This is a genomic window from Alloactinosynnema sp. L-07, assembly GCF_900070365.1.
GTDB lineage: Bacteria > Actinomycetota > Actinomycetes > Mycobacteriales > Pseudonocardiaceae > Actinokineospora.
Genome location: NZ_LN850107.1, coordinates 112,350 through 226,784, shown reverse-complemented (window position 1 = coordinate 226,784; position 114,435 = coordinate 112,350). Strand labels below are relative to the sequence as shown.

The window sequence follows — 114,435 nt, the reverse complement described above, 5'->3', positions numbered from 1 at the left end:
ACCCGCACTGCGCCGTCTCGGCGAACGTCTGGACGACCCGGTCGGCGACCTGGTCATCGCCGCCCTGCTGCTGGCCGCCGAACAGCAGACCCGCCAGCTCGCCGAACTGCTCGGGTCGTTGGCCGACGCCGCCCGCGGGCAAGCCTCGATGCGGATGCGCGTGGAAGCCGGACGTGCCCGCACCCGCACCTCGGTGCGCGTCATCGTCGGCACCACCATCGGGTTCGCCGTCACGGTGGTGCTGCTCAACCGCGACTACATGGGCGCCTACGACAGCGCTGCCGGGCAGCTCGTGCTGCTGGGCATCGGAGCGCTGTTCGCCGCCGGGTTCGCGTGGCTGAGCCGCATCGCCCGCGTCGCCCAGCCCGCCCGCTTCCTCTCCACCGCCGACCAAGACTCGGCGACCAGCCCGGCACCGGTTCTCGTCACCGCGAGGCAGGAGTGAACGCCATGATCACCTACATCGCCCTGGGCATCGGATCCGGGATCGGCCTGTGGGCCTTGGCGGTCTACCTGTTCCCGCCACGACCTGCCCTCGGCGCGGTGCTGGCACACGCCACTGCCCCACCCGCTCCTGCACCCATCCTCGCCACCGACGACACCGGCTGGGCCGCACGGCTCGGCCGACCCGCCATCGCCCCCTTGCGCGCGTTGGGGCTCCCCGGCCCACGTCTGGCCAAGGACCTGGCGGTCATCGGCCGCTCGACCTCGACCCACCTGGCGGAGAAAGCCACCCTCACCGTCGCCGGGCTGCTGTTGCCCGTCCTGCTGACCGTGGTCCTCACCGCGGCAGGGCTCGGACCCGGCTTCGAGTTCCCGATCATCGCCGGACTCGTCCTGGCGGCCGTCGGGTTCGTCCTGCCGGACCTGCAGGCCCGCGCCGAAGCCGCGAAGTTGCGTACCGGGTTCCGCCACGCCCTCTCGGCCTACCTGGACCTGGTGTGGATCACCCTGGCCGGGGGAGCCGGGGTCGACAGCGCGCTGGGCGACTCGGTCAACATCGGCCGCGGGTGGGCGTTCGAGCAGATCCGCCGCGCCCTGGACACCGCCCGCCTCACCCGCACGACCCCGTGGGCGACCCTGCGCCAACTCGGCGAGGAACTCGACGTCACCGAACTCGCCGAACTCGCCGCGTCGGTCAGCCTGGCCGGCACCGAGGGCGCCAAGGTCCGCACCTCTCTGGCCGCCAAGGCCGGAGCGCTGCGCACTCACCAGATCACCGAGGCCGAGGGCGACGCCCAAGCGGCCACCGAGCGCATGAGCTTGCCGGTGATGGCGCTGTTCCTCGGGTTCCTGGCTTTCATCGCCTATCCCGCGCTTACGCAGGTCCTCAATGGACTGTGACATGGGCTGTGGCATCTCGCGCGGGCAACGACCGAACGTGAACGACAAGGGAGGACAACACGATGCGCACTCAAGTGGAGGCATTGTGGACAGTGGTGCAGGCGCGCTGGGAGGAGCTGCGGCGCCAGCCGGAGGCCGGGTACTCGACCGAGACCGTCCTGGTGACCGCGCTGCTCGTGGTGGCAGCGCTGGCGGTGATCGCGATCGTCATCGCGAAGGTCACCGAGAAGGCCAACGGCATCACCATGTGATCCCCGTGAGCCACAAGCACAGCAAGCGGTCGCCAACGACTCGCGCCGGATGGCGTCGGGTCCGTCGAGCGCTGCGCGGTGATCGTGGCTCGGTCAGCGCGGAACTGGTCATCGCGACCCCGCTGTTGTTGCTGATGCTGCTGGCGATCGTGCAGTTCGCGCTCTGGTCACACGCCACCCACATAGCCCAAGCCGCCGCCTCGCAGGGGCTCGCGGTGGCACGGTCCCAGAACGGGACCGCCGCGGCCGGTACGTCCAGCGCGCGGCAACTGCTCGACCAGCTCGCCAGCGGTCCACTCACCGGCTCCACCATCGCCTCGGATCGCAGCGCGGCCTCGGCCTCGGTGCGGGTCAGCGGGACCGCGACCTCGGTCGTGCCGTTCCTGAGCCTGCCCGTGCACGCCGAGGCCGTCGGGCCCGTCGAACGCTTCGTCCCCGACCTGGCGAGCGGGTGACCCGCGATGACACCGCAGACGATGCCATCGCGGACGACGCCGCCCCGCGCGCCCGTCACGCCCCCAGGACGGTGTCACGGCCGCGTGCGCCCCGGTCGGCGGGGGTGGGCGGACTGGTGGCGCGCAGATGACGGGTCGGTGGCCGCCGAAATCACCATCGCCGCACCGTTCCTGATCATGTTGCTGGTGTTCGTCGGGGTGGTCATCCACCGAGGGGTGGACGCGCGGATCCGCATCGACGACGCCGCCCACCAAGCGGCCCGCGCCGCAAGCATCGAACGCACCCCGACAGCCGCGACCGCCGCGGCCCAATCCACCGCCGCGAGCGCGCTGTCCTCAGCGGGGGTGACGTGCGCGTCGTTGTCGGTGAGCACCTCGACCGGCGGCCTGCGCCCCGGCGGCACGGTCAGCGTGACCGTGTCCTGCGCCGTCGACTTCGGCGACGCGCTCATCCTCGGCGTGCCCGGCGGCAAGACCCTGTCGGCCACCTCGGTCGAACCCGTGGACCTCTGGCGTTCGACCCCGGACACCGGGAGCGGAACATGACCCGGCGAGGCCGCCACGCTCGGCGCAGCCGTTGGTCGACCTCGTGGTCGACGTGGTGGCGCACGCACCTGCGGTGGTGGCGCGCCGACGAAGGCCGCGTGACCGCGTTCGTCCTGGCGCTGACGGTCGGCATCCTGGCCCTGGCCGGCCTGACCCTCGACGGTGGCCTCGCGCTGGCCGCCAAAGTACGGGCCAACGGCCAGGCCGAGGCCGCCGCCCGCGCCGGCGCCCAGGCAATCGACCTCACCGCCTACCGCGGCAACGGCACCGTGCAGCTCGTGCCCGCCCAGGCGGTCGCGAACGCCCAGGCGCACCTGGCCGCCGAGGGCGCCTCCGGCACGGTGACCGTCTCCGGCGACACCGTCACGGTCACCGTGACCGCCTCGCAGACCACCCAGCTGCTCGGGCTGGTCGGCATCGGATCGCTCCAAGTGCACGGGCAGGGCAGCGCACACCCGCAGCGCGGGGTGACCGCGATCGACCCATGACCACACCGTCGCCCGTCGTGAACACGGCATCGCAGAGAAGGGGAAGCAGCATGGCAACGCCCGAGGAGATCCGCCAGCGCGTCGAGGAGGCCGACACCGTCCGCAGCGCACGCAGAGCCGCCGCCGCGCAGCAGGTCGGCGAACTCGCCCAACGCCGAGCTGCGATCGTCGAACAGCTCGCCGAGGTGGAACGTGAGCTCGGCGAGGTGGTAGCCGACGCCCAGGACGTCATCGACGTCGACGAACTGGCGGCGTTCACCGACCTCAAACCGTCCGACCTCACCGGATGGCTCGCGGGGAGCAAGCCCGGCCGCGGCAAGCGAAGGAAGGCCGCGGCCGTGCCTGGCACGCAGAGTGACACGCGCCGTGCTTCGGAACCGAGGACGTCGACACGGGGGCAGGCGCCCGACTCACGCGAGGGCTCGACCACTACAGGGTCGGACACCTCCGAGCGGCTCGTGGCCCAAGCGAGTTGACCCGTGCTCACGACCGCGTCGCACCCGAGGTTCGCCGACGGCGCCGGCCCATCGCCGTCGCGTGACGGCGCGGCGAGCGAACACGTCCAGGTCTGCTGAGGAAACGAGCACGTCATGGCCGCATCACCGCATCGCCCCCGCCGCACGCCGCGAACGCGAGGCCGGACGTGGCACGGTGCCGGGCGCGTGCTCGGCGTGCTCGGACGGCTAATGCGCGGACTCCTGGCGGCTGCCGTCCTGGCCGCGCTACTGGCCGGATTGCCGTGGGCGTTGACGCACTTCGTCGGCTGGCCTCTGCCGGACCACCTACCCTCCTGGGCGGAAGTCCAGGGTGTCCTGCTCGGCCCGATGACCACCACGTTCCTACTGGACTTCCTCGCCTGCCTTACCTGGCTCGTGTGGGCCTTCTTCACCCTCGACGTCGCCCGCTGCGCAGTCGAGATCGCCCACGACGCGACGATGCCCGACCTGTCAGCGGCCGGACCGGTGCACCGGATCGCGGCCGTGCTCGTCGGCGCGGTCCTGATCTCCATCCTCGGCCAACGCGCCGGCCTGCCAGTCGCGGGCCCGTCCGCTGCGGGCGGTGCCGCGGCTGAGGTGGTGGCGACGGCTCCCGCCTGGACCACACCCGCCGAACCAGCAGAGTTCGCTGGGATGCGGCCGGTCGCCCACAGCGCGCCGTATCACCACGAGGCGGCCGGGATGGTCGAGCAGCCCGGCCGCGCGAAGTCCGCGGTGGTGCTTGCGTACAACCCCGACACCGGCGTGTACGACTCGCTGTGGCGGATGTCCGAACGCACCCTCGGCGACGGCAACCGCTGGCCGGAGATCTACGCACTCAACAAGGGCAAACCACAACCGAACGGCGGCACCTTCACCCGCCCCGGCCTGATCTTCCCTGGCGAGGAGATGGCCCTGCCCGAGAACGCCACCGTCAGCTCCCCACCACCCACCGTCCCGGTGCCACCGCCACTAACCCCGCCCCCTGCACCGGAGCCCCCACACAGCAGCAACACGACGACACCGGCCCCCTCCACAACACAACCACCCGCCACCACCGAAGCCCCTCGCACCACCCAGGCTCCACCGGCGACCCAGGCGTCCCCGAGCACCGACGCGGTGGGCGAGCCGGGGTTCAGCTGGGGCGAGGAACTGTTCGTCGGCCTTGGCCTGGCCGCAGCGGTCAGCGCCGCCTTGGTCGCGGCCCGGCGGCGGAACCGACGCCGGTATCAGCCGGGCAGCGGTGACCGCAGCGACCTGCCCGTCGCCCCGGTCGTCTACCAGCTGCGGCTGGCGCACCTGCGCGCCGACCACGACGACACCACCGAAGATGAGGTGGACCTCGACTGGCCGGGCGAGCGCGCACCACGCGCACCGGCACTGCCGCTCGTACTCGGCACCCATGCCAGCGCCGCCGACGTCCCCGACGACGAAGCACCGGTTCTGCCGGTGGGTGTGCGGGACGGCCGGGAGATCGCCGTGGACCTGGCCTCCGCGCACGGCCTGGGCCTGCTCGGCGCGGGCGCCCCCGCCGCGGTCCGTGCGCTGCTCGTGGCCATCCTCAGCACAGCGTTCACCACCACGAACCGGCCGGCAACGGTCATCGTGCCGGCCGACGACCTCGCGGCCCTGTTCGGCAGGCGCGCGGCGCAGGCACCGCTTCCAACGGGTGTGCGGGTGGCAGCCGACCTGGACGCCGCGCTGGACATGCTGGAATCCGAGACGTTGGTGCGCGTCGGTCAACTCCCGCGCACAGCCCAACCCTGGGGGCCCGTTGTGCTGGCGGCCCGCGCACCCGGCCGCCAGGCCCGCAGGCTTCAGGCGGTGGTGGACAACGGTTCGACCGTCGGCGTGACCGGGCTGCTGCTGGGCCAGTGGAGCGCCGGGGTGACCGCCTACGTCCGCGACGACGGCACCATCTCCACCACCAGCCCCGGCCTCGGCGAGCCACTACGCGGCGCGCGTGTGTTCCGGCTGGGTGACGATCACCTCGCCGACCTGATGGACCTTCTGCGTCACGCCGACCCCGGCGCCGAGCCCGAGTTCACCGACACCGCCGGCACCGAGCCGCATCCGGCTGTCGTGCCGCGTCCTCACGTCATCGTGGACGATTCCGTCGCCGTCTCCGCCAAGCCCCTGGACACCGAGGTGGACCGCGGCGCGAGGACCGACGATCGCGGACACACGGTCAGCGAGAACACGCTCGCCGAGAGCACCATCCAGGCGCCGGTCGCCGACACAGACCTGGAGCTGTTGGCAGCCGCAAGCGATGACGACCGGCGAAGCGACGGTGAGCTGGAGATCCTTCGGCCGGAGCCCGCGCCAGCGACGTCACCCGGTCTTCGGTTGCGCCCCGTCCAGCCCGTTCGCCCCGACGCCGACCAAGCAGCCCAGGATGCCGGTGAAGGCCATCGGCACGGCTGGCCAGCGGAGAGGGGACCACAGGGCCCCGGCGAGCCGCGCGTCGCGTCGTCCGCGTCGTCCGCGTCGTCCGCGCCGTTGCGCGTCAGCGTGCTCGGGCCGCCGCGGGTGTGGTGGCGCCCCGCGCCGGCCACACCCGAGGGCGAGGCCGCCGAACGTGAGATCACCTCGGCGTTCCAGCCACGCCTGCGCGAACTGCTGGTCTTCCTGGCGCTGCACCCCGACGGCGCCAGCCGCGAGGCACTCATCGCCGCCCTGTGGGCCACGAGCCCACCGGAGCGGACCACCAACGCGATGAACACCTCGATCTCACGTCTGCGCCGCGCCCTGGCCGCCGCAACCGGCAACGTGCTGTCCGACCTCGTGGTGGTCGGCGAGGGCCGATACCGGCTGGACCCCGAACTGGTGCAGGTCGACTACCACCACTTCGCCGCCGCCGTGGCCGCCCGCCGCGCCGCCATCACCGACGACGATCGGGTCGAGGCGTACCGGCGGATCGTCGACAGCTACACCGGCCCGCTGGCCGACGGGCTGAGTACCGACTGGATCGAGACCGCCCGCGAGGCCATCCGCCGCGACGCCATCGACGCCGTCGCCGCCCTGGCCCGCGCCCTGGTCGAGGACGACCCACAGCAAACATTGGACCTACTCGAGATCGCGCGCGCGTTCGACCCGCACAACGAACTGATCTACCGCGACATCATGCGCCTGCAGGAACGCCTCGGACAGCTCGACGCCATCCCGCGCACCCTCACCCTGCTGACCACCCGGCTCGCCGAGGTCGACGACCGGCCCACGCACCAGGCCGTCGACCTGGCCGACCGGCTACGTCGCCGCCACGACAACCCCAGCGCCCCCGGCGAGCTGGGGCAAGCCGACCGCGGGCGCAGCCGCGCCGGATGAACCCCGCGGGCACCCTCGCGCGCGGCATCGGGTCACCCGACGGCGCCACCGGCGCGAGGGCGTCGTTCAGAGGAGTGGAACCGACCGTCACCGGCCGAGGAGCCGAGATCCACGACATCATCGAGAATGGCCGCCTCCGCACCACTGTGACGGCTGTGCGCTTGCGCCTGAGAGAGCAATTCCGGATGGGCAAGTGTCCACTCGATCAGAGGCTCTGCCAGCGTCAACACCTCGGTGACCGCTGGGTTCAACGAGTACGCGACTTCCGGCGGAAAAGACTTGTCGCAACTCTCACGAACGATGATCCCCTGTTCGCGCATCTTTTTCAATGTGCGCGCCAGAATGCTATCGTGCAGGACAGCGTGTTTGTCCGTCCAATTCTCGTCGATGGAATACGAGTTGACCGTGGAAAGAATCTCTACCCGACGCAGCGGGCCGTCCCGAAGTGCCACCAGGATGGCGGGTACCCACTTGTCCCCGAAAAGGTTCTTCAGGTCATACAGTCCACGAAGGACCCTGTCGTCTCGCTCCGTCACCGCGCCTCCCCGTGTTCGCTGACCGGGCCCCCATTGCGCGCCCGCTCGTCGCGTCCTGCGGCAGGCTCTTCCCCGAGTCTGCCGTCGAGGCGATCGTGCCTGCTCAGCGCGACCGCTCCGTCACCCTTCGCCTCCCCTGGCGACGGGTGTCGAGCCTCCCACGCTACGCCAAACGGCCGAAGTCGCCCACCGTATTCCTACTCAGCCCAACTCCGCTGATATGTCACTCCGTGTAGTCGGCATGGAGATCGACAGCGCGTACGGTCACTTTCCTGGTGAGCTCATGTTTTCAACTGTCATGGATTCTTGCGTTGTTGGAGCTGGTTCGGGGCTTTCGGGAGCTGAGGTAGCGGCTCCATGTGATGCCTTGTTCGGCTGCTATGCGCGCGGTGGTGTCGGGGTGGATTCCGAGCATGGAGGCGACCACGGGGCTCGGTGTGGTGTGCAGGAGTTCCCGCAAGGCGGTGGTTCGGCCGAGTTGGATCGGCATTCCGAGTGTGGAGAAGCGGTTGTTGAGTGTTCTTGGGTGGATGGGCTGCTCGGGGCGTTTGCCTGGGAAGAGCCAGTCGGTGTTGGCGTTCGGGCCCCGGTAGGTGTTGCGGTGTTCGAGGAGTTGGCGGGTCATGTCGTCCAGTGGTGGTGGCAGCGGGGCGGGTGGGTCGCCGAGCCGGATGAAGACGTCGGGGCCGATGATCGTGATGTCGGTGCGCCGCAGGCGGGTGATCCGGCTGAGAGGTTGGGCGTAGAGCAATGCCAGCAGCGCGATGAGGCGTTCGCGCAGTGGCCAGTCGTGGGCCGTGACCAGTGTGTTGATCAGTTCGTGCTGCTGTCGGCGTGGCTGGATGGTGGCCGCGGGCAGTGGTGCTCTGGTGAGGCGTCGTCGGGGCATGAGCGCTGTCTGACCCGCCCAGCGCAGGAACGCCGTAGCGGGCTTTCGGGTCTGGGGGTTGGCCGCGAGCCAGCTGTCCAGGTCGGCTTGCGGGCAGGTGGTGAGGGTGTGGCCGCTGGTGTCGAGCCAGGTCAGCAGCGCGGCGGCTTGGCGGACGCGTTCGCGGGAGACGCGGACGGTGGCCGGGGTCAACGGTGCCTGCTCGGCCTTGTTGCGCAGGCGCCGCAGCTCGTTCCAGGTGGCGAAGCGCTGCACGAGGCCGCGTTGCTCGGCGTCGGCGATGCCGGCGAGATGGGTGGTGAGCCAGCGTTGGAAGAGCATGAGCTGTTTGTCGATCGGCGGGAGGATGCCGCAGGTGATCAGCAGCTCACGCAGGTAGGTGGCTTTGCGCCAGGTCGGGTGGGCGGCCAGGGCGTCGTGGCTGATCGCGATGGTGCCGGTGGCCAGTGCGGTGAGCAGTTCGGTGGTGCCGGGTTTGGCCAGCCAGGTCAGGCCGTTGTGCGGGTTGTCGTTGAGCCGCAGCTTCTCCAGCAGCGGCAGCAGTTCCGCGCGAGGCCGGCCGGTGCCGTCGTCGAGCACGGTGGTGAGGCGGTCGGTGAGGGTGCAGCGTTCGCAGAGCTTGTCGCCGACCAGCAGACCTTCGTGACCGCAGCGGCGACAGAAGAACGAGCGGGTGATGCCCGCGCAGTCGCGGCAGATGACAACGCCGGTGCCGTCGCGTCCGGGCAGCAACCGGTGGTCGCCGCACTTCGGGCAGCAGCCCCGGTCACGGGTCGCGCGTTTGATGCACGGGCGGCAAACCGGTCCCTCCCAACGGACAGCGGGCCGGGAGAAGCGGTCGCAGCGCACGCACTTGCTGTCGGCGAGCCGTGCTCGGCCCCACTGCGTTCGGGTTCGGGAGGTCATTGTGGACGGATGCGAGCCCGGGTAGGTCGCAGCGCTCCGGCTCCAGCGGCCGGCGGTGTGGCCGTTCCCGCCGATCCGGTGGCGGTGCGACGGGTGACGTTGGCGGCGTCGGTGCGGATCAGCTCGGCGGGGCTGCACTCGAAGATGTCGCACAACGCGGCCAGCACCGTGAGCGAGAGCCGCTCCGGGGTGCCGGTGACCAGCCGGTGGACCTGCGAGACCGACAACTCGACGCCGCGATCGCGTAGCAGGGGGACGAGTTCGGTGGTGGAGAACATGCCGTGATCGGCCATCAGGTCCCGCAGCCGCCAGTCGTAGCCGACTCGCCTCTTCATCGCGTTCATCGCGTGCTCCCGCCGTCGGTGGTCGGTTTCAGTGCCGAGGCAAGGGTGTCATCGAGGCTGCGACGCAGGGTGCGGGTGCGGAAGTCCGAGGAGACGCAGGTGTAGATGGAGGTGGTGGACGCGTGTTCGTGACCGACCTGCTGTTGGACGAAGAACGGGTCCCAGCCGGCCTCGATCAGGTGCGTGACGTAGGAGCGGCGCAGCGAGTGGAAGTCCAGGCCGGGCTCCAGGCCGAGTGCGTCGCGGTAGCTGGCGAAGCGGGCGTTGAGCGCAGCGCCGCTGATGCGCGCCGACTGCTCCGAGGGCCACAACGCGGGACCGGTCGAGTGCGCCATGCGTGGCCGGATCTCGGTGATCCACTCGTCCAGCACCTCGGCCGACCAGTCCCACACGGTCAGCACGCTGCGCCGCTTGGGCGGACTGCCGGGCTTGGCCTTGCCGAACCGCACGTGCAGCACCCCGTACTCGCCGAACTCCCGGGCGTGCGGGTTGGGCGCGAGATCGGCGGTGTCCAACATCCGCGTCTCGGTGCGACGCAACCCGAAGGCGTAGGCGACCTTGAACAGGGTGGCGTCGCGGAACGCCGCCAGCCAGCCCTTGCGGCCGGAGTCCCGCACCCGCGGCACCGTGTCGTCGGCGTAGTCGAAGAACGCCTGGATCTCGTCCAGGGTGAACGCCCGCTTGGCCGGCTCGGACTCGTTGTCCTGCACGTGCACCGCGGTGTTCCACTCATGGCACACCTGCACCGGATGCGTGCCGAACCGCCGCTCGCATTCACCTGCCCACCCGTAGGCGGGATCGGTCAGGTAGTGGCAGAACAATCGCAGAGCCTGCTGATAGGTCCGCAAGCTCGAGCGGCTCACGCCTTTGAGCCCGCGCAGGTCGGCGCACCATTCGTCGACCATCGCCGCGCTCCACTGCCACGGGAAGGCGTTGATGTGCTCGACGAAACCACGCACCCGCTTGACCCGGTTCGCGATCGTCGACGCGGCCAGGTTCCGTGCGGACTGCTGACGCTCCCACCCGGTCAGCATCGCCTCGAAAACCTGCTCCTCGGGCCGCAGGAACACCAGCCCGTCGACCAGCTGCAGCGCCGTTGCGCCCGCCGTCGGTCGCTCTCCCTCGCCCACCAGCCACCTTCCGCCGCTCGCACCAGATGCGACATCTTCGCATCAGATGCGATAATCGGCGCAAACACGCAGCTAGGTGGCGGTCGCGACGACCATCGGCGTGCGTGTCGACCAGGAGCCGTCAGTCCTGACGGAGGCTCGCAACACACCTCTTACTGCCCAGGTAGGGCACCTTCTGCGGCGACGATCGCCACGACCGTTCCCACACCGACTTGGGATCGCATCAGATGCGATCCTGTGCACATCCGTTGGGGGTTCACACGGGGGATCACATTGGGGATCAGGTTGGGGATCCTGTTAGAGCGCCACCCCCTCCGGGCAGCAAAGACGCCGGTCAGAGGGCCTGTAGGGGGATCCGCTGGTATCCCAGACTCGCTTGGCCACAAGCCGGTGAACACATCGGGGCGGACCGGTGGCCGGCTACCTGCCTTGTCGGCTCTGCGGTCGCTTCCGTCTTCTCGCTGCGTTCTTTCTGTCTTAACTCCTCCCTCCTTATTGTTCCCCGAAATCCTTTCTTTTATTTCCGGCGCGTCGCCGGCTTTCGGCTATCCGCTCGACTACTGCGGGTCGCCCCTCCCTGACCTGCGGAAACGCGCTGCCATTTCGGTCGCGAATGCGCGGACATACGCCGGTTGGGGATTCCGGAATGGTGGCGACGGGGGCGATCGAAAAGAGTCTTGAAAATGGGCTGCCAAACCTATTGCACGACGCGCGGCGCAGAGTCATAATTGAATTGTCACCGGGGAAACCGGAAACCACATCGAATACCGCGCCCGGCGCGAGCCATGTCGAAAACGGGGAGCCAATTATGTGTTACGCCGACACCGTGACGAATGACGACGGAACCGCCACCGCGTTGTGCTACTGCGGATGGTCGGCGGACCACGCCACCCCGGAAGCGGCGGACACCGACGCCGAACGGCACCAGACCGCCGCCGAGTCCCTGTTCGCCGCCTGATCCGCCGCCCGTACACCCGAAAGGAACGCCCGCGATGACCACGCCCACCCCGCCCGCCGCACCGCCCGCCACGGCACCGACCACCACGCCGCCCGCCCCGGCGGGCGCGCCGAAACGGCTCGGCAACGGTGAACTCCGCGCGATGGTCGCCAAAGTTCTCGCCGACAACGCGGGCACCGAACTCACGCCGCGCAACATCGCGCACACCCTGAACCGGTCATCCGGGGCGGTCGGTAACGCGTGCAAGGTGCTCGCGGACCGGGGGGAGGCCGAGGTCGCTTCCACGTCCCCGCTGGCCTACCGGGCGACCGCGACCACGGCGTCCGCCGCCGCGCCCACGATCACCCCCGCCCCACCGCGCACGCCCCGCCCGACGACCCCGAAACCGACCACCAGCGCACCGCTCGCCGCACCCGTGCCCGCCGGGTCCGGTGCGAGCGGGTCCGCCGCCGGGTCGGCGGGCGTGGTCACCGGTCCGGTGAAACGCCCCAACGGGATGGACTACCACCCCCGGTTGCTGTCCGGGATGCCGGACGTGACCGCGTTGCGGCGGTTGCGTGACGCCGGGGTCGCCGCGCTGTTGTACGGACCGCCCGGCACGGGCAAGACGTCGGTGGTGGAGGCGGCGTTCCCGGACTGCATCACGGTGCAGGGCGACGGGGACACCGTGGTCGCCGACTTCGTGGGCGACTACACCAAAACCCCGGACGGCGAGTTCGTGTTCGTGCACGGTCCGCTGGTCCGCGCGATGCGTGACGGGGTGCCGCTGTTCATCGACGACGCCACCCTGATCCCGCCGACCGTGCTCGCCGTGGTCTACCCCGCGATGGACGGACGCCGCCAGATCGTGATCAAGGCCAACGGCGGCGAGGTCGTGGACGCCGCGCCGGGGTTCTACGTGGTCGCCGGACACAACCCCGGCGTGCACGGGGCGGTGCTCACCGACGCCCTCTCGTCCCGGTTCTCCGTGCAGGTTCAGGTGTCCAGCGACTACGAACTCGCCGACCAGTTGGGCGTGGACAAGAAGGCGGTGCGGGTGGCGCGCAACCTCGCGACCCGGCAGGAGAAGGGCGAGGTCGGGTGGGCACCGCAACTGCGCGAGTTGTTGGCGTTCAAGAAGATCGCCGCCGTGTTGGGCATCGACGCCGCCGCCGGGAACCTCGTGGGCATCGCGCCGGAAGAGGACCGCGCCACCGTCGCCGCCGTGGTGCGCGATGCGTTCGGGCGCACCGTCACCCCGCTCGCCCTCGGTGCTCGCATCACCCCGAAACCCTGACCACCCAACTCACCCCGCGAACCGCGACCATCGCGAAAGGACCGCAACCGTGAGCACCCACTTCACCGCCGACCCCGCCGCCACCGGTGCCGCCGTGTTCCCCGCCCGCCCGGAATGGCTGACCCTGTCCGCCGCCTTCGCCGACGAGGTCCCGATCATCGCCGACCGCGACGACCTCCTGGTCACCGTCGCCCCCGGCGCGGGCGGAGGTGCCCCGGCGTGTTTCTACCCCGCCCGCGCCCTGATCGAGGTCGACGGCGACCACCTCGGCGTGGACCCCGCCACCGTGGACCCCGCGAACCTGTCCGACCGCCCCCGCTACGCCCCGGCGTGGGGTGCGCTGACCCACGAGTGCGGGCACGCCAAACACACCGCCTGGGAACCCCCGGACGACGCCCCGCCCGGCGTGGTCGCCGCCGCCATGCTGCTGGAAGAGCCGCGCATGGAAGCCGCACAGGTTCGCCGCCGCCCCGATGACCGGCACTGGTTGCGGGCGTGCGTGAAGGGCATCGTCGCCGCCGACCTGCACCTGTTCGCCGACCCCGCCACCGCCCCGCAGATGACCCCCGCGCACGCCGCGCACACCGCCGCGCTGCTACTGGGACGCGCCGACGGCGGGGTGCTCACCCGCACCGAGGTCGCCCCCGTCGCCCGTGTCATCGAAGACGTGCTCGGGGCCGACACGTTCGGCAAGTTGCGGGCAGTGTGGCGCACGGCGTTGCGCACCGCCGACGACGACGGCGAGACCATGCTCGACCTCGGACGGCAATGGTGCGAGATCCTCGGCACCGACCCGGACACCGACCCCAACACCCCCGCCGACCCGGACCCCGGCGCGGCACCCGACCCCACCGGCACCCCCGACCCCTCCGGCGGCACCCCCGGCACCGCTAGCGGCAACGCCCCCGCCGACCCGTCGCCGTTGGCGGACGCGATCGCCGCCGTGCTGAACGGGGTGGCGGCGAAGGTGGCGCGGGAGAAGGCACCCGAGGACCCCGCCGCCGTCGCCGCCGCCGAGAAGGCGAAGGCCGACGCCGCAGAGAAGGTGGCGCAGAAGGCGGCGCGGCGGGTGTTCGCCGCTGGTGGTCCCCGCACCGGGACCACCCGGCTGGCGGGTACCCGTCCACCCACCCCGGAGGAGCGCACCGCCGCGCGGGTGTTGGCGCGGGCGTTGGATACCGCCGGGGTGCGGGAACGGGTCGCGGTGAAGTCCACCTCGGAGGTCCCGCCGGGGCGGTTGCGGATGCGCGGGGTGCGTGCCGCCGAGGCCCAACGTGCCGCCGGGGCGGTGGTGACCGCGCAACCGTTCACCCGCACCACCCGGACCCCGGTCACCGTCCCGCCGTTGCGGGTCGGGGTGGCGTGCGACGTGTCCGGGTCGATGCGGTGGGCGTGCGCGCACGTGGCCTCGGCGGCGTGGATTCTGGCCAACGCCGCCCGCCACACCAGGGTGCCCACCGAGACCGCGAGCGTGATCTTCGGCCACCACGTGCGCCCCCTGACCCACCCCGGCCGCCTGCCCGCCGAGGTCACCGAGTTCGAGTCCAACGACAACTGGGAGGACATCCCGGTCGCGCTGGACGCCCTCGACGGTGCCCTCGGGCTGTCCCGCCCCGGCGCGGCGCGGCTGCTGGTCATCGTGTCCGACGGTGACTACCGCTACCAGCCCCGCATCGACGGGCAGCGCAAACTCGACCGGTTGCGCGCGTCCGGGTGCGCCGTGCTGTGGCTGACCACCGGCACCCACGACACCCCGCTCGACGGGTCCACCGTCCACGTGCTGACCGACCCCACCACCACCGCCCGCGCTATCGGACACGCCGCCACCGCCGCCCTCCGCGCGACCACCCGCTAGCCCCACCGGTCCGGGGCAGGACACCCCTGCCCCGGATCACCCACCCCGCGCCAACCCACGACCACGAGGTGACTCGCCATGACCTACAAACACCCCCGGACCGTGGGCGACCTGATCGCCGCCCTGTCCGGCTACGACCCCGCCACCCCGCTGCGGGTCGCCGCCCAACCCGGCTACCCGATGGAGCACCTTCTCGCGCGGGTGGTGTGCACCCCCGAGGACGCCGAGTCGTGGGGTGTCCGGCCCACCGACCCGCCCGTGGTGTGGCTCGGCACCGGTGAGCAGGTCGGCTACCTGCCCGCGATCGCCGCCGATGCCCTCGGGTGGTCGGCATGACTACCACCTTCACGGTGCTCGCGGAGCTGCCCTCGGCCAGCGAGGCCGCGGCGCGAGGCGCCAGCCAAAGGGCGGTGAGCTGAGGCCCATGTCGACCAAGACCGACTTCTACCTCGGGCGCGGCTATGACGCCGAGTGGCTCGGCTCCCTGCAATGGGAGTGCGAACCCGAGAACCTCCTGCGTGTCCCGCCCGGTCGCCTCGCGCTGACCGCGACCGACGAGCCCACCTACCGCGCGGCCGTCGCCGACCTGTTCATCACCTGGGAGACCGAAGGCATCGGCGCGGCCTACCCCCGCCGAACCGGGTGGCCGTGGCCGTGGGCGACCAGCCACGTGAGCAGTTGGATCGTCGCCTTCGACCGCGCCGCTCCCGGCGTGTTCCTCACGGTCGGCGGCGGGGTGCGCTGGGAACCACTCGACCCGCGCAACCCCCGCGAACCCGCCGAGGACATCGGACCCCCGGACATCGAGGCGTGGCTGCGCACACCCTCCGACCCGCCGTCGGTTCCGCTCCCGCTCATGCGCGACCCCGGCACCGGGCTGCCCACCGCCGCCGGACGGTGCCTCACCAATCCGCACGACACCCAACACAGCACCCAAGGAGAAGGCCGATGACTACCCACCACCCGCACGAGGCCGAGTTCGTCGCGCGCAGCTTCACCGAGAACGGCTGCACGGTGACCTCGATCATCTACGACCCCGCCGACGCGCAACAGATCTTGTACGGCACCGTCACCCGCGACGGCGTACTCGTCGGCAGCTACTACTGCGCCGACCGCATCCGTCAGCGGGACTGGCGGATCGTCACCGCCGACGGTCACGACCTCGCCGTCGACGGCAATCCCGTCCGGCCGCTGGACGAAGGCTCCGCCGTCATCGTGCTGACCACCATCCTCACCGCACCCAAGCACGAGATCGACCAGCGCCTTCGGGACGCGACTCGCCCACCCCAGTGACGTCGAACCACCAGGCCATATCTCGGGGACACCACTCACCCGCTGGAGGACAGCTGTGACCACGCACCACGGCGCGACGACGCCAACAATTCCCGGCACTCTGCCGCCCGAGGCCGTGTTGATCGCCCCTGCCGTTCCGCCCGCCGTGCCGATGCGCCCGCCCGCCGGGGCGTGGGGTCTCGTCGTGGTCGCCGTGCGGACCACCGACGCCGCCGGAGCCCCGGTTGTTTTCAGCAGTCGTTCTTGGACCCACTCGGACAGACAGTTCCGGCCCCACCAAGATCGACTCGGGGTCGTTCCCGGTGGGGCCGGAACTGGTTGGAACAGTGAGTTTTGGCCCCATCCCTGAATGAGTGAATCTTGCCGGTGCGGCGGGGAGACCGGACGGGCGAGGCGTTAGGTTCATCGGGCCGGGTGCTCACGGGCCCCGCCCCTGACAGGCGGTGCCGTCCGTGAGCAGCCGGCCCTTTGGTGTTCAGCTCCGCAGGCGTTGCTGGGTGGACCGTAGTCGGTAGGAATCCGAGCCGGTCTCGATGATGTGGCCGTTGAAGGTGAGTCGGTCGACGATGGCGGAGCAGAGCCGTTCGTCGGTGAAGGTCTTGCGCCATTCCGAGAACGGGGCGTTGGAGGCGATCGCGATCGCCCGGCGCTCCTCGCGGTCGGTGAAGATCTGGAACAGCAGCTTCGCCCCGGTCTTGTCCAGTTCGAGGTAGCCGAACTCGTCCAGGCAGAGCAGGTCGACCTTGCCGTAGCGGTTGAGGACCTTGGTGAGCTGCCGTTCGTCGGCGGCCTCGGCCAGCTCGTTGACCAGGTTCGCGGTGGTCGTGTAGCGGACCTTGAACCCGGCCTCGGCGACCGCGGTGCCGATCCCGATCAGCAGGTGCGACTTGCCGGTGCCGGAGTCGCCGATCAGGCAGAGCGGCTGCCCGGCCGAGACCCAGCCCGGTTCGGTGAGGGTGTGGACGACCTCGGGGGTGACCAGCTCGTTGGCGGTGAAGTCGAAGTCCTCGATCCTTTTGGGGCGGGGGAAGTGCGCCTCCCGGACCAGCCGGACCCGGCGGCGCTGGTCGCGGTGTTCGCACTCGACTTCGAGCAGTTGCAGCAGGAACGATTTGTAGGAGGACTGCTCGCGCAGCGCGGTCGCGGCGATCGCGTCGAACCGGTCGCGGATGGTGGGCAGTTGCAGTGCCCGGCAGGCCTGGTCGATCAGGGCGTCCTGGCTGTCGATGCCGGGAAGGATCTGCCGGGACGGGGCGGGAAGGGTGCTGGTCATGCGGGGTTGCCTTTCCGGCGGTGGGTGAGAAGTCGGTCGTAGACGTCCACCGACGGCAGTGGCCGCCCGGCGGCGGGCAGGTCGCGTCGGGAGTGCAGCGTGATCAGCGAAGCCCCGGTGTCTGGGGCACTGCTGCGAGGGTCGGGGTTCTGATCGGTGACGACCGGCAGGACGGTGGCGTCGGCAAGGGCCAGCTCGGTCAGGTCGTGCTCGTCGAGCAGCGGAGTGGTCTCGCGGTGGGCGCCCGCGGCCTTGCGGGCCTCGATCGCGACCAGTTCCGGGCCGGCCACCCCGACGTCGAGGGCGGCGGTGATTCCGGCGGTGACGAACTCGGCCCGGTGGTGCCGGTGCAGCAGCAGGACCTCGATCAACGCCCTGGTGCCGGCCGCGTCGCCGTGCGCGACGCGGGCCGCGGCCCAGAAAGCCTCGTGCGCCGGGGTGAACCGGCCCTCGGCTCGGGCGGCGGCCAGCGCGGTGGATCCGGCCAGCGCACCGGGCTTGCTCAGCAGGATCTCCAGGTAGTGGTCCAGGTCGTCGTGGTAGTCGCCCTTGCGGGTCAGCCGAGTGTGCCGGGCCACCACCCGGCCGTGGTCGAACACCAGCATCTCGTTGGCGCGCAACGACACCCGAACCCGGCTGCCGATGAACCGGGCGGGCACCGAGTAGTGCGACTGTCGGACGGTGATCCGCGAGTCCCGACCGACCTTCGGTGTCAGGGTGAGCCCGCAGTCGAACTCGTCGACCGGCAGCGGAGTGAGCAGGTCGGCCTCGGCGCGGAAGTCGAACCCGATGCTGACGTTGCGGCCATGCAGCACCCGGTCGTCCTCAGCCGCGTCGATACCGGCGATCCGCTCGTTGAGTTCGGCCAGGTCGGCGACGTCGGGAACCGGGACCAGATGGGTGCGGCGGAACCGGCCGCCCTCCTGCTCGACCCCGCCCTTCTCGTGGGCGCCTTCCTGACCGGGGATGCAGTAGAAGGCGTCGAAGCCATGATGGGAGCGGAACGCCACCCAGCGTTGGGACTCGACCCGGTCGCGGCCGAAGCACACCCGCTGGACCGCCGGACGCAGGTTGTCGTAGCGGATGTGGCGGGTCGGGATCCCGCCCAGCACCCGGAATGCCTCCACGTGGCCTTCCATGAACGCCTCCTGGGCCTCGGAGACGAACACCCGGTGCACCGCCTTGCCCGAGTAGGACAACCGCAGCGTGAACAGGTGACACTTGACCGTCTCACCGGCCAGGCGCACCCACACGTCGGCGAAGTCGACCTCGGCCTCCTCTCCCGGCCGATGCAGTTGGGGCACCATGCCCTGCACGTGGGTGCGACCCTCGCGAGCGTCGGCGAGGATCTCCTGGCGGCGCCTGCCGACGTAGTCGCGCACCGTGCTGATCGAGGCCAGCCGGAAGTCGTACTCGGTGATCAGCCGCTGGTAGATGCGGGTGATCGTGTGCTTCTGCTTGCGTGGCGCGGTCAGATCCGCCCGCAGCATCTCGTCGATCCACCCGTGCGCCGGTGCGAGCACCGACGTGCGTGGCGGCGGTTTCTTCCGCTCGCTGGGCACCGCGCCCGCCAGCGCGCCGCGCACCGTGCGGCGGTGCACGCCGTGGCGCTCGGCCAGCGTGCGCACCGACACCTGAGGATCGATCCGCCTGTCCCGGCGGATGCGTTCGAACAACTCGACGCGCGACAGCGTCACCCGGCCTCCTGACACGATCCGGATTCAAGGCGCACATCGTGAAGGTCCCCAACGAGTGATCACGGGACGCTCACACCATCGTGGGCGTGTCCACATCAGCCAGAGTGGGGCCAAAACCCGCTGTCCGAACGAGGACGGGGCCCGAACTCACTGCTCAAACGGGGCCAAAACATCCTGCTCTAAACACCCGGTCCGCTTCGCCGGGGACGTCCCCGCACCCGACCCCGCGCACACCGACACCGCCGACCTGCTCGCCGGGGTGTGGCTACCCGAGCCGCCGCCCGCCACCCTGCACGCCGGGGACGTCGTGGTGCGCCCGCACACCTCGACCACCGACCCCGCCCTGACCGATGTCGAGGTCCTCGCCGCGATGCAGGGCGAGTGGCGCACCGTGGGCACACGGGAGGCGGTGGACGCGCGCTGGCCGCACGAGGTCGCCATGACGGTGCTCACGCACATGCGCTACCTCGCCGACGCCGCCCTTCAAGACGCGCAGTGGGCGACGCTGACCGGGCCGATCGCCGCCGCCATGCCCGACTGGCTCTCGCGCGGCCTCGGGCTCGCCGGCGAGCCCGCGGCCTCGGCGCCTCGCCGCGCACCCGACGGCCTCGCCGAGCTGATCGAGGCCGGACTGCTCGCCGAGGGCGAGCAGGTCGTACTCGACAGGCACACCGCCACCGTGCGAGCAGGCGGGGTTCTCCACCACGGACCGGACGAGTTCGCCGTGTCCACCGTCAACGCCCTCGCCACCCACCTCTGCGGCTACACCGCCAACGGCTGGCACCTGTGGCGACGCACACGCGACAACCGCCTGCTGGCCGACCTGCGCACCGAACTCGCCCGTCGCTGAACCGAACCACCCGGAAGGACTCCGAGATGACCAGCACGATGACCGAACGAGACGAGACCACCGGCACCAGTCCGCACCGCTACCACCACACCCGCACCGTCGAGATCGCCGGACGCACCGTCCGAGCCCACGTCGAACGCGACTTCTACATCAACCAGAGCCGCGCCGTCGCCGAGGTCCTCAACGACCAGATGACCTGGACCACCCTCGCCGCCGACGCGCCCAGCGACTGGTGGCACAACACCCCGACACCAGGACCCGACATCGACGACCCCGCCCGGTTCCTCAGCCCCGTCACCGAACGCCTCCTCCAGCGGGCCGCCACCATCCTCGCCGCCCCGCCGACCACACACACCATCTCGCCGCACCTGCACGGCGCGATCAGCGCGCTCCTGGCGACCAGCTACGGCTACGACGCCGAGCACCGCATCGACCCCGACGACATCACCTGGGCCTACACCCACGGCGGTGCGCTGCACATCATCGAACACCCCGACGGCAGCGTCACCTTCACCAAGCACCACCGCGAGGACTGCCCCTTCATCGCCAGCCGAGGGGCGCAGGACTGCGATGAGGACTGCTACTTCCCACACCCTGCCGACGTCGAACGCGAACCCGGCCGATGATCCCCACGACCGCCGACTTCTACGACGAAACCGGACGCCGTGCCCGCTGGCTCGGAGCCCTCCACGGCAACGCCGACCCCGAAACCCTGCGCGCCCTCGACTCCGGCCGACTCATGCTGGAAGCCACCGACCCGACGACATTCGCCGACGCCGTACTCGCCCTGCTCGACGTGTTCGCCGAACAGGGCCTCGGACAAAGCCACCATGCCCGCGACGGCTGGCCGTGGCCTTGGCCGGACAGCCGCAGCACCGACTGGATTCACCTCTTCGACCGAGGTCGCGCGTGGGTGATCACCGGCCGCATCCGGAGCTATGCGATGCCGCGAGTCGACCACCCGCCACGACGACCCGCCGCGACCGGGCACACCCAGCCCGGAACCACCCAGGACAGACCGAAAGGTACGACAGCACATGCCCGACCTCCTGGACCTCACCGCACCCCGGCCGCACTGCCCCGATTGCGAAGTCGCCATCGGCCAGCCACACGTCGAGGGCTGCGACGTGGCCATGTGCCTGCACACCGGGCTTCAACGCCTGAGCTGCGACCGCAACCACGACTGCGGCAAGGACACCTGGTCCGGCCGCTGTCCCGGCGAGACCGACTGCGAACGCCTCGGCTGGATGATCGGCCCCGGCCTACCCGACCTCTACCGGCTTCTCACCGAGGCGACGTGGAACCCCACCACCCAACAATGGGACATCGCCTCCTGAACGATCCGCACCACCCACCCAACCCCAACGGGGCGGCCACGCACGCCCCAACCACCAGCGACCCCCAACGGGTCGCTGGTCGGCCTTCACAGCCAACACAGACCAACGCCGCCGCACTACATCGGACCCACCACAATCACGGGACGCAGCCAGTCCGGGGCCGCCCTTGTCGAAGGGCCCTTGCCCCAAGGAGCCACCCCGGAAAGAAAAAGGGCGTGGGTTCGCCGGCCGAGGTTCCGAGCTTCCCTTGAGAGGCTATGGAAACGCGTGCTTGGATGAACAGCCGCGTGGTGCCCCCCAGGGGCTCCAAACTCGCTGCGGCGCGAACCGGTGCGTAACTCTCGGCGGAACCAGGGCGCACCTGTTTGCCTGATAGTTGCCGAACAGTCGGCCTACCCAACAGGGCATCGGCCGTCTCGGCGTCATCAACTACCAAGCAGGCCAACGATGTTCATCATCACAGCTGCCACGACAGGACCCCGATAGGATCGCCCCCGGCCGGAGTCCCTGCCCACCGTGCATGGTCGACATACAACCACGGAAACCCATACGCAGGAACGCAAACCCCCAGACGCCGTCGTGCCCCCAACGATGATCCGGACGCTGTTGGTAAATTGATCTTGGCTGTCGTGCCCTGCATGATCAACTCGTCATGTGGGGCACGACTGTGTGGAGGTACGGGGTGTTGCGTCCGGTCGGTGCGGGTGAGGTTCCGACGGAGACGGCGAAGCTGGCCGGGGTGGTGTTCCCGAAGGGCTGCCTGGCGATGCGGGTGCGAGATGTGCTCGGCCCGCTGTTCGATGATGCCGAGTTCGCCGGGTTGTTCTCCACGCGTGGACGGCCTGCGGTGTCACCTGGCCGGTTGGCGTTGGTGTCGGTGTTGCAGTTCGTCGAAGGACTGACCGATCGGCAGGCCGCCCACGCGGTGCGGGCGCGGATCGACTGGAAGTACGCGCTGGGTCTGGAGTTGACCGACGAGGGCTTCGACCACTCGGTGTTGTGTGAGTTTCGTGCTCGGCTGGTCGAGGGTGGAATGGGGCATCGGGTCCTGGACGCGGTCTTGGACACCGCTCGACAGGCGGGCTTGCTCAAGGCCGGTGGTCGGGCCCGCACCGATTCCACCCATGTGCTGGCCGCGACACGGGACGTCAACCGGTTGGAGTTCGCGGTGGAAACGCTGCGGGCAGCCCTCAACGCGGTCGCCGTCGTGGCCGGGGACTGGCTGATCGACCAGGTCGAGCCGGATTGGTTCGATCGCTACAGCGCCCGTCCGGAGGACACGAGGTTCCCGTCACGGTGGGCCGCTCGCGTCGAGCACGGCCACCAGGTCGGCGCCGACGGCATGGCGCTGTTGCGTGCCGTCGTCTCGGACTCGGCGCCGCAGTGGCTGCGTCATCTGCCCGCCGTCGACTTCCTGCGCCGGGCCTGGTGTCAGCAGTACCTGGTCGAGGACGGGATCGTGCGGTGGCGGACCTCGCAGAACTGCCCGCCGGGAGCGGTTCGGTTGACCACTCCGCACGATCCCGACGCCCGCACCGCGGTCAAACGCGACACCGCCTGGGACGGCTACAAGGTCCACATCACCGAGACCTGCGAGCCCGACGCTCCACACCTGATCACCACGGTCAGGACCACGAGCGCGGCCGAGGCCGACATGGCGCAGACCGCGGCTGTACACGAAGCACTGGCCGTCAAGGAATTGCTGCCCAAGGAACATCTGGTCGATGCCGGATACGTCGACGCCGATCACATCATCCGCGCGCGAACCGAGTACGGCGTGGATCTGGTCGGTCCCGTTCCTCGTGACACAAGTCGACACAAGAGCACCGACGGCGCGTTCGACAACACCCGCTTCCACATCGACTGGGACGCCGAGCGGGTGACCTGCCCAGGCGGCAAGAACAGCGCTCAGTGGAAACCCGCTCGCAGCACTCGTGGCACCCCGGTGGTCCGGGTCCAGTTCGCGGCCAGGGACTGTGGTCCCTGCCCGTTACGGCAGCATTGCACAACATCCCGGTACGGCCGTCAACTCACCCTGCGGCCTCGCGCCGAACACGACGTCCTCGTCCATGCCCGCCAACAACAGGACACAACGGAGTGGCGACAACGCTACAAACGTCGCGCCGGAGTGGAAGGCACCATCTCTCAAGGAGTTCTCGCCTTCGGCTTACGCCGATCCCGATATCGAGGACTGGGCAAGACCGGCCTGCAACATCTGCTGACCGCAGCCGCGATGAACCTCACCCGGATCAACGCCTGGCTCATCGGAACCCCGCACTGCCCGACACGGACATCCCACTTCGCAGCACTCCGCCTCGCTGCCTGACGACAGCGAAACGGAGATTGCCAACAGCGTCCGATGATCCGTTGGAGGCACGTGACGACATAACCGTCCGGCATAAGGGGACGACTACACCGAAGTCGCGGTCGTCGCGGCGAGGGAGTACTTCTTCGGCTTGTCACTGGTTCGCACGGCGTAGCCGCTCTCGACCAGCTTCTCCAGCGCGTTGTGTACCGCACCAGAGGATCGGTTCAACGCCTTGCCGATCGCGTTCGGACTGAACTCGCCCGAGTTGTCCCGCAGGTAGTCCTCGACCATGCCGCGCAACGCCCCCGGTGCCAACCGCTGAGACTTCTCCGACTGCTTTCCCGGCTGGTCGTCCGTGGGCTGGTCGTCGGTCGGCTCGTCGTCCGTGGGCTGGTCGTCCGTGGGCTGGTCGTCGGTCGGCTCGTCGTCCGTGGGCTGGTCGTCCGTGGGCTGGTCGTCGGTCGGCTCGTCGTCCGTGGGCTGGTCGTCGGTCGGCTCGTCGTCCGTGGGCTGGTCGTCGGTCGGCTGGTCGTCGGTCGGCTCGTCGTCCGTGGGCTGGTCGTCGGTCGGCTCGTCGTCGGTCGGCTCGTCGTCCGTGGGCTGGTCGTCGGTCGGCTCGTCGTCGGTCGGCTCGTCGTCCGTGGGCTGGTCGTCGGTCGGCTCGTCGTCGGTCGGCTCGTCGTCCGTGGGCTGGTCGTCGGTCGTCGTCGGTCGTCGTCGTCGGTCGTCGTCGTGGCTGGTCGTCGGTCGGCTCGTCGTCGGTCGGCTCGTCGTCCGTGGGCTGGTCGTCGGTCGGCTCGTCGTCGGTCGGCTGGTCGTCCGTGGGCTGGTCGTCCGTGGTGATGGACCAGCGGTCGGCGGGGCGGGAACCGCCGTCGGCGATCCCGGCGGTGCGGGTGACGAGGCTGTCCTTCTCCCAGCGGGTGAGGATTTTGGGTGCGGTCGACTTGCCGATTCCGGCGGCGGTGGACAGGGCGGTGGCGGTGCTGCCGGGGTTGTTCCGGAGTGCCTGCCACAGCTTCTCCTCGGTCTCCGTGCGCGGCTTCGCCGGGTCGGTCGCCGGAGCGGGGACGGCTCGAAGGGTGCGGTTGGTGGACATGACTACCTCGCAGTGGTGACGGTTCGGATTGGGTGGTCATGCCCCGGCCGGAGCGGGTGCGGCCCCCGGTGCGCATCCGGTGGTGTGTCGGGCCGCACGACTATGGACGCTTCCTTCGGCGCATGAAGTCAAGCGGTACATCGAAAAACCCCTTGTCTCCTGTGGACATACGTCGTGTCGTTAGTACAAACCGGTCCACTTCGCGCCTATGCCACCCACGGGCGTTGACACCTCCGCGCGCACGAAGCGTCCATACACGTCGACCCGACCACAAACCGCTGGAGCCAAAGGGGGTTGACCGAATGCGCGACCTGAACGAACTCGCCACACCCGCGCGCCGGCTGCGGCGGTACCGCGGCGCCCACAGCTCGGACTCGCGCCGTGGACGCGTTGGCGAGTCCACGGGACGCAGGGGCGCGGCGTGATCGCCGTGACGGCGCGGGACGTGCCCGAGATCCGCGCACGCATGACCGACTGGGCACGCGACCCCACGCTGGACGGCGCGGGCAACTGGTTCCGCTTCTTCCTGGGACCGAGTCCTGACGGTGCCCCCGAATCGCCGGTGTTCGACCGAGTCGACGATGTGGGAGCCACCATTGCCGCGACGCTGGCGGTCCAGCTTCCGGCGGCGGAGTTGTTCTACGTCTCCGCCGACATGACCGACCTCGCCCGCCACGCCGCCGACACGCTGACCGACTACCGGCTACACCCCGAGGACCTGCCCGCGCAGATCGGGGTCATGGTCTACGAGCACCCACCCGTGGAAGGGACGGCCGCCGCACGCCACAACGCGGTCTCGATCGTCTCGTGGGGACCGGGGCGCGGCGGCTTGTGGGTGCACACCTGGGCAACCACTTCCCCGTCACAGCAAGGAATCGTCCGTATCGGACGCACGATCGCGCAGCTCCCTCACGATGAAGTGCTGGCACGAGCAAGAACCGCCGCCGCGCGCGACCTGCCCGAACCGACGCCGGAGAACAAGCCCTCCGACAGTGACGAGACAGCTGACCAGGTCGCCGACCATGTTCTCGCCACGTTCCTGCCCAATCTCGAACGCGCCCCCGTGCCACCGTCGTTCGTCCCACCGCACGGGTACGAGTGGTGCGCGCTCACGCCAATGGAGTTCACCGAAATGGAGGGCTGGCCGGGCGGGGTGTCCGAAGCCGAGCCCTCTCGCGACACCGAGGCCAGGATTGCCATGCAGCGCACCATTCTCGCGACGTGGCTGCTGATGGGTCAGACGTTGGTGCGTTCGGAACAGATGGCCGCGCCTCGTGCTGCCCGGCGTCGGATCGAACGCCTTGACCCGGTTCTCGATCCCACCGTGCGCTACATCGACCTGCGGCGTGCCCGCACCGAGCCCTCCGATCGCCCCGACGACGACTTCGGGAAGGGCACGCGGGAGTACCGGCACCGGTGGATCGTGCGCGGGCACTGGCGCAACCAGTACTACCCCAGCCGCAACGACCACCGCCCGATCTGGATCGACCCGCACTTCGCCGGTCCGGAGGACAAGCCGCTGCTCGGCGGCGAGCGCGTGAACGTCCTGCGCCGATGACATCACTCCCACCGCTCGACCACCCCGATCTGAAGGGCACCGCCATGACCGCCGAATCCGATGCCGTTCCGCCCCACCAGCCCGCCGCTGCCGCGCCGAACATCGCCCCGCCGCCTGACGACCCCGCGACGCATCCCGCGCCGTCACAAGCCGACGAAGAGTCGGCATTGTTGCGGTGGGAAGGGCTGCCGGTCGACGCGACCGTGCTCGTGCCGTCGCTGGGCCCCACACCGATGCGCGTCCCGGACAACGCCTGGGCGATGCTCGTGCTCGCCGTGGACATCCTCGGCGAGGTCGATCCCGACACCGCCGGACAGGTCGCCTTGTTCGCCGGGACCTGGCTCGCCGACCAGCCACCCGCCGATCTCCACGACGGCGACCTCGTCATCCGCCCTCTCCCACCCGAGCAGGACCTTGGTACGCCGGGCGACAACCACGTCGCCGACCTGGAGGTGCTGCTGGCCTACCGAGGCCGGTGGATGCCCGTCGGCCGCTGGGCGGGATTGGACGAGCGCTGGCCGTGGACCGTCGCACCCACGGTCGCCGCCACGATGCGCCTCTACATCGACGCCGCCGAGACTCTCAGCCGGGACATAGTGCTGACCTCCGAACGCCCCGGATCCTCGCCGCTGCGCTGGGCGGGCACGGTCCTGAGCGACCTGATGGCGGCCCGCCTGGTGACCTACGGCGAGGAACTCGTGTGGGAACGCTGCGCAGGCGAGGTACGCCACACCGCCCGGCTGCGGATCGACGGCACCCTCCTGCTCGCCGACGGCGAGCGGGTCTTCGCCACCCCCTCAGCCGCCGCGACCGCCCTGAGCGGCAAGCACCACCACAGCTGGAACGCGTGGCGACGCACCGCCGACGGCCGCACTCTGGCCGACCTGCGCGCCGACCTCCGTACCCGGCGGGACCGGTAGCCCGCGCACCACTCGACATCACTCCGAGTCATCAACGCCGTGTCGGACCGCCCGACCGTGGTGGGCGGTCCGACGGCGCTCACTCCCGAAGGACTCGTCATGGCTGAACCTGACGTCCCGGCGGACCTGCAGGTCGTGTGGGGCGCGCGGGTCGAGATCGAACGCGGCTACCGGTTGGAGGCGATCGCCGTGGCCCTGTCCGCCGACATCGCCGAGCTACGCGAGGACGGCGGCCTTCCCGACCACATCCACACCCGCATCACCGTGCTGCCCCAGCACCGGCTGCTGGAGATCCGGGTCGAGGGCCTCGCTGTCGAGAGCGACCCGGACCGCACCACCAGCCGCGAGGTGATGAACACGCTGTTCGAGCTGGCCAGCGACCACAACATCATCACCCTCGATACCGTCTCGCCGCCGCTGTTCACCCAGCGGATCGTGCTGGTCGACCACTACGGCCAGCCCTTCGCCGCCAAGGTCGGCGCGGGCATGGGCGAACCCGAACCATTCACGCCGCGATAGAGGCAGCCGGGCGGGTCGCCCCGGCGTAGTCGTCGCCGTTGTACCGGTAGTTGTCGATCTGTACCGGTTGGCCGAAGGTCGGGGCGTTGATCATGAGTCCGCCGCCGATGTAGAGGCCGACGTGGTGGATGTTGCCGGGTGTGCCGTAGAAGACGAGGTCACCCGGCAACAGCGGCTGTCCGGCAGGGACGCGCGGGCCCGCGTCGAACTGGGTCTGGGCGGTGCGGGGCAGGTTCACTCCGGCGGCGGCGTAGGCGGCTTTGGTCAGCCCGGAGCAGTCGAAGCCCGCGTGCCCGCCGTCAGGACCGTTGCCGCCCCACACGTAGGGCAGCCCTCGTTGCCCGCAGGCGTAGTTGATCGCGGCGAGGGTGATGGCGTTGGGGGCTTGAATGGCGTTGCAGTCGCCGTTGCCGACGCTGGTCGCGGCGGTCTCGGCGTACTTGGCGGCCTGTGCGAGGACCTTGTCGACGTACCAGCCGGCGTGGTTGTAGGCGAAGATCGCCGCTCGCAGGTCGCCGCGCCGGACGCCTTCGTCGCACAGCAGGAAGGCTGCGGCGTGGATGGCGTCGTGCGGGTTGTACCGCGAGGGTGGGCTGGCGCCGCCGGGTGGGATCTGGTGTTTGGCGATGACGCCGTTGAAGGTCGGGGCGAGGAACTGCATCGGCCCGCCGGCCCCGGCGAAGTTCTCGCCCTCGGTCACGCCGGGGGCCTTCAGGCGGCCGTGGTCGGTCTCGACTTTGCCGATTGCGGCGAGCACGGTCCAGTCCAGGCCGGGGCAGTGCGGGGCCGCGGTGACGTAGAGCAGGCAGTACTCGGGCGGGATGTCGGCGATCGGTGTCGTGCAGTCGATGGTGGTGTTCGAGGAGCTGCCGAACAGCGCGTCCACCACGGCACTCACGCTCTGGCCGATCATGACGGGGATGAGCAGCAACAAGGCCGCGGCCCCGATGGCGATCTTGGCGAGCACGCTCTCACCACCTCCCCGGCCGGCCCGCCCCGCGCGACGCCCGCGGGCCGTGCGAGGTGGGCGGCATCGGCGAGGGCGGCGGCGACATCGGCTGCGGCGAGTCCACCCCCGCCGGGGCCTCCTCGGTGGGCGTGACCGGCGGCGGCACGTGCGGCCAGGCGTCGGGCAGCCCCGACAACGGTCGCCGGGACGCTCCCGCAGCGGCGGTCAGCGGCAGCCAGACCTCGTCGGCAGGGCTCGGGTGGACGGCCTCGGGATTGAGAAGTTCGGCCGCCGCGGTGGCGATCGGCACCGAGCGTCGGTCGTCAAGCTCGCGCCATGCCTTCGCGAGCAGCCGGCGGGCTGCGGCCTCGCGCCGCGAGGTCGGCAGCCACACCAGCAGCGGCGTGGTGATGCCGGTGGCTTGCGCGAGTGCGGCGTAGCCGGCCAGTTTCCCGGCGAGCTTGGTCAGCGGCTCGGTGCCGAAGTCGTATTCGAGGAACCACTCGACCTGCCGGTCTCCGTGCTGGTCGTCGTGGTGGCGCCAGCGGCCGTAGCCGTCGGGTTTGATCAGGTCACCGAAGTGGCGGGCGCAGCGGGTCTCCGACCACCACGCCGCCAGTGTGACCTGTTCGCCGGGGTGGGGGTGGCGGGCGCGGTCGACCAGTGCGGTGAACCACTCGTTGACGCCGACGGTGTGGGCCAGGCGCAGGCTGTGGGCGACGCCGAAGACCCGGTCGTGGCGGTAGCCGAGTTCCTTGAGGTCCAGGCCGTCCTCGGCGGCGAGCACGGCCGCGCCGGCGGGCGCCAGGACGTAGTGCATGGGCGCGGTGCCGAGGGTGACGAAGGGCTGGAAGCGGTCGACGACGCCCCACAGGTAGAGCTCGCGTAGCCGCATCCGTCCGGAGCGGAAGCTGGGGAAGGCGAGTGTGGTGATCTGGTGGGCGGTGAGCACGCGGTGTTCCCAGAGCATCCGGGCGATCCACTTGTCGCGCGGGGTCAGCCGCCACGCCAGCACGGCTTGGTGCTCGGCGGTGTTCGCGACACGTGGGGTGGGCCGGGTGGGCTTGTGGCCGCGCAGAGCGCGCTGGCGGGTGGGGTTGGTGATCATGGTGGGCACCTCCGGGTGGGCAGGGCGAAACCGCCCCGGCGCGCAGTGCGTCGGGGCGTGATGGGCGGGTGGACGAGCGGAAGAGGGGGAAGGTCAGCCGTTGCGGCGGGGGTCGGCGCTACGCGGGCGCGCGACGGGCTCGTTCCGGTTCACGGGTAGGGCCGGGCCCGACGAGCCGCGAGGGGGCCGGGTGCCGGTGGTTGCGGGCCCGCCGGTGGCGGCCTCGGTCGCGCGAGTCCGTGCCGCGCGGCGCGCCACGCTGCGGATCTCCCGCGCCCGGCCGGGGACGGCGGGCGGGAGGGGCTGGGTGAGCATCGTGAACGGCTGGGCTTCCTCGCCGTTGAGCACCAAGCGCACAGCGGCGTGATAAACGCCTAGATGGGCGAGGTCGTGATCGGACAACCGCGGCGCGGTATGCCGGGACAACTCGCGCGAGTCCTCCGGGCTCGCGTTGAAGAAGATCTTCGAACGAGCGTTGGTCGACATGCCCTCCCGCAGTTCACGCGGGAGTTGGCCGAGGTGCTGGTGGGCCAGGGTCATCGCGACCCGGAAACCACGAGCCTCGGCGAGCATGTCCTCGATCGGGTAGGGCAGGTTGAGGAAGTTGTGACACTCGTCGATCACCATCGAGGCGTCCCGGCGTTGGCGTTGCGGGATGCGGGCCCGGCCCGTGGTGGCCTGCCACGTGCGGGCGACCACCAGCGACCCGACCAGCCGCGTGGTCTCCTCGCCCAGCGAGCCCTTTGGGATACGCACCAGACAGATGCCGCCGTTGAGGACCTGGCTCATGTCCACTGTGGAGTGACCGCCCGCGATCGCGTCGCGGACGAACGGCCGCAACAGGAAAGCGCGCAGTTTGTTCATCAGCGGGCTGATGACCTGGGAGCGGGAGGAGTCGGTGAGTTCCTCGTACCAGGCCCAGAATCCGCGCAGCACGGGGTCGGTGATTCCGGCGGTGACCCGGCTGCGGAACGCCTCGTCGGCCAGCAGCTTGGGCAGGTCGGCCAGGGTGGCGACGCCTTCCTGGGCGCGCAGGGTGAGGCAGGCGGCGCGCATCACGTCGTCGGTACGCGGTCCCCAGAACGCCGAGTACACCCGGCGGAAGACGCTGACGAGGTTGTCCACGGTCAGGTCGGTCTCGCCGCCGTCCAGGGGGTTGAGGCACGGTGGGCGGGACTTGCTGTCGGCGTCGAAGATCACGACTCGATCGGCAGCCGAGCGTGGCAGGCGGGACAGGACGTCGGTGACGAGGTCGCCCTTGGGGTCGATGAGCACGATCCCTCGGCCGGCCTCGGCGTCGGCGAGGATCATGTTGCCGAGCAGCGTGCTCTTGCCGGAGCCGGTCGCTCCGATGACGTGCAGGTGGTGGCGGGCGTCGGGTACGCGCAGGGCGACGGGGCGCTGGTGGCCGGTGTCGGTGACCCCGATCGGCTTGGCCTCCGGCCCCGGTGTGGCGATGCCCGGTGGGGGTGCGATGGCGCGGGCTCCGGCGCGTTGGATGCCGGGGATAGTCTCGTCGGTGGGCAGGTGCGCGATCGCGGCCAATTCGGGCACCGACAGCAGGTCTCCGCGCCCCAGGCGACGGGAGTCGATGACGCGGCCGGGGTGGCGGACGCGGTGTCGGGTGTAGTGGTTGTGCTCGGTGTAGGAGGCGAACGACGCCGCCAGGGCGTGGGCCCGTCCGCGGGCGACTTCCCGCGCCCGGCGGACCTCGCCCTCGTCGGTGTCGGTGGGCAGCAGGGTCGCCACGGCGTAGCGGATGACCGTCTCGAACTGGCTGCCGCGTTGTTTGCCGACGATCGCGCGGTTCTGTGCCGCGTATTCCAGCGAGGTCTGAGGGTCGCTGTGCAAGGCCCCGGTCGTCGTCCGCGCCGCGGCGGAGCGTCGTGAGCGGCTGCCCGTGCCGGGGGTGATCGCGTCGAGCAGGTGGCCGACCAGGCGGGTGGAGCCGCCGGTGTGGACTCGTCGGGCGGCGCGGCGGGCCCGTTGGACGCGGCGGCCGGTGACCGGGCGGGCCAGCACCTGTACGCAGGCGTACTCCTCACGTCCGAGCCCGACCGGCGCGCCGATCAGCGCGCGGATCGGGTCGGCGTCGAAATCGCTGCGGACCGGCAGCGCCTCAGGGCGGGCCAGCCGCAGCTCGCCGCCGACCACTAACCGCCGCTGCCCCTCGCCCGGTGTGGGCAGGGGCGGCTCGGCCGGGCCGACGCGGGTGTGCGCGCCGGGCCAGGCCGCCTCCACGGCGCGTTCGACCAGGCCGGGCGGGATGACACCGGGCACCCACAGCCGGATCGCGACCCCGGCCTCAGAGAACACGTACTCGCACGCCACGTGGGGCTGGCCGGTGAACGCGCGGCGCCACCCAGGGCGCAGCAGGCCGACGAGGTTGGACCACAGCGCAGCCCCGCCCGCGGGATCCACCTGGGGTGGGGCGAGCACGGTGACCTGGCGGGCGTCGGCCAGCAGCAGCTCGTGGCAGCGGCGGGCCCACCACCGCCGGCCGAGCACGATCCCGATGGCGAGCACCGCGAGGACCGGCGCCGCGATCGGGCCCCAATCCAGGGCGAAGTCCCGCAGCCGGGCCAGCAGCGTGAGCAGCGCGCCACCAGGGTCGCGCAGGTAGTCCTCCATCCACCCGGCGACGGCATGGGCCGTCGAGTGCGTGGGCGCGACGGTGAAAAGTTGTTCCGGTGGCTGGTCGAGGGCAGGCGGTACCCAGGGCAGTGTTCGGGGCAGCATGAACGAGTCCCTTCACGGGAGATGGGCCTATGAGGTGGTGCGCGCGCTCAGGCGGCGTCGAGGTGAACCTGGTCGTCGTCGGAATCAGAGCCGAACTCGTCTCCGTCGAAGTCCAGGTCGACGAACGCGGCCTCGGCCTCGTCGACCGGTTCTGCGGTGTCGGCGTAGGCGGCGAGTTCGGCCGGGTTGCTGGTCACCAGGTAGTGCTCGGTGGGCGAGGCGATGCTCTGAAACGCCACCCGCTGCGTGCCGGCCGACAGCAGGCCCTGTCCACGATCAGCGGAGAGCAGGAACGCGCGCTCCCCGGCGGAGAGGTCGAAAGTGGTGGTGATCTCGTCAATGGCCTGCGACGCCTGCCGCAGCAGGATCTGGGTCGCCGCGTTCGCCACGACCGCCTTGCCCAGGTCACTGCCGAGCACGTCGGCGGTGTCCTGGGTGGCCACGGTCAATCCGGCCCAGTGCTTACGGGATGCCTTGGCCATGCGGAACAAGAACTCCGCGCCTGACTTCTCCTTCATCAGCAGCCACGCCTCGTCCACCACGACCAGGCGCGGGCGGCGGATGGCCGGATTGGACACCCGCCGCCACACCGCGTCCAGTGTCAGCAGGGTGCCGATGCCCTTCAGCTCGTCGGGCAGGTCGCGCAGGCTGAACACCACCAGGTGCCCTTCGGGGTTGACACTGCTGGGCCCGTCGAACAGCTGCTTGAACGCGCCCTCGACGAACGGATGCAACCGAGCGGCAAGCTCACCCGCGGCCCGGTCGCCAGCCTGCCCGGCGACCGCGAGCTGGTCCCGCAGGACCCGCAGCGTCGGGGACGGTCGGGTCCAGGTACGGGCGTCGGCGGTGATCCCGACGCTCTGGTAGGTCGCGGCGATCGCCCGGTCCAACGCGGCCCGCTCCGCCGCCTCAAGTTCGCCGCCGACGAGGACGGCGATGACGGTGTGCAGGAACAGCGACCGGCGCACGAGGGCGTCTTTCGGGGCGGTGCGGCGGCCGTCGGCGCGGGTGTGGATCGGCAGATCGAACGGGTTGAGGCGGACGCCTCGTGCGCCGAGGTGGACGTAGGTGCCGCCGACCGCGGCGGCCAGGCGCGCGTACTCGTCCTCGGGGTCGACGACGGCGATCTCGATCCCCCGGTACAAGCTGCGCAGCAGCTCCAGCTTCACCAAGTAGGACTTGCCCGCGCCGGAGCGGCCGAGGATCACCGAGTTGTGGTTGTGCATCCCGTCGCCGAACCGGTCCCAGTGCACCAGCCCCTGGGAGCCGACGTTATAGCCGTAGAGCACCCCGGACGGCGCCGCGACCGAGGTGGGGTCGGGGGCGGGCAGGTCGGGGCTGGTGAACGGGAACGCCGCTGCCAACGCCGAGGTGTCGAACGTGCGGCGCATCCCGATGAGGTCCAGGCCCATCGGCAGCGTGGACACCCAGCCCTGCAGGGATCGGTAGGTGGTGTGCTTGGCGTCGAGCAGCAGGCTCGCGCACAGCGACCGCAGCGCGGCCACCTCGTCCGCGAGGGCCTTGTCGGTGGCGGCGTGGATGGTCAGGTACAGCCCGACCCGGAACAGCTTCCCCTCTCCGCGGGCAACGCGGGAGGACAAGTCGTAGGCGTCCTCGGTGGCCGCCTCGACCTGGGGGTCGAACAGGCGGCCGTGTTCGGCGGTGTGCCGTCGTCCGGCCTCCAACTTCGCGAGCTGGTTCTTCAGCCGCGACGCGGCGGTGGCCGGGTCGATCGGTTCGATGTGCACCGAGACATCCAGGCGACCGGGGTAGGTCAGCAGCGGCGACAGCCAGCCGGGGTGCACCTCACGCGGGAAGCCGACCACGGCGAAGCTGGAGACCCACTCGCCGCCGACCTCCAGGTGCCGTGCGGCCACCGACAGGGCGTCAGGGGTGAACGCGGCGGCTGCCGACGAGGCTGTCGCCTGGGCAGCCGGGCTGTGGTTGCCACGGGTCTTGCGTGTTCGGGCGCCCATCAGGACCGCCCCCTCTCATCCTCGTAGTCATCCCGGTAGTCGTCCGGGTAGTCGTCGTCCCCGTAGTCCCAGTCGTCCCCGTACTCGTCGCTGTCCTCCGGTTGTCCCGACGGCGCGCGGCCGGGCGCCGTCGTGCTGCGTGCGAAGAAGGAGCCGTCGTCGATGTCGGCAAGGTCCGCGCCAGCGGTGGTGGTGATGACCTCGTCCGCGCCGGCCAGTCCCGCCGAGGGCGGCAGCAGGCTGTCGGGGTTGCACGCCGAGGCCAGCACCGCCGTCGCCTGTCCGGCGTTCAGCGGAGTCACCACGATCCCGGCCGGCGACAGCAGCTCGATCGCCTCGCCGAGACGGCGCACCAGGCGCGACTCCGCCGCTCGGCGGGTTCCGGCGTCGATCTGTCCGCCCGCCTGCGTGCGGCGCTTGCCTGCCATCGCCCCGAGCACCGCCAGCGGGCCGGGCCCGCCCAACCCGTCGGTCGGCGCCGCTGTGCCGAGCGGCTCGCGCAGCACGAGCAGCACCTGGCGGCGCAGCAGGTCGGACTGCTGCCCGAGCTGGACCAGGTACTCGGCGTGCTCGATCGCGGCGGCCTCCAGCGCCGGGTGTGGCAGCCCACCCGCCCGCTCCCGTAGCTCGGCGATCTGGGCGGAGAGGTCGAGCCGTTCGGTGCGCACGAGCACCTGCACCGGAGCGGTCAGCGAGTGCAGGTAACGGCCGAACGAGGCGACCAACGCTTCCTGCTCGTTCGGGGTCCGCAGCGCGAAGTTCACCGTCGAGGCGACCGCGACCACCGCCAACCCGTCGGCACCCAGGTCGACCACCCCGGTCTCGGTGACGGCCTCGGCCGGCAGCCGCAACGCCGAGGGCGACACCTGCTCGGGCTGCACGTTCCGGCCCTTGCCGCCCTTGCGGCGACCCGCGGCCTGGTTCGTGGTCCGGTCGGTGTCCGGGGTGAGCCAGGCAGGTGCCGGGCGCACGCCCTCGGGTGCGGCCACGCGGTGCCGGGGTGCGACCCGTTGCCGAATCGCGGCGACGAGCAGCTTGTCCATCGGCATCCCGTCGCGCTTGCCCAGCGCGAGCATCGCCGAGGCCGCGCCGACCGGGACGGCGAAGGCCAGGAACACCGGGATCGGGACGAAGGCACGGGTGGCCGCCCAGATCAGGTAGAGCACCGCCCCGGCGGCGGCGAGGATGACCAGTTGACGTGCGGTCAACGGGCCGAGGACACGGTCGTGCATGTCGACATCGGCCGGGATACGAACAGGTGCGGTCATGAGGTCTTACCTCCTGGCTTGGGACTCGGCCGCGCCGGTGGCGGCGGTGGTGACGGTGGTGACGGTGGTGAGCTGAAGACCGGCGTCGTCGGTGGCTTGGCCGGTTTGGGCAGGTCCAGCGGCAACCGCAACTGCTGTCCCGCGCGCGGCGCGGGCCGAGGCGGTGTGGCCGATGCCGCTGGCGGTGGAGCGGGTGCGGGCTTGGGGGCGGGAGCCCGACGCAGTCCGTCCAGCGGCAGCGGGTACTGACCGCCGCGGGTCGCTCGGTTGCCCTTGTACGGGTCGAAGGGCAGCTCCGGCTGGACCACCCGACGTCCGCTCGGTCGTGGGCTCGGTGGAGGCGGCGGACTCGCCGGGCGCGGCACGCGCCGCACCCCGTCCAGGGGTAGCGGGTACTGCCCGGACCGGTTCGGGCGGTTGCCCCGGTAGGGGTCCAACGGCAACTCCAGCTGCTTGCCCCCGGCCGTGCGGGTGCGACGACCGCCGGTGTCCGCCCCGGCGGGCGAGGTCGGTGGTGGCGTCGTGCGCTGCACGTCCAGGGGCAGCCGGTACTGCCCGTCGCGTCCGAGCACCGGCTTGTTCTCCGGCCAGTCCTCACCCAACGGCAGCGCCAGCTGGCGGCCCTGCAAACCAGAGGGTTTCGGAGTCGGACCGGACTTCGGCTTCGGCGTGGGCTTGCCCGTCGGGCGGGTCCGGCGCACACCGGGCAGCGGCAGGACGTACTGCCCGCCTCCGGTGGTGCGCGCGTTGGCGTAGGGGTTGGACGAACTGTTGCCGCCGCTGGAACCTCCGCCGCCGTTGCCGCCACGGCCGCCGCCCGATGGGCGAGGCTTCGGGCTCTTGCCTCCTCCTCCGCCACCGCCGAGCAGACCGAAGGTCTTGTAGGCGAGGAAGCCCTTGACCAGCGACCCGATCAGGCCGCTCCTGCCGCCACCGCCGCGCACCGACGACAGCACCCAGAACGGGATCTTGAACAGGATGTACATCAGCGCGAGCGCGACCAGGAGGTTGACCAACCCGGACATGGTCGGGCCGAAGAGGGTGAACCCGCCGGGAGCGAGGAATACCTTCATCGCGGTGATCAACGTCAGGCTCTGGCCGAGCTGGATCGCCAGGCAGCCGCCGTAGGCTTTCCACCACCAGTAGGCGATGCCCTCGGTCTGCGGCAGGGCGTGGAACATCAGCGCGAGCGGCGCCCCGGCGATGAGGATGATGGTCATCGCGACGCGCACCACGTAGGTGACCAGGAGCGCGACGAGCATTCCGGCGAGGAAGATGCCGATGAAGATGATCCAGATGCCGCCGTTGAGGCTGCTCAGTACGAGGTTGCGCAGCGTCTCGCCCGCGGAGTTCGCGTCGACCCCGCCGCCCATGATCGCCGCGACGAGCGCGTTGGCGATCTGGATGCCCTTGGTCGCCACCCACAGCGACAGGGCGCCGGCCAGGAACCCGACCACCAGGCGCGGCGCGAGTTCCTTGATGGAGTGTCGGGTCTGGACGGTCTGGTAGCCCATCGCGATGACTCCGGCGAGGAGCACGAGCAGCCCGTAGGAGATGAGCAGGATCTGCCAGGAGTTGTCCCACAGCTCGCCGACGCGCGGCAGCGAGTCCGGCATCGGCGTGGTCAGCAGCGTCTTGGACAGCAGGTCCAGCAGCGGGTTGAGTGCCTCGGTGACGATGCCCCGGAAGAACGAGTTGATGGCCTCGGTGATGCAGGCACCGATGTCGGTGATCCCGCAGTCGTCCTCGGTCTCCTCACCCTGTCCGGGCTGCCCGGTGCCGGGGTTGGTCGGTGGTGCGGTGGTGGTGCCGGGCTGGGGGATGCAGCCCTCACCGGTGCACGGTGTCGACGGGGTCGTGGTGCCGGTGGGAGCACACTGCTGCAGAGGAATGGCCGGGTCGCACGGCGGCAGCGTCGGGACCTCGGTCGGCAGCGGCAGCCCCGTCATCGGAGGCGTCGTGGTCGGCGTCGGCAGGGTGCAGATCGGGAGCGGCGGTGAGCCCGGACCGCAGGGGTCCGGGTCGACCGTCGGGATCGGGATCGGCGGCTGGTTGGTCGGCGGCGCGGGCTGCGCCGCAGCCGCCGGGGCCACCGCTGTACCCGACTCCGGACCGAACGCCGCCGAGGCGAGGGTGCCGCCCAACAGGACGACCAGGCTCACCGCCAACGCCACCAGCGCCCGGCTCCGCGTGACGCGAAGGAGTCGCCCGATCCAGCGGGTCCGCCGGGTGCCCGCGACCGGAGGCGCGAGCATCTTCCGGCGGTCCGCCGACACCGATCCGCTTCGCGCGGTGGGCGTCGTGTCGTGCAGTGAGCCGACGGTGGGGCCGACCGATGTGCGGCGTGGGGCAGACCTGACCGGCCTGTTCGGCGGGCGCATCGGTCAGGCCCCCACGATGCCCTTGAGCACCGTCACGACCAGCGGTGCGAGTGCGGCCAAGGCGTAGCCGATCCCGGCCGCCTTGAACGCCTCTTTGGACTTCTCCTGCTCGCCGGGGTCACCGCCGCCGAACACGCGGCGGACACCGCCGATGGTGAGGAACACCGTCGCCAGCCCGGCGAGGATGCCCATCAGCCAGTTGCGGATGTTGGTCAGGACCTCGTCGACGCTGCCCGCGATCGCGAACACGACCGTGTCGGCGTGCGCCGTCGCGCCGGAGGCCAGCAGTGCCAACGCGGCCAACTCGGTGACCAGCAGGACGCGTCGAATGCTCCGGCGCCGATCGCCCCGCTTCTCAGAGGTCGGAGGTGTGGTGTTGTCGCTGACCGGCCCCTGGGGTGCCGCGCACACCGGCGTGTGGGCTCGCGAGGTCGCCTCACGACGACCGAAAACAGGTCCGCGGTGAGCCCGGTTGTCACCGGGCCGGCAGTGGTGGTGAGGACGAACTGGCGTACGAGTCAAGCGCATCGCGACACTCCCGGAGTCGTGCCCGACGGCCGCTGCGCCGAGTGCTGTGTGGACTCGCGCGGCGGCGTGGGCGAAGAGGTGGTGTGCGCGGGGGTGGCTGGTTTCCTCCCGCACCCCTGAACTCCGGAAAATTGGCCCTGCGGGGACACGCGGTCGCCGACTTTCTTCGCCGTACGCGGCCTCAGATCAGTGACAGTGCGTGACAGTGAGGCGGCGCTGGTCGAATGCTGGGCGGCGGCGGTGATGGTCACCGCGTCGGCCACCTGTGCCGCCACGTCACCCTCGTGTGGACCGGCGTGCGGGGCGTCGGTGGTGTCGTCGAGCAGGTAGGCGACCAGGCGGTGCTCGGCGCGCTGGCGGGCCTTCTTTGCCGCTTGGTAAGAGAGGTTGCGTTCGGCCGCGGCGTCGGCCAGCGGCACACCTTCCAGCCGGGTGGAGCCGATGAGCTCGGCCTCGGCGGAGGTGATGGCGCCCTCGGCGACGGCGCGGGCGAGGACGAAGTCGGGGTGGCCCCACGGGGGCGGCGGCGTCGTCGAGCGGAACCCGTGTCCCGAGGGCACCGGCGCGTCCAGCGCCTCGCGCACGCACGCGTGGCCGGCGCGGTAGGCGGCCCACCGCAGACGCAACATGACCCGCGGACGGCGCAGGTCGATCTCGCCGAGCTCGGCGACGAAACCGGCGAGCACCGCGGCGTGGATGTCGCTCGGGTCACCAGCGAAGCGCGCCGACAAGGTCGCGGCGATGGAGGTCAGCGCGGGCAACGCGACCCCGACCGCGCCCACGGTCCAGGCACCGCCCTCGGTGCGGGCAAGCAGGACCAGGTGCGCCCACGCCGCGTCCCGCAGCGTCTGCGGGCAACGGCGGCGCAGCAACCGGTCACGTAGCTCGTTCAACGGCACCCGCCGCGCCGGAAGACCGGGGAACAACCGGCCGTCCACCGACACCGGATGCGGCCCGGCGACCAGCCACTCGAACGCCGACCGCGCCGCGTCCAACGGCATGGAGTCGCGCTCGAAACCGGAGCGCGGAATAGCCTCACGTGAACTCATGGAATGGCTCCCGAAAGCAAGTCGGAATCAATGACTTGCCCAGGACGCCACGGCGGGTAGTACCAACCGATGACCAAACTGGTACCGAACTAGTACCGCAGAGGTACCGGCGATCTTCACATCCGCGCCGCAAGTGTTACAAGATCCACTTCGGGCGTCTTAGTGGATCACTGAACACGTGACGTCAAGATCAAGCTGACTTGTCCGGTAATACCCGCCTAGCTGCGAATACTTGTGCCCGGTACTAGTTCGGTACCAGTTTGGTCATAGCCGTGAGCGAGCCGTCACGCGCTGCTACCGGTTGGAAGCAACCGCGATCCCCGGCGGATCGGAAAAAGCGCTCGGCCCCCTCCTTTCGGACCCGCCGCCTCTCCCTGCGCGGGCACGCGCGCGCGAACCTTTCCCTGCTATTCGCGCCCGTCAAATCCGTTGAGAAAAGTGACGAGGGCGTGTCCCCAAAGGGGTCGTATTTCGGAGTTCAGGGGTGTCATCAGCGCCTCGCACCGACAGGCGCACCCACCCCTGGCGAAGGGACACCCGTGACCCAGCCCGACAACTCCGCCCGCCGCTCGCCCCGACGGCGCGCCGACTCCACCCACCCGGCTCCGGCCCGCCCCGGCGGGCACCGAGGCGGTGACCGCCGCCCCTGGCCGACCGCTCCGACCACCACCCGCGTCAGCCCTGGCAAGCCCGCGAAGTCCACCGCCGGCACCGGCCGCTCGCGCTCACGCGGGTCGGCCGCGACCCCGACTCCGGCAACCGTCTGGACCGCCGGCTCCGCGCCGATCGACCTCGACGCCACGTGGCCCGCGACCCTCGTCGAGCGGATCGTCACCTCGTTCAGCAAGCCCGCCGAACGAGTCGTGCTGCTGGACCGGACGACCCCCGATCGCACCCGCCCGACGCTCGGCGTGGTCGGTGCCGACGGCGTCATCGACCACGCCCCCGGCACCGAGCCGGACCCCGAACTGGCCGACACCGTCGCCGCCGTCGAACGCCTCGGCCGCGCCGCGCGCGTCGAGCGCGTCCCGGTCGACCCGACGTCGACCGGTCCGGCCTCCCGCCCGTTCTGGGCCGACCTCGTCGGTGGAGTGGGCCCGGCTCCGGCGACCCTCCCCACGGCACCGGAACTCACCGTCGAGGTGTCCGTCCCGGACGTGGTGACCGCACCCGTGGACAGCGCCGACCTGATCGTCGCCAGCCTGCCGCCGCACCGCCCCGGCGGCCACGGTCACGGCAATACCGCCGACCTCATCGCGCTCTACGCGGCACGGCGGCTACGGGTCGGCGGCATCCTCGTCGTGCTCACGCACTGTGACTGGACGTCGGGCGAGCTGACCGACCCGACCGGCGCGGTGGTGACCGCAGGACAGAACGCCGACCTGCTCTACCTGCAGCACATCGTCGCCCTGCACACGCCCGTCCGCGACGGCCGTTTCCACCTCGCCGACACCCACTCCGACGACCACCTCGACGCCAACTTCGGTGACCGCGACACCGCCGACGCCGACGCGCGAGCACGCCACCGCGCCGTCGTGCGCGGGCTGCCTGTGCCGCATCGACGCATCCACTCCGACGTCCTCGTCTTCGCCCAGCCGCACGACCACCAGCCGACGCCCACGGCCTTGCCGAGTGCGCCCACGGACGCGGTCTCGCAACCCGAAGACATCCGATGACGACCACACCCAACCCCGCGCCGAACGACGACTTCGCCCACCCCGGACCGCACCGCCAGGAAGGCACGCCCGTGACGCACGACGCCACCCATCAACCCGCCGCCGAGTCCTCCGCGACCACCGCCGCAGCGGTCGGCGACGAGCCGACCCAGCGCATCCCGCGCGCGCTCATCGCCGCGCTCGACACCCCACCCACCGCTGTGGACAACTCTGTGGACAGCGGTGAGCAGAAGAGCAGCACGGAGCCCCCTGCGGTGTCGGTGTGGACCACCGCGCAGTCCTCGCCGGCCGCCCAGCGCAAGAACAAGTACACGCCCGAGTCGACCGCGCACCCGGCCAAGATGCTGCCCGAGGTCGTCCGCCACGCCGTCACCCACTACACGAAGCCCGGCGACCTGGTGCTCGACCCGATGTGCGGCATCGGCACCACCCTCGTCGAAGCTGTCCGACTCGGCCGCCGCGCCGTCGGCGTGGAGTACGAACCCCACTGGGTCGACGTGGCGAACGCCAACCTCGACCTGGCTCGGGAGCAGGGCGTCGGCGGTGAAGAGGGGATCGACGCGCGGGTGTTCCACGGTGACGCCCGCCAGCTCGTGACGCTGCTGCCGCCCGAGTACGTCGGCCAAGCGGCGCTGGTGGTGACGTCTCCGCCCTACGGTCCCTCCACGCACGGGCAGGTGTCGGTCGCGCCTGGCGCGGGGGTGCAGAAGTACCACCACCTCTACGGCAACACCCTCGACCGCGGCAACCTCGCCAACATCGGCCACCACCGCCTGCTGGCCGGGTTCACCCGCATCCTCGCCGCGCTGCGGACGTTCCTGAAGCCCGGCGGGCACATCGCCATCACCATCCGCCCGTGGCGCGAGCACGCCGAACTGATCGACCTGCCCTCCCAGATCCTCGCCTGCGGACGCGCGGCCGGCCTGATCCCGGTCGAGCGCAACGTCGCACTGCTCGCCCGCGCAGCCGAGACCGACCTGGTGGCGCGCGGCAGCTTCTTCCAGCGCGACTTCATCCGCAAACAGCGCGAGGCCGGACTGCCGCTGCACCTGATCGCCCACGAGGACGTCCTCGTGTTCCGCACCGCCCTGCATAGGTCCGCCGGGAGCACCGCGGCCGGTACTTCGTCGGGGGACGTGGTGGACCTCGGGCAGTACCGCTCGGCGCGATCCGCAGGCGTCGCGCGTGACGGTGCGGGTGAGCGAGGCCGGGCGGCATGACACGCCGTTCGCTCACGCTTGTCCCGGCCCCGGCGGTGACGCCGGGGCCGGGACGGCGGACTCGACCTGTCGCCGAGTCCGGTCCGGTCGTGGGCTCGTTGTGCACCGGTTACGGCGGCTTGGACCTCGGGGTGCTGGCCGCCCTGGGCGGCGGCCGAATTGCCTGGGTCGCCGACCCCGACCCGCACATCGCCCAGATCCTCGACGCCCGGACACCGGGCATCCCGAACCTCGGCGACCTGCGGCACATCGACTGGACCTCCATTGAGCCGGTTGACGTGCTCGTCGCGGGGTTCCCCTGCCAAGACATCTCCGCCGCCGGAAAGCGCGCGGGCATCGAGAAGGGAGTCCGCAGTGGGCTGTGGGCCGACATCGTGGCGGGCCTTCGCGTACTACGACCCGCGCTGCTCATCGTGGAGAACGTCGCCGCGCTTCGCTGGCGCAATGGAGGACTCCACCGTGTACTCGGCGACCTGGCCGAAGCGGGGTATGACGCGCTCTGGCGTAGCGTCCGCGCCGCCGACGTCGGAGCCGCGCACCGCCGCGAGCGCGTGTTCCTGCTCGCCTGGCTGCGCGAGCCCAGCCCCGGTCGACGAGACGGAGATGCTGCCGACGCCGACTGCGCACGACGGCTCGTCCAATGGCATCAGCGCCGCCAGCAGGCAGGGCGGTCCGTCACTGCTGGACCGGCTTCGGCTGTTGCCGACTCCGCGAGCCTCGGACACCGGTACGGCGGGCCGCAGGGCCGGAGCGGGATTCCGGCCGCCACTGTCACAGCAGGTGCTCCCGCTGGTGGACCCCGAGGCGTTCCTGCCGACGCCACGAGCGACGGACGGAACGAAGGGCTGTCCGGCACAGCGGGGCTCCAAGGGCGACCTGATGCTGCCCTCGGCGGTCATCCGCCTGCTCACCCCGCCGGCGCACCACCGGGCCGAGGACAGCGAGACCGACGACATCTCGTAGCGGTTCCCGACGCTGAGACGAGCTCGGCATCCGGCGTCGAGTCGGCGCCGGTGAACTGGGGTGTCTACGAGGCGGCGATCCGCCGCTGGGAGGCGGTGCTGGGCCGCCCGACACCGCACCCGACCCAGCCCGGCAACCACGGCCGCCCGGTCCTCGCTCCCGCCTTCGTCGAGCACCTCATGGGACTGACCGAAGGCTGGGTCACCGACCTCTCCCTGCCCCGCACCGCGCAGCTCCGCGCGCTGGGCAACGGCGTGGTTCCCCAGCAAGCCGCCTACGCGGTGGCCCTGCTGCTCGCCGACCTCGCCGAACTCCTCGACATCAACACCGACCACCGGTCACCGACCGGGCAGGAGGTGACCGCGGCATGACCACGACAAGCCTGAAGGCGACCGACACCGGCCCCGCCTTGCGACTGCTGTCCCTGGGCGCCGGAGTGCAGAGCACGACCGTGCTGCTGCTGGCGTGCGAGGGTGAGATACCGCGTTTCGACGTCGCTCTTTTCGCCGACACCGGCTGGGAACCGCGCGCCGTGTACGCGAACCTCGACCGGCTGACCGCGCACGCCGAGAGACACGGCATCCCGGTGCGTCAGGTGTCGGCAGGGAACATCCGTGCCGACGCCCTCGATCCACGCCACCGCTTCGTGTCCATGCCCCTGCACACCCTCAACCCCGACGGGTCGCGAGGGCTCGCGAGGAGGCAATGCACCTCCGAGTACAAGATCAACCCGCTCAAGAAGGCCGCGCGGGAGCTACTGGGATACCCGCATCCGCGACGGGTGCCGCGTGGGGTGTACGCCGAGCAGGCCATCGGGATCAGCACCGACGAGTTCACGCGCGCCAAGGACTCCGGGCTGCGGTTCCTGCACAACGTCTTCCCGCTGATCGACCTCGGCTTCAACCGGGCACGGTGCATCGAGTTCCTCGCCGAACGAGGCTTCGGGGAGACCGTGAAGTCAGCCTGTGTCGGGTGCCCGTTCCACGGCAACGCGGGCTGGCGCTGGATTCGCGACAACGACCCGGACGGCTGGGCCGAGGCGGTCGAGTTCGACAAGGCGATCCGCGACGGCTACCCGCACGCCACGACACAAGGGCAAGAGCTGCGTGGGCAGTACTTCCTGCATCGGAGTTGTCAGCCGCTCGACGAAGTCGACCTCGACCCGTCCGCTCTCGGCAAACGGCACCTGCGGCTGGTCTCCACCAGTCCGACGGAGGAGGACGACCCCGACGGCTGCTCGCCGTGGTCATGCCGGTCCGGCGCCCCGGTCACCGCGGAGCGTGCGGCATGACGGGCAAGGGATCGCGAGCGCGCGGCCAGAAGAGCGGTCGCACCCGCCCTGGCTCGCCGCGCCCGCGCTAGGCCCGAGGTGTCCCTACCTCGGCCAGGGCCAACGACGACTCGGCGAATGCGCTGCCGTCCGATCACCGGCGGGGCCGCGTGACGGCCGCGAACCACCACCCGGACGGGTTGACGATCGACGTCATCACCGCGTTGCAGCGGGAAGTCAACGATGAACTCCGGTGGGAGGGCTATCCCGTTCAGCAGGCCGAGCCAGCGTTCGTGGCGGTCCGGCCAGTCCAGACTCGCAGGCGCCGGGGTTGACCACTAGCCGGCGTATCGCCAAGGCGGTTGCTGGGCTACCTGCGACCGGGGCCACCGCGCCCGCTGTCGCCCGCGCTGCCGACGGTTCGGCGGCGGCGCGGGCGACATGTCCGGAACGGGCGTCCCGCCCGGCAGCGGCCGTGCACGAGTAGCGCCAACAGTAGTTCCGTCCTTGAGACGACCCCCAGCCTCCGCCGCGAACCACGATTCTGTTCACGACAGTGCGCACACAGGTTCCCGGTCGGCACGAAACATCTTGTGCCGCAGGGAAAGCAGGTCGTCGAGGATGCTTGCCAGCTCGATGTGGACAGAGGTGTTGTGGACCCAACCATGTCGACCAGCCATGACTTTCCAGGAGGACCGTCGTGACCACGTCACCGGAAAACCAGATCACCGCGCCACCCGCGCGGCGTGGCCGGGCCTCGTCCCGGCCACCGGGCGCACCCGAAGATCAGTCACGGCGTCGGCCGCCATCGCGTCACCGACCCGAGTCGAGCAGCTCACCGTCAACGAGGCGTACATCATCTTCCGGGCCGAGAACCCGCCAGCCGGTGTCGCTGCCGCCGGGTGTCGACGCGGTCTGCGACGGGCTCACTGTGACCTTCGACATCCGCTATGTCGACGGCGAGGAAGGTGAGCGGGTGGCCGCCGCGCAGGCAGCCGCCATCTCCGCGCTGCTGAACTGGCTCGCCCACCGCGAGGCCACGAGCACCTTGGAGCAGGGTGGTGCCGGGCGCGCGGCCGAGGAGGGGCGAGCGGCATGAGCGGCCTTCACTCCGACTCCGCACCGCTGGCCCTGCGCCGCCCGCAGGCAGCCGAGGAGGACATGACGGCACTGGTCGGGCTCGGCGGCGGGGTTAGCGAAGTCCCGGTCGCGGTGTTCCTGCGCACCTCGACCCGTGACCTTCAAGACCCGACGCTGTCGCTACCCCGGCAGCTGGACAACTGCCGCAAAGTCCTGCCGCCAGGGTTCGTCATCGTCGCGTTCTTCTACGACGTGGAGTCCTCCCGCAAGGACCTCGACCAGCGTGGTCTGGGCAACGCCCACGAGGCGTTCAACATCCCGATCCCCCGCGACGGCGGTCTGGCCGACCTGCTCGCTGAAGCCCAGCATCCCGGCCGCCGGTTCGAGGCCGTCGTGGTCGAGGAGATCGAACGCGCTGCCCGCTGGACCCACCAGTCCACCCAGCTCGAACACACCCTGGAGAAGGTCGGCGTCCCGCTGTTCGCCGCCGACGAAGGCCCGATCTCCATCACTGAGAAGCGCGCGACCCAGATCCTGGTCCGCCGGATGAAGCAGGGCGTCGGCGAGTGGTTCCTCCGGCACACCCTGGAGCAATCCTGGGAAGGCTTCCGCGAACACACCAAGCAGGGCTGGAACATCGGCAAGGCCCTCTACGGCTACACCCTCCAGAAGATCGAACACCCCGTCGCCGCGAAACGCGAGGAGGGCAAGACCAAGTCGCGGCTGCTGGTGGACTCCGAACGCGGGCAGACAGCGACGCAGATCTTCCTCTGGCGCCATGACGAGAAGCTCGCCTACAAGGAGATCGCCGAACGCCTCAATCTCGACCTCGACCGCTACCTGCCACCCCAGCCCAACCGACGCGAGCGGGCGCGCAACTGCTGGACGGTCTCCTCGGTCCGCGACATCCTCTGTAACCCGAAATACACCGGGTACATGGTCTGGAATCGGCGGGCGAGCAAGAAGGGCGGGAAGCTCAACCCGCCGGGCAAGTGGATCTGGTCACCCGAGCCCACCCACGAGCCGCTGGTCACCCTGGAGATGTGGAAGGAAGTCCAGGAGATCGCCACCAGCCGACAGGGCTCCCGGATGGTCGGAGCGAACCGGCACCCAGCCACCCGACGCACCTACGTCCTGCGTCACTACGTCCACCACGTCTCGTGTAACAAGCGCATGTTCGGCAAGACCCGCCGAAAGGAACTGGCCTACTACACCTGCCAACCGCAACTGGACCGCGTCGGGAACCCACAGGACTACGCCGACCACCCCCGCGCCGTGTACGTGCGGGAAGACCGACTGCTCGACTGCGTGCAGACCTTCTTCGCCCAACGGGTCCTCGGCCAAGACCGCGCCGTGCTCCTCCGGCACCAAATGGCCAAGCAAGGCACCCACCAACGCCAAGACCACAAGAACCGGATCGCGGCGCTCGAGAAGGCCATCACCGAGCTGGGCCGTCGCCAGGACAACCTCATGGATGAGCGGGAAGCCAAGACCCTCGACGACAACGACGAGGCCGGACGCGCGTGGGCCGAACGGCTCCGCGCTCGCTTCGCCGACCTGGAGAACCAGCGACGGGCGAAACTGGCCGAGTTGGACGAGCTCCGAATCGTGGCCGAACGGGAACAGCCTCAACAGCCCGAGCTGCTCGATATGCTGCCGCAACTGTCGCTCGCCCTGGCCGATGCACCCGACCCACTGCAGCGGGGTCTGTACGAAGCCTGTGGCATGAAGATCTACTACGACCACGCCACCCGCAACGTCACGATCCGCGCCACCCTACGCGGTGAAACGGTGCCAGCCGTGGAACAGTCGGCCACCATCATCGCACTGAACAGCGCAAATGCCGACCGCGACGTGCAGGTACCGCCACAACCGGCGTCGGACGATGATGTTGCCCATGTTTTGCGTGTCCTGCCGGGGGCACCAAACCTGTCTTACTCAAACCCTTGACCTTCAAACTCGGGTTCGAGAGTGAGGCACGGAGGCGCGCCACAACATCAACATCCACCGCGCAACGCGGGCACCCCAGACAGGGGCCGTCTTCCAGGCTGCCGATTCGACTCCCGAGCCTCGTTCGCGGCCTCGCCTGCCGAGGTTGCACCGCCCGGATCTGAAAGTCCATCGCATCCCCTGAACCGGGGTGTTGCGAGGACCTCTCGACCCCAAGGGCATGACAGGACGTTGGAGGCGTCGCGTCGGGTGCGTAGCGGATGAGTAACTGGCCGTGATTTTGGGCTCAAGCCAGACTTGCACCTGCCCTATCCACAACAGCGGACGCTTGCCCCGTTAGTTCGGGAGCAGTACCATCTCGTTCGGGAGCCGAACTAATTGGAGGGAAGCATGACCACGACCACATCTCGGCCCTACGCCCGAGCGGCCGCGAAAGCAAACTCCACGTGGTATTTCGGCCACGTGTTCTCGTTCCTCGCCGACGCCGCGGACACCAGCGGGCAGCTGTCGGTGACCGAGATCCGCATGTACCAGGGCGGTGAGCCGCCGGTGCACGTGCATCACGGCGAGGACGAGGCCTTCTACGTGCTCGACGGCCACCTGACCTACCTCCTCGGCGAGGAGCTGATCGACGCCCCGCCCGGCACGTTCGTCTGGGGGCCGCGCGAGGTATCGCACGGGTTCCGCTGCCAGACCGAGACCGCCCGCGTGTTGTGCCTGATGGTGCCCGGCGGTGCCGAGAACGAGTTCCGGGAGATGGGCGCACCGGCTGAGGCCATGACGTTCGGGCCGCTACCCGACGGGCCACCTGATGCCGAACAGATGGCGGAGATGCAGTCGCGGTACCGCTACGAGATCGTGGGACCGCCGCTCTCGTGACAGAACCAGACATCTCGACCCTGCTCGACGATGCCTATCGGGCACTGGAGGCCGAGCTGCACCGCCAGCTCGACGCCGCAGGCTTCGCCGACATCCGCCCGGCCCACGGCAAGGTGTTTGAGACGATCGGTCAGGACGGCAACCGACTCACCGCCATGGCCGAGCAAGCCCGTATCACCAAGGGCGCGATGGCCGAACTTGTCGACTACCTCGAGGCCAGGGGCTACGTACAACGAGCACCCGACCCCCGCGACGGCCGAGCCAAGATCGTGCGTCTCACCCCCCGGGGCTGGGAAGCGGTGCAAGTCGCGGCGGCCGCCATTGTCGACGTTGAGGACCGCTGGCAAGCCGGGCTGGGACCGCGCCGGATGGCCACACTGCGCCGCGCCCTGGCCGAGATGCCAGGTCTGCTGACGTCCGTGGAGACGCTTCCATAGCGTTCGTACTCGCAAGCCTTCGATGCCTGTGCCGCAGGCGGATCGCCCGGTTCATACCCGGGAATTGGCCTGGCCGGGCGGCGGCTGCGCCGCAGCCCGAGGGGGAACCTCAGATCAGATCGGGGCTTGCACTCAGGGAACCCTTGCCGATCACCTTGGACTCCCCTCGGGGAAGGAGTCCGCGACCAGGTAGCGGACGCGATCCGCCGCAGGCACTCCGCCAGATTCAAGAGCTTGTCGCCAGACGAGCGCACCGCGTCGCCATCGCACTACCCGCACTCATCCGGGTACTCAGGCCTGACAATACGGCGCCATCAAAATACTACGAGCGTTCGTACTATCAAATTTAGTAGATGAATTTCGCAGGTCAGCGGCCATATCTACTAACTACAATCGTACTAACCGGAGTCGTAGGTGGGTCGCGTCAGCACCCGGTGAGCACGGCGACTTGGAGCACCGCGAGCGCGACCACGACCGGTGTCGTGAACGCCGTGAGGAGTGCGGTCACGCAACCGACTGTCTTGCCCAGGGGCCCGGTCCCGGTGGCGTGCTCCAGGCGACGCAACCGGTGGGTGATCTCGCCGCCGGTCACGCCGAGACTGCCCATCGGCGTCGGTCCGCTCGCGACGGCCATGAGCGCGGCGCGAAGTGCGGCGCGACCGTGCAACCGCACGGCTTGGGTGTCGGCGCTGAGCTCGGCCAATACGCGGAACTCCCGGGGTGCTCGCTGGGCGAGCGGCACCAGCGGCAGGGCGTCGGCGACGGCGTCGGCGAGGGCGACCAGGAGGTGGTGTCTGCCGCGCAGATGAGCGCGTTCGTGGGCCAGGACCGCGGCGACCTCGGCCGGACTCATCGTCCTGTTGAGACCATTTGTGGCGATGATGACGCCCGGCGGGCCCGCGATGCTGAAGGCAAGCGGACTCTCGTGGTCCAACCACAGGACCCCGTCGGCGGTTCGCGCGCTGACCCCGAGTTCGGCCAGGTAGCGGCGGTTGGCCCGGCGGCGGCGGATCGCCGACCGGATCGCGAGCACCGCGGCACGGACCGTCAGGCAGGCAATGAGGACCGTACCGACGAGGCCGATGAGTTCCTCGGCGTGCGGGTTGAGGCCGTGTGCCACCGACGTAACGCCGTGGAGCAGGAAGGTGAACGAATCGCCGACCGGGTTGTGGTCGGGAACCATCAACACGACGACGGCGCTGGTGGACATCAGGACCGCGCTCACGATCGAGGCGATCCACGCGGTGAACAACACCAGCGGATCAACCCCGCGGCGGGCCAGCCCGCTCAGCCAGCGCGGCCCCAGCATGGCCACGACGGCCGCGCCGAGCAGCATCGCGACCGTGAACGTCATCGCTTGTTCGACCTCCTGCGCAACCCCTTGCGCAGCACCTCGGTCTCCTCCGCGGTGGCCGACCGCGCGAAGTGCAGGAGCACCGCCTCCGGGTCACCGGAGGCCTCCAGCACGTGGCGAAGCGACTGGGCGGCGAACTCCGCCCGGGTGTACGAAGGACAGTAGTAGAACGCGCGACCGACCCGTTCACGTTCGACCCAGGTCTTGCGATGGAGGTTGTCCAGGACCGTCATGACGGTCGTGTAGGCCAGGTCCTTGCCGGTGTCCAGACGTTCCAACACGTCGCGGACACAGAGACTGTCCTCTGAGTCCCACAGGACACTCATGACCGAAGACTCCAGGTCGCCCAGCCCGTGCATCGTCTGCCCACCTCTCGACAGGAGATTCCACGACTGTACTGGAGCATCCCGGAGAAGTTCCTTCCAGTGAGGCCGGATGGGCCATTTCGGGGACTTTCGTCGAGCCGTGTCCTGCGACCCTTGCACGACGTTCGACCGAGGCATAGTTTCGCCGAGTCGGGGGAACTGCGCACCCCGGGAGGCGAACATGCGTGGTCAACGTCGACTGCGTCGAACAGCCCTACTCAGCTCCCTCACCCTGGTCGTCGGTGTGATGGTGACCGGTGTGTCCCAAGCCCACCCGGACCATCCTGGCAGCGGCGGCCGTGAGGACTTTCCCGGCGAAGGCGTCGCCGACGGGATGTACAAGCAGCACGACGGCACCGAAGGTCACCTGCCGCCGGTCAACAACAACGTCACCTTGGTGGGTAGGGCCGAGGTGACGAACCCGGCGGGCACCGGCAACACCGGCCGGGTCGCCGACGTCACCGCCTTCGGTGACTACGCCTATCTCAACGCGTTCCGCGAGCCGACGTGCGGGCAGACCGGCGTGCACGTCGTGGACATCTCCGATCCGGCCCACCCGGCGGAGGTCCTCGACGCGTTCATCCCCACCAGCGCGGGCTCGTACGCGGGCGAGGGCATCCAGGTCATGCACGTGGACAACGCGTACTTCTCCGGCGACCTGCTGGCCCACCAGAACGAGACCTGCCCCGGTGCCGCGCCCGCGCCGCCGAACTCGGGCGGCATCTCGCTGTGGGACGTCACCGACCCGCGGCACCCGCAGCCAGTGGCGCTGCACACCGGTGACTTCACCAACCCCGGCGGTGGCCTCGACCCGGCGCCGAACCAGACCCACAGCATGCGCATGTGGACGAACAACTTCGACGGGAAGACCTACGTCGTGCTCGTCGATGACGAGGAGCAGGCCGATGTCGACATCATGGACATCACCGACCCGTTCCACCCGGTGATGGTCAACGACACGCTCGACCTTGACGTGCTGTTCGGCGTCGACCAAGCGACCCCGACGAACCTGACCTCGGTGTTCAGCCACGACATGATGATCACCAAGATCGGTCAGCGGTACGTGATGAACATGAACTACTGGGACGGCGGCTACGTCCTGCTCGACGTCACCGATCCGGGTCCGGGCAAGGTCACCCTGATCGCCGAGTCCGACTACGCCGCCCTGGACGAGCAGCGGCTGGCCCGCGGGCACTCGATCTCGCCGGAGGGCAACTCCCATCAGTCCGAGCTGTCGCCGAACAAGAAGTTCCTGCTCGGCACCGACGAGGACTTCAACCCGTTCCGGGTGATCGCGACGATCGACTCCGGCCCGTACGCGGGCACGTCCTACATCGCCACGCAGGCCAGTGACACCCCGCCGATCGACCAGGACACCGAGATCAGCGGGCCGACGACCTACGTCGGCAACGCCTGCGCGGCGCTCCCGGCCGGGAGCGGGACCGCGCTCGTCGAACGCGGCACCTGCACCTTCCAGGCCAAACTGAACAACATCACCGCCGCGGGCTACACGGCTGGGATCGTGTTCCAGAACGTTCGCGCCGACTGCCTGGCGGGCGTGACAATGCTCGCGAGCGGCGGCATCCCCTATGTGTTCGTCAACCGGCTCCGCGGGCTCCAACTGCTCGGCATCGCGGGCGTGACCGAGGCGAACGCGTGCACCACGCCGAGCCCGGCCGCGGGCAGCCCGAGCGCGACCACGACCATCCGCGCGGTGTTCGACGGGTGGGGCTACGTCAGGCTGTTCGGCACCGAGATCTCACCCAAGGTCGGCGTCCCGGGTTCGATCACCCAGATCGACACCTACAGCGTCCCCGAGGCGCAGGACCCGGCTTACGCCATCGGGTTCGGCGATCTCTCGGTGCACGAGGTCGCGATGGACCCCGACAACAGCGAGATCGCCTACATCTCCTACTACGCGGCCGGATTCCGCGTGGTGAAGTACGGAAAGACAGGTATCCAGGAAGTCGGCGCCTTCATCGATCAGGGAGGCAACAACTTCTGGGGCGTGGAGGTCTGGAAGGACGAGACCGGCCAGAAGTACATCCTCGGCAGCGACCGGGACTTCGGCCTCTACATCTTCCGCTTCACCGGCTGAGTCGGGCCCGCCAGTGGCGCCCCCGACAAACAGCCGGGGGCGTCGCCTGCCCGAGTTCACTGCTCGCAAACCCGAGAGGAGGAGCTGCCGTGAGACGAACATGGCGGCTTACCTGCGTCACCGTTCTCGCCTCCGCCGCGTTGGTATCGGCGCAGGCGACTGCCTACGCCCACGACCCGGACCACGATGGCGGGACACACCCGCCCACCGGGGGCGGCGGACCCGATCTGCATAGCGCAAACATGGCTTTACTCAAGAACTTACCCAAGGTCGACGGCGCGACTCAGTCCGACCTGGCGTTCGAAGGCAACTACGCCTACGCGGGCGCTTTCTCCGGCTTCCGCGTGATCGACATCTCCAACCCGGGCGCGGCCAGTCAGGTCGCGTTCAAGCCGTGCAACGGTGGCCAGGGCGATGTTTCGATCTACAACGGACTGCTGTTCTCATCGGTCGACACTCCGCAGACCAAACCCGAGTGCGACAGCGCCAACACGACCGCGGCGAACCCGACCGCGTGGGAGGGCGTGCGGATCTTCGACGTGCGCAACCCCGCCGACATCAAACACATCGCTTCAGTACGGACCGATTGTGGTTCTCACACCCACACCCTGTCACCGGCAGGCAAAGGCAGCCTGTTCATCTATGTCTCCTCCTACGCGGTGACGACGACCTCTGTCGGCCCGCACTGCCAGCAGTTCCACGGCAAGATCTCGGTGATCCACGTGGCGTTGAACAACCCGGAGAAGGCCAAAGTGGTCTCGACACCGGAGACGACGGGTGTCCCGGTGTTCGACCACACGCGACTGGAGTTCTCCGCGCCGGTGCTGCAGAACACGACTGGATGCCACGACATCACCGTGTTCAAGCCGTTGAACCTGGCCGCAGCGGCGTGTCTGAGCGTCGGGCAGATCTGGGACATCAGCGACCGCGCGCATCCCAAGGTCCTGCACACCATCACAACACCCCAGGTCAAAGCCTGGCACTCGGCTCAGTTCACCTGGGACGGACGGCGGGTCACCTTCGGTGACGAAGCAGGCGGCGGCGCGCTCGCGCGGTGCCGGGCCGTGGATCAGTCGACGACCGGCGCGGTGTGGACGTACGACGTGGCGACCGCGTCCGAGCTCGGCCACTACAAGATTCCGCGGGTGGAACCAGGTGTGTGCACGATGCACAACTTCAGCTATGTGCCTGGTGTCGACCGCGACATCCTGGTCTCAGCCGCGTACACCGGTGGGACGACAGTCGCCGATCTCACCGATCCGGCCAACCCCGTCGAGCTCGGGTTCTACCGGCCGGGCGACCCTATCGCCGCGAACACCTGGTCGTCGTACTGGCACAACGGATTCATCTATGGCAACGACATCCTTCGCGGCGTGGATGTCTTCGCGATCAACCATTCCGCGGTCGCAGGGGCAGCCTTGCTGCAGCGAAACAACCCACAGACGCAGGAACGAATGTTCCCGTAGTCGACGCCGGTGGCCGGGTCGATTCCTCACCCGGCCACCCACTCCGTGACGACCTCACCACACCCAAGGAGGATGTCGCATGTCACGGCACACCAAACTCATCTTCGGCGCACTCGTCGCCGCGGGCGTCCTGATCGCCCCGGCCATCGCGACCGCCGACCACGCGACGAACCCGCACACCCAGAACATGCACGCCAAAGGCCACAGTCCGCACCCCGCCACATTCCTCGGCGAACCAGACGGGGTCCGGCACATCAACTCCGACCTCGCGTTCTGGGGAAACCTCGCCTTCAGCGGAAACTACGACGGCTTCCGCGTCATCGACATCTCGGACCCGGACAATCCACTGGAGATCTCCCACCAGCGCTGCAACGGCGATCAGGGCGACATCTTCGTGTGGGAGAACATTCTTGTCCGCTCATGGAACTCGAAGAAGGCCGTCGCCCGCACCTGTGACGGCCAGACGGTCCCCGCGGGCTGGGAAGGCGTCCACGTCTTCGACATCAGCAACCCGGTCAACCCGGCACTGCTCACCGCGGTGTCGCTGCCCTGCGGCTCGCACACCCTCACCGGCGCCCGCGACGGCAACCGGCTGATCATCTACAGCAACAACTCCAGCAGCGCGGGATGCGTCGACGGCACCCGCGCCAACGACGACCCCGTTGGCGACTTCATGGACGTCATCGAGGTCCCCTTGGCCAATCCGGCCGGGGCGAACCTGCTGCGCCGTGAACCTCTCACCGGCCCGATCACCAACGTGCGCACCGGCTGCCACGACGCGGGTCTCATCCTCGGACAGGTGAACCTGCTGGCCTGCGCCAGCGCGGACGCGATCAACGTCTGGGACGTCGGCGCCAACGCGCTGCCCGGAGGCAGCTTGGCCGACCCCGCGTTCCTGTTCGTCGTCAGCGAACCCGGCGTCGGACAGGCAGGCACAAACGGCCGCTGGCACTCGGCCTCGTTCAGCTGGGACGGCCAGATCCTCGTCGCCGGGTGGGAACCCGGTGGTGGCGCCGAGCCGGAATGCCAGACCACTGACCCCGCGGTCGACAAGAGCCTGTTCTTCTACAGCGCTCAAACCGGAGCCAAACTCGGCCAGTGGGTCCTGCCGAGAGGCCAGGACGGCGTCGCCGAGAACTGCACCGTCCACAACTACAACATCGTGCCGTTGCGCAGCGGGCGCTACGTCGCCGTGGGCGGGCACTACCAGGCAGGCACCTGGGCCACCGAGTTCACCAACCCCGCCAGCCCGGTAACCGTCGGCTGGTCCGACCCGCCCGCGATCAGCCCGCCCGACCTCGGCGGCGCATGGTCCTCCTACTGGTACAACAACTTCATCTACGAGTCGAGCATCACCGAAGGCGTCAACATCTTCCGCCTCAGCGGTAACACGACCGGCGGTGCGATGAGACTCGACCACCTCAACCCGCAAACACAGGAGTTCAGCCTCCCGTAGCGGAGCCGTGCCGCGACGCGCGTCCGATCCCGGTCGCGTCAGCGATTCTCGTCCGCACGACGGCGCCCCCGGCCAATCCGGTCGGGGGCGCCGTTCGTGTTGTCAGCGCGCGGTCGAGGTGAACCGGCGCAGCCGCAGGCTGTTCGTGACCACGAAGACCGAGCTGAACGCCATCGCCGCGCCCGCCAGCATCGGGTTGAGCAGGCCTGCCGCGGCCAAGGGCAGCGCCGCGACGTTGTAGGCGAAGGCCCAGAACAGGTTTCCCTTGATCGTGGCCAGGGTCCGCCGAGACAGGCGGATCGCGTCGGCGGCGGCGCGCAGGTCGCCGCGGACCAGGGTCAGGTCGCTGGCCTCGATCGCGACGTCGGTGCCCGTGCCCATGGCCAGCCCGAGGTCGGCCGTGGCCAGCGCGGCGGCGTCGTTCACGCCGTCGCCCACCATCGCCACGACCTTGCCCTCGCGCCGCAGTCGGGCGACGACGTCGACCTTGTCCTTGGGCAGGACCTCGGCGATGACCTCGTCGATGCCAACGTCCCGGGCGACCGCCTCGGCCACGGTCCGGTTGTCGCCGGTCAGCAGGATCGGGGTCAGGCCCAGTTCGCGCAGCATCCGCACCGCTTGCGCCGACGTGGGCTTGACGGTGTCCGCCACGGTGAGAACTGCCCGCGAGACCCCGTCCCAAGCGACCGCGACGGCCGTCTCGCCGCGCGCCTCGGCCGCGGACTTGGCGGCGGCCAGGTCGTCGGGCAGGTCGAGACCCCACTCCCGCAGGAGTTCAGCGCGGCCGACGACGACCGCGTGACCGTCCACGACGCCCTGCACGCCCAGGCCATCGGTCGCGGAGAAGTCTTCGACCGCGGGCAGTTCGGACCGCAGCCGGGCGCCCGCCGCGATCGCTTGGGCGATGGGGTGCTCCGACGCGTGCTCGACCGCGCCCGCCAGCCGGAGTGCCTCCGTCTCCTCGACGCCGTCGACGGTGATGACGTCGACCAGGGCCATCTTCCCGGTGGTCACGGTGCCGGTCTTGTCCAGCACTACGGTGTCGACGCGCCGGGTGGACTCCAAGACCTCCGGCCCCTTGATGAGCAGGCCGAGTTGGGCGCCGCGGCCGGTGCCGACGAGCAGCGCGGTCGGCGTGGCCAACCCGAGCGCGCACGGGCAGGCGATGATCAGCACGGCGACGGCGGCGGTGAACGCGGCCGAGGGGCCCGCGCCCGCGCCGAGCCAGAACGCCAACGCGCTCAGCGCCAAGCCGATGACGATCGGGACGAAGATGCCCGAGACTCGGTCAGCCAGGCGCTGGACCTGGGCCTTCCCGGTCTGCGCCGCCTCGACGAGCTTGGCCATCTGGGCGAGTTGCGTGTCGGCACCGACCCGGGTGGCCCGGACCACGAGCCGTCCGCCCGCGTTGACGGTCGCGCCGACCACCGGGTCCCCGGGTCCGACCTCGACGGGCACCGATTCGCCGGTGAGCATCGAGGCGTCGACCGCGGACTTGCCGTCCTCGATGACCCCGTCGGTGGCGACCTTCTCGCCCGGCCGGACAACGAACAGGTCACCGACCGCGAGTTGGTCAACCGGGATCCGGACCTCAGCGCCGTCGCGCAGGACCGCGACTTCCTTGGCGCCCAGTTCCAGCAAGGCGCGCAGCGCCGAACCCGCCCGCCGCTTCGCTCGGGCCTCGAAGTAGCGGCCCGCGAGAATGAACGTGGTGACCCCGGCGGCGACCTCCAGGTAGATGTTCGCCTCGCCGCCCATCCGCTGGATGGTCAGCTCGAACGGGTGCGTCATCCCCGGCTCGCCCGCCGTGCCGAAGAGCAGGGCGTAGAGCGACCAGCCGAACGCGGCGAGGGTGCCCAGGGAGATCAGAGTGTCCATAGTGGCCGCGCCGTGGCGCAGGTTGGCCCAGGCCGCCTGGTGGAACGGCCACCCGGCCCAGACCACGACCGGAGCGGCCAGCGCCAGCGAGATCCACTGCCAGTAGGTGAACTGCAGCGCCGGGATCATCGCCATGGCGACGACCGGCACGGACAAAGCGATCGACCCGATCAGCCGCTGCCGAAGCGGATCGCCCGTGGGCGCCGCCTCAGGCTCGACTCGGGGCAGGGTCGCGGTGTAGCCGGCGGCCTCGACCTGAGCGACCAAGTCGGCGGGGTCGATCCCGTCGGTGTAGGTGACCTTGGCTTTCTCGGTGGCGTAGTTGACCGTCGCGGTCACGCCGTCGAGCTTGTTGAGCTTGCGTTCGATCCGGTTGGCGCACGAGGCGCAGGTCATGCCACCGATGGCGAGTTCGATCTCGGCCGGGCGGGACGAAACGATGTTCGCGGTCATGAATCCTCCGCTCTCAGTTGTGGCCACCGTGGCCTGCCGAGGCCGATGTGGACGGTGTGGACATTGTGGACGGTGTGGTCTCGTTGGTGGACACCGTGAACTCGGCCGTGCGGACGACACCATCGTGTTGGAAGTCGAGGAACAGCCGGTAGACGGCGGGGCTCGGGACCTCGGCGAAGAACACCACATTCGGACCTGGTCGGGTCTTGCCGTCCCCGGGCACACCCTCGGGATGCACGTGCAGATACGCGAGGTCTCCACCGCGCAGCGCGACCAAGTGGCCGTACGCACCGAGGTACGGCTGCAAGTCGCCGACCGGCTTGCTGTCCCTGGTGACCGACAGGACCACTTTGGACGACGACCCGGACACGAGGTCACCTGTGAGCCGGACCTCGTATCCGTCCACTGTGGCCACTCGGGATTCCGGGTGCTCCACCGGGACGCTGTCGCCGGGGACGGCGAAGTCGACGCCGAGCGTCAGCGGCTCAGCGCCGGTCGGCGCGAAGTCGGCGAAGGCGCGATAGCTGCCCGCCTGCCGCAGGTTCAACGGGACCGACCACGTGCCGTCGGCCGCCATCGTCGGGTGCACGTGCTGGAACCCGGACGTATCACGTCGCACGACGATCAGGTGCAGTGGCTTGTCGTGTGCGATGTCGAATGCGGTCAGCGCGTCTCCCCCGGGCTTGGTGATCCGGAAGGAGAACTGCTGGGCCGAGCCAGAGGGCAGCGTCGCGTGGGTGGGCGTGAAGGTGAATCCGCCCCTGGACGACGCCAGCCCCTTGGGCAGGTCGTTCGGCGTGCTCTCCGCGACGGTGCCGCCGTGGGCTCCGCCGTGTCCGTCGGCCCGCGCCGCGGAGTCGGCGGACAGGGGGCCGACAGCGGTGCCGATCGCCCAGGCGCCACCGGCGGCCAAGGCGAGCGCCGCACCGTAGGCGGTGAGCTTCGCTGCTGTATTCATGTCTTGTCCTTACCCCACCGTGGGTTCTAGGCGGTCAGCTGATATCCGGCTTCCTCGACCGCGGCGCGAACCTCGTCGTCGGACAGCGCGCGGGCACTGTCCACAGTGACCGCGCCGGTCGGCAGATCGACCTTGACGGCGGTGACACCGTCGATGCGGCCGACCTCGTCGCGAACGGACTGGACACAGTGCCCGCAGGTCATTCCGGTGACGGTGTAGGTGTTCTGAGACATGCGATTACTCCTACTAGTGGTGGGGACCGGCGAATCGGGAGCGCAGCGCCTTGTAGTCGTCCCTGTCGGACGGGTAACCGTGCATCGCGCGCCTCCTTCAGCTATCACCAACATACCCCCAGGGGGTACCAACGGCAAGGCGGTCCGACGAAGGTCAAGCGACGGTGATGACGCCGGTGTACATGCCCATGGCGCAGGAGTATTCGAGGGTGCCCGACTCGAGAACGCCCAGATCGATGCGGGTCTCACCACGCACCGGCAGTGTCCGCTCGATACCCAGGGAGGGCACGACCAGTGCCCGGACACAGCCCTGCGCGTTCTGCGAGCGCACCAGCAGTGTCGTCGGCACACCGGCGCGCGCGGCGACGTTGGGCGGGCGGTAGGACCCTGCTGTCGCGATGATCTCGACGACTTGGCCGCCGTCCTGGTCGACCGTCGTCGCGCTCCGGTCGGCCTCGCCGTCGCTCGTGGCCAGTAGCCTGCTCGCGGCAAGGGGCGACCCGGCGACCTCCAGCCCGCCGTTGACCGTGTAGAGCCCGGTCAAGAGCAGGATGATCCCGGTGGCCACGGCCAGTTTGCCGCGCCAGGCGGTGGCTGCCTTGCGGGCCGCGTACCCGAGCAACGCGAACAACGGGCCGGTGCCGAGCACGAACACGGCCATGACCGCGGCGCCGGAGAGCGCCGATCCGGAGGTCAGCGCCAGCGCCTCGACCGAAAGTGTCACCCCGCACGGGATCGCGACGGTGGCCAGGCCCAGCACGGCGGGCGCGAACGCGGCCTGCGACCGCGACCGCGCGCGCACCATTCGCATCCACGGCAGCGGCGGCATGACCACGATCCGCCGGAAGCCGGGCACGCCCAGCTGCGCGAGGCCGAAGACGATGATCAGGGCGCCCGCGACAAGCTGCAGTACCGTCCGGGTGCCGAGCGAGAGCTGCACCGCCCCTCCGACCGCGCCGAGCAATGCCCCGAGCACGGTGTGTGACACGAGTTTGCCTGCGAGGAATCCGCCGACCGGGGCGAGGTCGTCGCCCAGCCGCGCGAGTGCGGAGCGCTCTGGGTGCGGGTCTTCCCCGGAGCGTTGCCGGGCGACAAGCCCGGCGAGTAGGCCACCTTGGACGGCGGCACAGGAGATCCCACCAGCGAACAAGCCAGTGAGCAGGACAGCGAGAAGATCCACGGCAGCGCGCCTTCCGTGTGTTGGTCGGAACCGGAGTCGGACGTCCGAACACCGCGAACGGGTGCGGACAGACCTCTCCTACGTGCGCAGCACGCAGAGCCGGGTCAGATCGACACAGGAGAAGACAACGGCAGGTCGCCCGCTGGTTCGGCGCGGCGGGAGGGCTCGCACCTGAACGTCAAGCGCACCTGTCAACCGTGCGCAGGCGAAGAGGACGGCGGCCGCCACCGATACGCACAACGCCAGGAGCCCGGTCGGTGCGCCCTCACCATGGGACGTCGGGGCGACTTCGGTGACAATCGCGACGGTCTCAATGACCGACTCGGCGAGGTGCGTCGCGGCGTGGCCCGCGGTCTGGGGCCCATCGGAGGCGCAGTGCATGCCGAACAGCGCCCCGGCCACGAGGAACAGCGCGACCAGCAACCGGACGAGCACCGCTCGCCTGGGCCGACTGGTCATCGTCTCGGGCACCAGGACAGCGTACGTGCGGGCACAACAAGGACAGAACCAGCACCGTTTCGATCACTGCCGCCCCTCGGTGTGATTTTGTCCGCCAGCAGCGACCTGGTGCGACAGCGCCTAGTCGGCCGTCGTGAGCCAGGCGTCGAGGATCTCTGGGGACAGGATGTGTTTGACGACCATGGCCGCGGCGCCGAGGACGCCTGCCTCGGTGCCCGCGCCGGAGGCGACGATGCGCAGGTTTCCGGTGGCCAGGGGCAGGGAGCGGCGGTAGACCGACTCGCGCACGCCTGCCAGCAGGGTCTCCCCGGCTTGGGCGACGAGTCCGCCGATGACGATCAGCGAGGGGTTGAACATGCTGACGCACCCGGCCAGGACCTCGCCGATGTCGCGGCCCGCTTGACGGACCACGCGGCCTGCTTCCGGGTTGCCGGAGCGGACCAGCCGCACGACGTCGGCGGTGGTGTGCGCGTCGACGCCGAGGGCGCGGAGGTTGGCCGCCACGGCCGGGCCGCCCGCCACCGCCTCCAGGCATCCGGTGTTGCCGCAGTGACACAGCACGTCCCCGCCGTTCGGGACCTGGATGTGCCCGAGATCGCCCGCCGCACCGGCGGCGCCCCGGTGCAGGGCGCCGTTGCTGATCAGGCCCGCGCCGATGCCGGTGGCGGCCTTGACCACGATCATGTGCTCGTCGTTGGGGAACTCCGCGGCGTGCTCCCCCAGCGCCATCAGGTTGACCTCGTTGTCGACCAGCACCGGCGCGTCGAACTCGGCGCCGACCGCGGCGGGCACGTCGAATCCGTCCCATCCCGGCATGATCGGCGGGTTGTTCGGCTTGCCGGTGGAGTGCTCGTACCGGGTGTACGTGGCTGTTCCCGCAACGCGAGCAGCGGCGTCGTGGGCACGTCGAGACCTGGTCGACGTTCCTGGACGAGCCATTAGTGCTAGGCCAGCAGGGTGCGGATCTCGGCGAGGCGATCGGCGTTGATCGAGTACCAGGCCCAGCTGCCGCGGCGTTCGCGGCGCAGCAGGCCCGCCTCGGTCATGACGCGCAGGTGGTGGGACACCGTGGGCTGGCTCAGGCCCAGCGGCTCGACCAACTCGCCCACGCACACCTCGCCGCTGAGCGCGCCGCGGATGAGCGCGAGCACCCGCACCCGGGCCGGGTCGCCCATGGCCTTGAGGACGTTCGCGACGCGTTCGGCGTCGGCTTCGGTGAATCCGGCGTCGCCCAGCGGCACGCAGCACAGCGGGTCGGTGCCGCAGTCGGCGTCGCCGGGCGCCTTGGTGCGCCGTTGCCGGGTCGCGATGGTCACGTCCTCGCTCATAATATTGACTGTAGTCGATGTCCGTGTTGAACTCCCCTTATCGACCTTCTTCAATATGATCTGGAGTGCGGCGCGTGGCGGGTGGGACGAAGTCGGCAGGCCTGCCGCGGTCAAGGGTGAAGGCTCCGGTAGAAGCGCGTCAGGTCGTGGCCGAGGCGCTGGGCACCGGACTGCTGGTGGCCACGGTCGTCGGCTCCGGAGTGATGGGGCAGGTGCTCGCCCCCGGCCAGGTGCTGTTGCAGCTGCTGTGCAACGCCTTCGCGACGGTCGCGGTGCTTGGAGTGCTCATCGCGGTGCTCGGCCCGGTGTCGGGCGCGCACTTCAACCCGGCGGTCACCCTGGTCGACACCGTCGCGGGAAACCGGACCTGGGCGGCGGCGGGCGCGTACATCGGCGCCCAACTCGTCGGGGCGGGCGCCGGAACCGTCTTGGCCCACGCGATGTTCAGCCAGCCGCTGGTGCAGTGGACCGGGCAGCAGCGGGCCGGGCTCGGCCTGCTGATCGGCGAGGTGGTGGCCACCGCCGGGCTGGTGCTCGTGATCAAGATGCTCGTCGGCTCCGGCCGGGGCCACCTCGCCGCCGCGTTCGTGCCCGCCTGGATCCTCGCCGCCTACTTCTTCACCTCGTCGACCTCGTTCGCCAACCCGGCGGTCACCGTCGGCCGCGCGCTCACCGGCTCGTTCGCCGGGATCGCGCCGTCCTCGGTCCTGGCGTTCATCGCCGCCCAACTCGTCGGCGCCGCCATCGGTGTCGCGCTCGCCACCGTCTTGAAACCGGAGGACACAGCATGACCGCCCCCGAGGTGCTCTTCGTCTGCGTGCACAACGCGGGCCGCTCCCAGATGGCCGCCGCGCTGCTGCGGCACTACGCGATGGGCCGGGTCCGGGTCGCCTCCGCCGGGTCCGAGCCCGCCGAGCAGGTCAACCCCGCCGCCGCCGAGGCCATGGCCGAACTCGGGCTCGACATCACCGCCGAGATCCCCACCAAGCTCTCGTATGGCGCCGTCGAGGACGCCGACGTGGTCATCACCATGGGCTGCGGCGACACCTGCCCGGTCTTCCCCGGCAAGCGCTACCTCGACTGGGCGCTCGAAGACCCGGCCGGACAGGGCATCGACGCCGTCCGCCCGATCCGCGACGACATCGACCGCCGCGTGCGCGGCCTGCTCGCCGAACTGCTCGACGGCTGATCGAAGCCGCCCTCGATGGGCGTTACCTTCGGTCGCCGGGAGTACGACGGTAGCCAGGTCGAGGCCGCCATAGCCCGCCTGTGCCGAAACGGAACCAGGGCAGCCGCCGATAAGAGATGATGATCGAATTCGACGGTCGTCGTCCCTGGAGGTGGCGCGGGTGAGAACGGTCCCAGTCGACCGGGTCAAGTCCTTCCTGCGCCGGACCGAGGGAAAGCTCACCCTGTTCGCCGCGGCCACGGCGGTCGCCGCGATCGCTGTGGGCGGCATCGGGTGGGCCGCCGTCACCGAGCGGCAGGGCAGGCTGGACGAGGCGGTGGCACGCCAAGGGGAACTGACCTCCGCCGCACTCGACGTGTACCGCGGCCTGGCCGACGCCGACGCCGCCTCGCTCAACGCGGTGCTGGTCGACCCGGAGCGCAGCGCTCCGGTGCGGGCGCGGTTCCGCGAGGACATCTTCGACGCGGGCGACGCGCTGCGAACGGCGGCGGCGCGCAGCGTGGACCCGGCACCGAGTCAGCAGATCCAGGAACTGACCGACCTGCTGCCCGAGTACGCCCGGCTGGTCGAGACGGGCTGGACGAACCTGCGCGCGGGACATCCGGTCGGCACCTCCTACCTGGCGCAGGCGTCGAACCTGGTCCGCACCCGGATCCTGCCGATCGCCGAAGCGTTGCGCGGTCAGCAAACCAGCGCGTTGGTCGACGCGCAGCGGGCGGCGGGAAGCACGCCGTGGGTGACGCTGGGGACAGGAGCGGCGACGCTGATCGTCCTGGTGGCGGCGCAGCGGTTCGTCACCCGACGCACCCGGCGGCGGGTCAACCGCGGCCTGGCGGTGGCGACCGTGCTGGTGGCCGGGGCGCTCGTCTGGCTGACGGTCGACGTGCACATCGCGGGCGTACGCGGCGCCGACGGCGCCCGCGAACTCGAAGACCTGACCGCACCACTGGCCCAGGCGCGCAAACTCGGCCGGGAGGCCGACGGCGCCGAGGCCCGAATCCTGATCTTCCCCAAGGTCGGCGACATCGGCTCGCTCGACCGGGCCCTGCGCAGCATCGAGGACGACATCGTCAAGGCGGGCACCGCCACCGGACCCGAACAGGTCGAACCGGCGCTCACCGCCCTGCGGTCCTGGCGCGAGCACGACTTGGCGCTGCTGAACCGGGCCACGCCGTCGGCCCAGCAGAAGCCGCCGGTGTTCCAGGAACTCGCCGTCATGATCACCGAGCCGCCCGCCGGCGCATCGGAGACCCACGCCCAACAGCTCGACACGCTGCTCACCACCCTGATCGACACCCACACCAGCCGCTCCAAGGCGTCGACCCACTCGGCGCGGGAAGCATTGGCCGACCTCGACATCTACTTCCCAGCCACCATGCTCGCCGCCGCCGCGGCCTCGGTGTGGGGCCTGCGCCGCCGAATCGTGGAGTACTACCGATGAGGACAGCCATCGCCGTGGCCATGGCCGCGCTGCTCACCGCGTGCGCCGCCACCGCGCCCGAGTCCCGCCCCGACCGCACAGCGCCGGTGGTGCTGCCCGACGGGTACACCGAGTCCCCCAACCGCAGCGACAGCTGCGCGAACGCACCCGTCAGCGTCGACCCCCGAAACGGCGCCCAAGGCGGCGACGGCAAGCCCACCGGGAACAAGGTGAACCTGATCCGCCAGGAGAACGAGCTGGTGATCGGCGTCAGCCAGACCGCCCCGTTCTTCAGCAAGCGCGACCTGGTGACCGGCACACTCCAGGGCTTCGAGATCGACATCGCCAACCGGATCGCCGCCGCCCTGCTGCCCAACTTCACCCCAGGCGACCCCCGGCTGCGGCTGGTCACCCTGCCGACCGGAAATCGTCTGTACTCGCTGGACACGGACAAGAACTCAGCCGCCAGACAGGCGAAACCCGAACGGTCTGAGGTCCCGAACGTCGACATGGTGATCGCCGACGTGAGCATCACCTGCGCCAGGGAACGGGACTACGGCCTGCGGTACTCGATTCCCTACCTGTCCACCAACAGCGGCCTACTCGTGCGCGCGGGCTTGAAGAACGTCGCGGGGCCCGCTGATCTCGGCGGTCGGAAGGTGTGCTCCGGTGACCGGACCACGAACAGTGACGAGATGATCGACCTGCGCAATCAGCAGCGGACGGCGAGAAAACCCGAGGTCAAGCCGGTCGCGGTGGCCGATACGAGTGAGTGCCTGATGCTGTTGCAACGCGGGTTGGTCGATGCGATCTACACCGATGTGCTGATCTTGGAGGGGTATCGGCAGCAGGATCCGGGGGCCGTGGTGTTGGACTACCACGACACGGATGACGGCAAGGGGCTGGGCGCGGCGGGGATCGCTATGAGCGGGCGGGCGGACCAGGAGGATCTGATTCGGTTCGTGAACAGCGTTCTTGGGGATATGCGGGCTGATGGGAGCTTGCAGCGGGCTTATGACGAACATTTCAAGGAAGTGCCCCAGCGGCACCGGCTCCCGCTGCCGGGGAATCCTTATCGGGGCTGAGCCTTCTTGGTCTTCGGGTGCCTGTTTGGGTGGTTCGCCTTGATTTGGGGCCCCTAGAAATGGGCCTGTGCGGGTCAAAAGGCGAGCTCAAGGAACCTCACCCGCACCGCGATTTTAGGCCCATTTCCCCCAAATCAAGGCGAACCACCCAAACAGGCCGTTTTGCTTGGCCCGTTGCGTTCGTTGTGGGTTTCGTTCTAATTAGGACTCTTCGACCACGTCTTCTTCGATGGGGAGGTCGTCCCTGCGCCACTTGAGTTTTACCTCGAACTGGGCCTGTGCGCCGGTTCTTGCGATGACGGCGCCTGCTTCCACGTCGAGTTTGATGCCGAATTTCAGTTCCACCTCGTCCGGTGGGCGGGTCATGGCGGTGAACTGTTCCAGTGCGGCCGAGGCGGCGTCGCGGACTTCGCCGACCGCGTTCTCTAGGGCGCCTTGCATTTCCCGCATCACGCGGGCTGGGCGGCCTGCTCGGGAGACGCCCGGTTGCGCGTCGACTTCGACGACGACCGATCCGCCGCTTGCCAAGGGAAAGCGGGCCAGTTCCATGCCTGTGTCCACAGTGGTCTCTCCTTGTCGTGAGGTCACAGTCGGGTGCCGCAGCCGCCGCAGAACGCCGCCGTGTCGGGCCAGTCGCGCCCGCAGGTCGGGCAGGTCACCGCGAGTTCTGTTTGGGTGGACGGCGTGTCGACGTCCATGGGGGATGACGCCGCTGACGAGTCGGCCATGCTCATGCTGGACTGGGTTGATCCGACGACCACTGACAGCAGGTCCTCGGGCCGCAGGGTGTCCTTGACGCGGACGACGCCGTCGGATGGGTCGCCGATGACTTCGACGAGTCGCCGGAGGCGGACCAGGATCTTCTCGTTCGCCAGTTGGGTCGCCAGTGCCACGGCGGTGCCCCACTCGGCGGCCGCTGTGTCGAGGTCGCCGTTGTCGTGGGCTTCGCTGCCGCGCAGGACGGCTTGGCGGAGTTCGGTCTGGCCGGTGTAGTGGGCGATCCTCGGGTCGATGTGGCTGGACAGCTTGAGGTCGTCGGTCCAGTGCGCGAGTACCACCTTCGGCGGGCTCGCCCTGACGAACTCGGTCGCCCCCGGCGGGCGGATCTCCAGGTCGACGCGGGCCATGCGGATGTCGGTGTCGAGCGCGTGGCCGGACGAGTCGACGGTGAGCCGCAGGTGGTACTCGCGGCTCTCCTCGGCCCAGGAGCCGGTGGTGAACGTGGTCGTGCCGTCGTCGGTCGTCCCGGTTAGGGCGGCCTCGGTTGGATGGGTCTGGCGCAGGAAGTCCAGGCGCGACGACGTCGTGGTGCGGACCAGGATCCGCAGTTCGGGCACCAGTTTGGCCATGGCGGACTTGGTCATCGCGGCGAAGTCGGCCGCGAGGTCGGCGTAGTCGCGAACGGCGTCGGCGGTGCCGTGCAGGACCTCGGCGATCCGCAGCAGCTCGTGGGGCCTCCAGTCGACGCCGATGCCGCGTGCGTCGCAGGAGAAGTCCGCGCGGCAGGTCTCCAGGACGCGGTCGAGCGAGGTGCGGGACTCGCCGTTCATGCCGTCGGTGAGCATGATGACGTGCCGCACGGCGGTACGGTGCGGCGCCAGCAGGTGCCTGGCCATGAGCAGCCACTCGCCCATCGCCGTGCCGCCCGAGGCCCGCAGGTCGCTCACGGCCAGCTTGGCCGCGCGCTTGGTCTGCGGGTTCGCCACGGCCAGGCCGGTCGGCGGATACACCACCCGCGCGGTGTTCGTGCCCTGGACGACGGCGAACATCGCGCCGTCGCGCAAGGCGTCGATCGCCGCCTTGGTCGCCTTTTGCGCCGCGGCGAACCTGGTGGGCGGCATCCGCATCGACCCGGAGCAGTCGATGGCGATCACCTGCGCCACCTGGGCGGACGGCTCGATTCCCGAGGTTCCCTCGGCGGTCACCACGAGCGCGGCGTGGATCTCGTCGTCCTCTGTGGACAGATAACGGTTCTGGCTGACCACCATGCTGAAGCCGGGCGCGGTGTCCATGTCGTCGTCTCCCCTGCGGCTCACGTGAAGGTGAACGGACGGTGCTCGTTGGCCAGGTCGACCAGGTCGGAGTGGTGGTCGCGGGTCTCGGACTGCCGGGCGAGCGCGCGGTAGCACTCCTCCAGCCGCGAACGCAGGCCGTCCTCACCCGCACCGCCCGCCGTGGCGCCGAGCCTGGCCTCCAGCACCACCGTGTCGAGCCGGGTGCGGGACTGGCCGGTCTTGGCGCCCCCGTCGAGGTAGAGCCCGCCCAGCCGGTCCGCGGCGGCGCGCAGGTCGTCCGCCGAGGGCCGGTCGCCGTCGAGGTAGCCGCTGAGCACCCGCACGGTGGCGATCCGGGCGGCGTCGAAGTGCCGGGACATCGCCGGGGTCTCGTCGAGCAGGGCGACCGCGCGCTCCCGCTCGTCCCGCGCCAGGTGTCCGCGGGCGATGCCGAACGCGGCGCTGGCAGCCGACCGGTCGCGCCGCCAGACCGCGAGGTAGAACGCCTCCGCCTGCTCAAGGCGGCCTTCGTACTCTGCGCAGTAGGCCAGCGCCAGTTTGGGCGCGTCCTCACCGGGCAGCGCGGCATAGACCGTGTCGAAGGACTTCTCCGCGGCCGCGAAGTCCTCGCCCATGAGGCTGACCAGGCCGTCGTGCCAGTGCAGACGCCAGTCCTCGGTCGCGCCGAGCAGCTCTCGGGCTTGGGCCAGGCCGTCGGCCGCGGCCTTGGAATCACCTGCGGCCAGCGCGGCCCGGCAACGGGCGAACCCGGCCTCGACGGTCCGCAACTCGGCCTGCGCGAGCTTGGCCAGCAGCCGGTGCGCCGCGTCGGCGCCGCCATCGGCGAGGAAGTCGGCCGCGGCGGTGGTGAGGAAGGCGGCAGCGGGGTCGTCGGCGAACGGCCGGGGCGCGGGCAGACCCACCGCGACCGCGGCGGGGGTCGGCATCCCGTCGTCCAAGGGCAGGTCGGTCAGCGGCACGTCGGCGGGCCGGTCGATCCAGCGGTGCAGCGGCGGCACCGCGCCGAGGCCGTCGTCGAGCAGGGCCGCGGACGGGTGGAACAGCTCCGACTGGCCGGGCCGGGGCCTGCCGTCGCGCAGCGCGGCGATCTCGCGCAGGACGCCGCGCAGCTGCTCGGCCATGTCCGCGGCCGAGGCGAACCGGCGGTCCGGGTCGGCGTGCTTCGCCCTGGCGCAGACCCGTTTGAACGATTCGACGCCGACGGCGATGCGCCGCTGGTCGGCGTCGGCGCCGTGGTGGCCGGTCCGGTCGGCGGTGGCCAGGTAGAGCTGGTGCAGGGTCTCGCCGACGGTGTGGATCTCCGAGGCCACGGTTAGGCCGCGCTCATCGATCTCGGCCTTGCTGACCTGGTAGCCCACGGTGCCGATGATCGGGCTGATCCGGTCGTCCATGCGGCGCACGGCGCCGAGGTCGATCAGCTTGATCCGGTTGTCGCGCTCGCCGTACTTGCCGGACCGGATGATCACGTTGTCGGGCTTGAGGTCGCAGTAGAGCAGGCCGCGCTCGTGCAGGTACTCGAAGGCGGCCAGGACCTGGAGCCCGCAGGTGATCACGTGCTCGATGAGCAGCGGCTCGCCCAGCGGCGGTTTCTCGCCGTGGCGGGACTTGTAGGCGACCTCGCTCAGCGGGAACCCGTCGACGTACTCCATCACGATGTAGGCGCGGGTGCCAGAGCGCGGGTCGGGATGGCTGACGAAGTTGAAGATACGGACGATGTTCGGGTGGTCGATCGTGGTCAGCGCTTGGCGCTCGGCGGTGGCGATGTCGGCGTCGCCGACGTCGATAAGTCCTTTGAGGACGACCCGGTTGTCGTCGAGCCGGGTGTCGTGGGCCAGGTAGATCCAGCCGAGGCCGCCGCGGGCGAGGACGCCCTCGACCCGGTACTGGTCGCCGACCACGACCTCGTTGTCCAGGCTGGGCAAGAAGGAGAACGCGGTGCCGCAGGCCAGGCAGAACCCCGACGGCTGCGGCGGGAGCTTCCTGCGGTCGGCGCAGTCGGGGTTGGCGCAGCGGCGGGCCCGGTCGGGGACTTGGAACTCGCGCAGGATCCGGCTGGACGGGTCCGGGTAGTCGAAGACGGGCAGCGACGGCACCGCGCCGTCGCGGGCACGCCTGCTCGCGGTCGACTCGGACCGGGTCGACTGGGCCAGGTCGGTCGGCGGGCTCGACGGCGGGTGCCCGCAGGCGTCGCAGTATCCGGTCTCGTCGATCGTGCCCGCGCAGCCGAACCGGGAACAGGCCGTCATCGCCGCTCTCCTTTCGCGAGTGCCTCGCGCACCGCTTGCTGATAGGCGCGAACCGCGGCGTGCGCCGCGGCGTGGTCGACCGGGTCGGCGGACAGCAGGCTGTCGGCCCAGCGGTACACCTGGTCCAGTCCTGGGTCCTCATCGAGCCCCGCCTCGGCGGCCATCACGAACCAGGCCGCCAGCAGACCGCGGTCGTCGGCCACCGCGCCGGACCTCGACCGCGCCTTCCTGGCCCGGCGCTCGGCCCGCACCAGCCGCCGCTCGACATCGGCCAGCCTGCCCGCCACCAGCGCGGAATCGACCGCGGCCACCTTGCGCAGCAGGCGCAGGTTCAGCCGCCACTCGTCGCCGTCGGGTCCGCCTGCCAACGCTTCCGCCCGCCGCGCGATGGCCTCCAATCGGGTACTGACCGTATCGTCGGCCAGACTCTTCGCCGCGGCGAGGCTCGCCGCGTCCTCGTCGCGGAAGCCGAGCACCAGCCTGGTTCCGCTGTCCACCAGCGGTTTCAGGACCTCATCGAGGAGCGCCTCGGGCTCGTCGGCCGCGTCGAGCCCGTCCACCACGATCGTCATCGGCGGCGCACCCGCACGCAGGCGATCACGCGCGCTCTCGGCCCCGGACACGGCCAGCCCCGCCCGGTCGACAATGCGGCGCGACACCTCGTCCACCGTGCGACCCTCGACGTCCAGCGCCAGGTCGATCCCGCCCACCGGCTCCCCCGGCGCCGACCGGCTACTGGACACCGCGACCGCCTGACGGACCGCGTCGAGATCCGGCCCCAACACGATCAGCACGGCCGCCCCGTCGTGGCGGCGGCGCAGCCACTGGGCCACCTCGGCCGCCTGCCCGATCAACTCACCCCGCCCGCGCGCGGCGAAGATCGGGTCGATGCCGCTGTCGCCCACCACCCACTCCGACACCACCGGCAGATGCGCCACGATCGCGTCGACCGGCAGCATCCACGACAGCCCTGCGGAGTCGTCGGTGTACTCGCTCACCACGATGCCCAACACGTCACCGGTCGCGTCGTCGGCGACACCCGACCCGCTGAACCCGGCCCGCACCCGCTGGTCTTGCGCGGAGCGACGGTTCATCTGCAACCACTCGACGCCTGCCTTACCGGCCAGCGTCATCCTGGTCCAGACCCCGATCTCCAGCCCTTGCCCGCTCGGATAGCCCATGGTGTGCACCGGCCGGTCCCAGGTCAGCGCGACCCGGCGCAGCATGGCCCCAGCCGTACGGGGCTGCGGGACGTCCAAGCGCAGCAGCGCGACATCCCCACGCTCGTCGTCGGTCGGCGGGACACACATCCCGTGGGTGATCCGCCGCTCGCGAACTCGGCCTACCCGGCAACCCGACCATATCGACCACCACGTCACCCACACCCATGACGACGTGCGCGCACGTGAGCACGTGGCTGCTGTCGACCAGCACACCCGCACCCAGCACCGCCCCCTCCGGACCGGCGCCCCGCACCCGGACCCGCCACGGTTCCCCGCCGTAGGCGAATGGCCCGACACTCCCCCCACTCGTGGTCATCACCGGCACCATAGCGGACCGCACCGACAAGATGGATCACGCCGAAAACGCCACCCGATCGGCCGAATATGCCTAGACACCAACACAACCGCGCCCCGCTCGCAGCCTGGCCAACCGCGACTGGCTCCTTCATGGATGACCCGCACAGGCCCATTTTCGGGGTCCCCGAATCAAGGCGAACCACCCAAACAGGCGCCCACCCCGCCAACCCGGCCAGCCGATCAGCCCCAGGTAGTCGGCAAATCCACAACAGGACTGTACGGTTCCGACATGTCGCAGCCGCCGTACCGACCTCCGGGCCAGCCGCAGCAGCCCTATCGCCCAGGCAATCAGCAGGGCGGCTACCAGCACCCCGGCTACGGACAGGCCTACCAACAGCCCGCCCACCAGCCCGGATACCAGCCCGGATACGAACAGCCCCAGTACCGCGACCCCGCCCCACACCGCCCCGAGCCGCGACAGGCCCCCCGCCCCGCCCCACCGACCACACCGCCCAGCGGTGGCCTGCGGATCCCCGGCCTGGGCCTGATCCTCACCCTGGTCGGCTCCCTGGTCCAGATCCTCTGCCTGACCGTCCTCCCCTGGGTCAGCGCGGGCAACGACCCAAGATCGCTGTTCGACCTGTGGGACCAGCTCTCCAAAAGCGCCAACGGCTTCGGTGACTGGTACGTCGTGATCTTCAGCTACCCCCTGATGATCCTCGGCATCCTGCTCGCCTTCGCCGCCGTACTCGAGTCGGTCGCGATGAAGGTGGTGTGGGCGGGCCTGATGCTGCTCGGCCTCGGCTACCTCCTGCTCCGCTACGGCTTCGGCCCCCTGACCGGCAGCTTCGGCGAACACGACTTCGGCACCAAGGAGATCGTCCTCGCGGGAGTGGCCGTAGCCGCGGTCGTCCTGGTGGTGTTCGTGCTCAAAACCGCCGTCACCATGTTCCGCCGAGTGGCGGGCCTGGTCCTGATCGCCCTGTCCGGCGTGCACATCTACGCCGTCATGGACCTGGTCAAGGCCGCCGACCTGAGCGAGTTGAACATCGGCGCGTTCGGTCCGTCCCTGGGTTACCTGCTCATCGGCGTCGCCGCGCTGATCGGGCCGCGTCGGTTCGTCCCAGGCACCTGACGACTCGCCCCGGCCGGGGGATGGATCTTGGCCGGGGCCCCCGGCGGCGGTACGTTGGTCTCTTCGAGTGACCGATCGATTGCCGTCTGCAACAGGGGCTGACAGTGTCGTCAACTGAACCTGGACCGGCTTTTCGCGGCCTCAGTGCCGTGGTGGATCTCATCCGCAAGCTGATCAACCGCCCACGCTGGTTGCCCAACCCGGACAAAACCGACCTGCGGGGCGACCGCGCGCTCCCGCTCCTGTGCCTGCAACAGCCGCCGACCGACTCCTACCGGGGCTTCCTGGCCGCGCTGGACGACCGGCTGGCCAAGGCGCGGCCGGACAAGGTCCCGCACGTGCTGATCGACGTGGCCGGGGCGGGTGAGCGGGCCAAGAGCCGCTGGCAGACCGAGGGCTCCGACCGGGTCCCGCTGATGCCCCTGCTCGACGAGATCCACCACGCCCTGGCCGCGAACCGGTTCGGCGCCGCCAGGATCCGCCGGTTCCGGCACTACCGGCTGGCCGCGTGGCTCAGCGCCAGCGAGGTCAGGCCAGCGGGCGAGCGCGACGATCGCGCGGTGACGGCCCTGCTGCGCACCTGGTACGGCGTCGCCGAGCCCACGCTGTTCCCCGACGCCGAGCCCGTGCTCGCCGAGTCCAAGGCGCTGCGGCTGCTGACCGCGGTCTTCGTGGCCTGGCACCGTCCGCTGCGGTTCCTGCTCTGGTCGACGGGCAAGTGGGGCGGCGGGCGAGAGCCGCGCTGGTTCATGCGCCAGCCGTTCATGGTGCCCCTGCACTCCACCAGCTTCGTCGGCTTCGCCGAGCGGATCACCAAGCCGAGCAACGAACGCGAGAAGCCCGAGCAGCTCAAACGACTGCTGGTGCACGCGTTCCTGGAGGACCTCCGGCTGGCGTTCCGGCCGCGGGGCCTGCGGCCGAGGCGCTGGCGGCGCACCGCCTACGTCACGGTTCTGCTCGACGGGGTGACCGACGCCAACGGCGGCTGGGAGCTGCTCCAGCTGATCAACGACGTGCGCAACGAGTCCGGCGAGATCGATCCCCTGCTGGTCGTGAGCACCGTCGACCGAAACGTCTCGACCGCGTCCGGGCGTCAGGCCCCGCCGGTCCACGCGATCGAGTCGGAGTACAGCCGGTGGCGCAGCGCGCTGCCCGCGCGCAGGCAGCGGATGGACGGCAAGGCCCGGTTCCTCGTCGTGCGGCTCCCCGAACCAGGCGGCCCGGAGCCCACCGCCGAGGACGAGAAGGCCGCCGGGAACACCTCGGCGATCCGGCCGCGGCAGGCGCCGGTGCTGGCCCGGCGGTCGGTCGTGCTGGCCATGGTGCTCGTGCTGGTCGGCGGGCCGCTGGCCACCGGCGGCACCTGGCTGGCGAACCGGTGGGCGCACAACTGCCTGCCGCATGTCTCGTCGGGGATCGCGGTCAAGTGGACCGGCGACGAATGCGTCGGCTACAGCGACGACTCCGCCATGGTGTTCAGCACCGAGAGCGACCGCCTGAACCGGGCGCAGACCGCGATCTTCACCATGAACCGGGAGGCCGAGAAGCAGTTCGACCAGAATCCCGGTCGGCCCTATTTCAGCGTCGTCTACTTCGCCGCGTTGTCGGCGAACAGCGGGCAGGAGACCGCCGAGGCGATCTCCGAGGAACTCGAGGGCATCTGGATCCGCCAGAAGCAGTGGAACACCCATCCCAGCCGGGAAGGGACACTGCTGCGAGTGATCATCGCCAACGGCGGCGACAGCATGCGCAAGGCGAACACCGTGACCGAGGACTTCCTGATCCCCTTGTTCCGCGACGACCCGAACGTCCTGGGCGTGATCGGGATGGACCGGACGGTGACCGAGACCGAGCAGGCGATCTGGAAGCTCGGCGGCGAAGGGATCCCCGTCATCGCCACGACCTTGACCGGTCCGCATCTGCCGGGCCTGTCGGCGACGTACTTCTCGCTGGCCCCCGGCAACGACCAGCAGGCGATGCTGATGCGCGAGTTCACCGACAGCAAACAGGCCAAGCTGACGGTGTACCGCCCCAAGCCGGACCCTGGCGACACCTACGTCGCGACCCTGCTCACCGCGATCGAGCAAGCGTTCGCGCCCACCGCCGTCCGGGTCGTCGAGTGGGAGAACACCGACGCCCCGATCGACGTGACCTGCGGGCCCGACCAGGTCGCGTTCTACGCGGGCCGGGAGGACGGGATCGCCACGCTGCTGACCGCCGTCGGCCAGAAGTGCCGGGAGAACCGGCCGTCCGTGGTCGGCGACGACGCGGTGTCGCGGTTCGTCGCGCAGCCGTCGCTGCGCCAGGTGAACGAACTCAACGCGATCCCACTGTCCTATGTGTCCATGGGCAGCCGCACCGTGCTGGCGGGCAGTTCCTGCGGCACCAGCAGCACACCGGCGAGCACGCCAGAACACACACTGAACGAGTTCTGCAAGGGGTACACCGGTCAGCTTGCCGCGGGCGGCACCAAGCCGTCGGTCCCCTGGCCCGCCGAGCGCATCGGGGTCGCGTACGACGCGGTCAGCCTCTACCAGGCCGCGGTCGCGCGATACCGGAGCAGGCGCGGCAACTCCGATGCGCTTCCGCAGCGGCCCATCCCCGACCGGGCCGTCATCGCGATGGAGCTGCGGGAGCTGCGGGCGCAAACCGGCGTGACCGGACCGATCAACTTCCACGAGCGCAGGGACGGCGGCGGCGACCGGCTCGCGATCCTGCACATCAGCGACATCAGCGACGTGGCATCCCAAGTGCAGTGTGTGTTCCGGTGCCCGCTGTGAGCGCCGCGCCACCCAGGTTTCCTACCGACGCGCCGCGGCCGGTCCGGCGCGGCTACCCCGGGCACGGCGTGGGTGACCGGGTTCGGTTGGTTCGAGGCGGGGCCGTGGTTCTGATCTGAAGCGTCGGCGCCGCGGGCCTTGTCGCCCGCGGCGCCGCGCTGTGTCAGCTGGGCTTGACAGCGGTGTAGACGCCGTAGTGCATGACGTCCTTGTCGTAGGCCTGCTTCATCAGCGGGACCGAGTTGAAGAAGCGGAAGATGTCGGCGCCCTTGGCCTTGACCAGCTTCCACACGTACGACGGGTCGCGCACCAGCGGCTTGACGATGTCTGCCGAGAGCTTCCAGGTGGCCTTGACGTTGTCGGTCCAGTCGGCCTGGGCGACGTCGACGTAGCCGAGGTCGGCGCACAGCTTGGCGTAGTGGTCCAGCGGCAGCACGTGCGAGATGGCGAAGTCGCGGTAGAGCCTGCGCAGCAGCTTGACCTCCTTCGGGTTGAGCTGGTCGTCGCGGCTGGTCCAGGTGGCCACGACGAGACGGCCGCCGGGCTTGAGGATGCGCAGGTTCTCGGCGAGGTAGGCGCGCTTGTCGGGCATCAGCTCGCAGGACTCCATCGACCAGATGACGTCGAAGGTGTTGTCCTCATAGGTGGTGTGCAGCGCGTCCATCACCTGGAAGTGGGTCTTGGCGCCGACCCCGGCCTGCGCGGCCTTGTCGGTGGCGCGCTTGACCTGCTCGTGGCTCAGGGTGATGCCGTCGACGGTGCAGCCGAGGTCCGCCGCGAGCATGATCGCCGAGGCGCCGATCCCGCAGCCGCTGTCGAGGACCTTCGAGCCCGGCGCGATGCCGCCGAACTTGATCAGTTCCTGGGTGGTGCGCTGCTGGGCGATGTCGCGCGGCACGTCCTGGGCATCGAGGTCCCAGTAGCCGTGGTGGATGTGCTCGCCCCAGAGGTCCTCGTACAGGTCGACCAGCTTGTCGTAGTGGTCGCGCACGGCCCGGTGCAGGTCCTCGACCGAGCCTTCCTGGCTCAGACCGGTGTCGGTGGTGGTGCTCACGTCTCTCTCCTAAGTTTCGTTAGACAGCGGTGACCAGGCGAGTGCCCGCGAAGTCGACGACTTGGCCGACCAGGATTTCGAGCCTGCGCATCAGCCGGGCGTCCGAGCGCAGCGCGGCGTCGGCGGCTAAACCATCCAAAGTGGACAAAGGAACGGAATTGACCGTGACGGCCATCGGCGTCACCCAGCCGCGCAGGCACAGCACCGCCGTGCGCAGCTCGGCCACCGCGGTCGCCGCGCCGTGCTCGCTCCAGCCGACCGCGACCGTGCCGACCACGCGCCCGTCGAGGTAGGCCGGGGTGTCCCCGGCCAGGTCCTCGACATAGTCCAGCGCGTTCTTCAGCAACCCGGAGACGCCGCCGTGGTAGGTCGGCGTCGCGATGATCACGCCGTCGGCCCGCCGCAGCGCCGACAACAGCTCCCGCGCGGCCCGATGCGGGGAACCCGGCCGGTAGAGCGGGAGGTCGAGATCCTCGGCGGTGAGCACCGTCGAGCGGGCGCCGTGCTCGGCGGCGAGGTCGGCGCAGGCGCGCAGCACCCGCTCGCTCACCGAGCCCGGGCGCAGCGACCCGCCGACGAGTGCCAGTTCCACGCCCGTCACCCGCCCAGAACGCCGGCCGCCACCGCCGCGGCCACCTGCGAACGCTGCAGCTTGCCGCTGGAGGTCTTGGGCAGCGTGCGCGGGCTGACGACGATCACGCGCGCGGGCCGAACGCCGGTGTGCTCGGCGACCGCGCGCTCGATCAGCTTGCCGGTGTGCAAGGCGGTGGCCGGGTCGCGGTGGTACTTGCTCTCCACCACCAGCACCATCTTCTCGGTGCCGCTGGCCGCATCGGGGACGCCCACCGCGGCCGCGGCGCCGGCGCGGACCCCGTCGACGGTCTCGGCGGCGCGCTCGAAGTTCTGCGGCTGGTAGTTGCGGCCCGCCAGGATGATCAGATCCTTGCCGCGCCCGGTGACGAACAGCTCGCCGTCGCGCAGGAAGCCCAGGTCGCCGGTGTCGAGCCAGCCGTCGCGCAGGTCCAGCACCGGGTCGGCGGGACCGTTGAGATAGCCGGTCATCATCGACTCGCTGGCCACCCGCACCCGGCCGACGTGGCCGTCGGGCAGGTCGATGTCCTCGGTGTCGCTGACCCTGACCTTGGTCCCCGGCACCGGGATGCCCGACGAGACATACGGGTGGGCGTCCTCGGTCGAGCGGGGTGCCTCGGCCCTGCCGGTCTCGGCCATCGCCGTGCGGGACAGCACCTCGACCCGCGGGGGCGACCCGACCGGCGAGAACGTCGCGGCCAAGCCGAGTTCGGCCATGCCGTAGCAGGGCCGCATCGTCTCGACGGGGAAGCCGAAGCGGCCCATCGTCTCCTGGAACTCCCGCAGCGTCACCGCGTCGACCACCTCGGCGCCGTTGAACGCTTTCCGCCAGCAGCTCAGGTCAAGGCCTGCCAGGTCGATCTTGCGGGCCAGGGACGCGACCAGCCGGTAGGCGAAGTTCGGCGCGGGCGAGATCGTGGCCCGGTACTGGTGGATCAGCCGCACCCACCGGTCCGGCCGGGTGCCGAAGGCCAGCGGCCGGACCAGCACCGACGGCAGCGACAGCAGGAACGGAGTCATAGTGGCGCCGACCATGCCCATGTCGTGGTGCAGCGGCAGCCAGCTGGCCAGCAGGTCGCCCTCGCAGAACGGGCCCGCGAGGCCGATCGCCGACGCGGCGGCGAACACCGCGCGGTGGCTGAGCACGATGCCCTTGGCCGCCGACGTGGTGCCCGAGGTGAACTGGATGAACGCCGGGTCCTCCGGGTCGGCGGTCAGCACCGGGTCGGCCACCAGCCCGTCGCCGAACGGCGGGCTGATCACGGTGACCTTCATGCCCGCCAACGCCTCGGCGGCGTCCTCGCGCAGGTTCTCCGCGCACACCAGGACCTGGGGCTCGGCCACGGCCACGAGGTGACGAACCCGGTCGAGCCACAGCTGCTTGCGGCCCGCGGTGAGCGGCGGCTCGATCACCGACGGCACCGCGCCGAGCAGCGCGGCGCCGAACAGGCCGGAGAGCAGGTCGGCGGAGGTGTCCAGGCACAGGCAGACCCGCCCGCCCCGGGTGAGCCCGGCCGCGGCCAGCGCCGACCCGGCCGCGTGGGCCCGGTCGTGCAGGTCGGCCATGGTGATCCGCTGGTCGGACTCGGGCTCGTCGGGCAGGTAGTAGGCCACGGCGTCGGGCTCGCGGCGGGCCCGCTCGATGAGGGTGCCCGCCACAGTGCCCGCCGTGCTGAGCTTGGCCACCGGTGCGTTCGGGTCGGGGACGAAGCCGCGCCGGTCAGGATGGACTTCGAGGTCGGCCCGCAAGCCGCTGTCGATGCTCATTGTGACTCCGGTTCGGGTAAGCGGGTTCAGGGCATCACGAAGGGGAATCCGTTGCGGCCCATCTCGCCCGCCGCGTCGATCACGGCGTCGACAATGGTGTCCACATCGGACTCGGAGTGCGCGTCGCCGGTGTAGAACATCGGCATGCTGAGCGTGTAGACGCCGCGCCTGCGCAGCATCAGGGTGAGCACGGCCGGGCCGAGCGGGTTCACCGCGGCGCCGAACTCGCGGTAGGTGTCGTAGGAGTCCTGCTGGACGAACCCGAAGGTGCCCGCGAAGGCGCCGAAGCCCAGCAGCCGGATCGGGATGCCGGACTCCGCGCGGAAAGCGGCGAGTCGGGCCTTGATCCGGTCGACCTTGGCGTCGGTGCGCTCGTAGAACGCGGGTCCGGCCTCGCGCAACAGGTTGAGCGAGGCGTAGGACGCGGCCATCGACAGGTGGTTGGCCGAGTGGGTGTTGACCACGAAGGTCTTGGTGCCGATGTCGCCGAGCGAGGTGCCCGACGTGGTGGCGATCTCCAGGAACTCGGCCTTGCCGCCGATCGCGGCCAGCGGCAGACCGAGGCCGGAGACGACCTTGCCGTAGCAGTACAGGTCGGCGGGGATGTCGTACTTGCCCGCCGCGCCCGCGGTGCCGAAGCGGAACCCGGTCAGTACCTCGTCGAGGATGAAGGGCACCCCGAGCCCCTGGCAGCGCAGTGCCACGTCGCGGACCTCGGGGATGGTCTGCTCGACGTAGGGCCACGACTGGCAGGCCGCGTCGGCGATGACGCAGGCCAGCTCGTCCTTGTGCTTCTCGATCAGCGCGCCCGCCGCGGCGGCGTCGTGCGGCAGGATCAGGATGTTCACATCGGCGGTGCCGGTGAAGGCGTTGAGCGGCTCGATGCCGTCGGCGCCGATCTCCGGGAACGGGTTGACCTTCGGGTGGCCGTGGGCGAAGAACGAGGTGTTGCGGGCGGCGACGTCGTGCACGCCGTGCCAGCAGCCCTCGAACTTGGCGACCAGCTTGCGGCCGGTCTTGGCGCGGGCCAGCCGGATCGCCGTGCCGGTGGCGTCGGTGCCGGAGTTGAGCAGGGCGAACTTCTCGCAGTGCGGGATCAGGTCCTTGAGAAGCTCGCCCAGTTGGAGCTCCAGCGGGTTGAGGTAGCCGTTGCCGGGTCCGCGCAGAGCCTGCTCTCGGACGAAGTCGACCACCGGCTGGGGGTTGTGGCCCCACAGCGACTGCCCGCCGAAGCCGAGGTGGGAGTCGATATAGGTGTTGCCGTCGACGTCGGTGAGCGTGCTGCCCTGCGCCTCGGCGACGGCCAGCGGGAACATCGGCGCGTGGAAGGGCAGGAACACGTGGTTGGTCACCACGTGCTCGCGCACCTGCCCGGCCAGCGCCAGCGACTTCGCCTGGCGCTGCCCCAGTTCGGTGAACAGCTCGATCACCCACTGCTGCGAGAGCAGCTCGGTGACGATCTCCTGCGGCGTACGGGTGTCCGGCCGAGTCTGCGCGATGGTCATGGTTGTTCGCCTGTCCTTTGATCCCGACGAGGTGGTGGTTTACGAAGGCAGCACGAAGGGGAAGCCGTGCTTGTCGAGCTCCAGTGCCGAGTCGAGCACCGCGGTCAGCAGTTCGTCCACATCGGACTCGCTGTGCGCGTCGCCGGTGAAGAACATCGGCAGGCTCAGCGTGTAGACGCCGCGGCGGCGCAGCATCAGGGTGAGCAGGAACAGGCCGATCGGGTTCACCGCGCTGGCGAACTCGCGGTAGTCGCCGTAGGACTCCTCGGCGACGAAGCCGAACGAGCCGATGAAGTCACCGAAACCGAGCAGCCGCAGCGGGATGCCGGTCTCGGCGCGGAACTCGGCCAGCCTCGACTGGACCCGGCCGACCTTGGCGCGGGTGCGGTCGTAGTAGGCGTCGCCCGCGTCGCGCAGGGCGCTCAGCGCGGCGAAGGACGCGGCCAGGGACAGGTGGTTGCCCGCGTGCGTGGTCTGCACGCAGGTCTTGCGGCCCAGGTCGGTCAGCGGCAGACCCGAGGTCTGCATGTGGTCGATGATGTCGGCGCGGCCCGCCACGATGGACAGCGGCAGGCCCAGGCCGGTGACGACCTTGCCGTAGCAGTACAGGTCGGCCGGGATGTCGAAGTGCCCCGCGGCGCCCTGCGGGCCGAAGCGGAAGCCGGTCAGCACCTCGTCGAGGATGAACGGGATGCGCAGCGCCTGGCAGCGCTGGGCGACCTCGCGGATCATCGGCACGGTGTGCTCGACGTACGGGAACGACGACGAGACGGCCTCGCCGAGCACGCCCGCGAGCTGGTCGCGGTGCCGCTCGATGAGTTCGAGCGCCTTGGCGGTGTCGTTGGGCAGGATCAGCAGCTCGTCCGGCGACGCCGGGGTGACGCCGGTGAGCGCGGGCAGCGGCGCGATGCCGTTGTCGGTCACCTCGGGGAAGGGCTGCACCGGGTGGCCGTGGTACCAGAACGCGGTGTTGTGCGCGGCCAGGTCGTGCACGCCGTGCAGCGCGCCCTCGAACTTGGCGATCATCCGCTTGCCGGTGTGCGCGCGGACCAGCCGGATCGAGGCGTTGGTGGCGTCGGTGCCGGAGTTGAGGAAGGCGAACTTCTGCGCGTGCGGGAGGAAGTCCTCCAGCAGGTCGACCAGCTGCAGCTCGGTCAGGTTGAGGTAGCCGTTGCCGGTGGAGCGGCCCAGCGACTCCTTGATGTGGTCGACCACCGCGGGCGGGTTGTGGCCGAAGAGCGCCTGCGAGCCGAAGCCCAGGTGCGAGTCGAGATAGGTGTTGCCGTCGATGTCGGTGATCCGGCTGCCCGACGCCTCGGCGACGACCAGCGGAAACTGCGGGGCGTGGAAGGGCCAGAACACGTGGTTGGACGCGGCGCGCTCGCGGACCTGGCCCGCGACCTCCAGCGACTGGCGCTGGCGCTCGCCGAGGTCGGTGAACAGCTCGATGACCCACTGCTGGCCGAGTAGGTCGGCGACCAGGCTCTCGACGGTGGTGGATGGGGTGGCCATGGCCGACTCCGTTCAGGTCAAAGGGAAAGGATCAGAAGCGGATCAGCGCGGATTCCATGGTCAGGCCGGGACCGAAGGCCATGAACACGCCGTACTCCCCCGCCGCCGGGCGGACTTCGCGCAGGATGTGGTCGAGGATGAGCAGCACCGTCGGCGAGGAGCAGTTGCCCCACGAGCCGAGGATGTGCAGCGACGGCTGCAGCGCGGCGACCGGCAGGTCCAGCCGCTCGCCGACGTAGTCGATGATCTTCGGGCCGCCGGGGTGGATGCCCCAGTGCTTGACGTCGCCGGGCTTGAGGCCGTGCTGGTCGAGCAGTCGGCCGACGAACGGCACGATCGTCTCGGACAGGTAGAGCGGGACGTACGGCGACAGCGTCATGCGGAAGGCGTCGTCCATGACCTTCCACGTCATCGCCGCGGAGGTCTCGGGGTGGGTCTCGGTGTGCGTGCCGAGGATCACCGGGCCGTCGACGTCGTCCACATCGCCGTCCACAGAGGACAGCAGCAGGGTGGCTGCGGCGTCGCCGAACAGGCCGGTGACCACGACCTGCTCCTTGGTGGCCTCCGGGCGCAGGTGCACCGAGCACACCTCCGCGCAGGTGACCAGGGCCAGCTCGTCGGGCCTGCCTGCCAGCGAGTCCAGCGCGACCTTGATGCCGTTGAACGCCGCGTAGCAGCCCATGTGGCCGACGAAGGTGCGGCGCAGGTTCTGCGGCAGGCCGAACTCCTTGGCCAGCAGCATCTCCGGGGTCGGGCCCGCGTAGCCGGTGCAGCTGACGAAGGTGTAGCTGCCGATCTTGTCGGTGTCCACGCCGTCGATGACGCCGCCGACGGTCTCCCGGCCCATGGCCAGGACGCTTTCCTCCCACGCCTCGATCCGGGTCCGCATCCCCGGCCAGCCGTCGGCGTAGCGCTCGGCGGGCGACCACGCCTGCCTGCGCTGCTTGACCTGGGTGCTCTTGAACAGCTTCTCGGCGTCGGGGACCTCGGCGTAGAGGTCCTTGTAGAAGGTCTCGAACATCTCGTCCTGCGAGACGGCCGGGCCCGCCTGCGCGGTGCGCAGTCCCAGGATGCGCGCGGGCGCGACGGCGGTGGTCGCCGAGATCATCTGGCCACGCTCACTTTTTCGACGGAGTCGCGGATGGCCGTCAGGAAGCCCTCGGTGGCCTCGTCGCTCTCCTTCTGCGCGAACGGCTCGATCAGGATGACCACGACCGCCGCGACGTCGACGGAGGCCTCGGCCCGGGTCTCGATCTCCAGGATCTGCTCGCCGGCGGCCGCGCCGTCGGAGATGCGGAAGTGTCCCCAGGTGCGGAAGTTGTGCTCGCCGTGCGGTTCCCAGGTGACCAGGTCCGCGTCGGTGGTGTCGTAGCTGGCCTCGTAGTCGGGGGTGAACACGACCGCGCCGTTGGACACCGTCGCGAGGCGCAGGTGGTACCGGCCCTCGCCTAGGTCGGTCATCTCGTCGACGCCGGGCATCAGGCGACCGGTATCCAGCACGGCCGCGACAGTGCGACGCAGCGTCTCCCGGTCGGTGCGGATGGTGATCTCTCGCTTGCTCTTGGAGCGGATCCAGACCATCTCTCAGCTCTCCTGGGCGGGGTTCTTGACGGCTTGGCCGATGTAGCTGACCGCGGTGGACTTGGTGAGGTGGAACTCGCCGATCGCGCGGCCGCGCAGGGCGTTGGGGATGAGCTTGTGCGGCGGGGCCTTGGGCTCCAGGCCGCGCGTTTCGCCCATGACCAGGCCGTGGTCGGCGAAGACCGACGTCAGCTCGCTCGGGCGGATGAACATCTTCCAGTTGTGCGTGCCCGGGTAGATGATCTTGAGGATCTTCTCGGAGAGCACGATCGCCTTGAGGTAGCTGATGACCGTGCGGTTGATCGTGTCGAACACGACGATGCCGCCGTCGCGCAGCACGCGGGCGATCTCGGCGACCGCGCCGGGCAGGTCGTGCAGGTGCTCCAGGACGTCGGAGATGACGACCATGTCGATGGTGCCGTCGCCCGCGGGCAGTTCGTAAGCCGAGCCGACGACGTAGTTCACCGTGACGCCGTTGGCCGCGGCGTGCTTGCGCGCGGTCTCGATCGAGCCCTCCGACAGGTCGACGCCGGTGACGTCGTAGCCAAGGGCGGCCATCCGCTCGGAGACCAGTCCGCCGCCGCAACCGATGTCGAGCACGGTGACCTGGCCGGGCTCCCGGCCGAACGCCTCGCGGGCGGCGGCGTGGAAGTAGCCGACGCGCGCCGGGTTCATCTCGTGCAGCGCGCGCAGCGGGCCGGACTCGTTCCACCAGTCGTCGCCGACCTCGTGGTAGTACTCGTTGTCGATCGCGACGGCGGTCGGGTCCAGCGCGACCAGGTGCCGATCGTTGCCTGCCATCACAACCACCTCGGGGTCTCGGTGGGGTCGATGCCCACCGCGGCTTTGCCGACCAGCTCGCGGGCCAGATCGGCCGACACCGGAGCGCTCGCGGCCTTCAGGTCGTGCCAGATCTGGGTGAGCCGGGCGGTGCCATCGCGGTCGCCGCTGAGCACGCTGAACGCCGTCGAGACGACGCTGTCGGCCTCGGGGGTCACGTGCAGGCTCGCGGTGCACGCCTCGGCCAGGCCCGCGGCGCCGTCAGCGGTCGCGCGGCCCGACTGCCGGTCGAGCAGCGCGACCATGGTCGCCAGCGAGCCGCGCATCCGGGACACCGCGAACTGGGTGCCGGGCAGGCCGGTGACCTCGATGCCGCGCGCCTTGACCCGCTCCACCGCGATCTCGTAGGCGCGCTCGGCCAGGCCGAGGCGGACGGCCGAGTCGTACAGCGTCCCGTACGCCATACCGGCCGAGAAGGTCTCGGCCAGCGCGAACGCGGTCGCGCCACAGCCCGCCGCGACCGCGCGCAGGGCGGCCCGACGCTCAGCGGCGTCCTTGATCTCGGCGACAGTGATGCCCGCCGCCGCCAACTCGGCCAGGTTCTCCTTGACGTCCCCGGCGTCGACCCGACCGGCGCGGCGCTTCTCGAATCCCGCGGCCAGTTCGCTTGCGGTGTCAAGACCGGTGTGCACAGTGGTCTCCCTCAGAGTCATCGTGATCACCCGACCCAGCGGGGTTCGGCGAAGATCGGCACGCCAAGGGCCTGCTTGCCCGCCCACTCCTGCACCACGTCGGTGGCCGGGGGCACGAGCAGACCGGCCACTACGTCGCGGTACATCCGCTGCAGCGGGTCGGCCGAGGACAGCCCGGAGCCGCCTTGGACCTGCATGCCCAGGGTCAGCACCTCGTGCGCGAGCTTGGTGACGCTCGACTTCATGACGCTCATGTCGATGTAGTGCGCCAGCGGGTCGACGTCGTCGTGCTCGGCGTGGATGGCCGCTTCCAGGTGCGCGCGGGCCGCAGCGACCTTGGCCGCCATCTCGGCGATGCGGAACTGGATGCCCGGCAGGTGCGCGTTCGGCTTGCCGATCACGCTGATGATCCGCTTCTTCTGCGTGGCCACCACGTGGTCCAGCGCGGCGCGGGCGATGCCCACGAAGCAGGAGGCGAAGCTGCACCATGCCCAGTGCACGCCCATCATGAACAGCATCGGCAGCGTCCCGCGCTCGCCGACCGACCACTTGTCCTCGATGTAGAGGTCTTCCAGCGCCAGCGAGTGACTGCCGGTGGCGCGCATGCCCGCCGCGTCCCACTCGCCGACGACCCGGACACCCTGCTCCGGCTTGGGCACCAGGAACGCCATCGGCTGCGGCAGCCCGCGGTCGTCCAGGGTCGCCGCCGATAGGAACAGGTGGGTCGCACCGGGGAATCCGGTGAAGAAACCCTTGAAGCCGTTGAGCTTGAACCCGCCGTCGACCTCCTCGGCCCTGGTCGTCGGGTGCCACCAGTTGCCGCCGACGCCGGGCTCGCTGAAGCCACCCGAGATCACCGCTCCGTCGACGACCGCGCGGCAGGCCCATTCGGCGCTCGCGCCGCCGAGGCGGGCGATCATCGCCAGGCCGTGGACGTGCATGTTGACCGCGAACGCCGTGGACGCGCAGCCGCCCGCGAGGATCTGCTGGGCCTCGCACAGCTCGGCCAGGGTCGCGTTGTCGCCGCCGAACTCGGCCGGGACGGTCATCGCGGTGTAGCCGGAGCTGACCAGCTCGGCGATGTTCTCGTGCGGAAAGCTGGAGTCGGCGTCGTGCTGACGCGCCCGCTCGGCGAACCTCGGCGCCAGCTCGTGGGCCAGCGCGATGTAGTCGGTCTTGGTCTTGGTGGCGGTCATCTGGCCACCTCCGCCTTGCGCGAGGCGGCGAGCAGCGCGGCCATCGAGCCCACACTGTCCACTTCGGACGACATGGCGGCGGCGAGCCACACCCGCAGGTCGAAGTCCGGGTAGTCGTCGCGGATCCGGTGGGCCAGCTCGACCAGGTCGAGCGAGTCGAAGCCCAGTTCCTCGGTGATCGAGGACTCCGGCCGGATGTCCTCGGCCGCCAGCGTCGGCTTCACCGCGACCAGGTCCTGGACCAGGGCGGCGACATGAGCGTCGGTCACTACACGCGTTGAGTCCGTCATACAGGTGTCTCCGATGCGCTCCGATGGATGACTGGCGCTACTCCGCACCGGGTGCGAATGCTGAGTCGCTCCCTTAGTGGGTGCCTGGTGATTCACTCGAACCGGGCACTCGTGGTGACTCCAGTGCGTCTCTAGCCAGCCTCTAGCGGCTTGCGAGACCATTCGCGCGACGGTCGCGTGGGTCGGCCGCACACCGACCTGGGAGCGCACCGACGTGAACGCCGTAGTCCGGTTCTCCATCGCCCGCCCCAAGGCGGTGCTCGCGGTCTGGCTCGTGATCGCCGCGATCTGCGTACCACTGATGATCGAGCTGACCGGCGCGCTCAAGGCCGGTGGCTTCGACAACCCGCGCGGCGAGGCCGCCGCGGGTCAGACCGCGCTTGAGCGCTCGTTCGACGAGACGCCCGAGACGCTGCAGGTGGTCCTGACCAAGCCCGACGGCGACGTCACCACTGTGCTGCCGAAGGCCATCGAGATCGCGAAGAAGACGCCGCACGTGGCCACAGTGCAGGACTACACGGTCGACCCGACCTGGCTCTCGTCCGACCGGCACACCACGTTCCTGCAACTCGGCTTCCGCGTCGACAAGTCCACGATCCAGGGTGAGATCAAGGGTCTGCGCACCCAGATGGCCGGCCTGCTGCGCGGCGACGACGTCCAGGTGCACGTCACCGGGGCGCAGGCGCTCGACTACGACCTGAGCGCGCAGTCGGAGGAAGACGCCGCCACCGCCGAGCTGATCGCGTTCCCGCTGCTGATCATCGTGCTGCTGCTGGTCTTCCGCTCCGTCGCGGCGATGCTGCTCCCGGTCGTGCTGGCGGGCCTGGCCCTGGTGGTCGCCTCCGCGGTCGGCTACCTGATCACCTACCTCACCGACCTGTCGACCCTGTTCACCAACGCGGTATCGATCATCGGCCTGGCGGTCGCGGTCGACTATTCGCTGTTCATCATCAAGAGGTATCGCGACGAACTGGCCGAGGGCGAGGTGTACGAACCAGCGCTGCGCACGGCCATGCGGACCGCGGGCCACGCGGTGGTGTTCAGCGGCCTGGCCGTGGTCGTGGCCCTGCTCGCGCTGTTCATCCCGCAGATCATGGTGTTCGGCAGCATGGCGATCGCGGGCATCGTGGTCACCCTGGTCGCATTGGCCATGTCGATGACGCTGCTGCCCGCCGCGCTGCGGCTGATGGGCAAGCGGATCAACTGGCTGTCCCTCAAGCCGCGCGCGCCCAAGGAGAAGACCGGCCCCGGTGTGATGGCCAAGCTGCACGCCAAGCCGGTCGCCCTGCTGCTGATCCTGATCGCCGCGTTCGGCGCGCTCGCCTTCCCGATGTCCGACATCCGCCTGCAGGCCCCGGTCGCCAGCGCGACGATCCTGCCGGAGGAGGCCGACTCGCGGCAGGGCATCGAGAAGCTCCAGTCCGCGCTGGAGTTCCGCAACCTGTTCCCGCTTCAGGTGGTCGTGAGCACGCCCGCCGACGCCGACCCGGACAAGCTCCTCGACGGCGTCCGCAAGGTGTCGGACGTGGTCAACGCGCAGCCGAACATGGACAAGGTCACCGACGTCCGCTCGATCGGCCTGCCCGCCGAGGCCCTTGACCTGGCCATCGCGGGCAAGTTCGACGAACTGCCCCCGGAAGCCAAGGACGGCTTCGAACAGCTGTGGCGCACCCACGAAGGCAAGCGCGTCAGCCGCGTCGTCATCGTCCCCGGCTACGACCCCGACACCGACGCCGCCCACGACCTCGTCCACACCCTTCGCGACAAGCTCCCCGGCGCCGTCCCAGCGGGCGTCACGGTCCACCTCACCGGCGCCACCGCCCACGGCGTCGACTTCGACGAGGTCCTGATCGACACCTTCCCCGCCATCCTCGGCGCCGTCGCCCTGATCACCATCGCCCTGCTGGCCAGGGCGTTCCGCTCGTGGCTGCTGCCGCTGCTGGCACTGGCCCTCAACGCCATGGTCGTCGCGGCGAGCCTCGGCATCCTGACCATGGTCAGCCAGAACTGGCTCGACCAGCGCATCGACAGCACCACCCCCGCGCTGGTGTTCGCCATCATGTTCGGCCTGAGCATGGACTACATGGTGATCATGATCTCCCGCATGCGCGAACGCTTCGTCGACACGGGCAACCACGCCCAGGCCGTCACCGGCGGCCTGCGCGACACCGCGGGCCTGGTCAACGGCGCTGCCCTGATCATGGTGGCGGTGTTCGCGTCCTTCCTGGTCGCCAAGATCAGCGTCGTGCAGCAACTCGGCCTCGGCCTGGCCATCGCCGTCATCCTGGACGCGGTGGTCATCCGCCTACTAGTCATGCCCGCCGCCCTAAACCTCATCGGCCCCCGCATCTGGGGCCGCGCCGCCCAAACCGCGGTCGCCTCAACACCGTCCCCGGAACCGGAGAAGGTCCCCACCCACTGATGCCGACCGAGAACGGGCAGGCTCGCCCAGCGCGAGCCTGCCCAAGCCACACCCCCAACCAAGCCACACCCCCAACCAAGCCGCCCTCCAACCAAGCCACACCCCCAACCAAGCCGCCCCCCAACCAAGCCGCACCCGCCGCCTGAGCAGCATCGGGTGAAAGTGGGCGATCACGCTGTGTCTGGGGGGACGACGGCCCCTAAGCTGCCTGGCGTGTGGGGTGCCTTATCCGCCACCGCTTTTTCCCCACAGGGGCCGTCGTAGGGGCCCCGGGCACAGCGTGATCGCCCACTTTCACCCGATGGTGCGGACCCAGGTCAGGACGGTGCGGACCAGGCCAGGACGGTGCGGACCCAGGCGGACATCACTCCGAACCCGGCGCAGAGTCGACCAGCCCGCCGCAAAGGCAGAATGAACGCATGACCGATCCTGTGTACTCGATGGCCAGAATCGCCACCGGCCCCACCCTGTTCGTCGCCGGACAGGTCCCGTCCACAGAGGACGGATCAGTACCCGAGAACGCCGCCGCACAGACCGAGCTAGTGCTAAGCAAGATCGCCACGATCCTCGCCGACCACGGCATCGACTGGCCCGCCGTCGTCAAACTCACCTACTACCTGTGCGACATCAGCGATCTGACCGCCGTCCGCGAGGTCCTCCGCGCAACCCTCCCCCACCCACGCCCCACCGCGACCCTGGTCGAGATCGGCGCCCTGATCGACCCACGCTTCCGCGTGGAGATCGACGCTATCGCCGACCTCGGCCCTACATCCGGCTGACGATCTCAGCCCCCGCATACGCGACGAACCAGAGGAACAGCAGCCCCGCCGCCATCCCCACAAGTTTCGCGACGTAGCCGACAAACCGAACCAGCAGCGGCAGTTCCTCGTCATCAAGCCTGCGGCGAGCTCCCTTGGACAACGCGATCGGACTGTGCCGCAACGCGTCGCGCACCGCCTGGTCGGCATCGGGATGGTCGACCATGACCCGGACCCGGTGCCGGTCGGTGATGACGAGACGGTCGATCCGCGCCTGCCCCTCGGTGGGCAGTCGCAGCCGCCAGACCCGCTTCACCGCGTGCAGGTCGATCGTGCGCCAGCCGGTCACGGTCTTGGCGGACAGGTGGCTGTCACCTCGCACCCACACCTTGTCGCCGAACGACACGAACAAGGCGAACGCCAACACGAGAGCCGAGCCGAACGGCAGCGCGACACCTGGCTCGTCCTCGCCGAAGTCCGCCAGGCCCCCGGCGACGCTCAGCGCCGCGGCGACCGCGACCATGGCTGCGGTCAGCAGCCACCCGCGGCGGCGGGCGACGGCGGACGGCACAAGGTCACTCGGTTCCTGTCTCTCCCCCATGCGGCCAATGATAACCGGGATCGGCGAAGCTGAACCTGGTCACGATGTCGATCCAGGCCCCCCGTCCCGGCCAGGTCGACGTCGCGCCGGTCCGGGTCGGCCGCCAGCCATTCCGCGACCGGTTCCGCACCGGGCAGACCCGCGCTGAGCACCGTCGACAACGGCAGTGTGGCCGCGGCACCGGCCGCGATCACGGGCAGCAGCACGGGCCGCCGCCGCGGTGGGTTTGCCGACCGAGACCGCGAGCAGGAACGCGAGCGTGTTTCTCTCGGGAACGGTCAGTCCCATGCCCACAACCATGGACTTGGTCAGCAGATACAGGTTGGCGAACCGTTTGGTGGCCCGGGGTGGCGGCGAGCAGTCCGACGATCGTCTCGGCTGCGTCCACTTCGGACCGGGTGAGGGTCAGGCCCGCCGCGGCGGCGAGGGCGGGCTCGCGGCGGCGGAGGTCGGTGAACGAGGCGATGGTGCGGCGGAACTCGTCGAGGTTCTCCAGGTGGTCCACCGGAACGCCGTCGACGGCTTCGTCGGGACCATCGGGACAGTCCGCCGCGGTGACGCTGCTCAGCAGCAGGGTCAGCCACATTCGGGAGTCCGGGTCGTCAAGCTGACAGTGGGTGCCCACCGGTGTCAGCCCGATGCCGTGAAACACCTGTCGGGGCGCCCCGCAATGCGAGACGCCCCGACAGCCGCGGGTCAGACCGTGGTCGGGTTCATCATCTTGTCGAGGAACCCGGTGGTGTGCTGAGCCTCGCGGAACGTCGGCTCGTCGAGCACCTCACTCAGCAAGTCACGAGTGGTACGCACCCCGTTCCCCGCGATCTCGAACTCGGCGAGCGCTCGCTGCATTCGGGCGATGGCCTGTTCCCGGTCCGGCGCCCACACGACGAGCTTGGCGATCATCGAGTCGTAGTCGGCCGGGATCTTGTAGCCCGCGTACGCGTGCGTGTCGACCCGGGTGAACGGGCCGGTCGGCACGGTGAACTCCGTGAGCAGGCCCGGGGTCGGCGCGAAGTTGCGCTTGGGGTCCTCGGCGTTCACGCGGCATTCGATGGACACCCCGCGCGGGTGGATGTCCTCCTGCTTGACCGACAGCGGCAGGCCCGCGGCGATCCGCAGCTGTTCGCGGACGATGTCGATGCCGGTGACCATCTCCGTCACCGGGTGCTCGACCTGGATCCGGCAGTTGATCTCCATGAAGTAGAAGCCGCTGTCGTCGACCAGGAACTCGAATGTCCCCGCCCCGACGTAGCCGACGGCCTTCGCCCCACGGACCGAGGCCTCCGCGATCTCCTGCATCAGCTCCGCCGGAAGCCCCGGCGCCGGGGTCTCCTCGATGAGCTTCTGGTGGCGGCGCTGGATCGAGCAGTCGCGCTCGCCCAGGTGGACCACGTTGCCGAAGCTGTCGGCGAGGATCTGCACCTCGACGTGGCGGGCCGCGTCGGCGTAGCGCTCGATGTAGACCCGCGAGTCGTTGAAGACCGCGTGCGCGACACCGCGGGTGCGGCGGTAGGAGGCGGGCAGGTCGGCGCGGTCGCGGACCACGCTCATGCCACGCCCGCCGCCACCGGCCGCGGCCTTGATGATGATCGGGAAACCGATCTGGTCGGCCAGTTCCACGGCGTCGGTCAGATTGTCGGCGGTCCGGGTGCTGCCGGGCAGCAGCGGCAGGCCCGCGGCCGTCATCAGCTCACGCGCCACCGCCTTGTCGCCCAGCTGGCTGATCACCGTCGGCGGAGCGCCGATGAAGACCAGGTCGTTCTCCTGGCACACCTCGGCGAAGTCGGGGTCCTCGGAGAGGAACCCGTAACCGGGGTGGATCGCCTGGGCCCCGGTCTGCAGCGCGGCCTCGATGATGCCGGGCGCGGACAGGTAGCTCTGGCGGGGCGGGGGCGGGCCGATCTGCACCGCCTCGTCGGCGGCGCGCACGACCGCGGAGTCGGCGTCGGCCGTCGAGTACACCGCGACGGTCCGGATGCCCATCTCCTTGCAGGTCCGCAGGACCCGCAGGGCGATCTCCCCCCGGTTGGCGACAAGGACCTTGTCGAACACGGCGCTCACTCCTGTTCAGACGGCGCCAGCACGACGAGCACCTGGTCGTACTCGACCGGCTCGGCGTTGCCGACCTTGATCTCCACGACGACACCCGCGCGGTCGGCCTCGACCGGGTTCATCAGCTTCATCGCCTCGACGATGCCGATCTGCTGACCGGCGTGCACCTCGTCGCCGACCTTGACGAACGGCGCGGCACCCGGCTCCGGCGCGGAGTAGAAGGTGCCCACCAGCGGCGACTTCACCGCGTGGCCGACGACCTCGGGGACGGCGGGCTCGACCGGAGCCGCCACCGCGACTGCCGCGACCGGTGCGGGCGTCACGGTGACCTGGGGAGCGACCTGCTGCGGGTAGTCCCACTCGACCTCGACGCTGGCCACGCCGAGCGACATCCGCACCCGACGGATCGGGGCCTTGCCGGTGCGCAGCATGCCGTCGATGCTGCGGCACATCTGCTCGAGTGCCACATTGCGGTCGTCGTGACCGTTGTTGTCGGGATCGACGGCCGCCAGCCAGTCGCTGGCCCGTTCCTGCGCTTCCGTCATGCCACACCTCCGTCTTGAGCAACCACACCGAAACCACGGAATCGAGCGAGCCTGCGGGCCAACCGCTCGTCAAGCTCCACATCGGACAGTTCATACAGGACCTCGGCGACGGCCTGGCGCACCAGCTCCGAGGCCGACGTCGGGTCGGTGTGCGCACCACCCGGCGGCTCGGGCACGATCCCGTCGACCACCCGCAGCCGCAGCAGCTCCGGCGCCGCCACCCGCAGCGCCTCGGCGGCCTTGCTCGCCGCCTCCGGCGCCTTCCACAGGATCGCCGCGCAGCCCTCGGGCGAGATGACCGAGTACGTGGCGTTCTCCAACATCAGCACCTTGTCGGCGACGGCCAGCGCGAGCGCGCCGCCGGAACCGCCCTCACCGGTGACGATCGCCAGGATCGGGACCGGCAGCCGCGACATCAGCCGGATGCTCTCCGCGACCGCGATGGACTGGCCCTTCTCCTCGGCCTCGATCCCCGGGTACGCGCCCGCGGTGTCGATCAGCGTCACCACCGGCATGGTCAGCTTCTCGGCCAGCCGGAACAGCCGGGCCGCCTTGCGGTAGCCGGCCGGGGTGGCCATACCGAAGTTGCGGCGGACGAGTTCGCCGGTCGTGTGGCCCTTCTGGTGGCCCACGACCACCGCGGGACGGCCCGACACCCAGCCGATGCCGCCCACGATCGCCGGGCAGTCCCCACCGAGTCGGTCGCCGTGCAGCTCGAAGAACCCGTCGAGCCACTGGCCCGCGTGGTCGAGCATGGTCGGCCGCTGCAGCTCGCGCGCCAGCTTCACCGCGTCCCACGCCGGGCGACCGGCCAGGTGCGCGGGCAGGTCGGCGGACTCGCGCATGACGACCTTGTCGGGCACCTCGCCGTAGATGGCGTCCGGGCCCGCGCGGTGGCTGGCCGCCGCGACCAGGCGCGAGAGCACGCCGCGCAGGTCGCCGCGCTTGACCACGGCGTCGATCATGCCGGTGGCCAGCAGGAACTCGGCGGTCTGGAAGCCCTCGGGCAGGTCCTGGCGCACGGTCTGCTTGATGACGCGCGGCCCGGCGAAGCCCATCCGGGCGCCCGGCTCGGCGATCACGATGTCCGACAGCGTGGCGAAGGACGCCGACACACCGCCGTAGGTCGGGTCGGTCACCACGGTGATGGTGAGCAGCCCGGCCTCGTCGAGCAGCGCGAAGGCGGCGCTGGTCTTGGCCATCTGCATCAGCGAGAGCGCGCCCTCCTGCATCCGCGCGCCACCCGATGCGGTGACCACGATCAGCGGGGTCTTGTCCGCCAGCGCGGCCTCGGCCGCCGCGGTGATCGCCTCGCCCTCGGCGGTGCCCAGGCTGCCGCCGAGGAAGCCGAAGTCCATGACCGCCACGACCACCGGCTGGCCCTCGATCAGGCCGCGCACCGGGATGACCCCGCGGGTGCGGCCGGAGCGGCGCTCGGCGTCGCGCCTGCGGTCCACATAGGCCTTGGAGTCGGTGAACCCGAGCGGGTCGCGCACCGTGTCGGCGACCTCGATCTCACGGGCCGAGCCCTCGTCGAGCAGGTGCTGAAGCCGTAACTCCGGCTCCACCGGATGGTGTCGACCACAGAACGGGCAGACCCGCAGTTCCCGGGCGAACCGCTTGCCATAGGTCAGCGTGCGGCACTGCTCGCAGCGCACCCACCCCGCGGCATCGCTTTGCTGCATGGCCGGTTCGAGCGGCACAGCCGTCGTCATGGAGATCCCCTTCACGTTCCCGCCGAATGTCCATTGCGGACACATCGCCCCTTGGCACGAAAGTTCCTGTGTCGATGTTGCCTTTGTCACCTAGAGGCGCGATCGAAGCGGAATTGAGAGAACTCTCAGCCTTGATCAGTTACTTTTCAGTAGGCGCTGGAATGCGCTCTTCAGACTGTTCGTCCACACTCGACAACGGGACGCCGTGGTCGAACGAGCCCATCACCACCAGGCCGTATCCGCAGGCCGCGAACACCTGCCGCCACCACTGGCGCAGCCTTTCCTCTTCATCACCGGTCAAATCACGCATCGCCCAACCCCTATCCCTCCCCTGAAAAGACAGCGGGAGGGTGTCTCCCGGCCCAGCCGGTCCAACACCCTCCCGAAACTGTCTTCTCAGTAGCTAGCGGTGACCTCATAGAGCGCGAACGGAACAGCTCCGGGACGCGTGTCGCGGTATTTGCGCAACGCCGAGGTCTGCCCCTTGTGGGCCGGACCCTGCTCCCATTCGTTGAACGCGTCCATGTCGACCCACCGGCTCATCACCACGAACCCCAGCGGGTCGTGGACCGACCGCATGAGGTCGTTGCCCAGCATCCCTGGCACACCAACGAGTTCCTTGCTCACCTCGTGGTAGGCCTGCTCGACACCCTCGACATCGTCGGTGGCGTGGTAAATGAAGATCCGAACTTCCTTGCCACTCATGCCTGAGCGGCTTCCCACTCCGTGTGGGTCTTCACGGTGGCCGAGGACGCGAGGTGCGCCACGACGTTCATGGTCACCATGGAACCCTTGGACCGGTAGGGGTGCAGCTTCTGGCGGTGGTCCAGGTGCCGGTCGGACAGCTCGAACTCGCGGAACCGCGGCTCGTCCACCCAGTCGGAGACGATGTAGTACACGCCTTCCTCGTCCTGGCTGCGCGAGAGCCACTGGCCCAGGTTCGCCGGGTGCGAGGTGACCGAGTCGCCCACCTCGGTCCACACGCGCTCGAAGTCGGCTTCCATGCCCGGGTTGATCTCCATGCGGAGCATGACCCGGTACGCGGTGAAGGTCTGCGTTGCGGCGGACATTTAGGAGATACCTCCGTCGACGTGGATGGTGGCGCCGGTGACGTACTTGCTCAGGTCGGACGCGAGCCACAGGACCGCGCCTGCGACCTCGTCCGGGGTGCCCAGGCGGCCCAGCGCGGTCTTCTCGCTGTAGCGCTTGCGCATCATGGCCTGCTGCTCCTCGGGCATGGCGTCGAGCGCCTCGGTCTCGATGACGCCGAGCGCGAGGACGTTGAAGCGCAGACCCTTGGTGCCGAACTCCTTGGCCAGCGAGCGGGTCAGACCGCGCAGCGCCGCCTTGGTGGTGGTGTAGTGCGACCGCAGCGGGATACCCACCTCGGAGGACTTCGAGCCGATGTTGACGATGGAGGCGTCCTCGGCCAGGAACGGCAGCGCCTGCTGGATGACCAGGTGCACGGCGGTGACGTTGGTGTTGAGGATGCGCAGCCACTCGTCGAGCTCGAGCTGGCCGTAGGGCACGTGCGAGATGGTGCCCGCGTTGTTCACGATCAGGTCGAGGGTGCCGAACTGGTTCTTGACCTCGGTCATGAACTCGGTGATCTGCTCGGGCTCGGCCAGGTCGGCCTGGATGACGTGGTGCTGGCCGCCGATCTCCTTGAGCTCACGGCGAAGCGACTCGACCAGCTCGCTGTCCTGCCGGTAGCAGGTGACGACGTCGACACCGGCCTTGGCCAGCGCCAGCACGATGCCGCGGCCCACACCGCGGACGCCGCCGGTGACCAGCGCCTTCTTTCCCTTGAGGCCCAGATCCATTGCGTTTCCTTCCAACATTGTTCGCGACTGTCAGATCAACACGGCCAACGCGGCCAACGCGGCGCAGTTGGCCACGAGCGCGGCCACCGCCAGGTAGCTGCGATTGCGGTTCCACCGGCCCCAGTCCGCCCGCTTGCCCTCGTAGTCGGGGCCTTCGGGAAGGTTCTCGGGGTCGAGGGTCTGGACCCACTTGTTCGTCGGGACGTTCTTGACCAGCGAGATCGTCACCGTGGCCAGCGCGAGTACCGCGCCCACGATGTAGAAACCGGAAGCCGCCGCCTCGGGGGCGAGCACGGCCAGGGCGATGTCGCCCACGACCGTCCCGACGAAACAGATCGGCATGAACGGGTCATACCGGGTGGCGAAGAAAGCGTGCGCGTGCACATATCGGTCCGTCGGCAGAGCGGCCAGCAGCGGGAATCCACCCAGCTGCGTGCCGAGCAGTACCCCGGCCGACAATCCGCTCATCAGCAGTACCAACGGAATGAGGACCGCGAGCACCAGCTACCTCCCTACTCGTTCTGGACCTTGGAGAATCAGACGCGAGCCTTGGCTTCCGCCTCGACCTTGTCCTTGATCAGCTGCATCTGCACAGCGGTGTTGGTGTTCAAACGCTCGGTCATCCCGGCGTCGTCCAGCGGCGCCCACGGCTTCATCTCGAAGTCCTGCACCCAGCGCATCCGCACGCCCTCGTCGGTCTGGGTGTACTCCCAGAACAGCGCCATGTACTTGAAGACGCCGGTCTCGACGCGGGCCGAGCGCACGGTGTGGGTCTCCGGGTCGATGGTCCGCTCCGACACCCAGGACCAGACCTTGCCGGTCTCGTCGGGGTGCAGGGCGAGCTTGAACCGGAAGGTGTTGCCGCGCTGCTCGGTGATCTCGGCGATGGAATACTCGCTGAACAGCTCGGTCCACGCCTCGATGTCGTTGGTGCGCTCCCAGACGTAGTCCAGCGGCGCGTCGATGATGATCGAGTTGTCGGTGTGGCCGGACATGTCAGACTCCCGCGATCGAGAACTGCTTGTTGATGAACTCCACCGCCGCACGCGGGGTGGGCATCTCGTGCACGGCCTCGTCCGGGATCGGCACGCCGTACTTGCGCTGGACCTGGCTGGCCAGCTCCAGCACCGCGAGCGAGTCGTAGCCCAGCTCGGTGAACTCGATGTCGGCGATGTCGCCGTCGAGGTCGACGTCCTCGTCCACGCCAGCGCTCTCGCGCATGATCGCGCGCAGGTCGTCCAGGTCGAACTTGTTCACTGGTACTCCTTCGGTAGTTGTTCCTTGAGTTCTCATGCGGGGCTGCGGTCGCCCTTGCCGACGACCATCGCCGCGGCGAAGCCGCCGTAGCCGCGGGCCACCACCAGGGCGTGCCGCAGCGACGCTTCGCGCGGGGTGTTGAGCACCAGATCGATGTCGATGCCGTTCGCGAGCCGGTTCGGGCCCGCGGTGAACGGGATGACGCCGTCGCGCAACGCGAGCAACGCGGTGGCCACGTCGAGCGGGGCACCGCCGCCGAACAGCCGCCCGGTCAGCGTCTTGGGCGCGGTCACGGGGACACCCCGCGCGCCGAACACCTCGGTGATCGCGTCGGCCTCGATCCGGTCCAGCCGCGGGTCGGCGGTGGCGTCGGCGAAGACGACGTCGATGTCGGAGGTGTTGAGCTGGGCGTCGTCCAGCGCGCGCCGGATGACCCCGGCCAGCACCGGCTTGCGGTCGGTGCGCTCGGACTGGTCGAACCCGGCCGCGTAGCCAAGGATCGTGCCGTAGCCCTTGCCCAGGCCGCGCGCGGTGGCCGTGGTCTCCCGCTCGGTCACCAGGATCGCGCCGCCCTCGCCGGGGATGTAGCCTGCCGCCTCGGTGTCGAACGGCAGGTACGCCCGGTCACTGGAGTCCGAAGTGGACAGCAGACCGGTGGGCAGCTGCGCGACGAGGCCGTAGGGGCACAGCGAGCTGTCGGTGCCGCCGGTGACCACGAGCTGCGACTGGGTGCGCAGCAGCCGCCGCGCCTGGCCGATCGCGTCGAGGCCGCCCGCCTGCTCGGCGCAGAGCACGCCACACGGGCCGCGCATGCCGTGCCGGATGGAGATCTGGCCGGTGGTGGCCGCGTAGAACCACGCGATGGACTGGTAGGCCCCGACCCAGGACGGGCCGTTCTGGTAGAGCCGCTCCATCTCGTGCTGGCCGAAGTCGGTGCCGCCGGAGGAGGACGAGGTGACCACGGCCATCTCGAACTCGGGCAGCTGCGTCGGGTCGACGCCCGCGTCAGCCAGGGAGGACTCCGCGGCGAACAGCGCCATGTGGGTCCAGTGGTCGGTCTGCGGGATCAGTCGGCCGGGTACCCGCCCCTTGGCGGTGAACCCGGCGACCTCGCCTGCCAGCTTGGTCGGGTACTCGGACGGGTCGAACCGGGTGATCCGGCCGATCCCGCTCTTGCCCGCGAGCACCGCCTGCCAGTGCTCTTCGATGCCCAGGCCGGTCGGCGCGACGATCCCGAGCCCGGTCACCACTGCGGTTGTGGGACTCATGCCTCAAATGCCCTTCCACGTGTTGGTGTCTTCGGTGAGAGCCCGCGGCCCCCGCGCTCGCTGCCTTAGTGGCGTGCGAGCACCATCGCGCTCTGGAACCCGCCGAACCCGCTGCCCACGCTGAGCACCGCGTCCATCTTGTGGTCCCGCGCCGTCAACGGCGTGTAGTCCAGGTCGCACTCGGGGTCGGGGGTGTGCAGGTTGGCGGTGGGCGGCACGACCTGCCGGTCCAGCGCCAGCGCGCACGCGGCGACCTCGATCGAGCCGATCGCGCCGAGCGAGTGCCCGACCATCGACTTGATGGAGCTGACCGGGATCTCGTAGGCACGGTGGCCGAGGCTCGCCTTGAACGCCGCGGTCTCGTGCCGGTCGTTCTGCTTGGTGCCCGAGCCGTGCGCGTTGATGTAGTCCACATCGGACGCGTCGAGCTTGGCGCCCGCCAGCGCGACCCGGATGGCCTCGGCCATCTCCCGGCCGTCGGGCTTGAGGCCGGTCATGTGGAAGGCGTTGCTGCGCGAGGCGTAGCCGCCGACGACACAGTAGATGTGCGCGCCGCGGGCCTTGGCCGACTCCAGGTCCTCCAGCACCATGACCGCCGAGCCCTCACCCAGGACGAAGCCGTCACGGGTGTTGTCGAAGGGCCGCGAGGCGTGCTCGGGGTCGCCGTTGTTGGGCGAGGTGGCCTTGATCGCGTCGAAGCAGGCCGAGGTGATCGGCGAGATCGGCGCGTCGGTGGCCCCGGCGATCACGATGTCGGCCGAGCCCTCCTCGATCAGCTGCACACCGTGGCCGACCGCGTCGAGCCCGGAGGTGCAGCCGGTCGACACCAGGCCGACCGAGCCCTCCGCGCGGACCTCGGCGGCGACCTCGACGGCCAGGGTGCTGGGCACCATGTAGCCGTAGAGGTGCGGCACACCGTAGGTGTGGTCGACCAGCCAGCGCTTGCCTCCGTCGGAGAGGACCGCGTACTCCTCTTCCAGGCCCATGGTGCAGCCGACCGCGCTGCCGATGCTCACGCCGATGCGGCCAGGGTCCACGCCGGTCAGGTCCACGCCGCTGTCGGCGATGGCCTCACGGGCACAGACGACGGCGAACTGCCCCGCCCGGTCCATCCGGCGGATCTCCTGCGCCGTCAGGCCCGCGGCCTTGGCGTCGAAGTCGACCTCGGCGCCGATGCGCGAGCGGAAGTTCTTCGGGTCGAACAGGCTGATCGTCCTGGTCGCGGTACGACCGGCGGTCAGCAGACCCCAGAAGTTCTCGCGGCCGACGCCGCCGGGTGCCACGACCCCGACGCCGGTGATCGCTACTTGCCTCGTCACGGGTGTCCCCCCACATCCGGGTTGGCCAACTCGGGCCGCTGTGCTTCTTCGGTGTCGACGTGGCCCAGCTCCGGCCGCGGCGCCAGCGGCGACAGGTGGAAGACCACATGCGCCTCACTGGTGCCGACGTTGACCAGACGGTGCCGAACGCCGATCGGGACCATCAGCGAGTCGTTCGCGCCCAGCGCGATCGGCTCACCGTTGAGGATCATCTCCAGCTCGCCCTCGACGACGTGGATGAACTCCTCGGAATAGGGGTGGTAGTGCTCGGTGATGAAATCACCCGGGGCCAGCTTGAGGATGCCGCCGAAACCAGAGCAGCTGCGCACGGTCTTCGGGCTCAAAGTCACCCGGATATCGCCACCACGGCGGGTGTTCGAATCAACAGCTGCCCGGTTGACACGCACCTGCGCGGCGGTGAATTTCTCGTTGTTGACCCGGCCCGCGACGTCGGCGTCAGTGGTGGCCGTCACTTGGTCCGACCTTCCTTGGCGTCCCAAACGTAAAACGGATTCGCCATGGCGTCCTTGGGCTCTTTCCAATTCGGGTCGTACGGGAAAACAAGCGGCAACAAGTCGTTGTGGATCTTGCTGTACAACGGGTGGCTGCGCGCCTTGTACAGGTCGGGGGTGATGTCGTCATCGGCCTCGACCAGGTGAAAGTACAGGTCGTGGAAGGTGAACAGGGTCCGGCGGGACACACCGACCATGTGCGGCAGGTCCGTGGCGTCGGACTCGGCGAAGACGTTCGCGATCTCCTGGGGATCGGAGGTCTTCAACTTGGCGACGATCAGTGTGCGATGCACGGCAACTCCTACGCGAGACGTGGAAGCGAAGCGAGATGACAGTGTCAGCCGTAGATGGAGGTCTACTCGAAACGCTATCGAACTAAGCTGGACAGGTAAGACAAGAACTCGAATCCGTCAAGAAAAGAACAGTCGACCGACCAGTAGATACGCGGGACGCCCGAAAGGTTGACCACACCCGACCAAATAAGGGCAAAGATAGGGGGCACGCCCTACTAAAGTTGTGGGCGTGCCCCCTACTTAAGGAACTAGACGCCGCCGTCGACGTTGATTGTGGAACCGGTCACGTATTTGGACGTCGCACCGGCCAGGTACAGGACCGCGCCCGCGACATCCTCGGGCTGGCACATGCGGCCGAGCGCCGTCATGCCGACGATCATCTGCTGCACGTGCGGCGGCAGCCCGCCACCGGGCTCGGTCTCGGTGACGCCGGGCGAGACCAGGTTGACCCGGATCCCCTTGGGACCGAGCTCCTTGCAGAGCGCGCGCGTCAACCCGATGAGGGCGGCCTTGCTCGCGGTGTAGTGGACACCGAAGGCCCGCCCGCGCAGAGCAAGCGACGATCCGATGTTGACGATCGAGGCGCCCTCGACGAGCTGGTCGAGAACCTTGTTGGTGACGAGGTAGGCGGAGGTGACGTTGTGGTCCATCACGCGGTGCCACTCCTCCTCTGCCAGCTCACCGAAGGCCGAGCGTCCGTCGACGCCGACGTTGTTGACGAGGACGTCGAGCTTGCCACCGAAGTGGACGTTCACGGCCTCGGCAAGCTGCGCGGTAGAGGCAGCGTCGGTGACGTCGGCCTGGACGAGCAGGTGGCCGTCGCCGAGCTCCTTGAGCTCGCAGGCGAGCTGCTGGGAAGCGTCACTGGGCTGGTGGTAGACGGCGACGACCTTGGCACCCGCCTTGGCGAAGGCGTGCACGGTGGCTCGGCCGATGCCGCGGCTGCCTCCGGTGACAAGGACATGCTTTCCGTGCAGGCCGTGGTCCATCTGGTGCCCCTTCTAGTCCCAATCGTGATGGGACAAGGGTGCTGGGGCGGGGTCGCGGGGCGCTTGAGGTGAGATCGAGCCACTATCGGATGAATCTCGCGCGCCTCGACCAAGCTCCGAGTGACGACGCCCCTCGCTCTTGCTCTTGCCTAGCCGTGCTCCTGGGAGACCGCTAGGTCCCTGCCTTGGGGACCGAAGGTCCCTGCACTTCCCCCTGCACCCTCGTCCTGGCAATCCCTTATGTGGAATCAGGCTTGTCAAGGGTCAGCTTGCTGATCGCGCAGCGACGCCGCAGGCGCCCTTGACAAGCCTGATTCCACATAAGACGCTGATTGACGAGGGAGCGCCCCCTTCCCTTGCACAGCAACGAGTGCACTCGTCGTGGCACGAACGGGTCGCTCCCCTAGCCCGAACGTTTAACATCCGAGACCAACAAAGGGCCGCGCTCGACTTGTCGTCGAGTGCGGCCCTTCTGTTGGGGCGCAAGCTCTCTTAGGCCGACAGACCCGCCGCCTGGGGAACGGCAGGTTCCGCACGACGAGCGAGAGTGGGGGTGATGTCCAGAGTGGGGGCACGGTCGAGTGACCTCGCCACCTCAGTGAACGGCCGACGGAATCGGTAGTGGAAAGACGAGACCGTGTTATCCCCAGCGTCCTGCTCATCGACCTCCGCGAGCTGGAACTGAACCATCTCCTCCAGCAGCGTCTCCGCCCGCCACTCGTCAACGCCCAGGATCTCGGCGGCGTGGCGAGGGGAAACCGACCGCAGCACGGGTGCCACGGTGCGGAAGGCGGACTGGGTTTCGCCCTGCAGCAGTTGGTAGCTGCGGCGGACGCTGCTGAACATCGGGACGTCGTCCGACGTGGTCTGGCACGACTGGAGCTGACGCATGCGTGCCACCAGCCGTCCGATGGGCCAGTGCGGGCGCAGGTCGAGCTGCGCCGCGGCGGCCCGGATGGCCAGGGGCAAACCGTCGCACAGTTCGACCAGGTCGCGGACCGACGCCATGTCCCCGGCCACGCGGGCGCGGCCCAGGACGTCGGTCAGCAGCCGGACGCCCTCGGCCTCGTCGAACGGCGGGAGGTCGATGGTCCGGGCGATGGACGAGTCCGACATCCGGCGCCTGCTGGCCACCACGGTGGCGCAGCCGGGGCCGGAAGGCAGCAGCGGCCGGATCTGCTCCTCATCGACCGCGTCGTCCAGGACCACCAGGACCTTGCGGTCGGCGGTCCAGCTGCGGAACACGCGAGCACGCTCGGTGAGCGTGGCCGGGAGCTGGTCCGCCCGATGCCCGATGGCGCCGAGGAAGCCGCCGAGGACGGTGAACGGGTCGATCGGGGTGTTGTCCCGGCCGACCAGCTCGGCGTAGAACTGCCCGTCCGGGAACGCACCGCGGACCCGGTGGGCCAGGTGCGTGCAGAAGGTCGACTTGCCCGCGCCGGGAGCGCCGACGGTGACCAGCACACGCGCGGCCTGCAGGTCGGGGTCGGTGAGCACGGCCTGGGCGTCGTCGAGCTGCTTCTCGCGGCCGATGAACTTCGGCACGCCAGGGGGCAGCTGACTCGGCGAGACCGCGGCCGGGCGGGCCGTCTGCACGACCTCGCGGGCGACCTTGGTCGGCTCCGGGGACGGCTCGGCGGCCAAGACCGCCTGCTGCAGGCGCTGCAGCTCCCGCGAGGGCTCCAGGCCCAGCTGGTCGGCCAGGCTGGTGCGGGCGTTGCTGTAGACGCGCAGCGCGTCCGAGCGCCTGCCCGAGCGGTACAGGGCCAGCATGAGCTTGGCCTGCAGACCCTCGTGCGTGGGCTGCTCGGCGGCCATCCTGGTCAGCTCGGTGATGAGCTCGCGGTGCCTGCCCAGCTGCAGGTCGGCGTCGATACGCAGTTCGGCGATGGTGTTGCGCAGCTCCTCGTACCAGACCACGGCGGCCTGGAGGACCGGACCGGCGGTGATGTCGGCCAGCACCGGGCCGCGCCACAGCTGCAGTGCCTCCCGCAGCGTGCTGGCGCCACCTTCGAGGTCACCGGCGTCGAGCTCGCCGCGGCCGCGCTCGGCAAGGCGGTTGAACCGGTCGGCGTCGAGCGCGTCATCCCCCAAGGACAGCACGTAGCCGTTCGGCGAGGTCCGCAGCGCCGGGATCGGGTCCGAGGAGCCGTTGTCCCCGACGTCGCCCTGCAGCGGCCCCCCGCTGTGCAGCTGGTAGTGCTTGCGCAGCTGGTAGACGTAGGTCTGCAGGGTGGTCGCCGCGCTCAGTGGCGGGCGGTCCTCCCACAGCTCCTCGATCAGCTGGTCGGTGCGCACCACGGCGTTGGTGTGCACCGCGAGCAGGGCGAGCACTTGGCGCAGCTTGGGCGCCGTGGGTGTCACGACCTTGGTGTTCCTGATGACTCTGAACGGTCCTAGCAACTTGATCTTCACTGAAAAACCCCCCGTTTTCCAATATTTGCGTCGTGGGTGAACCAGACCGGCCTCGTCGAGGCTCGGGATAATCGACTCTTTGAACTCCGACACATGCGTGATCAACCCCAACCGGACCGGTGGACGCCCCGGCTGAGCGGAACGACCAACTTCACCCTGTGGTTCGAGTCGGACCAGGGTCCAGACCCGCTTCCCTCCACGACCAAAGATACTTCATCAAACCGGAAGACCCAAGTGCTTGAAACTTCTCACTCCATCGTAGTATCTCTTTTAGGGGTACTCGGCTAACAGAGAGAACGGGCCATGCTGGTGGAGCGGATCCTGCAGACGCTGCGCGACAACGCGGGGCGAAGCCTGCTGTTGCATCAGAAGATCGCGGACGGCTTCGGCCTGAACTCGACCGACCTCATGTGCCTTGACCTGGCCAGACACGAGACGGATCTGACCGCGGGCAGGCTCGCCGCCATCACCGGCATGAGCACGTCCGCGATCACCGCGGTGCTGGACAGGTTGAGCAAAGCGGGCCTGGTGGAGCGCAGGCGCGACGAACATGACCGCCGCAAGGTGTTCGTGGAGTCGACCGGTCGACACGAGGTCGAGGTCCAGCGGGCATACGCCCCGCTGGCCGACGCCTTCCGCGAGTTGTTGGAGTCCTACAGCGAACGTGACCTCGAGATGCTGCACGAGTTCACCAAGCGCAACGGTGAGCTGGTCAGCGAGCTGATCGCGATCATCGAGGCCGAGCGCGTCGCGGCGAAGTCGGCCGAGCGCAAACCGGAGGCGGCAGGCAAGACGCCGTAACTTCACCCGACTGGGTGAACCTGGCCCGCGCTCGACAGATCTCTTGTCGAGCGCGGGTTTGCTTGTTAACCACGCTCTCACCTGGCGTATCCCAGCCGTGTGACCTTGCTCTTAGGGGTTGCGGCACGCAACCTTCTCGAGGCTCGCTGAACCGGAGCCGAAGCGGCCGCGTACTACCGGAAGGCCTATTCCCCTGAGGAGGCTTTCCATGAGACCCACCCTCGTCCTCGCCATGGTCGCGGTGACCGCCGCGGCCATGACGGCAAGTTCCGCGACCGCCGACCAGCGTGACGCCAACGCGCTGCACGAGACGCTGTCGGGCTATCAGGAAGACCCCGCTGCCGTCTCCACGGCCGCCACCGGGCGGTTCCACGTCAAGATCGACGATTCCGCCCAGGAGATCCGCTACGAGCTGAGCTACTCCAGCCTGATCGGGACCATCACCCAGGCCCACATCCACTTCGGTGGAAAGGCGCAGAGCGGCGGCGTCAGCGTGTTCCTCTGCACCAACCTCGGCAACGGCCCCGCGGGCACCCAGCTGTGCCCGGCCGCGCCCGCCACCATCACCGGGACCATCCGCCCGGTCGACGTCATCGGTCCGAACGCGCAGGGTATCGCCCCAGGGCAGTTCGATGAACTGGTCGCCGCCGTCAACGCGGGCGCCACCTACGTCAACGTCCACACGTCGCAGTTCCCCGGCGGTGAGATCCGGGCCCAGCTCGGGCACTCCCACTGACGCCGAGACGGGCCTGGTCTCGAAGGAGACCAGGCCCGTCCAGGACAGAACCGAACACTCAGCCGACGACCGCGGCCCAGCCGACCACACCCAAGGCGAGGAACGCGCACACCGTGCGGGACGTGTGATAGACCCTCCACAGTGGACGAGGGTCCTCCCAGTCCGCAGGCATGTTGTCCGGGTCCACCTTGCGCATCTGCCGGTTGATCGGCACGTTCGCGAAGTGCGAGATCACCGACACGGCGATCAGCAGCCCCGCGCCGACGCCGTAGAGCACGCGCGCCTGGCCGTTGGGCCCCAGGAACGCGAGCACGATGGCGATGATCGTCGAGGTGAGCACGATGATCGGCATCGTCGGGTCCCAGTTGCGGCCCAACAGTTTCAGCGAATAGATGTACCGATCCGGTGGCATAGCGAAGAGCGCGGGCAGCGTGCTCAGCGCCACCGCGAACAGAGCGCCCGTGGTCGTGCCCGTGCCGAGGACGACCACGATCTCAAGAATGTCCTCGACCATGGCTCACCCCGCGGCTATGCGGGTCGACCCGAGCAGGGTGAGGCAGCGCATGGTGCTGTCGGTGAACGTCCGCACGAACCCCTCGGGGGTCGCGGTGTCGCGCGGCTTCGACAGGTACGGCACGATCTTGCGCTCGAACGCCTGGACGCCGGGCTGTGCCGCCATGAACTTCGCGACCTCGGTCAGGTCGCCCTCGTACTCGATGAACCGAACCATGGTGTCGTTCTTGATGAACACCGCCGTCCCGAGGATCCGGGCGACCTCCGCGCCGTCGTCGCCCGGCACCGTGGGCGAGGCCGGGCGCTGGAAGTTGGCGAAGATCTCGCCGATCTCGTCCTCGAACCCGGGCAGGATGTCGTAACTGATCGCTGCGATGGGCATGCGACCTCCTCAAATATCGCGGAAAACTCAGACGCCCGTCGGCTGCTTGGCACCCTGCAGCGTGTCGACCGACAGCTGCGAGATGCAGCGCATGGTCGCGTTGCGGAAGTACTCGCCGAAGCCTTCCGACGTGGTGGTGTCGCGCTGCTCGGCCAGGTAGGGGGCGAGCTTGCTCTCCAGCGTGTGCACGCCGCTCTCGGCCGCCATCTTGCGCGCGATGTCGGCGAAGTCGCCGGAGTAGTGGATGACCCGGACGACGACGTCGTGGTCGATGAAGACCGCGGTGCCGAGCAGCTTGCCCGACTCCTGGCCCTCGACGTCGTGCAGCTCGGGGCGCTTCACGCGCTTGAAGTTCGCGAAGATCTCCGCGATCTCCTCGTCGTGGCCGGGCTTGACCCGGTAGCTGATCGCCGCGTACGGCATGGGGGGCTCCTTTGTCTGTATTTAATTTCCCGGGCTCACGCTGTGACTCAGACTTCGACGCGGACGTTGTACTGGCGCAGCCAGGCGTCGAGGCCGAGGATCATCTCGACGTTGGCGCGGGCCACCCACGCGCGCATGCCGCTGTCGAGCACCGAGTGGTCGGCCCGCAGCTCGGCCACGGCCTGCTGGTTGATCAGCGCGGCGGCGGGCGAGGTCGGGTCGTTGGCGATCGCACCGAGGCCGTCGACGAGCCACTTGCCGTAGGCCGGGTCCTGGGTGACCGGGTACGGGCTCTTGGGCCGGGTGCGGATCGACTCGGGCAGCAGGTCGGCGACCGCCGCGCGCAGCAGGCTCTTCTCCTGGCCGTCGAACGACTTGATCGCCCACGGGGTGTTGTAGACGTACTGGACCAGCTTGTGGTCGCAGAACGGCATCCGGGCCTCCAGGCCCGCGGCCATGCCGATCGACTCGTCGTGCGCCAGCAGGGTCTCCAGCCAGCGGGTCAGGTGCAGGTAGCCGATGCGGCGCATCTGCCGGTCGACGTCGCTCTCGCCGTCGAGGTGCTCGACCTGCGCGACGGAGGACTCGAACGCCGCGGTGCAGTAGTCGTTGAGCTCCAGTTTGGCGAGCAGGTCGGGGTGCAGCAGGTCGCCGCCCATGCCGTGCTTGCCGCCGCCGTAGTGGGCCATCGCGATCCACGGCATGGTGTTCGCCGCGGCGAGCTGCGGGTTGTGCACCCACGCGAACCCGCCGAACACCGCGTCGGCGATCTCGCCGAGCAGCGCCGCGTTCACGTGGTTGCTGACCTCGCGGTTGAGCAGATACAGCGAGGTGTTCATGTTGCCCAGCGGGCTGGGCACATCCTTGGCCGCCAGGGTGATCCGGCGGGCCTCGGGGTCGAGGATGTCGGCGGTGTCGAGCACGACGTCGGTGTGCTCGGCGCCGACGTGGGCGACCATGTCCTTGACGTAGGGCGCGTCCGGGGTGGCCCACACCTCGTCGGGGGTGAAGTTCTTCGCGTGCTCGGCGAAGGTGACGGTGAAGGTCCGCAGCGGTCCGCCGCCGTTGCGCTTGAGCGCGTCGGCCGCGAGCGCGGTCACCGCGGACGAGTCGACACCGCCCGACAGCATGATGCCCACGCCGTCGGCGTCGCCCATCTGCGCGGCCACGCTGTCCGACAGCAGCTCACGCACGTTGCGGATCGTGGCGGCCTGGTCGTCGGTGTGTTCCTCGGTGGTCAGGCGCCAGTACTGCTCGCGGCGCAGGCCCGCCCGGTTGAAGCGCAGGATCTCGGCCGCTTCGAGCTGCTTGACCCCGACGAAGATGCCGTGACCCGCGGTGCCCGCGTAGGAGAACAGCTCCCTCATGCCGTCGATGTCGACGGCCGCCTCGGTCTCGGGGTGGGCGAAGAGCGCCTTGCGCTCCGAGCCGAAGATCACCCCGGCGTCGGTCACCCAGTAGTACAGCGGCTGGTTGCCGAACCGGTCGCGGATCAGCGTCAGCTCGTCGCTTCGGCCGTCCCAGATCACGATCGCGAAGGCACCGGTGAGCCGAACAACCGCCTGTGCGCCGCCCTCAAGGTAGGCGTTGGCGATCAGCTCGGCGGGCGAGGCGTCCGGCGCGCAGCCCCGGCCCTTGGTCCGCAGCCACGCGCCGAGCTCACCGAGACCCGTCGGGGTCCCGGTAACGCAAACCGCGATCTGACCGTCCGCAGTGGACTGGACGTGCGGCTGCTGGCCGGTCGGCTTGGAACCGATGGCCAGCGAACGGTAGCCAAGGCCGACGTTCGCGCGGGCCCACACCTGCTGCCCGTCCGGGCCGCGACTGGCCAAGGTCTCTGTCATGGCGGAAATTACCGCCGATTCCCGCTCCAGGTCCCTGGAGGAGAAATCCACCCAACCGACCAACCCAGACATCGATCACACCTCTCGCTGACGGTTCAACGGCTCGTCCCCGCTGGGTCGGCCTTTGTCGCTCACCAATCTGGTGGGCGACGGTTGAATCTGACTCAGTGACAACTCGAAATCTGTTAACTCGCGGAAACCTGGGACTTGGTCTCGTCGCCCGCGTCGGCGAACTGCTGGTCCAAGATCGCCGCAGCGTCGAGTTCTCCCTTACCGGCGGCGACCATCCGCTCGTAGCGGCGCGCGGCGGTGGCGATCACCGGGAGCTGAACACCCTGGATCGCGGCGTCGGCCACGGTCAGTCGCAGGTCCTTTTCCATGAGCACGGAACGGAAACCGGCGGGGACGTACTTCTCCTCGCGCATCAGGTTCGCGCGGTGCGACATCACCGGGGAGCTGAACGCGCTCTCGGCGATGGTGCGCAGCAACAGGTCCCGGTCCAGGCCTGCCTCGACGCCGTAGTTGACGACCTCGGCGAGCGCGACGACCTGGCTGCCCAACAGCGCGTTGAGGGCGAGCTTGAGCGTGGCGGCCACGCCGATCGCGCCCAGCTCGACGAGCTGGCGGCCGATGACGGTGAGCAGCTCACGCACCTCGTCGATGTCCTCGGTGGCGCCACCGGCCAGCACCCTGGCCGCACCCGCGCGGGCCTGCATCGGGTTGCCGACAAGGTTCGCCTCGACCCGGCGGAAGCCCAGCTCGTTGAGCCTGCCGGTGACCTGGCGGGAGTACTCGGGGGACACAGTGGACATGTCCACGACCATGGCGCCCTTGCGCAACGCGGAGACCACGCCGTTCTCGCCGAACAGGACCGACTCGACCGACGGCTCGTCGGCCAGGCTCAGCATCGCCACGTCGACCCCGGTGACCGCCTCGGCCGGAGTGATCGCGACGCCGCCGGAACCCTCGGCGATCGTCTGGGCCTTCTCGATGGACCGGTTCCACAGCACCGGCTTCCAGCCGAGGTCGGTGAGCCTGCCCGCGATGCCGCCGCCCATGCCGCCCAGGCCGAGGCAGGCCACCTTCTTGTCAGTCATTTCGGTCCCTTTCATAGGTTTTCACTTCGGTGGCTCATGCGACGAGCCTGCGGCGCAGCCTGCCGGTGCCCGCGGCGATCAACAGGCCCGCGACGACCGCGAGGAGCCCGAAGACCAGGAAGTAGGTGGACAGCGGGAGGTTCTCCGCCAGCGCCGCCAGTCGGCCGCCCAGGCCCGCGCCGAGCGCGGCGAACAGCCAGAACAGGCCGAGGTACTGGTGGGTGAAGCCCTCGGGGGCGATCTGCACGGCGAAGCTGATCGCGATCGGCGCCAGCGCCAGCTCACCGCAGACCTGCAGGAAGAACACCGTCAGCAGCCACGCGGGCGAGACCAGCCCGGCCTCGACGGCCACCGCGGCGGCCAGCGACATCAGCAGGAAGCTCACGCCGATGAACAGCAGCGCGCCCGCGAACTTGACCGGCACGTCCAGCTTGCCGCGCATCTTCAGCCACAGCATCGCGAAGAACGGAGCCAAGATCAGAATGAACAACGGGTGCGCCGACTGGAACCAGCTCGCGGGCACCTCCCAGCCGAGGATCACGCGGTCGGTGTGCTCGCGGGCGAACTCGCTGAGCACGGAGCCGCCCTGGGCGTAGAGCAGCCAGAACACCGACGTGCCGCCGAGCAGCCACATGTAGGCGACGAGCCTGCTGCGGTCGCCCTCGGTCAGGCCGGGGTTGCGGCGCAGGGCGCGGTAGAACACGATCGGCAGCACGATGATCAACAGCCCGCACAGGGCAAGGACGTGCTGGAACTTGAACGCGCCGGTGACGATGTCGACGGTCAGCAGGACGACGACAACGGCGGCGGCGTAGCCGACGCGGCGCTTGACCACCGACAGCCGGTCGCGCTCGATGGGCCGCTCGGGCAGCACGCCGACCTCGCCGAAGCGCTTGTTGCCCGCGACGTACTGGATCAAGCCGAAGGTCATGCCGACCGCGGCGGCGCCGAACCCGAGGTGCCAGTTGACCTTCTCCCCCAGCACGCCGGTGATGATCGGGGCGAGGAAGGCGCTGATCTGGATGCTCATGTAGAAGATCGAGATGGTCGCCTCGCGGCGCTCGGTGTCGTTCGGGTACGGGCTGCTGACCAGCGACGAGATGGCGGGCTTGGCCAGTCCGGTGCCCGCGATGACGAACAACAGGCCCAAGTAGAGCGACGGCCGCGCGGGCACGGACATGCAGTAGTGGCCCGCCGCGATCAGGCTGCCGCCGATGAGCACGGCCTTGCGCGCGCCGAGCACTCTGTCGGCCAACCAGCCGCCGGGAAGCGCGCTCATGAACATCAGCGACATATAGGTGCCGAACACCGCCGCCGCGTTCGTTGTCGACAGGCCGAATCCGCCTTCGGACTCGGGCGCGGAAAGGTAGAGATAGAGGATGGCGGTCATCCCGTAGAAGCTGAATCGCTCCCACATGTCGACCATGAACAACGTGCTGAACCACCGCGGCTGGTCCCGGAAGATCCGGCCCCGCTCGCCGTCCACAGCGCTGTCGACACTGGTGATCGCGCTAGCCATGCCTGACACCCTTCGGCTTGATCTGGTCCGGCGGTGAGGAATGTCCCCCGCCGCCGGGCAATTCGGCTCGAAAACCGCTCAAACGGACTTCGAGCAGGCCGCTTCGAGGTCTGTTCGAGCGGCCTTGGAGTTCTCGGCATCACCCTTGCAGGGAAGTCCGACGAGCGGGGTTCATTCGGCCGGGAGGGCAGTGATGCAGGAACAGAAGACCTCGGTGCTGGTGGTCGGCGGAGGTGTGGTCGGGCTTTCCAGCGCCCTCTTCCTCGCCAACGCCGGCGTGGCGGTCACGCTGGTCGAGCGCCACCCCGGCACGTCCATCCACCCGCGCGCGTGGGGCTGGTACGAGCGCACCCTGGAGATCTTCCGCGCCGCGGGCGTGGAGAAGCAGGTGCTGGAGGCGGCCAAAGGTTTCGCCGACCACCGGATCAACGGCAAGGTGGTGTCGCTGCTGGGCACCGAGATCGGGCGGCAGATCCTGCCCGACGCCGACGACCTGCGCGCGATCACCCCGTGCAAGCACGTCTCGCTCGGCCAGGACCGAATGGAGCCGATCGTGCGCGCCGCGGCGGCGTCGGCGGGCGCGGAACTGCTGTTCAACACTGGCCTCATCGACTTGACCCAGTCCGCCGACGGTGTCGACGCGATCGTGGTCGACCGGGTCGAGGGCGTCGAGCGCCGGATCAAGGCCGACTACGTCATCGCCGCCGACGGCGCCCGTTCCCCGCTGCGCGAGAAGCTCGGCGTCGGCGCCCAGGGCCGCGGCGCGTTCCGCCACCAGGTCAGCATCCTGTTCCGGGCCGATCTCACGGGCCCGCTGAACGGCCGCCGGTTCTCCATCTGCCAGATCGAGAACCCCGAGTTCACCGCGGTCCTCGGCCACGACGACACCCTCACCGAGGGCACGCTGATCGTCACCTACAAGCCCGAGGACGGCGAGTCGGTCGGGGACTTCACCACCGAGCGCAGCGTCGAGCTGGTCCGCGCCGCCATCGGCGACGACGCCTACCCGGTCGAGATCCGCGATGTCCTGCCGTGGGAGATGGCGGGCATCGTCGCGGAGCGCCTGCGCGTGGACCGGGTGTTCTTCGCGGGCGACTCGGCCCACATCGTTCCCCCGATCGGCGGCTACGGCGCCAACCTGGGCATCCACGACGCGCACAACCTCGCCTGGAAGCTCGCGGCGGTGCTCGCGGGCCACGCTGGCGTGGAACTGCTGGACACCTACGAGGCCGAACGCGCCCCGGTCGCCCGCCTGACCGTCGCCCAGGGCGGCCTGCGGCTGGCCATGCGCGCCGGTTTCGCCACCGACGAGCAGAAGTCCCAGGTCATCGACCCTCTGGCGATGACCCTGGGCTACCGCTACACCCCCGGCCAGCCGATCCACCCGTCGGAACTGACCGGCGAGCCCGGCACCCGCGCCCCGCACCTGTGGCTCGACGGCGACCTTGAGTCCACTGTGGACGTCTTTGGTGCCGACTTCGTCCTGCTGGCCGGGTCCGACGGCCAGGCGTGGGTCGAGGCGGCGCAGAAGCTGGCCGCCCGCAACGAGGTCCCGGTGACGGCGTTCCGCGTCGGCACCGACCTGATCGACCGCGACGGTGTGTTCCCCACGGCCTACGGCGTGGCGGCGGACGGCGCGGCGCTGGTCCGGCCGGACGGGTTCGTGGCCTGGCGGTCGAGCGGCTCGGTCGACCAGGCGGAGGCGGAACTGGCGACCGCGCTCAGCAGTGCGCTGGCGCGCACGGATATCGCTTAACAGACTCGGCTCCCGCTCCCCCCGGCGGGCGCCGTGACACAGTGTGTCGGTCCTGACCCGGACCTCCCCCCATACCGGGTCAGGACCGACACACGCCTAGCTCAGTAGTTCGCGAATCCCGGTCAGCAGCCGGTCCACGTGCTCCAGCTGCGAGCCCAGCCCGAACGACGCCCGGACCGCCGTCGGCGCCGAGCAGGACGCGCCCTTCAGTAGGCCCCGGGTCAGCGGGTGCGAGCAGAACAGGCCGTCCCGGACGCCTATCCCGTAGTGCTTCGCCAGGAACGCCGACACGTCGGATGAGTCGTGCCCATCGATGGCGAACGTCACGATGCCTACCCGGTCCTGCGCCGCTCCGAAGATCGACAGCTGGCGCACCGCCGGGATGGACGAGAAACCGTTGCGGAGGCGGTCGACCAGTTCGTGTTCGTGCGCGGCCATCATCGTCCAGTCGGCCTCGTCGAGTTCCTCGCACACCGCCGCCAGAGCCACCGCGCCCATCACGTTCGGGCTGCCCGCCTCGTGGCGGGCCGGGGCCGGGTGCCAGGCGACATCGTCGATGGCGTCGCCGACGAGTCGGCTCGCGCCGCCGCCCGCCAGGTACGGCGTCGCGGCGTCCATCCAGTCGGCGCGGCCCGCGAGGATGCCGGAGCCGAAGGGCGCGTAGAGCTTGTGACCGGACAGGGCCAGGTAGTCGACGTCGAGTT

General features: G+C 69.7%; 108 protein-coding genes (2 of these 108 running past the window's edge). 44 read left to right on the top strand and 64 right to left on the bottom strand.

The window, feature by feature from the left end; translation table 11 throughout:
• From BN1701_RS01035 to BN1701_RS01000, 8 genes are all read left to right on the top strand, one after another.
• Positions 1–445 carry the 3' portion of a type II secretion system F family protein gene (locus BN1701_RS01035; RefSeq protein ID WP_054044582.1) on the top strand. It extends 479 nt beyond the left edge of the window, so 445 of the gene's 924 nt are visible here — the last part of the coding sequence; the start codon falls outside the window, past its left edge; it ends in the stop codon at positions 443–445.
• Between the two features lie 5 nt (positions 446–450).
• Positions 451–1,344, top strand: coding sequence for a type II secretion system F family protein (locus BN1701_RS01030; protein ID WP_054055526.1), 894 nt, complete (start codon positions 451–453; stop codon positions 1,342–1,344).
• 62 nt (positions 1,345–1,406) lie between these two features.
• The gene (locus tag BN1701_RS01025; protein WP_054044579.1) at positions 1,407–1,595 is read left to right on the top strand and encodes a hypothetical protein; all 189 of its coding nucleotides are present in this window, start codon (positions 1,407–1,409) and stop codon (positions 1,593–1,595) included.
• Positions 1,595–2,050: a TadE/TadG family type IV pilus assembly protein gene (locus BN1701_RS01020; protein ID WP_157368368.1), complete on the top strand. Its 456-nt coding sequence runs from the start codon at positions 1,595–1,597 to the stop codon at positions 2,048–2,050. Before BN1701_RS01025 ends, BN1701_RS01020 begins: the two co-directional genes overlap by 1 nt.
• A 138-nt stretch (positions 2,051–2,188) precedes the next feature.
• The gene (locus BN1701_RS01015) at positions 2,189–2,596 is read left to right on the top strand and encodes a pilus assembly protein TadE (protein WP_231949396.1); all 408 of its coding nucleotides are present in this window, start codon (positions 2,189–2,191) and stop codon (positions 2,594–2,596) included.
• Positions 2,593–3,084: a hypothetical protein gene (locus BN1701_RS01010; protein ID WP_369800465.1), complete on the top strand. Its 492-nt coding sequence runs from the start codon at positions 2,593–2,595 to the stop codon at positions 3,082–3,084. The genes BN1701_RS01015 and BN1701_RS01010 overlap by 4 nt, the downstream gene beginning before the upstream one ends.
• Before the next feature lie 50 nt (positions 3,085–3,134).
• Positions 3,135–3,560, top strand: a complete 426-nt coding sequence (locus BN1701_RS36700) for a hypothetical protein (RefSeq protein ID WP_067520471.1) — start codon at positions 3,135–3,137, stop codon at positions 3,558–3,560.
• A 210-nt stretch (positions 3,561–3,770) separates the two neighbouring features.
• Complete coding sequence (locus tag BN1701_RS01000) at positions 3,771–6,884, top strand: BTAD domain-containing putative transcriptional regulator (protein WP_231949394.1); 3,114 nt, start codon at positions 3,771–3,773, stop codon at positions 6,882–6,884.
• A gap of 32 nt (positions 6,885–6,916) precedes the next feature.
• Here the strand turns inward: BN1701_RS01000 and BN1701_RS00995 are convergent, their stop codons facing one another.
• From BN1701_RS00995 to BN1701_RS00980, 4 genes are all read right to left on the bottom strand, one after another.
• On the bottom strand, positions 6,917–7,420 hold the full coding sequence (locus BN1701_RS00995) for a helix-turn-helix domain-containing protein (protein ID WP_067520468.1): 504 nt from the start codon (positions 7,418–7,420) through the stop codon (positions 6,917–6,919).
• 289 nt (positions 7,421–7,709) lie between these two features.
• Positions 7,710–9,041: a hypothetical protein gene (locus BN1701_RS00990; RefSeq protein WP_054044574.1), complete on the bottom strand. Its 1,332-nt coding sequence runs from the start codon at positions 9,039–9,041 to the stop codon at positions 7,710–7,712.
• A 170-nt stretch (positions 9,042–9,211) separates the two neighbouring features.
• A complete protein-coding gene (locus tag BN1701_RS00985; RefSeq protein WP_369800464.1) occupies positions 9,212–9,559 on the bottom strand; it encodes a helix-turn-helix domain-containing protein in 348 nt (115 codons plus the stop codon).
• Entirely contained in the window at positions 9,556–10,689 is a 1,134-nt protein-coding gene (locus BN1701_RS00980; RefSeq protein WP_054044569.1) for a site-specific integrase, read from the bottom strand. Before BN1701_RS00980 ends, BN1701_RS00985 begins: the two co-directional genes overlap by 4 nt.
• Before the next feature lie 826 nt (positions 10,690–11,515).
• On the opposite strand from BN1701_RS00980, the gene BN1701_RS37745 reads away from it, so the two are divergent.
• The 6 genes from BN1701_RS37745 to BN1701_RS00955 all read left to right on the top strand — a co-directional run bounded on the left by BN1701_RS37745 (position 11,516) and on the right by BN1701_RS00955 (position 16,071).
• On the top strand, positions 11,516–11,647 hold the full coding sequence (locus BN1701_RS37745; RefSeq protein ID WP_255364540.1) for a hypothetical protein: 132 nt from the start codon (positions 11,516–11,518) through the stop codon (positions 11,645–11,647).
• 34 nt (positions 11,648–11,681) lie between these two features.
• A complete protein-coding gene (locus tag BN1701_RS00975) occupies positions 11,682–12,923 on the top strand; it encodes an AAA family ATPase (protein WP_054044567.1) in 1,242 nt (413 codons plus the stop codon).
• Between the two features lie 49 nt (positions 12,924–12,972).
• Positions 12,973–14,778, top strand: a complete 1,806-nt coding sequence (locus BN1701_RS00970; protein ID WP_054044565.1) for a VWA domain-containing protein — start codon at positions 12,973–12,975, stop codon at positions 14,776–14,778.
• 78 nt (positions 14,779–14,856) lie between these two features.
• On the top strand, positions 14,857–15,114 hold the full coding sequence (locus BN1701_RS00965) for a hypothetical protein (protein WP_054044562.1): 258 nt from the start codon (positions 14,857–14,859) through the stop codon (positions 15,112–15,114).
• Positions 15,115–15,202: 88 nt separating this feature from the next.
• Positions 15,203–15,730 carry a hypothetical protein gene (locus BN1701_RS00960; RefSeq protein ID WP_067520462.1) on the top strand — a complete coding sequence of 176 codons (528 nt, stop codon included), beginning with the start codon at positions 15,203–15,205 and terminating at the stop codon, positions 15,728–15,730.
• Positions 15,727–16,071, top strand: coding sequence for a hypothetical protein (locus BN1701_RS00955; protein ID WP_054044559.1), 345 nt, complete (start codon positions 15,727–15,729; stop codon positions 16,069–16,071). Before BN1701_RS00960 ends, BN1701_RS00955 begins: the two co-directional genes overlap by 4 nt.
• Positions 16,072–16,546: 475 nt before the next feature.
• Here the strand turns inward: BN1701_RS00955 and istB are convergent, their stop codons facing one another.
• Positions 16,547–17,344 carry an IS21-like element helper ATPase IstB gene (istB, locus tag BN1701_RS00950; RefSeq protein WP_054044557.1) on the bottom strand — a complete coding sequence of 266 codons (798 nt, stop codon included), beginning with the start codon at positions 17,342–17,344 and terminating at the stop codon, positions 16,547–16,549.
• Positions 17,341–19,035, bottom strand: a complete 1,695-nt coding sequence (istA, locus tag BN1701_RS00945; protein WP_054055523.1) for an IS21 family transposase — start codon at positions 19,033–19,035, stop codon at positions 17,341–17,343. The genes istB and istA overlap by 4 nt, the downstream gene beginning before the upstream one ends.
• Positions 19,036–19,300: 265 nt before the next feature.
• Between istA and BN1701_RS00940 the strand changes: the two genes are divergently transcribed.
• The 4 genes from BN1701_RS00940 to BN1701_RS00925 all read left to right on the top strand — a co-directional run bounded on the left by BN1701_RS00940 (position 19,301) and on the right by BN1701_RS00925 (position 23,554).
• Positions 19,301–19,891: a hypothetical protein gene (locus BN1701_RS00940; RefSeq protein WP_231949391.1), complete on the top strand. Its 591-nt coding sequence runs from the start codon at positions 19,301–19,303 to the stop codon at positions 19,889–19,891.
• A gap of 26 nt (positions 19,892–19,917) precedes the next feature.
• Positions 19,918–20,517: a hypothetical protein gene (locus BN1701_RS00935; RefSeq protein ID WP_054044555.1), complete on the top strand. Its 600-nt coding sequence runs from the start codon at positions 19,918–19,920 to the stop codon at positions 20,515–20,517.
• Positions 20,518–20,928: 411 nt separating this feature from the next.
• Complete coding sequence (locus BN1701_RS00930; protein ID WP_054044553.1) at positions 20,929–21,228, top strand: hypothetical protein; 300 nt, start codon at positions 20,929–20,931, stop codon at positions 21,226–21,228.
• A 652-nt stretch (positions 21,229–21,880) separates the two neighbouring features.
• On the top strand, positions 21,881–23,554 hold the full coding sequence (locus tag BN1701_RS00925; RefSeq protein WP_054044552.1) for an IS1182 family transposase: 1,674 nt from the start codon (positions 21,881–21,883) through the stop codon (positions 23,552–23,554).
• Between the two features lie 84 nt (positions 23,555–23,638).
• Here the strand turns inward: BN1701_RS00925 and BN1701_RS00920 are convergent, their stop codons facing one another.
• Complete coding sequence (locus tag BN1701_RS00920) at positions 23,639–23,851, bottom strand: HTH domain-containing protein (protein WP_157367709.1); 213 nt, start codon at positions 23,849–23,851, stop codon at positions 23,639–23,641.
• A gap of 461 nt (positions 23,852–24,312) precedes the next feature.
• Between BN1701_RS00920 and BN1701_RS35120 the strand changes: the two genes are divergently transcribed.
• The 4 genes from BN1701_RS35120 to BN1701_RS00900 all read left to right on the top strand — a co-directional run bounded on the left by BN1701_RS35120 (position 24,313) and on the right by BN1701_RS00900 (position 27,632).
• Entirely contained in the window at positions 24,313–24,654 is a 342-nt protein-coding gene (locus BN1701_RS35120) for a hypothetical protein (RefSeq protein ID WP_157367708.1), read from the top strand.
• Between the two features lie 402 nt (positions 24,655–25,056).
• A complete protein-coding gene (locus BN1701_RS00910; protein ID WP_231949386.1) occupies positions 25,057–26,193 on the top strand; it encodes a hypothetical protein in 1,137 nt (378 codons plus the stop codon).
• Complete coding sequence (locus BN1701_RS00905) at positions 26,190–27,113, top strand: DUF4357 domain-containing protein (protein WP_157367707.1); 924 nt, start codon at positions 26,190–26,192, stop codon at positions 27,111–27,113. Before BN1701_RS00910 ends, BN1701_RS00905 begins: the two co-directional genes overlap by 4 nt.
• A gap of 99 nt (positions 27,114–27,212) precedes the next feature.
• Positions 27,213–27,632 (top strand): hypothetical protein, encoded by a 420-nt coding sequence (locus tag BN1701_RS00900; RefSeq protein WP_054055520.1) that lies wholly within the window; start codon positions 27,213–27,215, stop codon positions 27,630–27,632.
• On the opposite strand, the gene BN1701_RS00895 is transcribed toward BN1701_RS00900, so the two are convergent.
• The 8 genes from BN1701_RS00895 to BN1701_RS00860 form a co-directional block, all read right to left on the bottom strand.
• Positions 27,619–28,545 (bottom strand): bifunctional lytic transglycosylase/C40 family peptidase, encoded by a 927-nt coding sequence (locus BN1701_RS00895; protein WP_054055519.1) that lies wholly within the window; start codon positions 28,543–28,545, stop codon positions 27,619–27,621. The genes BN1701_RS00900 and BN1701_RS00895 overlap by 14 nt on opposite strands.
• 58 nt (positions 28,546–28,603) lie before the next feature.
• On the bottom strand, positions 28,604–29,689 hold the full coding sequence (locus BN1701_RS00890) for a replication-relaxation family protein (RefSeq protein WP_054044546.1): 1,086 nt from the start codon (positions 29,687–29,689) through the stop codon (positions 28,604–28,606).
• A 93-nt stretch (positions 29,690–29,782) separates the two neighbouring features.
• Complete coding sequence (locus BN1701_RS00885) at positions 29,783–32,320, bottom strand: type IV secretory system conjugative DNA transfer family protein (RefSeq protein WP_054055518.1); 2,538 nt, start codon at positions 32,318–32,320, stop codon at positions 29,783–29,785.
• Positions 32,321–32,475: 155 nt separating this feature from the next.
• Positions 32,476–34,404, bottom strand: a complete 1,929-nt coding sequence (locus BN1701_RS00880) for a VirB4 family type IV secretion system protein (protein ID WP_054044544.1) — start codon at positions 34,402–34,404, stop codon at positions 32,476–32,478.
• Positions 34,404–35,672, bottom strand: coding sequence for a PrgI family protein (locus BN1701_RS00875; RefSeq protein ID WP_054044542.1), 1,269 nt, complete (start codon positions 35,670–35,672; stop codon positions 34,404–34,406). The genes BN1701_RS00880 and BN1701_RS00875 overlap by 1 nt, the downstream gene beginning before the upstream one ends.
• Positions 35,669–37,927 (bottom strand): hypothetical protein, encoded by a 2,259-nt coding sequence (locus BN1701_RS00870; RefSeq protein ID WP_157367706.1) that lies wholly within the window; start codon positions 37,925–37,927, stop codon positions 35,669–35,671. Before BN1701_RS00870 ends, BN1701_RS00875 begins: the two co-directional genes overlap by 4 nt.
• 129 nt (positions 37,928–38,056) lie before the next feature.
• Complete coding sequence (locus BN1701_RS00865) at positions 38,057–38,464, bottom strand: pilin (RefSeq protein ID WP_369800463.1); 408 nt, start codon at positions 38,462–38,464, stop codon at positions 38,057–38,059.
• Positions 38,465–38,571: 107 nt separating this feature from the next.
• The gene (locus tag BN1701_RS00860; protein WP_054044540.1) at positions 38,572–39,630 is read right to left on the bottom strand and encodes a PqqD family protein; all 1,059 of its coding nucleotides are present in this window, start codon (positions 39,628–39,630) and stop codon (positions 38,572–38,574) included.
• Positions 39,631–40,169: 539 nt separating this feature from the next.
• Here BN1701_RS00860 and BN1701_RS36285 point away from each other — a divergent pair.
• The 8 genes from BN1701_RS36285 to BN1701_RS00820 all read left to right on the top strand — a co-directional run bounded on the left by BN1701_RS36285 (position 40,170) and on the right by BN1701_RS00820 (position 49,105).
• Positions 40,170–41,306 carry a hypothetical protein gene (locus BN1701_RS36285; protein WP_197672025.1) on the top strand — a complete coding sequence of 379 codons (1,137 nt, stop codon included), beginning with the start codon at positions 40,170–40,172 and terminating at the stop codon, positions 41,304–41,306.
• Positions 41,303–42,526 carry a TRM11 family methyltransferase gene (locus BN1701_RS00850; protein WP_054044538.1) on the top strand — a complete coding sequence of 408 codons (1,224 nt, stop codon included), beginning with the start codon at positions 41,303–41,305 and terminating at the stop codon, positions 42,524–42,526. The genes BN1701_RS36285 and BN1701_RS00850 overlap by 4 nt, the downstream gene beginning before the upstream one ends.
• The gene (locus BN1701_RS00845) at positions 42,523–43,860 is read left to right on the top strand and encodes a DNA cytosine methyltransferase (protein ID WP_054044536.1); all 1,338 of its coding nucleotides are present in this window, start codon (positions 42,523–42,525) and stop codon (positions 43,858–43,860) included. The genes BN1701_RS00850 and BN1701_RS00845 overlap by 4 nt, the downstream gene beginning before the upstream one ends.
• Entirely contained in the window at positions 43,857–44,780 is a 924-nt protein-coding gene (locus tag BN1701_RS00840) for a hypothetical protein (protein WP_054044535.1), read from the top strand. The genes BN1701_RS00845 and BN1701_RS00840 overlap by 4 nt, the downstream gene beginning before the upstream one ends.
• An 865-nt stretch (positions 44,781–45,645) precedes the next feature.
• The gene (locus tag BN1701_RS00835; RefSeq protein WP_054044534.1) at positions 45,646–45,858 is read left to right on the top strand and encodes a hypothetical protein; all 213 of its coding nucleotides are present in this window, start codon (positions 45,646–45,648) and stop codon (positions 45,856–45,858) included.
• Positions 45,855–47,789, top strand: coding sequence for a recombinase family protein (locus tag BN1701_RS00830; RefSeq protein ID WP_054044533.1), 1,935 nt, complete (start codon positions 45,855–45,857; stop codon positions 47,787–47,789). Before BN1701_RS00835 ends, BN1701_RS00830 begins: the two co-directional genes overlap by 4 nt.
• A 390-nt stretch (positions 47,790–48,179) precedes the next feature.
• The gene (locus tag BN1701_RS00825; RefSeq protein ID WP_082859587.1) at positions 48,180–48,668 is read left to right on the top strand and encodes a cupin domain-containing protein; all 489 of its coding nucleotides are present in this window, start codon (positions 48,180–48,182) and stop codon (positions 48,666–48,668) included.
• Positions 48,665–49,105, top strand: coding sequence for a MarR family winged helix-turn-helix transcriptional regulator (locus BN1701_RS00820; protein ID WP_054044531.1), 441 nt, complete (start codon positions 48,665–48,667; stop codon positions 49,103–49,105). The genes BN1701_RS00825 and BN1701_RS00820 overlap by 4 nt, the downstream gene beginning before the upstream one ends.
• Before the next feature lie 424 nt (positions 49,106–49,529).
• Here the strand turns inward: BN1701_RS00820 and BN1701_RS00815 are convergent, their stop codons facing one another.
• On the bottom strand, positions 49,530–50,459 hold the full coding sequence (locus BN1701_RS00815) for a M56 family metallopeptidase (RefSeq protein WP_054044529.1): 930 nt from the start codon (positions 50,457–50,459) through the stop codon (positions 49,530–49,532).
• Positions 50,456–50,818 carry a BlaI/MecI/CopY family transcriptional regulator gene (locus tag BN1701_RS00810; protein ID WP_054044527.1) on the bottom strand — a complete coding sequence of 121 codons (363 nt, stop codon included), beginning with the start codon at positions 50,816–50,818 and terminating at the stop codon, positions 50,456–50,458. The genes BN1701_RS00815 and BN1701_RS00810 overlap by 4 nt, the downstream gene beginning before the upstream one ends.
• A 187-nt stretch (positions 50,819–51,005) precedes the next feature.
• Here BN1701_RS00810 and BN1701_RS00805 point away from each other — a divergent pair, with 187 nt between their 5' ends.
• From BN1701_RS00805 to BN1701_RS00795, 3 genes are all read left to right on the top strand, one after another.
• Entirely contained in the window at positions 51,006–52,922 is a 1,917-nt protein-coding gene (locus tag BN1701_RS00805) for a PA domain-containing protein (RefSeq protein ID WP_172803166.1), read from the top strand.
• Between the two features lie 242 nt (positions 52,923–53,164).
• Positions 53,165–54,388 (top strand): LVIVD repeat-containing protein, encoded by a 1,224-nt coding sequence (locus tag BN1701_RS00800; RefSeq protein ID WP_054044523.1) that lies wholly within the window; start codon positions 53,165–53,167, stop codon positions 54,386–54,388.
• A gap of 79 nt (positions 54,389–54,467) precedes the next feature.
• Positions 54,468–55,844 (top strand): LVIVD repeat-containing protein, encoded by a 1,377-nt coding sequence (locus BN1701_RS00795; RefSeq protein ID WP_054044521.1) that lies wholly within the window; start codon positions 54,468–54,470, stop codon positions 55,842–55,844.
• A gap of 102 nt (positions 55,845–55,946) precedes the next feature.
• Here BN1701_RS00795 and BN1701_RS00790 read toward each other — a convergent pair whose 3' ends face one another.
• The 7 genes from BN1701_RS00790 to BN1701_RS00760 form a co-directional block, all read right to left on the bottom strand.
• Complete coding sequence (locus BN1701_RS00790; RefSeq protein ID WP_054044519.1) at positions 55,947–58,175, bottom strand: cation-translocating P-type ATPase; 2,229 nt, start codon at positions 58,173–58,175, stop codon at positions 55,947–55,949.
• 13 nt (positions 58,176–58,188) lie between these two features.
• Complete coding sequence (locus BN1701_RS00785; protein WP_054044517.1) at positions 58,189–59,133, bottom strand: hypothetical protein; 945 nt, start codon at positions 59,131–59,133, stop codon at positions 58,189–58,191.
• 26 nt (positions 59,134–59,159) lie between these two features.
• The gene (locus BN1701_RS00780; RefSeq protein ID WP_054044515.1) at positions 59,160–59,366 is read right to left on the bottom strand and encodes a heavy-metal-associated domain-containing protein; all 207 of its coding nucleotides are present in this window, start codon (positions 59,364–59,366) and stop codon (positions 59,160–59,162) included.
• 154 nt (positions 59,367–59,520) lie between these two features.
• Positions 59,521–60,546: a sulfite exporter TauE/SafE family protein gene (locus tag BN1701_RS00775; protein ID WP_054044513.1), complete on the bottom strand. Its 1,026-nt coding sequence runs from the start codon at positions 60,544–60,546 to the stop codon at positions 59,521–59,523.
• A 78-nt stretch (positions 60,547–60,624) separates the two neighbouring features.
• A complete protein-coding gene (locus BN1701_RS00770) occupies positions 60,625–61,017 on the bottom strand; it encodes a hypothetical protein (RefSeq protein ID WP_157367705.1) in 393 nt (130 codons plus the stop codon).
• 108 nt (positions 61,018–61,125) lie between these two features.
• Positions 61,126–61,944 (bottom strand): ROK family protein, encoded by an 819-nt coding sequence (locus tag BN1701_RS00765; protein WP_082859585.1) that lies wholly within the window; start codon positions 61,942–61,944, stop codon positions 61,126–61,128.
• Between the two features lie 5 nt (positions 61,945–61,949).
• Positions 61,950–62,333, bottom strand: a complete 384-nt coding sequence (locus tag BN1701_RS00760) for a helix-turn-helix transcriptional regulator (RefSeq protein ID WP_082859584.1) — start codon at positions 62,331–62,333, stop codon at positions 61,950–61,952.
• A gap of 74 nt (positions 62,334–62,407) precedes the next feature.
• Between BN1701_RS00760 and BN1701_RS00755 the strand changes: the two genes are divergently transcribed.
• From BN1701_RS00755 to BN1701_RS00740, 4 genes are all read left to right on the top strand, one after another.
• Entirely contained in the window at positions 62,408–63,124 is a 717-nt protein-coding gene (locus tag BN1701_RS00755) for an aquaporin (protein WP_369800462.1), read from the top strand.
• Positions 63,121–63,522: an arsenate reductase ArsC gene (locus BN1701_RS00750; RefSeq protein ID WP_054044505.1), complete on the top strand. Its 402-nt coding sequence runs from the start codon at positions 63,121–63,123 to the stop codon at positions 63,520–63,522. Before BN1701_RS00755 ends, BN1701_RS00750 begins: the two co-directional genes overlap by 4 nt.
• A gap of 160 nt (positions 63,523–63,682) precedes the next feature.
• On the top strand, positions 63,683–64,963 hold the full coding sequence (locus tag BN1701_RS00745; RefSeq protein WP_054044503.1) for a hypothetical protein: 1,281 nt from the start codon (positions 63,683–63,685) through the stop codon (positions 64,961–64,963).
• Entirely contained in the window at positions 64,960–66,027 is a 1,068-nt protein-coding gene (locus BN1701_RS00740; RefSeq protein ID WP_054044501.1) for a transporter substrate-binding domain-containing protein, read from the top strand. The genes BN1701_RS00745 and BN1701_RS00740 overlap by 4 nt, the downstream gene beginning before the upstream one ends.
• A 201-nt stretch (positions 66,028–66,228) precedes the next feature.
• Here the strand turns inward: BN1701_RS00740 and BN1701_RS00735 are convergent, their stop codons facing one another.
• From BN1701_RS00735 to BN1701_RS00720, 4 genes are read right to left on the bottom strand one after another with little or no spacing between them, the layout of a single operon-like run.
• Positions 66,229–66,588, bottom strand: coding sequence for a CU044_2847 family protein (locus BN1701_RS00735; protein ID WP_304439905.1), 360 nt, complete (start codon positions 66,586–66,588; stop codon positions 66,229–66,231).
• Between the two features lie 23 nt (positions 66,589–66,611).
• Positions 66,612–68,039 carry a VWA domain-containing protein gene (locus BN1701_RS00730; protein WP_082859583.1) on the bottom strand — a complete coding sequence of 476 codons (1,428 nt, stop codon included), beginning with the start codon at positions 68,037–68,039 and terminating at the stop codon, positions 66,612–66,614.
• 20 nt (positions 68,040–68,059) lie between these two features.
• Positions 68,060–70,288, bottom strand: a complete 2,229-nt coding sequence (locus tag BN1701_RS00725; protein ID WP_054044498.1) for a serine/threonine-protein kinase — start codon at positions 70,286–70,288, stop codon at positions 68,060–68,062.
• On the bottom strand, positions 70,285–71,598 hold the full coding sequence (locus tag BN1701_RS00720; protein ID WP_054044496.1) for a trypsin-like peptidase domain-containing protein: 1,314 nt from the start codon (positions 71,596–71,598) through the stop codon (positions 70,285–70,287). The genes BN1701_RS00725 and BN1701_RS00720 overlap by 4 nt, the downstream gene beginning before the upstream one ends.
• 499 nt (positions 71,599–72,097) lie before the next feature.
• On the opposite strand from BN1701_RS00720, the gene BN1701_RS00715 reads away from it, so the two are divergent.
• Both BN1701_RS00715 and BN1701_RS00710 read left to right on the top strand, forming a co-directional pair.
• On the top strand, positions 72,098–72,943 hold the full coding sequence (locus tag BN1701_RS00715) for a hypothetical protein (RefSeq protein WP_054044494.1): 846 nt from the start codon (positions 72,098–72,100) through the stop codon (positions 72,941–72,943).
• A gap of 152 nt (positions 72,944–73,095) precedes the next feature.
• Entirely contained in the window at positions 73,096–75,723 is a 2,628-nt protein-coding gene (locus BN1701_RS00710; RefSeq protein WP_157367704.1) for a hypothetical protein, read from the top strand.
• 163 nt (positions 75,724–75,886) lie between these two features.
• Here the strand turns inward: BN1701_RS00710 and BN1701_RS00705 are convergent, their stop codons facing one another.
• The 11 genes from BN1701_RS00705 to BN1701_RS36270 are packed head-to-tail and all read right to left on the bottom strand — an operon-like array spanning position 75,887 to position 86,670.
• Entirely contained in the window at positions 75,887–76,777 is an 891-nt protein-coding gene (locus BN1701_RS00705; RefSeq protein ID WP_054044490.1) for a methyltransferase domain-containing protein, read from the bottom strand.
• A gap of 19 nt (positions 76,778–76,796) precedes the next feature.
• Entirely contained in the window at positions 76,797–77,369 is a 573-nt protein-coding gene (locus BN1701_RS36275; RefSeq protein ID WP_054044488.1) for an NADPH-dependent FMN reductase, read from the bottom strand.
• 5 nt (positions 77,370–77,374) lie between these two features.
• Positions 77,375–79,135 carry an AMP-binding protein gene (locus tag BN1701_RS00695; RefSeq protein WP_054044486.1) on the bottom strand — a complete coding sequence of 587 codons (1,761 nt, stop codon included), beginning with the start codon at positions 79,133–79,135 and terminating at the stop codon, positions 77,375–77,377.
• 26 nt (positions 79,136–79,161) lie between these two features.
• Positions 79,162–80,640 (bottom strand): aminotransferase class III-fold pyridoxal phosphate-dependent enzyme, encoded by a 1,479-nt coding sequence (locus BN1701_RS00690; protein ID WP_054044484.1) that lies wholly within the window; start codon positions 80,638–80,640, stop codon positions 79,162–79,164.
• A 39-nt stretch (positions 80,641–80,679) separates the two neighbouring features.
• Positions 80,680–82,152, bottom strand: coding sequence for an aminotransferase class III-fold pyridoxal phosphate-dependent enzyme (locus tag BN1701_RS00685; RefSeq protein WP_054044482.1), 1,473 nt, complete (start codon positions 82,150–82,152; stop codon positions 80,680–80,682).
• A gap of 31 nt (positions 82,153–82,183) precedes the next feature.
• A complete protein-coding gene (locus BN1701_RS00680; RefSeq protein ID WP_054044480.1) occupies positions 82,184–83,260 on the bottom strand; it encodes a type III polyketide synthase in 1,077 nt (358 codons plus the stop codon).
• On the bottom strand, positions 83,257–83,733 hold the full coding sequence (locus BN1701_RS00675; protein WP_054044479.1) for a hypothetical protein: 477 nt from the start codon (positions 83,731–83,733) through the stop codon (positions 83,257–83,259). The genes BN1701_RS00680 and BN1701_RS00675 overlap by 4 nt, the downstream gene beginning before the upstream one ends.
• Positions 83,734–83,736: 3 nt before the next feature.
• Positions 83,737–84,534 (bottom strand): bifunctional 2-polyprenyl-6-hydroxyphenol methylase/3-demethylubiquinol 3-O-methyltransferase UbiG, encoded by a 798-nt coding sequence (gene ubiG, locus BN1701_RS00670; RefSeq protein ID WP_054044477.1) that lies wholly within the window; start codon positions 84,532–84,534, stop codon positions 83,737–83,739.
• Entirely contained in the window at positions 84,534–85,226 is a 693-nt protein-coding gene (locus BN1701_RS00665; protein WP_157367703.1) for a hypothetical protein, read from the bottom strand. The genes ubiG and BN1701_RS00665 overlap by 1 nt, the downstream gene beginning before the upstream one ends.
• 5 nt (positions 85,227–85,231) lie before the next feature.
• Positions 85,232–86,401: an acyl-CoA dehydrogenase family protein gene (locus BN1701_RS00660; protein ID WP_054044471.1), complete on the bottom strand. Its 1,170-nt coding sequence runs from the start codon at positions 86,399–86,401 to the stop codon at positions 85,232–85,234.
• On the bottom strand, positions 86,398–86,670 hold the full coding sequence (locus tag BN1701_RS36270) for an acyl carrier protein (RefSeq protein ID WP_054044469.1): 273 nt from the start codon (positions 86,668–86,670) through the stop codon (positions 86,398–86,400). Before BN1701_RS36270 ends, BN1701_RS00660 begins: the two co-directional genes overlap by 4 nt.
• Positions 86,671–86,905: 235 nt before the next feature.
• Between BN1701_RS36270 and BN1701_RS00650 the strand changes: the two genes are divergently transcribed.
• Positions 86,906–89,113, top strand: a complete 2,208-nt coding sequence (locus BN1701_RS00650) for an MMPL family transporter (protein ID WP_054044467.1) — start codon at positions 86,906–86,908, stop codon at positions 89,111–89,113.
• A 419-nt stretch (positions 89,114–89,532) separates the two neighbouring features.
• Positions 89,533–89,892: a RidA family protein gene (locus BN1701_RS00645; protein WP_054044463.1), complete on the top strand. Its 360-nt coding sequence runs from the start codon at positions 89,533–89,535 to the stop codon at positions 89,890–89,892.
• On the opposite strand, the gene BN1701_RS00640 is transcribed toward BN1701_RS00645, so the two are convergent.
• The 18 genes from BN1701_RS00640 to BN1701_RS00560 form a co-directional block, all read right to left on the bottom strand.
• Positions 89,879–90,472: a hypothetical protein gene (locus BN1701_RS00640; RefSeq protein WP_157367702.1), complete on the bottom strand. Its 594-nt coding sequence runs from the start codon at positions 90,470–90,472 to the stop codon at positions 89,879–89,881. The genes BN1701_RS00645 and BN1701_RS00640 overlap by 14 nt on opposite strands.
• 190 nt (positions 90,473–90,662) lie before the next feature.
• Positions 90,663–91,097, bottom strand: a complete 435-nt coding sequence (locus tag BN1701_RS00635) for a hypothetical protein (RefSeq protein ID WP_157367701.1) — start codon at positions 91,095–91,097, stop codon at positions 90,663–90,665.
• Positions 91,098–91,168: 71 nt separating this feature from the next.
• Positions 91,169–92,524: an acetyl-CoA carboxylase biotin carboxylase subunit gene (gene accC / locus BN1701_RS00630; protein WP_054055512.1), complete on the bottom strand. Its 1,356-nt coding sequence runs from the start codon at positions 92,522–92,524 to the stop codon at positions 91,169–91,171.
• Between the two features lie 5 nt (positions 92,525–92,529).
• The gene (gene accB / locus BN1701_RS00625; protein WP_054044457.1) at positions 92,530–93,069 is read right to left on the bottom strand and encodes an acetyl-CoA carboxylase biotin carboxyl carrier protein; all 540 of its coding nucleotides are present in this window, start codon (positions 93,067–93,069) and stop codon (positions 92,530–92,532) included.
• On the bottom strand, positions 93,066–94,784 hold the full coding sequence (locus tag BN1701_RS00620) for an acetyl-CoA carboxylase carboxyl transferase subunit (protein ID WP_054055511.1): 1,719 nt from the start codon (positions 94,782–94,784) through the stop codon (positions 93,066–93,068). Before BN1701_RS00620 ends, accB begins: the two co-directional genes overlap by 4 nt.
• Positions 94,785–94,923: 139 nt before the next feature.
• Positions 94,924–95,094 carry a hypothetical protein gene (locus BN1701_RS35110; RefSeq protein ID WP_157367700.1) on the bottom strand — a complete coding sequence of 57 codons (171 nt, stop codon included), beginning with the start codon at positions 95,092–95,094 and terminating at the stop codon, positions 94,924–94,926.
• 86 nt (positions 95,095–95,180) lie between these two features.
• Positions 95,181–95,489: an antibiotic biosynthesis monooxygenase gene (locus BN1701_RS00615; RefSeq protein ID WP_054044455.1), complete on the bottom strand. Its 309-nt coding sequence runs from the start codon at positions 95,487–95,489 to the stop codon at positions 95,181–95,183.
• Positions 95,486–95,854 carry an antibiotic biosynthesis monooxygenase gene (locus tag BN1701_RS00610; protein ID WP_054044452.1) on the bottom strand — a complete coding sequence of 123 codons (369 nt, stop codon included), beginning with the start codon at positions 95,852–95,854 and terminating at the stop codon, positions 95,486–95,488. The genes BN1701_RS00615 and BN1701_RS00610 overlap by 4 nt, the downstream gene beginning before the upstream one ends.
• Complete coding sequence (locus tag BN1701_RS00605; protein ID WP_054044450.1) at positions 95,855–96,607, bottom strand: SDR family NAD(P)-dependent oxidoreductase; 753 nt, start codon at positions 96,605–96,607, stop codon at positions 95,855–95,857.
• A 30-nt stretch (positions 96,608–96,637) separates the two neighbouring features.
• Positions 96,638–97,108 carry a DUF1772 domain-containing protein gene (locus BN1701_RS00600; RefSeq protein ID WP_054044448.1) on the bottom strand — a complete coding sequence of 157 codons (471 nt, stop codon included), beginning with the start codon at positions 97,106–97,108 and terminating at the stop codon, positions 96,638–96,640.
• A gap of 35 nt (positions 97,109–97,143) precedes the next feature.
• The gene (locus BN1701_RS00595) at positions 97,144–97,602 is read right to left on the bottom strand and encodes an SRPBCC family protein (protein WP_054044444.1); all 459 of its coding nucleotides are present in this window, start codon (positions 97,600–97,602) and stop codon (positions 97,144–97,146) included.
• Position 97,603: 1 nt separating this feature from the next.
• A complete protein-coding gene (locus BN1701_RS00590; RefSeq protein ID WP_172803165.1) occupies positions 97,604–97,864 on the bottom strand; it encodes an acyl carrier protein in 261 nt (86 codons plus the stop codon).
• Positions 97,865–97,896: 32 nt separating this feature from the next.
• Positions 97,897–99,132 carry a ketosynthase chain-length factor gene (locus BN1701_RS00585; RefSeq protein ID WP_054044441.1) on the bottom strand — a complete coding sequence of 412 codons (1,236 nt, stop codon included), beginning with the start codon at positions 99,130–99,132 and terminating at the stop codon, positions 97,897–97,899.
• A 65-nt stretch (positions 99,133–99,197) separates the two neighbouring features.
• On the bottom strand, positions 99,198–100,451 hold the full coding sequence (locus BN1701_RS00580) for a beta-ketoacyl synthase (protein WP_054044438.1): 1,254 nt from the start codon (positions 100,449–100,451) through the stop codon (positions 99,198–99,200).
• Positions 100,448–100,924, bottom strand: a complete 477-nt coding sequence (locus BN1701_RS00575; RefSeq protein WP_369800460.1) for a cupin domain-containing protein — start codon at positions 100,922–100,924, stop codon at positions 100,448–100,450. Before BN1701_RS00575 ends, BN1701_RS00580 begins: the two co-directional genes overlap by 4 nt.
• Positions 100,921–101,256, bottom strand: coding sequence for a TcmI family type II polyketide cyclase (locus BN1701_RS00570; protein ID WP_054044436.1), 336 nt, complete (start codon positions 101,254–101,256; stop codon positions 100,921–100,923). The genes BN1701_RS00575 and BN1701_RS00570 overlap by 4 nt, the downstream gene beginning before the upstream one ends.
• Before the next feature lie 248 nt (positions 101,257–101,504).
• On the bottom strand, positions 101,505–102,245 hold the full coding sequence (locus BN1701_RS00565; RefSeq protein ID WP_054044434.1) for an SDR family NAD(P)-dependent oxidoreductase: 741 nt from the start codon (positions 102,243–102,245) through the stop codon (positions 101,505–101,507).
• 492 nt (positions 102,246–102,737) lie between these two features.
• On the bottom strand, positions 102,738–104,609 hold the full coding sequence (locus BN1701_RS00560) for a BTAD domain-containing putative transcriptional regulator (RefSeq protein WP_157367699.1): 1,872 nt from the start codon (positions 104,607–104,609) through the stop codon (positions 102,738–102,740).
• A 354-nt stretch (positions 104,610–104,963) separates the two neighbouring features.
• Between BN1701_RS00560 and BN1701_RS00555 the strand changes: the two genes are divergently transcribed.
• Together BN1701_RS00555 and BN1701_RS00550 are read left to right on the top strand one after the other, a co-directional pair.
• On the top strand, positions 104,964–105,461 hold the full coding sequence (locus BN1701_RS00555; protein WP_054044431.1) for a MarR family winged helix-turn-helix transcriptional regulator: 498 nt from the start codon (positions 104,964–104,966) through the stop codon (positions 105,459–105,461).
• 208 nt (positions 105,462–105,669) lie between these two features.
• Positions 105,670–106,197, top strand: a complete 528-nt coding sequence (locus BN1701_RS00550; protein ID WP_054044429.1) for a CHRD domain-containing protein — start codon at positions 105,670–105,672, stop codon at positions 106,195–106,197.
• Between the two features lie 58 nt (positions 106,198–106,255).
• On the opposite strand, the gene BN1701_RS00545 is transcribed toward BN1701_RS00550, so the two are convergent.
• From BN1701_RS00545 to BN1701_RS00520, 6 genes are all read right to left on the bottom strand, one after another.
• Positions 106,256–106,711: a DUF1772 domain-containing protein gene (locus tag BN1701_RS00545; protein ID WP_054044427.1), complete on the bottom strand. Its 456-nt coding sequence runs from the start codon at positions 106,709–106,711 to the stop codon at positions 106,256–106,258.
• 3 nt (positions 106,712–106,714) lie between these two features.
• Positions 106,715–107,092 (bottom strand): SchA/CurD-like domain-containing protein, encoded by a 378-nt coding sequence (locus BN1701_RS00540; protein ID WP_054044426.1) that lies wholly within the window; start codon positions 107,090–107,092, stop codon positions 106,715–106,717.
• Positions 107,093–107,119: 27 nt separating this feature from the next.
• Positions 107,120–107,515 carry a SchA/CurD-like domain-containing protein gene (locus BN1701_RS00535; protein WP_054044424.1) on the bottom strand — a complete coding sequence of 132 codons (396 nt, stop codon included), beginning with the start codon at positions 107,513–107,515 and terminating at the stop codon, positions 107,120–107,122.
• A 47-nt stretch (positions 107,516–107,562) separates the two neighbouring features.
• The gene (asnB, locus tag BN1701_RS00530; protein WP_054044422.1) at positions 107,563–109,431 is read right to left on the bottom strand and encodes an asparagine synthase (glutamine-hydrolyzing); all 1,869 of its coding nucleotides are present in this window, start codon (positions 109,429–109,431) and stop codon (positions 107,563–107,565) included.
• Positions 109,432–109,544: 113 nt separating this feature from the next.
• Positions 109,545–110,456 carry an NAD(P)-dependent oxidoreductase gene (locus BN1701_RS00525; RefSeq protein ID WP_054044420.1) on the bottom strand — a complete coding sequence of 304 codons (912 nt, stop codon included), beginning with the start codon at positions 110,454–110,456 and terminating at the stop codon, positions 109,545–109,547.
• A gap of 34 nt (positions 110,457–110,490) precedes the next feature.
• Complete coding sequence (locus BN1701_RS00520) at positions 110,491–111,975, bottom strand: peptide MFS transporter (protein WP_054044418.1); 1,485 nt, start codon at positions 111,973–111,975, stop codon at positions 110,491–110,493.
• Between the two features lie 40 nt (positions 111,976–112,015).
• Here BN1701_RS00520 and BN1701_RS00515 point away from each other — a divergent pair, with 40 nt between their 5' ends.
• Complete coding sequence (locus tag BN1701_RS00515) at positions 112,016–113,731, top strand: FAD-dependent oxidoreductase (RefSeq protein ID WP_157367698.1); 1,716 nt, start codon at positions 112,016–112,018, stop codon at positions 113,729–113,731.
• A 96-nt stretch (positions 113,732–113,827) separates the two neighbouring features.
• Here BN1701_RS00515 and BN1701_RS00510 read toward each other — a convergent pair whose 3' ends face one another.
• Positions 113,828–114,435, bottom strand: partial view of an aminotransferase class V-fold PLP-dependent enzyme gene (locus BN1701_RS00510; RefSeq protein ID WP_231949384.1) — the 3' portion only. 649 nt of this gene lie beyond the right edge of the window; the window shows 608 of its 1,257 coding nt (coding positions 650–1,257); its start codon lies beyond the right edge, outside the window; the stop codon is at positions 113,828–113,830.

Excerpts from the sequence above, each read along its gene's own strand:
- BN1701_RS01030 (WP_054055526.1), top strand. The coding sequence starts at position 451 with ATGATCACCTACATCGCCCTGGGCATCGGATCCGGGATCGGCCTGTGG.
- BN1701_RS01025 (WP_054044579.1), top strand. The coding sequence starts at position 1,407 with ATGCGCACTCAAGTGGAGGCATTGTGGACAGTGGTGCAGGCGCGCTGG.
- BN1701_RS01010 (WP_369800465.1), top strand. The coding sequence starts at position 2,593 with ATGACCCGGCGAGGCCGCCACGCTCGGCGCAGCCGTTGGTCGACCTCG.
- BN1701_RS36700 (WP_067520471.1), top strand. The coding sequence starts at position 3,135 with ATGGCAACGCCCGAGGAGATCCGCCAGCGCGTCGAGGAGGCCGACACC.
- BN1701_RS01000 (WP_231949394.1), top strand. The coding sequence starts at position 3,771 with ATGCGCGGACTCCTGGCGGCTGCCGTCCTGGCCGCGCTACTGGCCGGA.
- BN1701_RS00985 (WP_369800464.1), bottom strand. The coding sequence starts at position 9,559 with ATGAACGCGATGAAGAGGCGAGTCGGCTACGACTGGCGGCTGCGGGAC.
- BN1701_RS00975 (WP_054044567.1), top strand. The coding sequence starts at position 11,682 with ATGACCACGCCCACCCCGCCCGCCGCACCGCCCGCCACGGCACCGACC.
- BN1701_RS00965 (WP_054044562.1), top strand. The coding sequence starts at position 14,857 with ATGACCTACAAACACCCCCGGACCGTGGGCGACCTGATCGCCGCCCTG.
- BN1701_RS00960 (WP_067520462.1), top strand. The coding sequence starts at position 15,203 with ATGTCGACCAAGACCGACTTCTACCTCGGGCGCGGCTATGACGCCGAG.
- BN1701_RS00955 (WP_054044559.1), top strand. The coding sequence starts at position 15,727 with ATGACTACCCACCACCCGCACGAGGCCGAGTTCGTCGCGCGCAGCTTC.
- istB (WP_054044557.1), bottom strand. The coding sequence starts at position 17,344 with ATGACCAGCACCCTTCCCGCCCCGTCCCGGCAGATCCTTCCCGGCATC.
- BN1701_RS00935 (WP_054044555.1), top strand. The coding sequence starts at position 19,918 with ATGACCAGCACGATGACCGAACGAGACGAGACCACCGGCACCAGTCCG.
- BN1701_RS00930 (WP_054044553.1), top strand. The coding sequence starts at position 20,929 with ATGCCCGACCTCCTGGACCTCACCGCACCCCGGCCGCACTGCCCCGAT.
- BN1701_RS00925 (WP_054044552.1), top strand. The coding sequence starts at position 21,881 with ATGTGGGGCACGACTGTGTGGAGGTACGGGGTGTTGCGTCCGGTCGGT.
- BN1701_RS00905 (WP_157367707.1), top strand. The coding sequence starts at position 26,190 with ATGACATCACTCCCACCGCTCGACCACCCCGATCTGAAGGGCACCGCC.
- BN1701_RS00900 (WP_054055520.1), top strand. The coding sequence starts at position 27,213 with ATGGCTGAACCTGACGTCCCGGCGGACCTGCAGGTCGTGTGGGGCGCG.
- BN1701_RS00895 (WP_054055519.1), bottom strand. The coding sequence starts at position 28,545 with ATGATCGGCCAGAGCGTGAGTGCCGTGGTGGACGCGCTGTTCGGCAGC.
- BN1701_RS00890 (WP_054044546.1), bottom strand. The coding sequence starts at position 29,689 with ATGATCACCAACCCCACCCGCCAGCGCGCTCTGCGCGGCCACAAGCCC.
- BN1701_RS00885 (WP_054055518.1), bottom strand. The coding sequence starts at position 32,320 with ATGGAGGACTACCTGCGCGACCCTGGTGGCGCGCTGCTCACGCTGCTG.
- BN1701_RS00880 (WP_054044544.1), bottom strand. The coding sequence starts at position 34,404 with ATGGGCGCCCGAACACGCAAGACCCGTGGCAACCACAGCCCGGCTGCC.
- BN1701_RS00875 (WP_054044542.1), bottom strand. The coding sequence starts at position 35,672 with ATGACCGCACCTGTTCGTATCCCGGCCGATGTCGACATGCACGACCGT.
- BN1701_RS00870 (WP_157367706.1), bottom strand. The coding sequence starts at position 37,927 with ATGCTCGCGCCTCCGGTCGCGGGCACCCGGCGGACCCGCTGGATCGGG.
- BN1701_RS00860 (WP_054044540.1), bottom strand. The coding sequence starts at position 39,630 with ATGAGTTCACGTGAGGCTATTCCGCGCTCCGGTTTCGAGCGCGACTCC.
- BN1701_RS00850 (WP_054044538.1), top strand. The coding sequence starts at position 41,303 with ATGACGACCACACCCAACCCCGCGCCGAACGACGACTTCGCCCACCCC.
- BN1701_RS00845 (WP_054044536.1), top strand. The coding sequence starts at position 42,523 with ATGACACGCCGTTCGCTCACGCTTGTCCCGGCCCCGGCGGTGACGCCG.
- BN1701_RS00840 (WP_054044535.1), top strand. The coding sequence starts at position 43,857 with ATGACCACGACAAGCCTGAAGGCGACCGACACCGGCCCCGCCTTGCGA.
- BN1701_RS00830 (WP_054044533.1), top strand. The coding sequence starts at position 45,855 with ATGAGCGGCCTTCACTCCGACTCCGCACCGCTGGCCCTGCGCCGCCCG.
- BN1701_RS00825 (WP_082859587.1), top strand. The coding sequence starts at position 48,180 with ATGACCACGACCACATCTCGGCCCTACGCCCGAGCGGCCGCGAAAGCA.
- BN1701_RS00815 (WP_054044529.1), bottom strand. The coding sequence starts at position 50,459 with ATGACGTTCACGGTCGCGATGCTGCTCGGCGCGGCCGTCGTGGCCATG.
- BN1701_RS00810 (WP_054044527.1), bottom strand. The coding sequence starts at position 50,818 with ATGCACGGGCTGGGCGACCTGGAGTCTTCGGTCATGAGTGTCCTGTGG.
- BN1701_RS00805 (WP_172803166.1), top strand. The coding sequence starts at position 51,006 with ATGCGTGGTCAACGTCGACTGCGTCGAACAGCCCTACTCAGCTCCCTC.
- BN1701_RS00800 (WP_054044523.1), top strand. The coding sequence starts at position 53,165 with ATGGCTTTACTCAAGAACTTACCCAAGGTCGACGGCGCGACTCAGTCC.
- BN1701_RS00795 (WP_054044521.1), top strand. The coding sequence starts at position 54,468 with ATGTCACGGCACACCAAACTCATCTTCGGCGCACTCGTCGCCGCGGGC.
- BN1701_RS00790 (WP_054044519.1), bottom strand. The coding sequence starts at position 58,175 with ATGACCGCGAACATCGTTTCGTCCCGCCCGGCCGAGATCGAACTCGCC.
- BN1701_RS00785 (WP_054044517.1), bottom strand. The coding sequence starts at position 59,133 with ATGAATACAGCAGCGAAGCTCACCGCCTACGGTGCGGCGCTCGCCTTG.
- BN1701_RS00780 (WP_054044515.1), bottom strand. The coding sequence starts at position 59,366 with ATGTCTCAGAACACCTACACCGTCACCGGAATGACCTGCGGGCACTGT.
- BN1701_RS00765 (WP_082859585.1), bottom strand. The coding sequence starts at position 61,944 with ATGGCTCGTCCAGGAACGTCGACCAGGTCTCGACGTGCCCACGACGCC.
- BN1701_RS00760 (WP_082859584.1), bottom strand. The coding sequence starts at position 62,333 with ATGAGCGAGGACGTGACCATCGCGACCCGGCAACGGCGCACCAAGGCG.
- BN1701_RS00750 (WP_054044505.1), top strand. The coding sequence starts at position 63,121 with ATGACCGCCCCCGAGGTGCTCTTCGTCTGCGTGCACAACGCGGGCCGC.
- BN1701_RS00740 (WP_054044501.1), top strand. The coding sequence starts at position 64,960 with ATGAGGACAGCCATCGCCGTGGCCATGGCCGCGCTGCTCACCGCGTGC.
- BN1701_RS00730 (WP_082859583.1), bottom strand. The coding sequence starts at position 68,039 with ATGGACACCGCGCCCGGCTTCAGCATGGTGGTCAGCCAGAACCGTTAT.
- BN1701_RS00725 (WP_054044498.1), bottom strand. The coding sequence starts at position 70,288 with ATGACGGCCTGTTCCCGGTTCGGCTGCGCGGGCACGATCGACGAGACC.
- BN1701_RS00720 (WP_054044496.1), bottom strand. The coding sequence starts at position 71,598 with ATGTGTGTCCCGCCGACCGACGACGAGCGTGGGGATGTCGCGCTGCTG.
- BN1701_RS00715 (WP_054044494.1), top strand. The coding sequence starts at position 72,098 with ATGTCGCAGCCGCCGTACCGACCTCCGGGCCAGCCGCAGCAGCCCTAT.
- BN1701_RS00695 (WP_054044486.1), bottom strand. The coding sequence starts at position 79,135 with ATGAGCATCGACAGCGGCTTGCGGGCCGACCTCGAAGTCCATCCTGAC.
- BN1701_RS00690 (WP_054044484.1), bottom strand. The coding sequence starts at position 80,640 with ATGACCATCGCGCAGACTCGGCCGGACACCCGTACGCCGCAGGAGATC.
- BN1701_RS00685 (WP_054044482.1), bottom strand. The coding sequence starts at position 82,152 with ATGGCCACCCCATCCACCACCGTCGAGAGCCTGGTCGCCGACCTACTC.
- BN1701_RS00680 (WP_054044480.1), bottom strand. The coding sequence starts at position 83,260 with ATGATCTCGGCGACCACCGCCGTCGCGCCCGCGCGCATCCTGGGACTG.
- BN1701_RS00675 (WP_054044479.1), bottom strand. The coding sequence starts at position 83,733 with ATGGTCTGGATCCGCTCCAAGAGCAAGCGAGAGATCACCATCCGCACC.
- ubiG (WP_054044477.1), bottom strand. The coding sequence starts at position 84,534 with ATGGCAGGCAACGATCGGCACCTGGTCGCGCTGGACCCGACCGCCGTC.
- BN1701_RS00665 (WP_157367703.1), bottom strand. The coding sequence starts at position 85,226 with ATGACTCTGAGGGAGACCACTGTGCACACCGGTCTTGACACCGCAAGC.
- BN1701_RS00660 (WP_054044471.1), bottom strand. The coding sequence starts at position 86,401 with ATGACCGCCACCAAGACCAAGACCGACTACATCGCGCTGGCCCACGAG.
- BN1701_RS00645 (WP_054044463.1), top strand. The coding sequence starts at position 89,533 with ATGACCGATCCTGTGTACTCGATGGCCAGAATCGCCACCGGCCCCACC.
- BN1701_RS00640 (WP_157367702.1), bottom strand. The coding sequence starts at position 90,472 with ATGGGGGAGAGACAGGAACCGAGTGACCTTGTGCCGTCCGCCGTCGCC.
- accB (WP_054044457.1), bottom strand. The coding sequence starts at position 93,069 with ATGACGGAAGCGCAGGAACGGGCCAGCGACTGGCTGGCGGCCGTCGAT.
- BN1701_RS00620 (WP_054055511.1), bottom strand. The coding sequence starts at position 94,784 with ATGACGACGGCTGTGCCGCTCGAACCGGCCATGCAGCAAAGCGATGCC.
- BN1701_RS35110 (WP_157367700.1), bottom strand. The coding sequence starts at position 95,094 with ATGCGTGATTTGACCGGTGATGAAGAGGAAAGGCTGCGCCAGTGGTGG.
- BN1701_RS00615 (WP_054044455.1), bottom strand. The coding sequence starts at position 95,489 with ATGAGTGGCAAGGAAGTTCGGATCTTCATTTACCACGCCACCGACGAT.
- BN1701_RS00610 (WP_054044452.1), bottom strand. The coding sequence starts at position 95,854 with ATGTCCGCCGCAACGCAGACCTTCACCGCGTACCGGGTCATGCTCCGC.
- BN1701_RS00605 (WP_054044450.1), bottom strand. The coding sequence starts at position 96,607 with ATGGATCTGGGCCTCAAGGGAAAGAAGGCGCTGGTCACCGGCGGCGTC.
- BN1701_RS00595 (WP_054044444.1), bottom strand. The coding sequence starts at position 97,602 with ATGTCCGGCCACACCGACAACTCGATCATCATCGACGCGCCGCTGGAC.
- BN1701_RS00585 (WP_054044441.1), bottom strand. The coding sequence starts at position 99,132 with ATGAGTCCCACAACCGCAGTGGTGACCGGGCTCGGGATCGTCGCGCCG.
- BN1701_RS00565 (WP_054044434.1), bottom strand. The coding sequence starts at position 102,245 with ATGGACCACGGCCTGCACGGAAAGCATGTCCTTGTCACCGGAGGCAGC.
- BN1701_RS00555 (WP_054044431.1), top strand. The coding sequence starts at position 104,964 with ATGCTGGTGGAGCGGATCCTGCAGACGCTGCGCGACAACGCGGGGCGA.
- BN1701_RS00550 (WP_054044429.1), top strand. The coding sequence starts at position 105,670 with ATGAGACCCACCCTCGTCCTCGCCATGGTCGCGGTGACCGCCGCGGCC.
- BN1701_RS00545 (WP_054044427.1), bottom strand. The coding sequence starts at position 106,711 with ATGGTCGAGGACATTCTTGAGATCGTGGTCGTCCTCGGCACGGGCACG.
- BN1701_RS00540 (WP_054044426.1), bottom strand. The coding sequence starts at position 107,092 with ATGCCCATCGCAGCGATCAGTTACGACATCCTGCCCGGGTTCGAGGAC.
- BN1701_RS00535 (WP_054044424.1), bottom strand. The coding sequence starts at position 107,515 with ATGCCGTACGCGGCGATCAGCTACCGGGTCAAGCCCGGCCACGACGAG.
- asnB (WP_054044422.1), bottom strand. The coding sequence starts at position 109,431 with ATGTCTGGGTTGGTCGGTTGGGTGGATTTCTCCTCCAGGGACCTGGAG.
- BN1701_RS00525 (WP_054044420.1), bottom strand. The coding sequence starts at position 110,456 with ATGACTGACAAGAAGGTGGCCTGCCTCGGCCTGGGCGGCATGGGCGGC.
- BN1701_RS00520 (WP_054044418.1), bottom strand. The coding sequence starts at position 111,975 with ATGGCTAGCGCGATCACCAGTGTCGACAGCGCTGTGGACGGCGAGCGG.
- BN1701_RS00515 (WP_157367698.1), top strand. The coding sequence starts at position 112,016 with ATGTCCCCCGCCGCCGGGCAATTCGGCTCGAAAACCGCTCAAACGGAC.